Genomic DNA, 115,343 nt, shown 5'->3' with positions numbered 1-115,343 from the left:
GATGTGTTTTACGATGGCGAGGCCCAGACCCGTACCGCCCCGGTCCTTGGAACGGCTTTTTTCGATCCGGTAAAACCGCTCAAAAATCCGGCTCAGGTGTTCGGGAGGAATACCAGGGCCATCGTCGCGGATGGAAACAAGAATAAATTTTTTGTCTTCTTCCAGATTGACCTGCACATGCCCGTTTTCGTTCCCGTATTTAACCGCATTTTCGATCAGGTTGGTCATCACCTGCAGAATACGCTGCGCATCGGCTTTTACCCAAACGGGACCGGGGGGCGTGCTTTTTAACGCCAGCGATGTTCGCTTGGCGTGGGCAATTTTCTCAAGCTGTTCAAAGATTTCGTGCGTCACGTGGGCCAGATCGACCCGCTCGAAATTCATTTTTACTTCGCCCGTTTCCAGTTGCGAAAGCGCTACCAGGTCTTTTACCAGCGCATCCAGACCATCCAGGCTTTTGGCTGCTTTCGAAAGAAATTTATCCCGTACCCGTTCGTCATCGACTGCCCCGTCGATCAGCGTATGGATAAATCCCTGGGCGGCAAAAATGGGCGTCTTTAATTCGTGCGATACATCGGCCAGAAACTCCCGCCGAAACAGCTCCAGGCGTTTCAGTTCATCGATTTCCTTTTGCTTTTTGGCCACGTAAACGAAAATCTCGTCGTTCAGCTTTTTGAACGGATTCGTGTTTTTGATGATGGCCTTCCGGGAGATGTTAAAGTCGCGGATTTTTAATTTGTGGATGGTCTTGTACATCTTGTTCACTTCGCGGAATACGAGTAACTCGATCGCGTACAGAACCAGAAAAAACGAAATGGCAAAGGAGGAAAGACCTGCAACAAACAAGATATTGCTGGTAGCCCCATCGACAAACGACAGGAATATCAGCGTCATGGCCGAAATCAGGCAGGCCAGCAAAAGTGCAATGATACGGGGACTAAGAGACATGGGGCAAAGAAAGGTGAAAGCGTGAAAGAGTGAAAGAGCGAATGCGTGAAATCGGACCACCATTTCACGCATTCGCTCTTTCACTCTTTCACGCTTTATTCAGGCTGGTCGGTGAACATATACCCGACTCCCTTCAGCGTACGGATGTGGGTATCGCCAATTTTTTCGCGGAGTTTCCGGATGTGAACGTCTACCGTACGTTCGAGAACGTAGATGTCGGCTCCCCAAATTTTTTGCAGTAACTCCTCCCGGCTGCACACCTTGTTTGGGTGCTGGGCGAGGAAAAACAACAGTTCAAATTCTTTCTTGGGCAGAATAACCTGCTTGTCGTTCTGGCTGACCGAGTAATTTTTGCGGTTGATGAGCAGATCGGCAATCAGGATCTGTTCACCCGGATCGGCTTTCTGGGCTTCTCGACGGAACAGCGCGTTGATGCGGCTCATCAGGGCGCGGGGCTTGATGGGTTTGGTAATGTAATCATCGGCTCCAACGTCAAACGCGGCTACTTCAGAATATTCCTCAGAACGGGCTGTCAGATAGAGAATATACGTCTGGCGGAGTTCGGGAATGTCGCGAAGTTGCCGACCGGCTTCAATGCCATCCAGATGGGGCATCATGATATCCAGCAGGACTAATTCGGGCATGTATGTTCTGGCGACCTCAAGGGCTTTGCGGCCGTCGGTTGCAGTGCGAACATCGTAGCCTTCTTTAGACAGATTGTATTCGAGCATCTCCAGGATGTCGGCGTCATCGTCAACGACTAGAACGCGGTGTAATGGTTGAGCAGCTTTAGCAGCACTCATACGAAGTGAAGTTGGTAAGAATCGTTTATCCGTTGGTACCTCTTTTAATCCATCGGTAGCCCGAAGTTACGCGGCTTATCCGCAACGTTACGAATCACTAATGCATACTTAACAAAAACTTAACAGCTATTTCCTGCTTGGCCCCTTCTCCCGACAATTGATTTTGAGTTCATTAATTCCCCATTAAGCTCGACAAACTATCTGAACAAAGCGAAAGGATACGAGTTGGTTACAACGGTAAGCTATCCAAATTTAAACGAAAATTAGCATTAAACTACCGAGTTGTTTTTACTTGCATTATGAATATTCGCTCCCGGGAAATCGAACTCCCACCGTACGCAAAACTTGTTTGTGTGCTGTTATCGCTGGTTATTATTGTCTATGGCTTACATGAGTTACAGGGTTTACTGATCCCACTGGTTTTTGCCATCCTGTTTTCCGTTTTACTGTTTCCTCTGGTGCAGCGGCTCGAAAACTGGGGCGTTCCGAGAATACTATCCATTGTTATTTGCCTGCTACTGGCTTTGGGTGCCTTGACGGCTTTGTTCTGGGGGGTGTCGGTCCAAATCAGTAGCTTCTCGGAAGTGATACCACAGTTTGTCAAGCGCGGAAGTCAGTACATCGACAGTATTCAGACCTTTGCCGACGAACAACTGAATATCGACCGCAAGCGGCAGGTATCCGAAATCAAAAAATACCTGAATCAAGCGCTGGCTGAGGGGGGAACCATTTTAACGACGACGTTGCTGGCGACCACCAGTATTCTGACAAACCTGTTTCTGGTCTTATTATTTGCCTTCTTTTTTCTACTGTACCGCGACTTCTTTCGCTCTTTCTTCTACAAAGTGTTCGAAGATACCCGCCGATCGAAGATCGACGATGTCATGAGCGGTATTTACGAAGTCGTTAAAGATTACCTGGCCGGCCTGGTACTGGTGATTCTGATCATCGGCACTTTAATGACGGTCGGGCTACTCATCCTGGGAGTAGATTACGCCATTTTCTTTGGCTTTTTTGGGGCCTGTCTGGTGCTGATTCCCTACTTCGGTATTTCGATGGGCTCGTTGTTACCGGCGGCCTACACGCTTGTCACGCAGGATAACCCGCTCAAAGCATTGGGCGTCATCGGGGTCTTCCTGTTTGTACAAACGCTGGAAGGAAATTTCATCACGCCGTACATTGTGGGGTCTAAAGTGAGTATCAACCCACTGGCGGCCATCGTTGTGCTGATTTTGTGGGAAAACGTTTGGGGGTTACCGGGCCTGATCTTAGCCTTGCCCATGACGGCCATCATAAAAGTTATTTTCGATTCTGTAGAAGCCCTCAAACCATACGGCTTCGTGATCGGCGAAGCCGAAAAGCCACGCCCACCCATCAAAAACCTCCAGGAACTAGCCGACCAGCTACCCAAACGAGCCAAGAAAGTCGGGAAGGTGGAGGAGAAAAATTAATTATCAATGATAGAATGAGTGAGTATTTTATGGAAGCCGTTCACTCATTCTATCCTTCATTCATTGATAATTAAAAATTTAGTGGGTCGAGGTTTTTGAAGTGGCCGTTCATGCGAATGCGCTGTTTGGTACGCTCCATGTCCGACACCACGGGAAGTACGTTGTTGAGGTGCTGGATGAGGAAAAGCTGGCGTTCGGCTTCCGTTTCGAGGGTTAACAGTTCGTATTCCTGCTCAATGGACAGCCCGACTTTATGCGCCACCTTGTAGGATAAGTTTTCGGATGTGGCGGAGTAATCCGTTTCAATTTGCAAGAGGTTGTACAAGCGTTCCAGCCGTTCGGTCAGGGCCGATGCGTGGGCGCTGTAACTGTCGCCGGGGGGTACTAACTCCACCTCACCACCGGCGTATAATTTGCCGGGTATCGGATTTTCAAAATTTACGAGTTTAAAAACGCCTAAGCCTTTCGACTTGATGTCCATTCGGCCGTCGGGGTAGCGTTTATGCAGCGTGGTGACGTGCATTTCGGTACCGTAGCCGGGAAGTTTGTTGTTGATGAAGGCCGGAATACCAAATGTCCGCTCTTCATCCAGGCATTCGTTGATGAGCTGGCGGTAGCGTGGTTCAAAAATATGCAGATTCAAATCCTCGCCAGGATAAACAATCAGGTTAAGCGGGAACAGGGAGAGCGTCTTTTCCATAGCGACGAAAAGGTACGGGTTTTTAGTTAAAAAGGGCGTCTGATTCCAGAAAACGAACGTTTCTCGATCGTGCTTCCGCATAAATTGGGTCGGCAAGGTAGCCCAGTCCCGTTACATCCGACATGCAATCTGTTACCAAAATAAGTTTCGGGACAAGTTCCGGGGCAAAATCCAGTATTTGCTTGAGACTGTTTGCTACACAGTGCGATTTTGCTTCGCCCATCAGGTAAATACAGTCAAAACGGGTCAGATCCGCGATGAGCGCCCTATTGAGCTGCGTTTCGGGTACGGCTGCATCCGGTACCTGAGCCCGGAAAATACCGAAGTGTTCGGACAGCGGATACAGCCCTTTTTGTACCGCCACGTAATCGAGGTCCCGCTGCTGTGACCAATTCTTGAGCGCGTCGAGCAACGTATCATGCAGGGCTGCCCCACGCGAGCCAATCAGGCAATGTTCGGGCCAGATAAAGTGCGCAAACTGCCCATCGGCTTCGAGATTGTGAATGTAAGCAATGGCTTTTTCGGGTGAGAAACGGGGTATCCATCGGCCCGCATCGACCTCCTCGCCCGAAATACGGGTAAACGGTGCCGGGTGCTTGCCCGATGCATCGTGCCAGAAAAGTGGGTGCGCAATATCGAGAACCTGGTGCGTGTCGAGCGTAACGACAATGTGATCGATCTGATCGGCGTGGTTTCGAATCAGCGCCGACATGCGCTCAACATCCTGCTCCGCTCCGGGTACAAACAGGGCACCCTGAGGATGGCAGAAATCGAACTGAGTGTCTATGATGAGAAAGACATTTGTCATGTTTTAACGTATCTTGCCAATACACAGCCATCTTCTTTGTATCAGCGTATGAAAACTTTCTATTCACTATTAATGGTCCTGATAATGTCGGGACTAGTTTCGGCACAAGGTATAGTTTTTGAAAAAGGCAGTTGGGCCGATGCCGTAAAGAAAGCTAAAAAAGAGAAAAAACTGTTGTTCTTGCACCTCGATAATCCCGGCTGCGGGGGGTGTGGTGAAGTAGCGTCGGTAGCCTTCAGAAGCCCACTGGTACGGGAGAAGTTCGCCCTACATTTCATTAGTTTCCGGACGAATGGAACCGCGGGGATCGGCAAAGAGCTGGTTGAAAAACTACAGGTCGAGTGTACGCCCTCATCGGTGTATCTGGATGCGGACGAGAATCCGCTGGCTCGCTACTGTGGTACCACCACGTTCGACCGGATTTACCTCGAAAAAGCCGAAGAAGCACTCACCCGGCATCAGGAGCGACCGCTGAAAGTCATGGCAGAAGCCTATGCCAAAGGGGAGCGGTCATCGGCATTTATGCGCGCCTACATAAACCGGTTGCGTGAATTGGGCCTGTCGAATACTGAGCCGCTGGATGCGTTTGTGGCCAGCCTTCCGGCAGACTCCCTACAATCCGGGTCGTTACTCCGGTTTATTTTCGACCAGGCACCCGTAGTAGGCAGTCAGGCCGATCAAATATTCCGTCGTAACTACGCCATGACGGATAGTCTCTATAAAGCGGTTGGGTGGAACAGAGCCGTTGAGCTTAATGGTCAGATTACAAATAACTCCCTGCGAAAAGCCATTAAGGACCATGACGTCGAATTAGCCATGAAGACGGCAATCTTCAGACTAAGAACCTACAATAATGACTATAAAAATGGAAGGGCGGCTCACGACTGGGTTCTGATGCGCTATTTCCGGGGTATTCAGGATACACTTCAATACTTACGAATGGCATCCGATTACTACGATAAGCAGTTCATGACTGCCCGAGTCGACTCGATTCAGAAACTGGACGAGCTGGACAGCCAGCGCCGAATGCGGGGCGAGTTGCCAGGGTCGAGCAGACCGCTTACCCGGCCCAACGCTCCCGTACAGGTGGTTCAGGTAATGGCATTTCCGAACACCCAGCGGTTTGTGAGCGCGCTCAACCAGGCCGCCTGGGAATTTCAGGAGCTAACGCGCGACCCGGTTTACCTCAACAAAGCCCTCAGTTGGTCGAAGCGAAGTCTTGAGTACCGCGAAGACGGGAGCCTGCTGGATACCTACGCGCATATTCTGTACTGGCTGGGTCGCAAAGAAGAGGCTCTGGAATGGCAGACGAAAGCTGTGAAAAAAGAAAAAGATCGTAACTCACCCATGGTAACGTCGCTGGAAGAGTCATTGAAAAAGATGAAAGCCGGGACGTTATAGCGAAACCATATCGGTAGTTTCTAAGAGGGTAAGCCAAACAGCTTGCCCTTTTTCGTTACTTTGATGTATGAATTACATTGAACTACAACTCCGTCTGTCGCCCGACTATACCGACATCCTCACCGCCGAACTCGCCGAACTTGGGTATGAGTCATTTGTCGAAACCGACGAGGGACTGAACGCCTACATTACAGAGCCTGACTTCAACGAGGAGGCCATTCCTGAACTGATTGCGAAATACGCCGATCAAACTGCAATAGCTTATGAAGTCAATTCGTTAGAAAAGCGAAACTGGAACGCCGAGTGGGAGAGAGATTATGAGCCGATAGAAGTTGCCGACCAGGTCCGGGTCCGGGCGTCCTTCCATGAGTCGGATGCCCGGTTTCGTTACGACATTGTCATTAACCCGAAGATGTCGTTTGGAACGGGCCACCACGAAACCACAGCCATGATGATGGAGCAGCAGCTTGGTCTCGATTTCTCGGGCAAAACGGTGCTCGATGTGGGCAGCGGAACCGGCATTCTGGCGATTCTGGCCGCGAAAATGGGTGCTGCGAACGTACTGGCGTTCGATATTGAAGAGTGGGCCGTTGAAAATGCCCGCGAAAACGCCGAGCTGAACAGCTGCCCGCAAATCACGGTATTTCAGGGGACGATCGATGACATAAACTCACCGAACAACATACTCGACTGGACACCCGCTGTTTTTGACAGTATACTGGCCAATATCAACCGAAATGTACTGCTCCGCGAAATTCCGATTTACACCGATCTTTTAAAAGAAGACGGCTATTTGCTGGTGAGTGGTTTCTACGAACATGATGCGGTCGATATCGAACAGAAAGCCCGCGAATCTGGTCTAACGCCCGTGAAGGGGATGGCAATTCGGGAGTGGACATCATTGTTGTTTCAGAAATCAACGTTGGTACCGGGTGTTTTATAAACATCTGTAAGACTTGACAACAAATCAATGGACGCCTTCATCATTTAATAAACGTTGATGGGAACGCCGGCCTGACTGCGTTTACATCGGCTATAAGCTATATGAATCGGATACAGTACAGCCTTATTGTTGCTTTCCTGAGCATTACCAGCGCCTTTGGGCAGGCGGTTCGGCTTTCGGACAAGCCCGACCAGTTTGTGGCCGAGGTGCAGAAACTGATGGCCACGGGCGGACCGGTGGCCGTTCGGGCCGGTACGAACCTGCAATCGCTCTGGTCGGAGAATAAGCTGTCGGCGCAGCAGCAGGAGCGGGTCATGGTGCTAAGCCGGAAGATGAACCAGAAACGGCTTCAGGCAGCTACGCATTTCGGACCCTTCTACGAGTCGCTTTACCTGGCCGCACAGCAGCCATCCGGCGGTAATGTCGATGGGATTCTGACTATCGCCGAAAAGCTGTTCGAGGCCAACGATCCGAAAGTCTTCGCCAAAAGTCTGGAAACAACCCGGCGGTTTATGGAGCGTCAGGAGCTGTATGCCGGTTCGTACAACAAGCTCTACGCCCTGGGTGGCTCGTACCAGTTCCGCTACGTCGATAATGTGCAGATAGCCAACAAACCCGATGCCATAAAAACGCCCGCCGATTCGATCGCTGCGGCTAAAGCTGCCGCCGAACGGTCGCGCTTCGATGGGTGGGATACGCCTGCTGTCGATTCGACCATGCCGCGCCAGTTGGGGCCGCAGTACATTCCCCAACGTCGGCCCATTCCAACCGTTTCGGGGGCAGTCATTACCCTGAAAGATGTATCGCTGGCCATGATTGCCAACGGCGACTCGGCCGTGCTGGCGAATACCAGTGGCGATCTGATGCTCAAAGATGGAACACTGGTGGGGCAGGGGGGCAAGTTTACCTGGGCAACCGCCGGTCGGCCGGATATTTTCGTGACCCTGAGCGAGTATGCCCTAATTACCATGAACCCGCGCTTGCAGGCCGACGACGTAACGCTGACTTACGGCACCACCAAACCCATTAAAGGCGTATTCGAATACGTCAGTAAGAAAAAGGGCGGGCCAGTCACGTATCCGCGCTTCATGTCGTGGCAGAACGACGTAAAGATGCCCGATCTGGGATCGGATATCGAGTATCGGGGTGGTTTGGCGCTTTCGGGTACGCAGATGGTGGGCGCTTCGGCCAGTGGGCAGCCCGCGCAGCTTATCGTGAAATACAACGGGAAGCCTGCCTTTAAAGCCAGCAGCCGCCGGTTCGACTTCAACATGAGCGACACGACTACGACCGTTGGCGGTCGGGCGGATTCTACGCAGGCCGGACTGGCTTCGTCGGGTTTCAACACCACACCCGAACCGGCCAAAGCGCCAATGAGTAAATCGCTTCCCATGATCTCGGCGAATTCGGCATCGTTCATCGGGTATGTCGATACGGACTCTGTGTCGCACCCGTCGGTGAAATTTCGGTACGATAAAAACCAAAAGATCGCCTGGCTCGACCGCGAACAGCGTACCGATTACGCTCGGGTGCCCTACGCCGATTCGTACCACAAATTCTACATCATGCCCGAGGTAGTTCGATGGGACTTGCCGCGCCGGAAAGTGGATTTCTACCAGGTGGGTGCCAAGCGTGAAGTGCCGGTCCGGTTCGAGTCGTTCGACTATTTCCACCCCCAGCGTTACGCCGACTTGACGGTCGACTACGGCTTCCACCCACTGCAAATTGTGGCGAACTACATCTCGACCACCAAGCAGCAGTCGTTTGTAGACGATGACATTACCCGCTTTGCCAAAAATGTCAACGCTACCTCCCTGCGCGGGGCGTTGGGGCGGATGGTGCTGGAAGGGTACATTGACCGCAACCCCAATACGCAGGAAATGCGCCTGAGCCGGAAAGGGTATCTCTACGTACTGGCGTATACCCAGAAAAAGGACTACGATAATTTTCAGGTGCAATCGATCTTCTCATCGAACGACAGCACCAAAAACGCGACGATCAATCTGGACGATAAAATCCTGACCATTCGCGGAGTCAACCAGTTCACACTGTCCGACTCGCTGAAGATTTTCGGTTTCCCGTCCGATAAAACCCTGCGTGTCGGAAAAAACCGGGCGTTTACCCTAAACGGACAACTCAAAGCCGGGAAGCTCCGGTATGCGGGTCGCGACCTCAAATTCGACTACGAGAAGTTTGGGATGACACTCAATAAAATTGACTCGATTACCTTCTCGTCGCAGAAACTGGCGGCTCAGGGTAAAGAGGGCGAAATAGGCGGGGATATCAAATACGAAAATCCCGGAACGGTTTACCTGGGTGGAGCCGACAATAAATCGGGCCGTATTGCCGGGAAGAAGACAACCCAGCGGCTGGTAATGCCCGAGGGGATGACGGTGTATTTCAACCAGCCTATTCGCGGAAATGTTACCTATAACCAGAAGGTTTACTTCAAAATTCCGGCCATTGACAACGACAGTCTGGGCAAGGGTGATATCTCCTTCATGGGTACCTTCTACTCCGACGGCATTTTTCCGCCGTTCAAAGCCGAGTTGAAAACCATGCCCGATAATACGCTGGGCTTTGTCCATAAAGCACCGGCCACGGGCTATCCCGTGTACAGCAGCAAAAAAGGAGCAGTTCCATCGACGGTCAAGTTCACCGGCGAACTAACGATGGACAAGAACGGGCTTCGGGCGGAGGGCGTTCTGAATCACCTTACGGCCAGTCTGGATACCAAAGGCATCCTGTTTATGACCGACTCCCTGCTGGCATCGGGCGAGAAGGGCGAAATTAAAGAAGGGCTGGTTGGTAAAGCCTTTTTTCCACAGGTTCAGTTGAACAATTACAGCCTGAAGTGGTGGCCCAAAGCAGACAGTATGGTCATTACGACCCAGAAAAATAATTTCAATTTCTACAACGCCACCACCAACCTCGAAGGTGGACTGGCGTTGCGATCAACGGGTCTGTTTGGCAACGGAACCATACGCCGTAAAGATTCGGAAGCCGTTTCGGGCAGTATCAAATTCAATAAAGAAGGCTTCATTGCCAGTAACGCACAATTTAAGATCATAGCCGACAAAGAAACGCCCGGTACACCTGCTGGCAAGCCCATTCTGCTGGGTAACGGCATCGACGTTGACTTCAACCAGGCCAAAGGCATTGTCGGGCTGGCGATCAAAAAGAACGAAAGCCTGGACGATACCGTAAGTTCCAGCATGGAGTTTCCGTTTGCGGCTTACAAAACCAGCATTAACCGAGCCCAATGGAACATCAACGCTAAAACGATTGCCATGAAGGGTGACGTGAACACGTCGACATTCACGGCCATCGCCGAAGAGCAGGAAGGTCTCTCGTTCAATGCTTCGGGCGGGCTGTATGATGTGGAGAAACGAACGTTGAACATTAGCGGAGTACCTTTCGTAACCTCGGCCGACGCCCGCATCTACCCCGACAAAGGGCAGGTGGCTATCCGGCGAAATGGCGAGATGATGCCGCTGAAGAATGCCCGGCTTGAACTGGACACCGTAAGCCGGTTCCACCGGCTCAAGAACGGAAATATTCAGATTCTGTCGCGGACTAAATTCTCGGGCGACGCCACCTATCAGTTCGCTACGGCAAAGGGCGATACGGCCAGTATAAAAATGGGTAGTTTTGAATTGAAGGAAGCCCCCGCCGGATCTGTGGCCAAGCCTGATTCCCCATCGCTGACAGCCGACACGAAGAAAGCCGGTCGGGTAGCTACGCGCAGCAAACGGAATGCATCAACAAAACCCGTAACGACTTATTTCACCGTGGCCCGTGCCGAAGTGGAGGAGGAAGACAACCTGCAACTGGCCCCTAAAATGCTGTTCAAAGGAACCATTGCCATGCAGGCCCCCTCGCCCGATCTGGCCATGGATGGGTTTATCAAACCCGCACTCAAAAAACGGCAGGATCTGGTTGGCGGCTGGATTCCTTTCAAAGAAAAGGTGGAGGAACGGCTGGAAGTGAAGGTGGATAAAAATCTGAAAAACGAAGGTGGCCAGCAGTTGGTGGCCGGTATCCATTTCCGGCTCGGTAATGCAGGTTTGTACCCAACGTTCCTCTCGCCGAAAGAAGATTCCAAAGACGATGACCTGTTTACCGCAACGGGTATCATGCGCTACGACGAAAAAGATAAAGTGTATCGCATAGCCTCCAAAGGCAGTGATCTATCTGCTGAGTCGTCCGCTGCCACCGCTCCTGCCGCAGACAGCGTTAAAACAGATAGCACCGCTGCGGTAGCTGTCGTGGAAGACGAGGTTGAAAATGCGTTTACGTTCAATGACGCCCGTGGTTTGATGACCTTCAAGGGGAAGATGAACCTGTTGAATGCAGGGCCGCGCGAATACCTGATGGCGTCGGGTTCGGCGCGGGTCAACATCGACAGTAGTCAGTACCGGTTCAACACACTGCTGGCGTTTGCCTTCCCCGTTCCAGATCCGATTACGGCGCTGATTTCAGATAAGATCGTTAAGGCGAATCTGGAGGAGAAAAATGACGAAGCAGCTGATGACGATCTAAACCGCTTATCTGACAAACTGGTGCCGCTGATTGGTCAGCAGGCGGTGGATGCGTACCGGCTCAAAGCTCAGAATCAGCACGTGCCACTTAGTCAGGCATCGCCCAAATTAAATACCATGCTGGTGCTTGCCAATGCGAATCTGCGCTGGTCTACCAAATACAATACCTTCTACAGCGTAGGGAAACTAGGCGTGTCGAATATGATGGCCACCGACGTAAACGCCCAGATGGACGGCTTCGTCGAAATCAGAAAGACGGGCAACGGCGACGAAGCCAGCATCTACCTCGAATCGTCGCCCGATGTATGGGTATTTTACGATTATAAACCAGCCAGCACGCCAACGGGTCTGGGCCAACTGGCCATTGTTACCTCCGAGCAGGACATCAATGATCGTTTGCTGGCCGGGTCTAAAAATTCGGGTAAGGCCACGATTGAAGTGGTAGCAGCCACCGCCGATGAGAAATCTCTATTCGTTGACCGGTATCTGGATCAGTACAAAACAAAAACCAAACCCGCGCCGAAGCCCAAGATCCAACCCGGCCAGAAAGTAGTGAAGGAGGAGAAGAAAAAAGACGAGAAGAAAAAAGACAAAGAGGCTGAGAAAGAAGGGTTTTAACTGTGATACCGACCGTCCCGGTGGGCTGTGAACTATCTGGCTTCACAATCGGCAGGCATGGTCGGCATTACAATTACGCCCTATTCAAACGTATTCTGGTCCAAAAAGAGCCTAGTTGATATTCTGTGAAAGCCCTCTGGCGCGACCTGCGCGACCACCTCCGCACCGACTTTCGACCTGATCTTTACATTGCCACCGCACTTTGGGTGGCATTGCTCCTCGCCGTCAACTATTACGTCGACTTCGAAGACCACTACATCGACGCGCATCAGGGAAAACCCATCTGGCCGGTGCTGTATTTCTGTCTTTACGCAACGGCTTATTACGGCAGCGTATGGCTCTGGACTCATTTTCATGATCGACCCGACACCTGGCGCAACCGTGAGTTCTGGCTCCGCAGCGGAACGGCGCTGGTTTGCTATTCGGTCTACGCCGGTTTTTACGCCCACAGCGGCTGGAGTAGACAGCTCTTCGATGGGCAGATCTATGTGTTTGCGTACTACTGCCTGCATAACCTGCAATCGGTACTGACGATTGTTCTGCCGTTGTACCTGTTTTATAAACTTATCGACCCATACCCCAGCAGTTTCTACGGGATGGCTCCCAAGCGAAAGGGGCTTGTGCTGTACGCGCTCATGCTGGCCATGATGCTCCCGCTCATTACGCTGGCTTCGTTCCAGCCCGACTTCCTGCAATCGTACCCAACCTACCACGATACCAATGCCAACGAGTTTTTCGGCGTCCCTGAGTGGATAACCGCACTTGTTTACGAGCTTTGTTACGGCTGGGACTTCGTGCCAACAGAGCTCCTCTTTCGGGGCTTCCTCGTTATTGGTATGCGTAAAGTTTTAGGCGGTGGAGCAGTATTGCCCATGGTTGTCTGGTACTGCTCCATTCATTTCGGACGCCCGTTGGGAGAGGCTGTTTCATCGTTGTTCGGAGGTTATTTGCTAGGCGTTCTGGCCTTAAGTACCCGGAGCATCTGGGGCGGTTTGCTTATTCACATCGGCATTGCGTGGGGCATGGAAATTGCCGCCTTTTTGCAAAGCAAGTAGGGCCGGCTGTCCCGGTCGGGCGAAGGACCAGTTATTACACCGGCCGGTACTACAACAGCACCACATACGTTTTAAGTTAACTATAGCGCAATAAACTAACACCATGACCCACTTACCCCAGTCACCCATTCCATCCGGCAAAAAATTCGACGCCATCGTTGTTGGCTCTGGCATCAGTGGCGGGTGGTCGGCGAAGGAGCTTTGCGAAAAGGGGCTGAACGTGCTGCTGCTCGAACGGGGGCGCATGATCGAACACGTGTCGGATTATCACACGGCCACCATGAATCCGTGGGATTTTCCGCATCGGAATCAGACTATGCCGCTGGATGAGCTTAAGAAATACCCCATTCAGAACCGAACCGGCTTTACCATTACGGAAGCTACGCACCAGCACTTCGTCAATGACCTGGAGAATCCGTACGTTGAAGAAAAGCCGTTCGACTGGATTCGGGGGTATCATGTGGGTGGGAAATCGCTGATGTGGGGCCGCTACTCGTTCCGCTTCTCCGATCTCGATTTTGAGGCCAACGCTCGGGAAGGTATCGCCACCGACTGGCCCATTCGCTATAAAGACATTGCGCCCTGGTACGATTATGTCGAAAAGTTTGCCGGTATTGCCGGTGACCGCGACGGCCTGCCGCAGCTGCCCGACGGCCAGTTCCAGCCTGCTCTGCCCGATAATTGCGTAGAAGCTCATCTGCGCCAATCCGTTAATGGTCAGTTTCCCGACCGGAAAGTGATATCGGCGCGGGCGGCCCACCTGACCGCGCCCACACCGGAGCAGACAAAGTTGGGGCGCGCCAAATGCCAGTTTCGGAACTTGTGCATGCGCGGCTGTCCATACGGGGCGTACTTCAGCACACAGTCGGCCACGCTGCCCGCTGCCCGACGAACCAAACGGCTCACCGTTCGGCCGCATTCTATCGTCAATTCCATTGTGTATGATGAGAAGACGGGCCGGGCTACGGGCGTTCGGGTCATTGACGAGCAGACGCATGAATGGCACGAGTTTAAGGCCAGTATTATTTTTCTGAATGCCTCGGCGCTGGGATCGACGTTCATTCTGATGAACTCCAAATCGAACCGTTTTCCGAACGGGATGGACGATAGCGGACAGTTGGGCCGGAACCTGATGGACCACCATTTTCATGTAGGAGCCACCGCCGATTACGAACACGATCTGGATAAATATTACTATGGTCGGCATCCGGCCGGGCTATACATTCCCCGCTTTCGGAACTTGCCCGGACAGTCCAGCCAGCCCTTTAAGCGCGGATACGGCTTTGAAGTGTACACCAGTCGCGAAAACTGGGACCACGCTTACCACGACGACGGGTTTGGGGCCGACTTCAAAGAAAAAGCCACGCAGTTTGGCAACTGGAAGATTACGCTCGATGCCTTTGGCGAATGTATGCCCTATGAAGATAACCGCGTGTATCTGACGAATGATGTGAAAGACAAATGGGGCCAGCCCGTCTTGAAAATGGATGTTCACTACCGGGAAAACGAAACCCTCATGCGGAAAGACGCGCAGGAGCAGGCCATTCAGATGTTAGAAAAGTCCGGGTTCTCGAATATCAATGGCTTTGATGCGCAGGCGCATCCGGGCCTGAGCATTCACGAAATGGGTACCGCCCGCATGGGAACATCACCAGACAACTCGGTTTTCAACAAGTTTAACCAGCATCATATTGCAAAAAATGTATTCTGCACCGATGGGGCTTCCATGACCTCGTCGCCTTGCCAGAATCCATCACTAACGTACATGGCTTTGTCTGCACGAGCCGCCGATTATGCCGTAAAAGCGCTGAAGCGTGGAGACATTAAGCACTAACGAGTAACCTTATCTATAGTTAATTTGATAATAATATATATATAGGTGTTATATTTATAAATGGATTTACTATTTAGGGATGAATAGTGCCATGTAATTAACCTCAGCTCAGCCTATTAAGTGTGTATACATTTTAAATGTAGAATCGAGGCCGGGTTAATTAACAAAAAGTAAAGCGGGCATAGTTAGGTTACACATTACTCAACAAGACGCACACGGGTAAATCCTGGTAGTGAATGGAAAAACGCTTGCAACCAGATTATTATAGGCGATTTGATTGATGAAACCAACATATACTGCTGCTATTGTTTGGCTATGGGCTATAAGCTTTACCGCATTTACTTTACGCGCGCAACCTATTAACTTCAGCCATTTAACGACAGATCAGGGTCTTTCACAAAGCCAGGTTAGCGCCATTCTTAAGGACAAAAAGGGCTTTATGTGGTTTGGCAGTGAAGATGGCCTTAATAAATACGACGGCTACACCTTTACGCACTACAAGCAGGAGCTCGACAATAAAAATAGTATTTGTAACAGCTATGTACATGCTCTACTGGAAGATAAAGGCGGAAATCTGTGGATTGGGACAGAAAATGGATTAGATCGGTTCGACAGGGCGAAGGAGAGTTTTGTTCATTACCAGAATGGTAAGTTAAGGTATAGTATCAACGATCTTTTTCAGGATAGTAAGAACCGACTATGGGTAGGAACTGACCGGGGCCTATTTTTACTGGACCCCGGAAACGGCACATATAAACCCCAGCCACCGCTCGACAAAGAGTTAAGCAGGCATACTAAGTATATTACCAGTATCGTAGAAGATAACAAGGGTGACCTATGGATTGGGACGGAAAAAGGGTTGTACCGGTATACTGTTGCCACCGGCAGGATTGTCAGCTATTTCAGGAAACCGGCCTCTCTGGCTGGGTTACAGTCCGATTGGATAAAGAAACTGTATAAAGACAGGACAGGGGCTATCTGGATAGGAACGCACGGGGGCGGGCTGTCGGTCTACAATCAAAAAGACGATTCATTTCATAGTTTCCTGCACAATCCGCACGATAGCCGGAGTATCGCCCACAACGATATTCTTTCCTTAATGGAAGACAGGAACGGTAATTTGTGGATTGGTACCGAAAACGGAGGGATAAGTGTGTATGACAAACCCACAGCTACATTTACTACCTATCAGAACAATCCCGACGATACATCTACCCTCAATAACAATTCGGTGTATTCTATTTATAGGGATAATGCCGACAACATCTGGATTGGTACGTATGCCGGAGGAGTAAATTTTGTACCCAGGTTTGGTAAGAAATTTGTCTCTTATCGGCAGATTGCCAACGATCCGCGAAGCCTGAGTAATAATGTGGTACTGTCTATCTCAGGCGATCCGACGGGAAATAAGATCTGGATTGGAACCGATGGCGGGGGACTGAATCTATTTGATCGGAAAACAAAAAGCTTTACGCTTTACAAGCACGCTGATAAAAACCCTAATTCACTCAGCAACAATCATGTCATATCCGTGGTTCGGGTATCGCCTGATGTTCTGGCTCTTGGCTATCATAACGGCGGATTTGATTTTTTTAACGTCAAAACCGGCGTCTTCGAACACCATTTACCCAAAGCACACGATCAGCAGAGCTTATCCATATCCGATGTGAACAACCTGTTCAAAGACCGGGACGGTAACATCTGGATAGGCACCTGGAAAGGCGGACTTAACTTTTATAATGTTAAGGATAAAACGTTTACGCATTACCGTACAGATCCCAACGATAAGACCAGTATCAGTGATGATATTGTAACGACTGTTTCTCAGGACGACAAAGGCAATATCTGGGTTGGTACTTACAAAGGTCTGAACCGGCTCGATCGCGTGCATCAACGATTTATACGCTATCAACATGACTCCCGAAATAAACATAGCCTGTCCAACGATAATGTGCAGTCTATTCTGAGGGCCGATAACGGAAATATGTGGATTGGTACCGTAGGCGGTGGAATCAATTATTTCGACACCGCTAAACAAACCTTCAAAGCCTATACTGAAAAAGAAGGACTGGCCAGCAACATTGTTTTTGCCATTCAGAAAGATCGAAAAAATAACCTTTGGCTAAGTACAAATAATGGTCTCTCCCGATTCGACCCCAAACTGGGAACATTCCAGAATTTTAATTACTCGGATGGATTGCAGGGAAGTGAGTTTCGGGATAATTCCAGCTTCCAGACCGCAGATGGGCAAATATTTTTTGGTGGTGTGAACGGGTTCAGTACCTTTTATCCGGATAGTTTGCAGAGTAATACATTTGTTCCGCCGGTCCACATCACCGATTTCCTCGTTTTCAACAAATCGATTTCCGTTAACGATAGAAACCAGTTCATTCACAAGCACATCAGCGAAGCAGACCTGATTACGCTATCCTACAAAGAGTCCGTATTTTCATTCGAATTTGCCGCACTTAATTATACAGTTCCGGAAAAAAACCAGTATGCCTATAAACTGGAAGGCTTCGATAATGGATGGAATTACATTGGAACAAAGCGAACCGCAACCTACACGAATCTGGACCCCGGAACGTATACCTTCCGGGTAAAAGCCTCCAATAATGATGGTCTATGGAACACAAAGGGAGCGTCTCTGACGGTTGTTATTACGCCCCCTTACTGGCTCACCTGGTGGTTTAAAACGTTGGTGGTCCTGTTTCTGTTAGGAGCGCTCTATAGCGTCTATCGCATGCGGGTTAACAGCATAGAAAAGCTACAGGTATATTTACAAAGAGAGGTTCAGGCACGAACCAGTGAGGTACTTCAGCAAAAGCAGGAGTTACAGGACCAGGCACTTCACGTACAGTTACTTCAGGCTAAGGTAGAACAGCAGACCGCTCAGCAGCAATTGCAGGAAAGTGAGCAGCGCTTTCAGGAAATTGCCGAAAATGTAGACGAAGTATTCTGGATTCATTCGGCCAACCCTTTTCAGTTACTCTATGTCAACGCGGCCTTTAAACGGGTCTGGAACACCACCCTTGAGCAATTAAAAGAAAGCCCGCTCTTGTTTATGGAGACTGTCCTGCCCGAAGATCGTTCTGCGGTTTTGACATTCATCGAACAATATAAAGCCGGCATAGACGGGGAGTTGTATTACAGGCTACAAGCTAAAGATGCGCCGTTGCGCTGGCTGTTGATTCGCAGCTTTACCATCCGCGATGAAGCCGGGCAGGCGGTGCGGCACATTGGTATCGCCAGTGATGTGACTGTTCAGAAAGAGAGGGAGTTCGTTTTGCAGAAGTCGCTTCTTCGGGAGCAGGAGTTAAATCAACTCAAGTCGCAGTTTGTTTCGACGGCCTCGCACGAGTTCCGTACGCCATTAACGACCATTCAGTCGAGCGTTGAGTTGATCAAAATGTACCTCGACGCACCGGCTGCCAGTGCCCGCACTTCCATTCAAAAGCACCTGACGGTAATTGAAAAGCAGATCAATCAGTTTGGCTCACTCCTGACCGACGTCCTGACCATTGGTCAGATTGAAGCGGGCAAGATAACCTACGTCCCTCGTTCAGAAGATGTGATAGCCCTTTGCGCAACCCTGATCGAAACCCATTTCAGCGAACGGGCCGATCATCGTAGTGTTCAGTTGGTCATTGAAGGAACGCCCCGATGGGTAATTCTGGATGCCAAACTGATGGGACATGTACTGATGAATTTATTGTCGAATGCCTTTAAATTTTCGGCTACTACATCGCCCATCCTTCGTGTCATTTTCAATCCCGATAATCTGGTAATGCAAGTGATCGATACGGGTATAGGCATCCCTGTGCGCGAACAGTCGTCACTTTTCCAGGCATTTTTTCGGGGGAGTAATACCAATGGCATACAGGGTACTGGTTTAGGCCTGGTTATTGCCCGCCAATTTGTGGATTGCCACGGAGGCAAGCTGGAACTGGAGAGCCAGGAGAAAAAAGGAACTACGTTCACAATAACGCTGCCACTGGTATCTCCGGAGCCAGTCGCTCAGGAGAGCGCGCCAACCACACTGGTGAGTAAAGTTGAGTTATAAGCCAATGGGTTATGGAGTAAGAGTTTAGCAGAGCCATCTTTTGGTTTTGTTTTAAACGCACATGCATCAAACAAGCGATGACTACCCGATACGGGGGTTTTCCTGTTTTCGCATTCAATAAAATTACTACATGCCATGAACCTCCGATCCCTCATCATTCCCTATCTGGCGGGCACAATAACCGCTTTTGCCCAGCCTAACCCGGCCCGGCCGGATTTATGCCAGGGAGCATATTTCACCGAAGCGGAAGGTGCCGCGGCCTTGAAAACCTTTGCCCAAACCCACCACGATCGCGCTAGTTGGGAAGCCCGCGCCAAACTCATTCGGCAGGGCATTCGCGAAGGGATGCAACTGCCCGACAAACCAAAATTTGCCCCGCTTCAGGCTGTTAGGCATAGCCTGAAAAAAATGAATGGTTATACGGTCGAGAACGTGTATTTCGAGAGTGTACCCGGTGTTTTTGTGACGGGTAATCTATACAGACCCCTAAACGTTACCGGAAAAATTCCGGCCGTTTTGTGTCCGCATGGGCATACACCGAAAGAAGATGCCCGCTTTGTGGAGCAGACCCAGCAGCGATGTGCTACGATGGCCCGTATGGGTGCTGTTGTCTTCGTATACGATATGATCGGCTATGGCGATTCGAAGCAGACGTCACACAAAATTCCTGAAGCACTGAAACTGCAGACCCTGAACGGTATGCGGTCGCTGGATTTCCTGACCAGCCTGCCCGAAGTAGACAAAAACCGGGTGGCCATGTCGGGCGAATCGGGTGGGGGCACGCAAACGTTTTTACTCACCGCCCTCGATCAGCGAATCAAGGTATCAGTACCGGTGGTGATGGTGTCGGCACACTTTTTCGGGGGCTGTACCTGCGAGAGCGGCATGCCTATTCATAAGCGCCCTACCCACCAGACCAGCAATGTAGAGCTGGCCGCATTAGCCGCACCACGACCCATGATTCTTATCTCGGATGGAAAGGACTGGACGAAAAATACGCCGGATGTAGAGTTCCCCTATATCCAGGCTATCTACGGCTATTACGGCGCGAAAGACCGGGTTGAAAACGTACACCTGCCGACGGAAGGCCATGATTATGGTCCCAGCAAGCGGACGGCTGCCTATCGGTTTCTGGCGAAAGAACTAAAGCTGGATCTGAATCGGGTAATGAAGAACGGTCAAATTGACGAAAGTCCCAATAAGCTGCTTGAGCCAACCGATTTGGCGGCTTTCGATGCGGCCCATCCCCGCCCGGCCCGTGCTGTTATGGGCGACGAGGCTGTAACAGCCTTACTTAAATAAGCTATTGGTGTTGAATCGTATGTCGATATAGTAGTATATGGGCCTACTTGTATTTAGTGTTCAGGATTCTGTTTCCTGGCCGCTTAGTTAAGTCTGAAAAACGTGATTCTTTTACCCTAAACCCCCGGCTCTGCCGTCTGAAAAAACCTTAATTCGCATGGATCTTTTCAATATCAACCGTCGTCGTTTTATACAGGGCACTACTGCCTCGCTTGCTCTTTCGGCCTTTGGGGCGAGGGGAATGGATTTGATTAACCCGCCTAAAGCCTATCGCGTAGGCCTGATCGGAACGGGCTGGTACGGTAAGAGTGATTTGCTGCGACTTATTCAGGTAGCTCCCGTAGAGGTTGTGGCCCTGTGTGATGTCGACAAAAATATGCTGGCTGGTGCCGCCAAACTGGTGAGCCAGCGCCAGAAGTCAGGTAAAACGCCCAAGCTGTACGGCGATTACAAAAAAATGCTGGCCGAAAACCAGATGGATATTGTGCTCATCGGCACGCCCGATCACTGGCACGCGCTTCAGATGATCGACTGCGTAAAAGCAGGGTCACACGTGTATGTGCAAAAGCCCATTAGCGTGGACGTGATGGAAGGTGAAGCCATGGTAGCTGCCGCCCGGAAGTACAATAAGGTGGTGCAGGTGGGTACGCAGCGCAAAAGTACCCCTCACCTCATTGATGCCAAAAAGCGAATCGTCGATGCCGGATTACTCGGTAAAATATCGCATGTAGAAATGTCCTGCGATCTGCACATGCGGAACAATGGCAACCCGCCGGTGCAGCCTGTCCCCGATTTTCTGGACTACGAAATGTGGACCGGTCCGGCTCCGCTGCGCCCGTACGATGGATTACCCCACGTTCGCTGGTGGCGGACATTCATGGAATATGGCAACGGCATTACGGGCGATATGTGCGTACACATGCTCGATACCGTTCGCTGGATGCTGGGTCTGGGCTGGCCAAAGCGGATTACGTCCCACGGCGGTATTTATGTGCAGAAAGAAGGCAAATCGAATATTTCGGACACCCAGTCGGCCATATTTGAATATGACGATCTGAACTGCATATGGCACCATAAGACCTGGGGAACAGCCAACAATCCCGATTACCCCTGGTCATTCACGCTGTATGGTGAAAAAGGCACCCTGTGGGGTAGTACCATGCAGTGCGATTTTATCCCGGACGGAAAAGGCGAAAAAATACACTTTGATGTTCTCTTCGAAAAAGAGAAATATCCCGAAGACGTCACAGAAGATACAACCCCGAAAATTGAGTTGAACGCAGCCCCGGCCACGCGTTTGCACATGCTCAATTTCCTGGACGCCATCGAGAAAAACAGCCGTCCCGTCGCCGACATCGAGCAGGGTCATATCTCAACGGCAAGCTGTATCCTGGCCAACATGGCTATGAAAACCGGCCGTCCGATGGTGTACGACCCCGTGAAGCGCGAAGTCGTTGGCGACAAAGAAGCTACCAAAATGCTGGCGCGCGACTATCGCTCTCCATACACACACCCCGATCCGAAGAAGGTGTAGTAACTGTAGAGCCGACCGTCCCGGTCGGCTCTACTTATTTACCCCAAACTCACCAGTTCTTTCAATTCATCGTCGCTCAGGTCGCCGAGCCAGGTTTCGCCGGTTTTGATGCTGAGGTCAGCGAGTTCGCGTTTGGAGCGGATCATGGCGTCGATCTTTTCTTCCAGGGTGCCCTGGTTCATGAGTCGGTAAACCATGACATTCTTCGTCTGGCCGATACGGAAAGCGCGGTCGGTGGCTTGCGATTCGACCGCCGGGTTCCACCACAGATCGAAGTGAATAACGTGGTTGGCCTGGGTTAGGTTGAGCCCCGTACCGCCCGCCTTGAGGGATAGGATGAACGTGTGGTCACTGCGGTTACGCTGGAATTGCTCCACCATGCGGTCGCGCTCAGGACGGGAAGTGCCGCCATGCAGAAACAAGGGTTGGGTGCCAAATGCCTGCTGAATAAACTGGGTCAGCAGCTCGCCCATTTCTTTGTACTGCGTAAAGATCAGTACCTTCTCGTGGTTGGCGTAAATGGTTTCGAGCAGGCTGAGCAACAGCGTCGCCTTGCCGGATAGCGCCGGGGCTACATTGCCTTTCTTCAAATACTGATGCGGGTGGTTGCCAATCTGCTTGAGGGCGGTCATGAGTTTCAGCACCAGACCCCGGCGGGCAATGCCGTCTTTCTCTTCAATAGCCCGTAAACTCTCCTGAACCACACTTTCGTATAAAACAGCCTGCTCGGTAGTGAGGGCGCAGAACTGGTTGGTCTCGATTTTGTCGGGCAGGTCGCTGATGATGGTGCGGTCGGTTTTGACACGCCGAAGCAGGAACGGGCTCGTGATGCGCCGGAACTGGTCGAGTTTCTGGTGGTCGCGCTCTTGCTGAATCGGCTTCCCGAACTCTTCGTTGAATTTGGTCAGTCCACCCAGATAGCCTTTGTTCACGAAGTCCATAATGCTCCAGAACTCCGACAACCGGTTTTCGACCGGCGTGCCGCTCAGCGCAATCCGAATGGGCGATTTGAGGGATTTGACGGCTTTCGTCTGTTCCGTATCGGCATTCTTGATGTTCTGCGCTTCGTCGATGACCACCACCGCCCAGGTTATCTTCTTGAGTTCATTCAGGTCACTGCGGATAACGCCGTAAGTCGTTAACAACAGGTCATACTCGCCATTGCGTTCGGTAGGCAGCTTTCGGTTGGAGCCGTGGTAGATTCGGGCCTGTAACTCCGGCGCGAATCGGGCAATTTCTTTCTGCCAGTTGGTCAACAGGGTCGTGGGCAGTACAACCAGGCCTTTTTGTTTCTTAAACCGACCTTCCTGCTTGAATTTAAGCAGCAGGGCGATGACCTGAAGGGTTTTGCCAAGGCCCATGTCATCGGCCAGTAGGCTGCCCATGCCCAGGGCCGTGTTCTTGACAAGCCAGTCGTAGCCCCGTTGCTGGTAGGGGCGGAGGGTAGCATCCAGCGCATCGGGCAGGGGCTGCGATTCACTCTCGGTAAACTGCCGAACCAGTTCGCGAATCTCAGCCGTTAAACCAACGCGATTGCCTTTGTACTCTTCCGACAAAGCCGCCCGGAGTAATTCGGTGCCGGTTAGTTCGGGTGGGTTTTCGAGTTGTTTGTAAAGCTTGTTCAACTCCGTTGGGTCAACGAGTACGTACTGGTCTTTAATCTTGACCAGCCCCGTGGTGCGGCCCACCAGTTTCTGAAACTCTTTCACGCTTACCATATCGCTGCCGAGGGCAATCTGCCAGTCGAACGTCAGCATATCGTCCAGGCGCATAAACGCAGCGTTGGCCGTAGCTTTAGCCTTGAGTCGCCCGCCTGCCTGAGGCCGCACCCAGTGCTGGAGCGACTTCGGCAAGAGCAGCGCAATCCCAAGCAACTGCATACGGGGTAGTTGCTCCAGCAGTACTTTTACAAATTGTTCGGGTGTATAGGACAGATAAGCCGGTCCACCCGTTTTGGTCAGTTTCGCCAAATCCGGGAAATGCCGCGCCAGCACCAATAAATCCTGTAAAACGGCCATTCGAATGCGCTGCTGCCGGTCGATACCGTTGATGCCCTTATCGAGCAGGTCGGGCAAGGGGATGGGCGCGGTCGGTGCACCGTTGAGAGTGGGGGCTTCGCGATCGCGAATCAGTAGACTCAATCGGAATTCATCGCCCAGTTCACTATCCTCCACCGCCAGAATGGGCACGAACCGCTTATGGGTCAGGAAGAAATCATTGACCCAAAGCTGCATGGCCAGCGGCATCTCTTTCCGGCCAAAACCTTCAAAACGGATGGTCTCGACGCCGAAGAAAAGGCGGTCGGCATCTTCCAGCGGCCAGCGTTCCCAAAGTTCAACCGTAGCGGGTTTAATGGCCCGGCGCAGGAACAACGAACAAAGGGTTAGCACCTGCTGCTCATCGGGCAGGGCCAGCCATTCCTTTTGCCAGCGCACCGTAAGCAGCGTGGGCGGTAATTGCCTGGCCAACAGATCGGTTTGTCGTTTTACAGTCTCGTTGAGCGTGGCCGGAAGCCACCGAACCCGGTACTGTTCTTCTGTCGGCCCTACGCGCAGGAGTTGGGGCACAACGGCACCCCGGCGAAGCAGCGCGGCTGCAAATTGCATCGTTAGGTACAGACCCCTCACCGAATCGCTCATTTCGGCCCAGTCGGCTTCGGTGAGGGTGTTGAGCCAGGCCATCAGGTCGCTCATGTCGAAGCCCGGAATGGACCGGGGTTCGCCATGCTCGCTAAACATATTGATCTTCTTGACGGTCATCACTTCATCGAGCTGCAACTCAATGCTGTCGCTGAAGGCCGGTACACTGGTGGTATTGCGCTCTTCGTTCAGGTCAACTTCCACCGGCTTGCTGAACAGCTTGTACGCTCGTGCCAGGGATTTATGAAAGTCGCCTTTGGTGAACGTAACGTCGGTAGACAGCAGCCCTAAAAGCTGATCGGTCAGCGACGGAATGGTGGCAAAATCCAGATTAGCCTGCGCCTTTTCGTCGGGTTTCCAGTCTTCATCGTCGGGCAGGTCGTCGGTACCGATGTCTTTGAAGGACAGGACCGTTTCGAGCGCGCCCTGGATACCTTCCACCTGAAATTTCTGTAATTCGCTCAGAATATCGAGGCCTTTCAACTGAAAAACCAGAAACGGATTCCGGTCAATCTCATTGGCAATGGTGTAAATAACGGCCGCCAGATGCTTACAGGGCACAGCTTCGTCGGGGCAGGAGCAACCCATGGCTAAATCCCGGAACGAATGCGGAAATAACTGTATACCAGTTGTCTCTGCAAATTCGGTTAGTTCGGGGGGGAGCTGGCGGTTCAGGAGCTGCGCCAGCGTGGCTGGGTTATCGCGGACCTCGGTCAACAGCAACTCTTTCTCCGATTCGGTGAACAGGGGTACCGATAGTTTCGATTTATAGGGCCGGGGTGCATTCCCTTTGATCGACGCACTGATCTGGTTCTGGGAAATAGACAGTCCCTGCACCGCTCCTTTGTTCGCGTAAGTTTTACCCCGCGGCAAACGGTTCGCCATGTCAATGCTGGTTAGCGCATTGAGCCATTGTTGTCCCCACCATGTTTTGCCGTAGGTGATTCGTTCCGCCATAGTACCGAATTGAAATGTCCTCGTAAAAATAATCGATTGGGCCATTGGCCAGCACTAATGACCCAATCAAGCCCGATTCGTTAGTAATTGAACGAATGAATCGGGATTATACACAAAAAGAAAAACCGACTGATCTGCTTCCTTAACTCATAAGGCACATAAGAACAAATGGGTTCGCTGAGCCTTAGTAAAACGTTTGCCAGAATTAGAGCCATTACCTCATTCAACACTAACAAGGACGGTCGAAACTCGTTTGGAAGGAAAGTGCTTTTACGTGTGTACGCAGTGCCGGAGGGAGGTCATAAAACAGATTAGTTCCGATTAATGAATACGGCCTTGGATACAGTTTACCAAAACTAACCCTTTTTAGAATTAACCGAATTGGACAGGAACACGAATAGACTACACTTTAGCAATAAGATGGCTCAGAGGCTCCTAACGCAGTGATTTTCACTAACCGCCCGGTTAGATCGTCGCCCTTTTTTACTTATATTTACCTACTCCCTATCTCTCAGTTAAACCAGTTAATCTTATGGTTCTGGACGTACCGGCCGCCAGTACCCCGCTTGGGCGTGGTATAAAACACATTGGCATTGGTAAGTATGGCAGTAAGCCGCTCACCCCCGAAATGCTGGCCGAATGCCGCGCTGCGCTGGCCGATCCCACTTCTCATCCACTCCAGCGCGGGGCTTTTCTGGGGGCATTACTGGCCAAAGGTCCAACCGACGACGAACGAACACTGGAAGAGGTTATCGGGAAAGGGGCGTTTTCGCACCCCACGTTTCTTATCAATAAAATTTGCCCCGACCTGCCGGAGGGGATGCTCCACATTGCCACCAAACTGGTTCGCGGAGCCAACTTGCAGGTTGCCGAAGCCGAGCAATTAGGCGACTATTTGTTTGGCGACGGCTCCTGCGAAACATTCCGGGGACTGGCCGCCAGTATCATGCGCGTTCGGCACGAAACGAACGAAGAATACCATGGGCTGATGCGCGCTGCCGAACGGACGTTTACGCCCGGATTTGGTCCCATAAGCTGCGCCGACCGGCCGCTGATCCAGCTAGCCGAACCTTTCGATGGTGTCGAGAACAGTTACCTGATTACGCCCCTGCTGGCGCAGTTTTTTCAGAAACGCGGCTACGGGGCCATTTCTATGGTAGGCCGCTCGGGTGGACCGAAGTTTACGCTGAATACCCTCGATCTGTACATGAATCTCGGTTGCCAGTTTCTACAGAGCAATCACGAACTGGACACACCCCTGGCGTCGTACGGCTGGGTATTGGATCAAAAGGCATTGTCGCCCGCGCTTAATCGGTGGATCGAGCGTCGGCATACGATGATCAAGCGTCCGTTTCTGGCTACCCTCGAAAAAGTGCTAAACCCCTGCCACGCCCGTATTCTGGTGACGTCGGTTTTTCATATTACCTATCAGATGAAGATGGCCGAGCTGGCGATGCTGGCCGGATTCGACGCCGTTATTGTGCTGAAACGCGGTCTGGAAGGCAGTCTGGCCCCATCAACCAGCCGCGCAACGGGCGTGTTGTGCGCCGTCAGAACCCCCAAAGGTCATTTGTTCTTCCAGCACTTTGAGGGCGATACGCCCGCATTTGCGGCCTATCGTACCGAAACGGAACCTGAATACGACCAGCCCCAGGCACTCGACAATGCCCGGCTCATCAAGCAGTTTATGACCACCGGCCAAACCGGAAATGCGGACTTTGATAATCGGGTTCGATTTGCCCATGCCCTATACGGCCGGGGGCTCGACTGGATTGAGGGACAGCTGCATTAATCGGCTGATTCGCATGAAAACTGTACCTTTGTGGCTTAACTATTCCGCAGAGGTATCCGGCAGTAACTTGTCCGACATCCGGGCTGCCGGACTTATACATCGCTGACAGCCTCTTGCTGTCAGACACAAGCTATGACAGACGTAGTAATTATTGGCGGGGGCATCGTAGGGTTAGCCACCGCGCTTCAACTAAAGCAGCAACGGCCGAACTTATCCGTTATTTTAATTGAAAAAGAGGCCGCTGTTGCCCGGCACCAAACGGGGCATAACAGCGGAGTTATTCACTCCGGGTTGTATTACAAACCCGGTAGCCTGAAAGCCACCAACTGCATTCGGGGCTACCACATGCTGATCGACTTCTGCGATGCGGAGGGTATCCCTTATGAGCTTTGCGGCAAAATCGTCGTGGCGACAAAACCCGAAGAGCTTCCTCAGTTAGATACCCTCTATGAGCGGGGCCAACTCAATGGCCTTGGCGGATTGAAAAAGCTATCGCTGGCCGAAATGCGCGAGATTGAGCCGCATGTGACGGGTGTAGCCGGTATGTTCGTGCCGCAAACGGGCATCATCGACTATAAACAGGTGTCCGACAAATACGCCGAGAAGTTTCTGTCGCTGGGTGGCGAAATCCGCTTAAACGAACGCGTGGAGCAGGTAACGCCTGGCAATAGCCTGAGCATCGTTGTAACGAATAAGAACCGCTACGAAACGAAACTGGTGGTGAACTGTGCGGGCCTGTATTCCGATAAAATTGCCCAGCTTACTCAGCGCGAATCCGTCGATGTACGCATTGTGCCGTTTCGGGGGGAGTATTTCAAGATCAAACCGCAGAAAGAATATCTGGTCAAAAACCTGATTTACCCCGTACCCGACCCAAACTTCCCTTTCCTGGGCGTTCACTTCACACGTATGGTTCACGGTGGGGTAGAGGCCGGACCAAATGCGGTGCTGGCGTTCCAGCGCGAAGGCTACAAAAAATCGGATGTGAATCTGAAAGAATTTTACGAAACACTGTCGTGGCCGGGCTTTCAGAAAGTGGCCGCCAAGTACTGGGAAACGGGTCTGGGCGAAATGTACCGGTCGTTCTCCAAAGCAGCTTTTACCAAAGCCTTGCAGGGCCTGATACCGGAAATTCAGGAGTCGGATCTGGAGCCGGGGGGCGCAGGCGTCCGGGCGCAGGCTTGTGATCGTACCGGTGGATTGCTGGATGATTTTGCCATTCTGGAAAGCGATAAGGCTATTAATGTGGTCAACGCACCCTCGCCAGCCGCCACCTCGTCGCTATCAATTGGCAAAACGGTTTCTGAGAAAGTGCTCGCCCGATTTTAAGTGGGATTTAACAAACAATATCAAGTGCATAGGGTTTTTCATGGGTATAAGCTTTTACGCTGACTAACTGATTAACCTTATGAAAGCTGTTCATCAAGTAGAGGTGCTGGATACCCCATCCGACCTCAAAGACAAAGGCATACAAAAAGTAGCTGAGGCTGTAAACGGGCTGGTGGCCGATGCCTTTGCACTCTATATCAAAACGAAAAATTATCACTGGCACATGTCGGGCCGACATTTCCGCGACTATCATCTGTTACTTGATGAGCAGGCCGACCAGATTTTCGCCACGATAGACCCGCTCGCCGAACGTGTTCGGAAACTAGGCGAAAACACCATTCGGTCGGTGGCGCACATTGCCCAGTTGCAGCGAGTGAAGGACAACGACGAAGATTTCGTGGCGCCCAAAGATATGCTCGTAGACCTGATGAACGAGAACAAAAAGATGGCGAAAGCCATGCGTGACGCACACAAAGTAGCCGACGACGCTGAAGATGTAGCCACCGCCAGCTTGCTCGAAGTGTACATTGACGAGACCGAACGTCGTGTGTGGTTCCTGTTCGAAACTACACGGGAATTGAATTAGTGTGAATAAGAGCTTTTTGAAGCAGTAACCGAAGCTAATTTTTTGTCATCCCGACGCAGGAGGGATCTCCGGTTGAACACCGAGTATTCGTCTCTACCGAAGATCCCTCCTGCGTCGGGATGACAAAAACAAAAAAGTGCAGCGATAGTCTTACCGCTGCACTTTTTTGTTTAAACCGCTGGTTAATCGATCACCTCAAACCCGCAATACGGCACAAGAACCTTTGGGATTTTGATGCCTTCGGGCGATTGGTTGTTCTCCAGAATAGAGGCCAGGATGCGCGGCAGCGCCAGTGCCGAGCCGTTTAGGGTGTGCATGAGCTGCATTTTCCCCTCTAGCTTGCTCCGTAATTTAAGCCGGTTGGCCTGGTAGGTTTCAAAGTTCGAGACGGAGCTAACTTCGAGCCAGCGTTGCTGTGCCGCCGACCACACTTCCATATCGTAGGTCAGGGCCGAGGTGAAGCCCATGTCGCCCCCGCATAAGCGTAACACGCGGTAGGGGAGTTCCAGCTTCTGTAACAACCCCTGCACGTGCAGGCTCATTTCTTCCAGAGCTGCGTAGGAGTTTTCGGGCCGTTCGATGCGCACGATTTCCACTTTGTCGAACTGGTGCAACCGGTTCAACCCGCGAACGTGAGCGCCCCATGAACCCGCTTCCCGACGGAAGCAGGGTGTGTACCCCACATTCTTTACCGGTAACTGATTTTCGTTCAGAATTACATCCCGGTAAATATTTGTAATGGGTACTTCGGCGGTTGGAATCAGGTAGAGTTTATCCTCGGTGGCAAAATACATCTGCCCTTCTTTATCGGGCAGTTGCCCGGTGCCGAAGCCCGAATCTTCGTTAACCAAAATTGGCGGCTGCACCTCTACATACCCGGCTTTCAGGGCTTCGTCAAGGAAGAAGTTGATCATCGCGCGCTGAATCCGCGCTCCTTTGCCTTTATAGACCGGAAATCCCGCTCCCGTAATCTTTACACCCAGTTCAAAGTCGATGATGTCGTACTTCTTGATCAGCTCCCAGTGTGGCTGAGCGGCTTCATGAAGCGTGGGCTTGTCGCCATGTTCGAGCACCACTTCGTTATCGTCGGCGCTGCGGCCGGGAGGAACGCTGCTGTGCGGAATGTTCGGGATGGTGACGAGCACGGCCTGCAACTCAACTTCTACCTGGCGAAGGGCTTCGGCGAGGTCTTTTGAGCGGGCTTTCAATTCGGCGGTTTCGGCTTTGGCAGCTTCGGCAGCGGCCTTGTCCCCCGCCTTCATCAACGCACCAATCTGACTGGCTTTGGCATTGGATTGGGCCAATACATCATCAAGTTCCTTTTGGGTATCGCGCCGTTTCTGGTCAAGCGTCAGCACATTGTCGACAACCGTTTCGGCATTGGCGAAATATCGCTTTCCAAGGCCCGCCAACACGGTGTCTTTATTCTCGCGGATAAAATTGAGTTGCAGCATATTACTGGTTAATCAGACGTTTGATAACGTCAATAAATTCCTGAGTTAGTGGGATTAGGGGTAGAACGTCTTCTTCAGCAAAGGATACAAAAGCACCATAATCACTTTCTTCCCGGTTATCTGATAAAGCGATATAAAGCTTACCCTACTTCTTTTCGATGCGACCAGTTTTGATGAAATGTAATTCCAGCATCGCTTTTGCACCGGAGTGAGATTTGATTCGAATGTCTTCCTGAGTCATCAACGCGGATACTGCCTGATAAACAGCGTAGTATAGCCGGTTAGCTGCACCGAACCAATCCTTGCCCTCTATTAGTAACCGAGCCGTTGCGAGTGTCATATCGGCACGCTCAAGGCGATACTTGACCAAATCAACTTTAGTGCCGCTCATAGTCTAGTGCCTTCGTCCACGACATTCTGATACAAGTCCGTAACTTCATAACGACGTCTTTCCCGTTGTGGCCAAACAATAGTGCTAATCATCCGACCGCTCTTTAATTGAATGTCGTATAACTGATCCGAAAATTGCCACCTTCGCCCCCCAGACGGATCGTTGTTCGTAAATACTAAAAATCCCAGTCCGAATCCGGACGAGCATCACCCCGCGCCCTTGACCCGAACAGCCAAACTTCAGCTTGGGGGTCAATCTCGCAGACTTGCTTCTTTACGGCCTGTAAAAATTGCTCGTCAGTCATGGCTCGGAGATATTGATGGTCAGAAGCGCCATTTCTTTGAGAAATGGCGCTTCTCTGAGCGCAAAGTTACACCGAAAACAATCCGTCGTTCAAGGCGTTCAGCGCGTCGGCTTTGTAACGACCATGAACGAGCAGCGACAGGTTACTTTCGGTACCGCCGTATGAGACCATCCGAATCGGGATGTTTTTCATAGCATTGAACACCCGAACGGCAACCCCTTCGTTATCGGCACTGAAATTACCCACGATGCAGATGATCGTTTGATCATGGTCGGGCTCTTCGAGTGTACAGAACGTGTTGAGTTCGTCCGTAATTTCCTGAAGGCGCTCGGTATTGTCGATCGTTACCGACACCGATACTTCGGAGGTCGTTATCATATCGACCGGCGTTTTGTACTTCTCGAAAATTTCGAAAATTCGACGCAGGAATCCGTAGGCGTTCAGCATACGGGTCGAGTGGATGTACAGGGCCGTGATACCGTCTTTGGCCGCAATCGCTTTGAATACCTCGCTGGAGGTACGGTCGGCGATGAGGGTGCCGGGAGCAGCCGGGTCCATGGTGTTCTTCAACCGAACGGGCACACCAAACATCCGGGCGGGCGTAATCGTGGACGGATGCAGAATTTTCGCGCCGAAATACGCCAGTTCAGCGGCTTCGTCGAAAGTCAGCTCACGAACGGGGAAGGTATTTTTAACGATACGCGGGTCGTTGTTGTGCATCCCGTCGATGTCGGTCCAGATCTGGATCTCTTCGGCCCGGATGGCACCGCCAATCAGCGAAGCGGTATAATCCGAGCCGCCCCGCTTGAGGTTGTCGACTTCGCCCCGTGGGTTCCGGCAGATGAATCCCTGAGTAACAATGATCTGCTTATCGTCATGGGCAGGTAGCAGTTCGGCGAGTTTTTGCTCGGTATACTGAATTTCAGGCTCATTGTCGGCGTCGATGCGCATGAACTCCAGCGCGGGCAACAGCGTAGACGGAACCCCTTCTTCGACCAGATACGCCTGAAAAATCTGCGTACTTAGCAACTCACCTTCAGCCACCAGTTCTTTTTCCTGCTTCAGCGTAAACGGCTTAATGCCCGTTAGCGAGCGGATGAATGAGAACTCGCTGTCCACTATTTTCTGACCGGCCGCTTTCCCGTCGGTGGTTTTATACAGTTCGCTCAGGAACGCATCGTAATGCGCTTTCAGAGAATCAATCTTGGCATGAGCATCGGCATCGTTGTTTGCTTTCAGCGATTCGCCAATGGCTAACAGGGCGTTGGTGGTGCCGGACAAAGCCGACAGTACGACGATTTTACGCGTATCGTCGCTGGTGATCAGGGTACGGATGGAGTGCATACGCTCGGGCTTCCCGACCGATGTGCCGCCAAATTTCCAGACGTGCATAATAGTGAAAGAGTGAGTGAGCGAAAGAGCGAAAGAGTGTCCGAGATGCTTTCGCTCTTTCACTCATTCACTCTTTTACTCTTTAAAATTTACTGTAAACCTGTTGTTGCAATCCTAACATTTTAATGGCGGTGATGGCCGCTTCGTCGCCTTTGTTGCCGTGTTTGCCGCCCGCCCGGTCAATGGCCTGCTGCTGATCGTTGGGTGTCAGAACGCCGAAGATAACGGGCTTGCCGGTTTTGAGGCTAACGTTTGTCAGTCCCTGGGCCACCGCATGATTGATGTAATCATTGTGCTTGGTTTCGCCCTGAATGACGCAGCCGAGGGCAATAACCGCGTCGATATCGTCGCGCTGAGCGAACCAGAGCGAGGCTAAGCTCAATTCATAACTACCCGGCACGTTGCCCCGGATAATGTGTTCGGCCTTTGCTCCATGCGTTAGCAGTGTTTGGAAAGCCCCTTCGAAGAGCGCTTCCGTCACTTCGGTGTTCCATTCCGAAACCAGAATGCCGAATTTCCGGTGCGTTATGTCGGGGAGTTCGTCTGTTGAAAAGACGCTGAGGTTTTTTAAGTCTGATGCCATTTTATTTTTTGTCATGCTGACGAAGGAAGCATCTTCATCGGATGAGTGTTAGCCACCGTTACTATTTATTTTTTATTTGCTTTTAGCGAAGATGCTTCCTTCGTCAGCGTGACAAAAAACAAAAAAAGGACAAAACCGGGTCGGCTTTGTCCTTTGCTGTATTGATCTATTCAAGTACGCTTACGACTCGCCAACCGCTGCTTCAAGTACGGATTTGTACTTTTTGGCAGTAGGAGCTTCAGCGGACTGATTGTATTTCTCGATGATCTCGTTGTAAGCGGCAATCGCTTTGTCGTTCTGTTTCGCCTGTTCATAGGCAATACCTAACTTAAGCAGATAGCCTGGCGAAAAGAATTTATTAGGCTTGTAATCGGCCGCTTTCCGATAGTAATCGGCGGCTTCATCGAAGCTTTTCTTTTCCATATAGGCATCTCCTGTGAGGGCATAGGCACGCGCCTGCACCAGCAGATCAGAAGAGCTGAACCCTTTCAGACGGTCGATGGCCTCATCGTATTTGCCTTCCTTCAAAAGACCAAGGCCTGCATAAAATTCGGCCAGATTACCACCGGGAGTTGATCCGTAATTATCCGCAACGGCTAACAAACCGGGATTCCGACCATCTCCATTGAGTGCTTTTTTCAGCGAATCGGCTTCAAGTTGATAAAGCGAGGGGAACATCTCGACCTGAGCCGTTTCGTCCTGCGTGCTTATGTAGTACCGATAGCCAAAGAAACCAACGATCAGTAATACAATGCCGCCAAGGATGCCAAGCACAATATTCTTGTTCTGTTGGAAATAATCACCAACGTCTTCTAATTTTCCTTCTAGTGCGTCTGGGTCTTCCAGAAAATCCAGACCTGGGTTCTTCTTGCTCATGCTTTTGCAATTTGGAGTGCAAAATTAGGAATATTTACTATCATGGAAAAGGGTATACGTCAAAAGTTTACGATTCATTTTATTCCTGTAACGCCATATCGCGCACAGCCAATACTTCCGATGACCGGACGGGCCGGATTTGATGCGCCAAAAGCGTCTCGACAGCCACAGCTTCACCGGTTAATGTCACAAACTCAACTTCAAATCCTTTCCCTTCATTATAGACAGTTAAAATCGTGCCAACATCACCTACTCGCAAGCGTCCGTTGGCTGCATCTTCCTGCAAAACAACTAAATCAAACTCGTTCATACGACAATACACTAGTTCAAAACAAAAACGACTCAGGATGAAATCTTGTTTTGTTAAAATTGAGTTAACTTTGCGCTGCTAATCTTCTAAGGGGTGCCCCAACCTAACGGGCTGAGATTATACCCATTGAACCTGCGCGGGTAATGCCGCGAAGGGAAATGAATTCACAGATTGTGTCTGTGAGTGCTTGCAACCATCAGACCTAATAAAAGGTAGGACAGGCCCCTTGCCTATCGTCACGCTTTTTCGTCATGAAAAAACCGACGACTTCCTCGTTTCTCGTCATAGCTCTATGCTGGCTATCTATGCTGCCCGCCTGGGCTCAACTTACTCTTTCGGGTACAGTCAACGATGCCGATGGCGGCCCGCTGCCCGGTGCTTCCATTGTATTGGAAGGTACGTATAAAGGTACCTTTACGGATGCGTCCGGTACCTTCCGATTCACAAATCTTAAAGCGGCTCCGGCATCGATTGTGGTATCTATGCTGGGGTACGAGTCTCAAAGACAGCCAATTGATCCAACTAAAAACGCGCCTTTGTTGATAAAATTATCAAAAACAGCCGTTGCGGTTGATGAAGTCGTTGTGAGCGCCACCCGGGCAAACCAGAAATCAGCTATTGCCTACACGGATGTGACACGCCGTGATCTGAATAAATTAAACGTGGGGCAGGATATTCCGCAACTGCTCAATTTTACCCCCTCCATCGTAACGACTTCCGATGCCGGTGCTGGGGTAGGCTATACCGGCATCCGTATTCGCGGGTCCGATGCCACACGGGTAAACGTAACGCTGAACGGAATTCCGTATAACGATGCGGAGTCGCAGGGTACGTTTTTTGTCAATATGCCGGATTTTGCCTCGTCGGTGAGTACCGTTCAGATTCAGCGTGGGGTAGGTACCTCGACCAACGGTGCCGGGGCGTTTGGGGCATCGGTCAATATTCAGACCAATAAACTGGAAGAGAAACCCTATGCCGAGGTAAACCTGTCGGGTGGGTCGTTTGGGACACGGAAGGCGAATGTGCTGGCTGGTACGGGTTTGCTTAACAACCACTTCGTGCTGGATGCCCGGCTATCGAAAATTTATTCGGATGGCTACATCGATCGTGCTTCCTCCGATCTGAAGTCGTTTTATCTTTCGGGTGGGTACTATACCAAGAAGAGTTTCTTCCGGCTGAACGTTTTCTCAGGTCAGGAAAAAACGTACCAGGCCTGGAACGGCGTGCCGGAGCAATTCCTGAAAACGAACCGGACATATAATTCCTTTACTTACGATAACCAGACCGACAACTACCAGCAGGATAACTATCAGTTAATCACCTCGCATGAGTTGACCAAAAACTGGCGGGCCAATCTGTCGTTCTTTTACACAAAAGGGAAGGGGTATTACGAAGAATACAAGGCTGATGATCCGTTTAGCAAGTACGGCCTGCCCGACGTAGTGATTGGTGATTCGACCATTAAGAGTACAGATTTGATCCGTCGGCTGTGGTTGGATAACGATTTTTATGGCACCGTCTTCTCGTTCGACTACAACAGTTTTGGGAAGTTGACGGCTAATATCGGTGGTGGGTGGAATCAGTACAAAGGCATCCATTATGGCGAAATTGTCTGGTCGCGGGTGGCCGGGAACAGTAACATTCGGGACCGCTATTACCAGGACGATGCGACCAAGCGGGATTTCAACCTGTTTGCCAAAGCGTTCTATCAGTTTACGCCCCAGCTGAACGGCTTTGTCGACGCACAGATACGAACCATTAATTACTCATTCTTGGGTTTCAATAGTCAATTGCAAAATGTTCAGCAGGATGCTAAGTTGACTTTCTTCAACCCGAAAGCCGGCTTAACCTATACTATTAACGACCGCAGCACCGTATATGCCTCGGTGGGCGTGGGGCAGCGCGAACCCAACCGGAACGATTATACGCAATCGACGCCCGAGAGCCGTCCCAAAGCGGAGAAACTGATCGATTACGAAGCGGGCTACAAAGTTCAGAGCGAAAAGCTGGCGTTTACGGCCAATGTCTATTTCATGAATTACAGGAACCAACTGGTGCTGTCGGGTCAGTTGAACGACGTGGGCGCGTACAACCGGATCAATATTCCGAGTAGTTACCGGGCCGGCCTCGAGCTGGAGGCTGGCGCGCGCCTGGCTAAACAATTGCGGTGGAATGTTAACGCAACCTTTAGTCAGAACAAGGTGAAGAACTTTACGGAGTATCTGGATAACCTCGACAACGGCCAGCAGGAGAGCCGCCAATACCGTGAGACGGATATTTCGTTTTCGCCAAACGTCATTGCCGGTTCGCAGTTATTGTTCACGCCCGCTAAAGGGCTGGAATTAGGTTTACTCTCGAAATACGTTGGTAAGCAATATCTGGACAATACCTCGAACGAAAGCCGGAAACTGAACCCGTATTTCACGAACGACATTCGGGTGATTTACGCGCTCAAACCTAAGTTCGCGCAGGAGATTGCGTTTACACTGTTGTTCAACAATGTGCTTAATGAGCTTTATGAATCGAACGGTTTCACGGTTCCGTACATCGCAGAAGGAAAAGTAACCGCCGACAATAGTTATTTTCCGCAAGCCGGCCGAAATTTCCTGGCCGGGGTGCGGGTACGTTTCTAAACCAGGATTTATGTGATTTTTTTGACTGACTATGATTCAAATCTACCGCTTTCTTCGAAAGCTTGAAAAATCATAGTCAGTCAAAAAAATCATAAAAATCCCGGTTCTAACCTATTGCTCGTTCTAGATCCTGAATCAGATCGTCCACATCTTCAATGCCCACACTGAGCCGGATCAGAGTGTCTTTGAGGCCATTTTTGATCCGTTCTTCTTTTGGGATGCTGGCGTGGGTCATGCTGGCCGGGTGCGTACACAGCGATTCAACGCCCCCCAGCGATTCGCCCAGCGAAAACACTTCAAAGCTCTCCATAACCCGAACGGCTTCGGGCATCGAATCGCCTTTCAGCTCGAAGGACAGCATACCGCCAAAGCCGCGCATTTGCTTCTTGGCCAGCTCATGGCCAATGTGCGCAGGAAGTCCGGGATAATGTACCTGACTCACTTTAGGGTGCTGCTGCAAATACTCTGCTACTTTCTGGGCGTTCTCGCAATGGCGCTGCATCCTGACGTGCAACGTTTTAATGCCGCGTAATACCAGAAAGCAATCCTGCGGGCCAGGTACCGCTCCGCAGGCATTTTGAATGAACGCCAGCCGTTGGGCGGTTTCGTCGTCGTTCAGGATAATGGCCCCCATGACCGTATCCGAGTGTCCGCCGAGGTATTTCGTCACCGAGTGCATAACAATATCGGCCCCTAAATCGAGCGGATTTTGCAGGTAGGGCGAAGCAAAGGTATTATCGACCACCAGTTGAATACCACGTTGCTTGGTAATGGTTGCAATCGCTGCAATATCCACCAGACGAAGCAGCGGGTTGGTTGGCGTTTCAATCCAGACCATCTTTGTTGCGGGCGTGATAACTGCTTCCAGCTTCGATGCATCGGATAAATCGACGAAGTTGAACTTCAGTCCAAATTCCTGAAAAACCCGCACCATGATGCGGTACGTACCGCCGTAGAGGTCGTTGCTGGCGATGATTTCATCGCCGGGTTTGAACAGTTTAAGAATTGCATCTGTTGCGCCTAAGCCCGATGAGTAGCAGATGCCATGTTTCCCGTTTTCGAGGGCAGCGAGGTTAGTTTGCAAGACGTTTCGGGTAGGATTCTGCGTACGGGCGTATTCGTAGCCCTTATGCTTGCCCGGCGACTCCTGAACGTAGGTCGATGTTTGGTAAATGGGCGTCATAATGGCGCCCGTTGTGGGGTCCGGCTCAATACCGGCATGGATGGCTTTGGTTCCGAATTTCATAATCAAATGTAACTAAGATTGTAACGCAGAGTGGTGCGTTACCTGACAACTAAAACCAGAACGGCCCTTTACCCGTTTGATAAAGTGTGAAGTTATCTATTCCTAAATCTGTTACCGGTCCGGCTCTTCTGGGAGTTTTACTGTCGGTAACGCCAATCGTCTTTACCTCGCTATTGACCTACTTTGCGGTAGTTCACGAAGCCACCATTGCGGGCTTTACAACCTGGCAGTGGGTGCTTATTACGATAGCCTGTTCCATTACCTCGGCCGGGCTTACTCCACCCACCATGCTGGCGCTCATCTTCGGCTATTTTCTAGGCTGGAATGCCGTTCTGCCCATTTTTATCATCAATTTTGGCGGTATACTCTTTATAAATCTGCTGGTACACTGGCTCGACCACGACCGATTCATCGCTTTTCTAAAGCGCAATCCGAAGGCGCAATCAGTACTGGATCGTATACTGAACAATGAGCTGGAAGTTATCTTCTTCGCCAAGCTGTCGCCCATTCTCCCCTTTGGCTTGACGAACCTGATGTTCGCCCTGTCGGGGGCCAAGCTGAGAAATATAGTGTTGGGTGGTTTTCTGGGAATGACTCCCCGGACATTGATTGCCATCTGGTCGGGTCACGAAGCGCGTGAAATAAAAGCGTTGCTGGAGAATCCCAACCAAAGCTCCTGGACCCAAATTGTTATTGTAGTCCTGATTCTTGTTTCCATTGCCGGACTCTGGCAAGTTATACAACGGTCTCTAAAGTCGTAAGGCCCGCTGTGTCGATTGAATGTGGTCAAACACTGGCCAACTTCTCCCCAACTAGTTCCAGCAACCGGTTGTGGCCCGTTTTTAGTACCGTTAGCTCGTAGTCTGGCAGTTGATCTGCTAACGGAAGAATGTACGAACCGGGAATAACCCGATCAAAAGCACCGGTAAAAAAGCGAACCTGCACCGAATATTGCCGAAGTGTTTGGGCAATACGGGTCAGGTCTGGACGGATCAGCCGGAATTGCGTCCAGCTTCGGTATACCAGCGCCCGTTGTTGTGGGGTTGCCAGAGAAACTTCGGCAAAGCGCATAACGGTTCTGTTCAGGAAGCCAAGTCGGGTCAACAGATGACCGAACGTGCTCAGTATAGACAAATGGCGCATTACGTAGCGAAACAGATTGCGTCCTGCCACAGAACCCGTTGCCAGTTGATACCAGCCATTTCGGGTAATGCCATCGGGCGCAATCAGGATCAGCTGATCGAGTCGACTGGCGAAGAGTTCTGCGGTTGCCAGCGCAAATCGTCCGCCCAGACTAAAACCCATCAGCGCGAATCGCTCGACGTTATGTGCCTGCAAAAACTGCTCGATCAATCGGCACCAGACTGCTTTGGTCAGCAATTGGTCGCTGAGGTAATGGCTATCTCCGTGGAAGAATAAATCTATGGCGAAAATAGTAAATTGCCCGGCCGTAGCGTCGGAAAACGTCTTGAAAATATGACTGCTTTGTCCGAAGCCATGAAACGCCAGCAGCGCCGTTGAACCGCTGCCTAATTTCTGATAGGTGATGCGGCTATCCTGAAATATAAACTGTTGATTACCGGTCGTTTCGCCCATAAAACAAAATTACGTACAAGCGCTGATAGTAGTGCTTATTCGCCTTATTCGATTTCACTATGAAAACATTCACTGATCTGGCCCATTTCTCAGCCCATGTCGGGCAATCGCTGGGTGAAACCGACTATCTGACGATTACTCAGGAAATGGTCAATCTGTTTGCCGAGGCAACCGGCGATCATCAGTGGATTCATACCGATCCAGCGCGCGCTGTTGAGGAATCGCCGTTTAAGACAACCATTGCGCATGGTTTTTTGACGCTTTCGCTGGCTCCCAGGCTTATGGCCCAACTGTATCGGATCGATTCGGTCCGTATGGGGATCAACTACGGCGCTAATAAAATCCGGTTTACACATGTTGTACCGGTAGGCAGTCGTTTAAGAATGAAAGCGACGCTCAAGCTGGTGGAACCACAGGACAAAGGACTTCGGGTCATTATGGAATGCATCTTCGAGCTGGAACATTCGCCCAAACCGGCTTGCGTCGCCGAACTGATCACCTTGCTATTCGAGAAGTAAACCGTATGCATGCATACTATTTCTTCTTTTTTACTTACTTTTACGTTACTCTCAACAATCAACAAAACTAAACTATACAATTCAGATGGCATCAGCAACGCTGGAGTTACAGGGGTTGAACTTTAATTTATCGGAGGAGCATCTTGCCGTACAGGAAGCTGCCCGCGATTTTGCCCAGACAGAGCTTTTACCCGGCATTGTGGAGCGTGATAACGAAGCCCGATTTCCGACCGAGCAGGTAAAGCGCATGGGCGAACTGGGCTTCATGGGCATGATGGTATCGCCCGATTACGGCGGGGGCGGCATGGATACGGTGGCGTATGTACTGGCTATGGAAGAGATCTCCAAGGTCGATGCATCGGCTTCGGTGGTGATGTCGGTTAATAACTCACTGGTTTGTTATGGCCTCGAAGCATTCGGAACGGAAGAGCAAAAGCAAAAATATTTAACCCGGCTGGCATCGGGCGAAACCCTGGGTGCTTTCTGCCTGTCGGAACCCGAGGCAGGTTCCGATGCGACCTCTCAAGCCACCACCGCCGAGGATAAAGGAGATTATTATTTAGTTAACGGTACCAAGAACTGGATAACCAACGGCGGCTCGTCCGGTATCTGCCTGGTTATTGCCCAAACTGACCGCGAGAAGAAACACAGGGGGATCAACTGCCTGATTGTGGAGAAAGGAACGCCGGGTTTTGTTGTCGGAAAGAAAGAAGACAAAATGGGTATTCGTGCTTCCGATACGCACTCGTTGCTGTTCACAGATGTGCATGTGCCGAAAGAAAATCGAATTGGCGAAGATGGTTTTGGCTTTAAATTTGCCATGTCGACGCTTAACGGTGGCCGCATCGGTATTGCTGCGCAAGCGCTGGGCATTGCCGCCGGAGCTTATGAACTGGCTTTGAAATACAGCCAGGAACGGAAAGCATTTGGGAAGCAAATATTTGACCATCAGGCTATTCAGTTTAAACTGGCCGAGATGGCAACCAAAATTGAGGCTGCCCGGTTATTGGTATACAAAGCCGCTCGTCTTAAAGACGAACACAAGGATTATGTACAGGCGGCTGCTATGGCCAAATTATTTGCATCGGATGTTGCAATGTGGGCAACAACAGAAGCTGTACAGATTCACGGAGGCTACGGATATGTCAAAGAATTTCACGTGGAGCGCTTAATGCGGGATGCAAAAATCACCCAGATATACGAGGGTACATCTGAAATACAAAAATTAGTTATTGCCCGAGAACTCATCCGCTGAGCCTTTTCTTGGTAAAATAGAATTTTTCTTAAGGTGTAGTGCGTGTTCAAAGCGAATACGCACTATTTTTTTTATTATTTGGAAACTTTTATACTTGTATTAGTTTTGTACAAATTATTAGTTTTGTGCAACTTTGTGCACGAATACAATCTAGGAGACGAACCTTTCAGCTATGGAAGACTATAATAAAATTATCGAATCACTGGGCGTGAAGTTTATTAAGGCCCGCAACATTCGGATTCTACAGCCTATCACCATCAAAAATTTCTATGATGTTGAGAATACGCTACTCATTCTTTTCAATGGCGAAGTTTCAATCGGAGACGAAAAGATAAAGGTGGATGTAGGGGATATGCTGTTCATTCCGGGTGGCAAACACGTTACCGTAACGTATGGTGACCCAACAAATCCCAAAATCGTTTCGAATGAGGAATTCATGACGCACCGGGAGTCGTATTGGGAGGGCAACAATGACCCCAAGCTAATTGGTCATTTGCCTAATTCATTCGGCTACGTGTCTTTTGAAGCGAAGGTGTTCGATTCGGTCAACTTCTTCAACTCACTCGACGTACCACCGTTCATTATCAAGCGGGAAGAGCACCTGGCCACAACCATCGATCAGATTCTGGCTGAAGAAATGACCGACCTGGCGGGTAAAGGACGGATTATCAAGATCAAAACGGAAGAAATCGTTATTGAGGTTGTTCGATACATCCTCAAAAACCACCTCTTCGTTGAGCAGCTTGTTACCAACAGTACTTACTTTAAAGACCCTCGTCTGATCGACATCTTCGCCTATATCAAGGAAAACCTGGGTGGCGATCTGTCGAACAAAGTGCTGGCAAACGTGGCTAACGTGTCGGAAGATTATGTTGGGCAGTATTTTAAAATGTTGACGGGTATCAATCCGCAGGATTATATCGAGTACCAGCGTATGGAAGCGGCCGTTGGCCTGCTGCGGACGAGCAAGAAGAGCATCCGGGCCATCGGTGCCGAAGTGGGTTATAAAGACACCGCTTATTTCTGTCGTCGCTTCAAAATGATGTTCGGAATTCCAGCCGGTAAAATGCGCCGTCGGGAATCATTAATGAATGTGTAATAAAGTGGTCAACTAAAAAGTGGCTGGCGCTGGATTGTTTCCTTTGCGACAGCCACTTTTTGTTTACTACCTAAACTCAGCCTTACTACTGCATCGTTATCTCGATCGGCAGTGTATAGAACACCGGTACAGCTTTGCCCCCTACCAGACCGGGCTGCCAGCGCGGCATTTTTTCAATAGCAGCAATGATGTTTGTTATATAGGCCTGTACCCCTCTCAACGTCTTTTTGTCGAGGGGTTTCATCGTGATACGCACATCCTGAACGTATCCAATGTCATTGATAATAAATTTGGCTGCTATGGGTCCGGTGTCATAATGTTTCCGCACCATAGAACCCGGCACTTTTATTGTTTCGGCCAGATAACGACTTAACGCTGTGTACCCGCCCGGAAATTCAGGCTGCACTTCTGCAACGGTATATACTTTTTCGGACGCTGACTGCGCGTCGGCCTGGTAACTTACCAAAGAACAAAAGGCGGTAATTAATCCAGCCAGTAAGGTTCGAACAACGGATTTCATGAGTTTAGGCTTGAACAACGGATTGGTTAAACTCGCGCACTACAGTTGCCAATTGAGGCAATAGGTCCGGATCCTGCTCCACACCGTTGCCAACAACAATCAGATCGGCACCAGCTTTCAGCGCTTCATAGGCTTTTTCGCCGGACGTTATCCCCCCACCAACAATAATCGGGACATTAACGGCTTTGCGAACAGCAGCAATCATGGCGGTTGATACCGGTCTGCGAGCCCCGCTTCCGGCATCCAGATACATTAACTGCAGGCCAAGCATTTCACCTGCCATAGCGGTACAAGCAGCTACATCGGGTTTATCGTGGGGTAACGGCATTGTACCACTAATGTACGAGACAGTAGTTTGGGTACCACTGTCGACCACCATGTAGCCCGTGGGTAAAATTTCCAGACCGCTTTTCTTCAGTAAAGGAGCGGCTATAACATGTTGCCCAATCAGAAAGTCTGGATTACGCCCCGAAATAAGCGATAAAAGAAGGATCGCATCGGCCGTTGGTTCGATATGAAGCGGGTTACCGGGAAAGAGAATAATGGGCGTGTTGGAGTGCCGCCGAATTGTGGCGACCACCTCTTTGTGAGCATAATCGGTAACCAGACTACCACCTACCAGAAAAAAATCGACAGGATAATCAGCCGTTCGATTCAGCAGGGTAGAAAACGCGTCTTGCTCGACCTTATCGGGGTCGAGCAAGACGGCAAATGCTTTGCGGCCAGACAGCTTATAATCCCGGAGTATAGTCAACAGGCTCTGTGGAGGCCTGTTTGTGGTATTGGGTTGGTTCGGCAGTTGGATTGATGGCATTATTTGTACGTATGCGGGCTAAAAATCCAGTCAGCTGCTCGCGGGCTATGTTGGTCAGAACAGATGTTAGAAGACCACCAATCAACCCACTGGCTGCGGCTGACTTTTGAACTTTGTTGGCCTGCTGCTTTATGGCTTTATGCGCTGGCGCTTTAGGATGAGAGTAGTCGCTATCCTCATCGTCGCTCTCATCATAGTCATAATCCTCCTCGTCTGGCTCGCCGTACTTTTCGGCGTATCGGTACTCGTCGGATTTAGGCAGAATGGCATTTACAACCAAATATACGGCTAAAGCAGCACCTGCTACAAACGCAGCTGTTTTGCCAACTTCCGTTGCATCTCCTTTAATCGCATCAACGCCATCGGTAATTGATGTTTTAAACTGCTCAGTAGCAGCCATTAACTGGGCTCGACGCGCAGTAGTATCGGCAAAAGGTACTTTAGGGTCTTCCATTGCAAGTAAGTAAGGATTCGAGTAAAAGGAACCAATAAGTAGTGGTGTATGGGTTGGTAATGATTACATTGACGCAACTCACGGGTTTGTGCTGCTGCTCATCGACGACCGCGTTTTGGCCATCAACTCTTCAACGGCATCTGCTTTTTCTTCAAGCTTTTTCTCCTGACTTTTCTTAAGTGCACTATAAGCAGCTTCCCGAATTTTCGATTTAAAGAAATCTTTTGCGGCAATCCAAATTACACTTAGGAGCAGAAAAAAGGCAGCTACGATTAAAAAACCCAGATACTTACTATTTGTTACTTCATTTAGATAAGCCGCCAGCAGACTAAATAAAAAGATAACCGTCATTGTGCCCAGCAACGCCAGCACAATGCTATGAACAGCAACAACAACACCCTCTTCAATTTTTCCCCGGCTTTCCAGGGTGAATAGCTCAATACGGGCTTCCAGATAGCGGAATATATTTTCCCGAATTTCTTCCAGGCGTTCAAGCATGATTTCAACCAATTAAATTTTCTTCTGACCTATTTACTCTAAAGTCATTAATTTGTTTAAAATTATAAGGAAAAAAAAGCTCCGACACCTATCAGGTATCGGAGCTTTTTTTTCCTCACGAAAAATGATGCTCTTTTTTATTGCCTGTGCATGAAACAGAAGAGATGCCTTTACTTCGACTGGCGTAACTTAGCCTCAATTGTTTGCTGGGTATGAGGAACAGCCCGGAGCCTTTCTTTAGGAATAAGCTTACCGGTATCCTTACAAATGCCGTAAGTACCGTTCTTGATCCGCACCATAGCCGCATCCAATTGCTGGATAAATTTCTGAAGCCGGGCTGCAAGCTGACTTAAGTTTTCACGCTCGCTGGTATCAGCGCCGTCTTCAAGCAGTTTTGAATTGCCTGACGTATTGTCTGTGCCGCTATCGTTGCGTTTGCTAAGCGTCTCTTTTATGTAGTTCAGCTCACTACGAGTAGCATCGAGTTTCTGACCGATCAGTTCCTCGAATTCCTTTAAATCTTCTTCTGAATACCGCTTTTTCTCGTCCTGAACCATATCAAGTGCTACGTTAAATGGTGCGTACCTTATTTTGGCCACAAAATTAATGTTTATTAACCATTATTTCAATCGGCTATTTATCTATTGCTTATTTTTTTAGAAAAATCATCAAATGGATAATCGCTATTTTGACAAACTATAATTTGGAGCCAGCTGCCAACAGGCATAAATCTGTTTTGAAAGTCTTTATAATAAAGAATGTTCCTATGGTTTATTAATATTATATTAATCTTAGGAAAAATAGACTTTTCGCAATGTGACCGTTGATTTATTAAGTTTGCGGGACACTTCACCAACAAATTTGTTTTAAACAAAGAAGTTAAAGTAAAGACATGGGATATATTGAACCAGCTCCAATAAAAGACAAGGAGAATCCGCTTGAGTCAATGATGTCGCGTTTCGATGCCGCTGCTAAGCTGGTAGGCATATCGGACGAAATGTATGATATATTGAAAGTGCCGGCCCGGCAGGTAATTGTTGGGTTGCCCGTTACCATGGATAATGGGTCTATTAAGGTTTTTGAAGGCTATCGCGTTATTCACTCCAACATTCTGGGGCCGGCAAAAGGAGGTATTCGGCTCGATCCGGGCGTTCACCTCGACGAGGTACGTGCCCTGGCTGCCTGGATGACCTGGAAATGCGCCGTTGTGGATATTCCCTATGGGGGAGCCAAGGGCGGAATCGCCTGTAATCCCCGCGAAATGTCGGCCGGTGAGATCGAACGGCTTATTCGGCAATATACCGTAGCTATGCTCGACGTGATTGGTCCCGACCGCGATATTCCGGCTCCCGACATGGGTACGGGCCCCCGCGAAATGGCGTGGATTGTGGATGAGTACTCCAAAGCAAAAGGTATGACCGTCAACAACGTTGTAACGGGTAAGCCGCTCGTGTTAGGCGGGTCGCTGGGCCGAACAGAAGCAACGGGTCGCGGAGTTACCGTTGCAGCCCTGGCGGCCATGGACAAGATGCGCATGAATCCGTACCGGGCCACAGCCGCCATTCAGGGTTTCGGTAACGTTGGCTCCTTCGCTGCCGAATTGCTGCACGAACGGGGTGTTACGGTGGTAGCCGTCAGCGATATTTCGGGGGGCTATTATAACAAGAGCGGTATCGACATTACAGCCGCTGTAGAGTACCGCAACAAGAACAAAGGAACACTGGAGGGCTTTGGCGGGGCCGAGAAGATTTCGAACGAAGAATTGCTGTCGTTGGCTGTCGATGTACTCGTTCCGGCTGCCAAGGAAGATGTTATTACGGAAGACAATGCGGCCTCTATTCAGGCCAAGATGATCGTAGAAGGTGCTAATGGCCCGACTTCGGCCAGTGCCGACGAGATTATCAACAGCAAAGGTATTCTGGTGGTGCCCGATATATTGGCCAATGCCGGTGGCGTTACAGTCTCTTATTTTGAATGGGTGCAAAACCGTATCGGTTACAAATGGACGCTCGACCGGATTAACCGCCGGGCCGACCGGGTTATGAAGGATGCCTTTGATCGGGTATTTGATACATCGCAACGCTATCAGGTACCTCTGCGTCTGGCGGCTTACATTGTCGCGATTGACAAAGTGTCGAGCACGTACAAGTTCCGTGGAGGATATTGATTTGCCATAAAAGATATGATGTATACTGTATGATGTCTATTTTTGCTCATACTTGATGCATTAACAACACATCATACCACACGGGCAATCCCGATTATTCTTCATACATCTTATTATGCGCTTACACCGCGAAGGAAAAACCATAATGATTACGACAGGGCTGGTGCTGCTGGCCCTGAACCTGCTTGCTTATTTTTATTTGTTCTCCGATAATTCAACCGCTATTGTCTTACTGGCGGTAGTAAGTATCATTCTGTTTCTGTTGGTTGTACAGTTTTTCCGTATTCCAACACGCCCGCTCACAACCGGCGAAACACAGGTAATTGCGCCGGCCGATGGAAAGGTGGTCGTTATTGAAGAAACCGTTGAGAGTGAGTATTTCAACGACCGTCGTCGGCAGGTATCGATTTTTATGTCGCCACTGAACGTTCATGTCAACCGGAATCCGATTACGGGTGTCGTGAAGTATTTTAAATATTTTCCGGGAAAGTATCTGGTTGCCTGGCACCCAAAATCGAGTACGGAAAACGAACGGACTACGGTGGTCGTTCAGGCCGCCAGCGGAACGGAAATATTGTTTCGGCAAATTGCGGGCGCAGTAGCCCGACGGATCATCTGGTACGTAAAAGAAGGACAGCCTGTTAAGCAAGGCGACGAGTTTGGTTTTATTAAGTTTGGCTCCCGGGTAGATTTGTTTCTGCCTTTGGATGCCGAAATAAAAGTAAATATCGGCGACGTGACACGGGGTGGTGTTACGGTAATTGCTGAATTGCCGGAGAAAGAATAAACGAAGGTTAATACAAATGCGGCTTAGGCATCAGACCACCCGTCTGATCGTCTAAGCCGCATTTGTATTTTGTGTTTATTGCCAGAAATAGTTGTAATTTATACGTCTAAACGCTGCGTGGCTATGGACGTTGATTACATCATTATTGGGGCTGGTTCGGCCGGTTGTGTACTAGCTAACCGGCTCTCTGCCGATCCGGCAAATTCAGTATTGCTGCTGGAAGCGGGTGGCCCCGATTCGAAAATGGAGATTCAGATTCCGGCGGCTTACACCAAACTGCATGGATCGACCGTTGACTGGGGCTTCTGGACAGAACCGCAGCAAGCCCTCAACGGACGACGAATGTATCAGCCCCGTGGGAAAACGCTGGGCGGTTGCTCATCGACCAATGCGATGGCTTACGTACGCGGCAACCGGCTTGACTATGACGACTGGGCTTCGTTTGGGAATCCGGGTTGGGCCTACAAGGATGTGTTGCCTTACTTTATCCGGTCAGAGCATAATGAGCAATTCGACCAGCTCGATTCGCGCTACCATGGTAAGAGCGGGCCGTTGAATGTTACGTTCGCTACTCGTTTTCAAACACCGCTGGCGGGTGCTTTCGTTAATTCATGCATTCAATCCGGTATGCGAAAAAACGATGATTATAACGGGGCTGAACAGGAAGGCGCAGGCTTATTTCAATTCACGATCAAGAACGGCCAACGGCATAGTGCTGCAACGGCTTTTCTAAAGCCCGCCTTCAACCGGCCAAATCTTAAGGTCATTACCCACGCGCACACAAAGCAGATTTTAATTGAGCAGGACCGGGCAACCGGGGTTGAGTTTATAACCGGGAAGAACCAGACCCAGCAGGTCAGGGCGCGAAAAGAGGTTATTTTGTCGGCAGGGTCCTTTCAGTCACCGCAGCTGTTGATGTTGTCCGGCATTGGGCCTGCCGATGAGCTTCGGTCGGCGGGGGTTCCCGTAAAAAAAGAGCTACCCGGTGTGGGGCAAAACTTGCAGGATCATCTTTTCTCGGGAGTTAGCAGCCTGTGCTCGCAGCGAGGTACTTCAGCCAACTTTCACCTCAAGCCATTCAACCAGCTGAAAGGGCTAATGCAGTTTCTGATCAGTAAAAAAGGGCCCATGACCATAAGCCCGCTCGAAGCCGTTGCCTTCCTCCAAACCGATCAGCTAAGCGCTGCCGAAGCAGATGCGGGCCGTATTGATATGCAGCTTCATTTTGCCCCCGTTCATTTCGATTCCAGCGGCAAGACCGATTTCTACGATCTGACAACTTACCCCGTAACGGATGGCTATACCGTTTTGCCCACCTTACTCAAGCCCAGGAGCCGGGGCTATGTTGGACTGCGTTCCAGTAACCCACTCGACGCTCCCGTTATTCAGCCGAACTACCTCACGGATGAACATGACCGACAGGTGCTGCTCAGCGGTCTGCGAAAAACGATTGAGGTGATGCAGGCCGACGCCTTCGGTCCCTACAGCCAGGGCATTAATGTACCGGCGGTCCATATATCGGACGATGATCTCTGGCAACATGTACTCACCATGTTAGAAACGGTTTACCATCCGGTTGGCACGTGTAAAATGGGCCCCTCGTCTGATGAACTGGCTGTTGTGGATGCCGATTTGCGGGTGAGGGGTATTGACGGGCTGCGAATAGTCGATGCTTCCATCATGCCGACAATCGTGTCGGGTAACACCAATGCACCGGTTATTATGATTGCCGAGAAAGCCGCTGATCTGATTTTGGGGAAGACCTTCCAGCATAATGAGCGCCAGTACGAAAGCACCCGGTAAAGATTGTCAAGCCATTTGACGCCTAGATCTCAAAAACTTTTCGCAGAATATCGTCCAGATACTCCCTTGAATTAGCCAGACGGGGCACTTTGTGCTGACCGCCTACTTTACCGCGCTGTTTCATCCAGGCATAGAATGTACCCGGTGGCACCACATGGATACGTGGTCGCTTAAGTACCATGTCGTTATACCGTTTGGCATCATAATCGGAGTTGATCCGGCGGAGGGTGTCGTCGAGAATTTGATTGAACCGTTGCTGGTCGTTCGGTTCCTGCGAAAACTCAATGACCCACTCATGGCATCCATTAGCCCCGTTGCTCATGTAGCTCGGTCCGGCGGTGTAATCGGTGATGACCGCTCCCGTGGCCTCGCAGGCTTGCGTGATGGCCGTTTCGGCATTCTCGACGATCACTTCTTCTCCGAAAGCATTGATGAAATGCTTGGTCCGGCCGCTGACCTTTAATCGGTGCGGATACAGCGAAGTAAACCGAACGGTGTCGCCTACTTTGTAGCGCCAGAGGCCTCCGTTAGTTGAAACGACAAGCGCATAGTTTTTATCAAGCTCAACCTCGTCAATTGTCAGCGCTTTCGGGAAGGGCTGGTCGGCTTCATTAATCGGGACAAATTCGTAGAAAATGCCGTAGTCGAGCATCAAAAGCATTTCGCCAACGCGGCTGAGATCGTCCTGTATGGCAAAGAATCCTTCCGATGCATTATAAACTTCCTGATAACGAACGCTTTTAGAGGGAAAAACATGCTGCTGAAATAGATCGCGGTACGGCTGAAAATTTACCGCCCCATGCATCATGACTTCAAAATTGGGCCATACTTCCAGAATATTAGACTTACCCGTTCGGGCCAGAATTCGGTCAATGAGCACCATGCCCCAGGTAGGCGTTCCCAACATGCTGGTCACGTTTTCCTGCGCCGTAATGTCGACCATTCGCTCCAGTTTGGCTTCCCACTCGTCCATCAGGGCAACCTGGAGGGAAGGTGTACGGATATACTGGGCCCAACTGGGCAGGTTTTTCATGACCACGGCCGATACATCGCCAGCCGCGCTGTTGGTGCCGTACGGATTCTGATGAAGACTGCCGCCAATGGACAGCCCTTTGCCTTCAAACGCCCGGCTGTCGGGGTTGTTGGCAATGTACAGCGCCATCATGTCCTTGCCGCCTTTGAAGTGACTCTCGTCCAGCGACTCGGTGGTGACCGGAATAAATTTGCTCCGTGCGTTGGTTGTCCCGGACGACTTGGAAAACCAGCGTACGGGCGATGGCCAAAGCACTTTGTTCTCCCCTTTCAGTACCCGTTCGATGTACGGAAACAGGTCTTCATAACTTGAGACCGGTACCTGCTTCTGGAAATCCTGAATGGTTTGAATGGATTTATACGCGTGTTTTTTCCCCCAATCCGTTCGGCGACCGGCCCGAATCAGTTGATTAAAGACTTTTTGCTGCACCACTCCGGGATTTTGCTTCATAGCCTCAATGCGCGGCAGTCGCCGTTGAAGAAGCCATTTGAGCGTGGTATTTAGAAAAGTCATGGGGCTAAAATAACATAAAACTAACCAAATAGACGAGGTCAGTGATGAAAACGTAAAACCAAAGAATCTGTTTACAAGCCGTTTGCCCGGTCTGGATAATCGGTAATTAACCCATCGACGCCCCACCGTTTTAGTCGTTCCATGTCGGCCCGTCGATTGACCGTCCACGGAATTACCCGGATACCCTGCTCGTGCAACCAGGTAATTTTTCGTTGGCTGAGCAAACGGAAATTAGGGCTGTAGATATCAGGTTTGAAGCCAAGTTCATTGAGATTGGTCGACGGGCTAAGCAGATTCTCTACCAATGCTGCCAGTCGAACCGGTGGATAATTGCTATCGGCAACACCTTTCTTCCATTGCTTCAGCATGGCAAAATCAAAGCTTTGAATAACAATTCGGTCTGGGTTAACACGCTCAATAGGAAACTGTTTTTTTAAGACTGTCTGGACGAGGTCACAAAACTCGGCCGGTTCGGGCTGGCTTTTCCCATACTCGGATGGCTCACTTTTGATCTCGATGTTGTACGAGAACCGGGGAAGATTATGTGCCTTGCGGTAGGCTTCTGCCTGCTCAATTACCTCACTGAGCAACGGTTTATGAACACTAAGCTTTTGTTGTTCGGGATACGCCGGGTTTCCGTTGGCCCCAACATCATAGCGTTTGATGTCGGCATAATCCAGTCTGTAAAGAGCCAGGTTCTTCTGCTCTTTCTTATTAACCGGCACGCCGTCCGGAGCAATGCTGAAGGCCGCGTTGAAATACGGTTCGTGCGATACGACCACCTGGCGGTCTTTGCTGATCACCACATCCATTTCGAGGGTTGTTACCCCAAGCTCCAGCGCTTTAAGGAAGGCAGGAACGGTATTTTCAGGCATCAGGCCCCGGCAACCCCGATGTCCCTGTATGTCGAAACCGGGCAAATCTGACTCAATAAAGGCAACAGAAATCATACAAACCAGTACTAACAGTAAGCGCATGAGGCAGATGGAATTACTTCCAAAAGTACAATTTCTTTTTTAGTTATGATTTTTTTCTGAAATGGGCTTAGGTACAACCCACGACGACTGGGAGAGGTAGCCGCTGCTATAGCTGAATTCCTGTTTTCGGTGGTTCACGCCAGTGGCTCGATTTAAACTGGCAGCGTCTGGGTGTTGATAGATCACTCCGGGCTGAGCAGCCGTGAACACCCGCAGGGGACCGTTATTCTGCGTTGCGATGTACCACAATTGTCCGTTCGCCACCAGCAAGCTGGCCAGTGCTTTGGCATCGCCATCAACGACAAAGCCGGATCTAGCCAGCGAAAGTGACTTGAAATTGCCCCGTCCATCGCCCAGCAAAACTAACCCAAGACCGGCATCCTGCCAGCCCGACAGGACTTCACTTGCGTAATCGTTCCCTGCCAGCAGGACATCCAGATTGCCGTCGTGGTTGAGGTCTGTAACCGAACTGCCGAATATGGGCGAAAATTGAGCTTCGATGGGTAATTCATGTACCAGTAAGTTACCCGCCCGATTCTCGATGTAAGCCGACGCCAAAAAAGTAGCCCGTTTAATCAACGCATGTTTTTGCTCATCGGCTGACAACAGGCTCGACAAGGTCGTTTTTCCATACGCGGCATAGGTCGTCATCTTCTTCTTGAAAGTAGGAATCTGGTCCGTCAGTACATCGCGGGGGTGAAAAGGATATTCGGTGCCCCCGTTGAAAAAGCTAACAATAGGATCTAATGTGCCGTTTTTGTCGTAGTCTGCTGCATATACGGATACAGGCTGATCGGTAGAAGCCCGTAAGCGGCTATTCAGGCCATTATTTCCCGCTATATAGTCCATGTCGCCGTCATTGTCGAAATCACCCGCTGAGAGACTGTTCCAGAACCCAACAGCTTTAGACAACTCGGGTGTATTCAGGCGCGAAAACGCCCGGCCTTGTTGATTCTTGAAAAAAGTGATGGGCATAAACTCGCCCGCCAGCATCAGGTCGGGCCAGCTATCGTTATCGACATCGGTCCAGAGTGCCGAACAGACTAACCCCGCCCGGCTCAGGCCCGGCGCCAGTTGATCCGTAACATCGGAGAAGCGGACTGTGCCCGCTTTGCTGTCATTACGCAGCAAATAGCTTCGGGCGGGCTCCGGGTAGCGCTGCGGTACAATACGACCGCCAATAAATAGGTCCAGGTCGCCGTCGTGGTCGAAGTCGGTGGCGACAACGCACGAGCCGCTGGACATGGTGTTGGGCAGCGCCGTTGGCGACGCACGAAAATTTCCTCTTCCATCATTCAGGTACAGGCTGTCCTGACAAACTTTCTCATCCCGGCCAAATTCAGTGCTGCCATGAACCGTGTAGAGATCGGGGTCGCCGTCGTTATCGGCGTCAAAGAGGAGTACGCCGGTTTCTTCCGGCTTTTTCTCCGGACGGTCTTTCCGCCGAAATGAAACATGTTCTCCGGCTTGACTTTTTTGCTGGAGAAAGAACGTCCCCCCTTTATACGCGCTGCCCGCCACATAAATGTCATCCAGCCCGTTACCGTCTACATCGCCAACCGCCAGCCCCGGACCGATTTGCGAGTGTTTATGGGCAAGAAGTGTTTGCTGGGCTTTGTAATCGACGAAATCGTCTTCCTGATGCTGATAGTCCAGACCCGTCCGTTTGGTTGAGACTTCGGTAAGTAAAGGCTTAGTCAGGGGCTGTAACTGCATGAACGAGGGTGGCTTAAGGGTAGCTTTTCGCTCATCCAGAGTTAGGACCTGATTCGTTTTTATGTTCCGAATGAGTTGCCCGTTGCCCGTTGGCCAGACGATTTTCAGCGAGTCGATGCGTTTGGCAGAACCCAATCCAACATGAATACCCGACGCCATGGTCGATTGATAACCCCGTTGCCGGGTATATTCGGTATAATGCAGCTGTCCGTTTGCCCAAATGGCCACTTTAGCGCCAATGCCTTCCCGGTTACCCGGTTTGCCCGAAAACTGCAGGCTCAGAAAATGCATTGCTGCCGAATCTGCTTCGTTTTCGATAGTTCGATTGCGGTAGATAAAGGCTGGATCGTTGATGTTGTTCATGACCAGATCCAGATCGCCGTCGTTATCGAAATCCGCGTAGGCGGTACCGTTCGTAAAGGAGGATTCGGTCAGTCCCCAGTCTGCAGCCACATTGGCAAAGTGGAGATTGCCGGTGTTATGAAACAGGAAATTAGGTTTGTAAACTGGCTCCAGATCAACAATTCGTTTCAGAAGTTGAGCGCGTCGGTCAGCATCGGTACCGAAGTTGCCATCATCCCGGTTGTAGCTGGTAAAGTCCAGGTCGGTAATGTCTTTGCGGTAGCCGTTTGTAATCAGCAAATCCGAAAAACCATCGTTGTCCAAATCTGCAAAAAGAGCACTCCAACTCCAGTCGGTTGCCGCCGTTCCGGCCAGGTAGCCAATATCGGAGAAGTGGGGGAGAAGGGGGGAGGAAGGGGACGAGCGGGAGTAAAGGGACAATGGGGAGGAAGGGGGTGAAGATCCCGTTTTTAGCTCTTGTCCCTTTACTCCCGCCCCGAACCCTCTGTTTAACTGAAGGACATTCCGGATGTACTGCGGCTGGTAGCCGAGCCGACGGGCCATCTGGAATCGGTCGTAGGGAATGGTGGAGAACATGGTCTTCTGCCGCAGGTTATCGTCGGGCAGCATATCCACTACGGCGAAATCTGTCAGACCATCATTGTTAATATCGGCCATGTCCACGCCCATACTGTTGTGACTCTGGTGTTTCAGCGTTTCGGCAATGCGGTTCGTGAACGTGCCATCCCGATTGTTGACGAGCCAAGCGTCATTCGACTGAAAGTCATTGGCCACATAAATATCCGGCCACCCGTCCTGATTCACATCGTTCACGATCACGCCCAGCCCCCATCCTTCGTGAACAAGCCCCGCCTGGGCGGAAATATCTTTGTAAATAGGAGTCAGGAGCGAGGAGTGAGGAGGGGGGAGCCTGCCGGAAGCAGTGGCTGAACGCGATAGCGTTCTCTCAACCGGCAGGCTCCTCGTTCCTCGTTCCTCGCTCCTAACGCCTATATTCTCATACAGCTTATCCACACTTCGGGCGGAGCCGTCGTTTCGGGGGCCGATGACGTTGTTTCGGTTGAAGCTTTCAAGGGCGTTCGTTAGTAGAAATACATCCAGGTCGCCGTCGCGGTCGTAGTCGAGAAAGGTGGCCTGTGTAGAGTAGCTCGAATCGGCTAACCCGACCGCCCTCGCCGATTCGATAAAATGGGGAATGCCGTTAGCGTCGTTGCCCTGATTGAGGAAAAGTAGGTTAGGTACGGCCTTGTTGCGGTTGGGATGGATGGTCGACACGTAAATGTCCTGTCGTCCGTCCTGATTAATATCGGCCACAGCTACGCCCGTACACCAGTATGTTGTGCTGACGCCCGCCGAATCTGTAACATCCTCAAACTTGAAATTGCCTTTGTTGAGGTACATTCGGCTCGAAACCTGGTTTCCGGCAAAGAACACGTCCTGTTGGCCATCGCCGTTAAAATCGCCCACGCCCACGCCACCCCCGTTGTAGAGATACTCAAATTCCAGTACATTCAGGGAGTCACTTTCCGTAATGGTGTTGCTAAAGTCAATACCGGTTCGACTGGCTGTCAGCCGCTCAAATCGTGGCGACGAATGCGTACAACCGACCAATATAAGCGCCCAAAACGCGGTTAGCCTGACTAAGTGATGCATACTAGAAATATAGACAAAATCCCCGATTGGCACGAAGGCCAGCCGGGGATTTACTATTTACATTAGGTTGGTAATTCGTAAGATTTTTGCCGGGCTGCTGTTTAGTATCCCGGATTCTGGTCCTTTTGCGACAGTTTACTGTTGTTGTCCAGTTCCTGCTGCGGAATGGGTAACAGTTCCTGTTTGCCTTTGGCGAAGTACGAAATCGGCTCGGCCGATAGCTTGTTTTGTGCCCGCCAGCGCAGAATATCCCGGTTGCGGATCTGTTCGCCTGCCTGTTCTACCCGTTTCTCATGGACAACGGCGCGGAACACCTCGGCTTTGCTGTTAACCGGATACTTGGCCGTTGGGTAAGCAGGCATAGCCACACTCGCCCGCGCCCGAACCTGATTGAGCAGCGCAATGGCATTGGCACTGTTACCGGTTTCGTTCTCGGCTTCGGCCATCATGAGCAGCACTTCGGCATACCGGATCAGCCGCATATTAATACCCGACGTATAAAAAGTTTCATTGTTTTTGTACATCGCCGTGTATTTCCGCCAGCTAACTTTCTGCGTCACCCCGTTTACGACGGAGGTGTTGCCCTGCACCTGCGATTCCATCAGCGTGTTCAGACCATTGTTGTAGGTGTCGCCAATGAAATAGAAATTATACTTCAGTCGTGGGTCCGTTTTGGGATCGCCTTTGGCCGTGTTTTCGTATTCGTTCAGCAGACCATCTGAGGGAATCAGGTTTCGCCAGCCAATAGCCGAATACTCCTGGCTGCGGGTCATCGTTTCGTTGGCCCCGTTGTCGTTGCCGTCGGCATCCCAGTTAAAGTCACCGATTTTGGAGAAACCAATTTCGAAGATCGACTCTGTGTTGAATTCCGTTTCTTCGATGAAATTGTCGAGGTAGTTATCGGTCAGCTTGTAAAGTCCCGAGCTGATGATCGACTGAAGCTGGGTTTTTGCGTTCGCATAATCGCCTTTTTGCATGTATATCCGTGCCAGCAGTGCCTGGGCCGCTCCTTTGGTAGCCCGACCAAGGTCGGCGCCGGTAGCTTTGGCGGGCAGATCGGTCTGAACGGCCAGCAGATCGGCGATGAGCAGTGTGTAAATTTCATCGACCGATGATTTTGGTTTGGTGCCATCTACTTCGGTTACGTAGTTGGTATACAGTGGCACCGCGCCCCAAAACGTGGTCAGATCGAAGTAAGCCATGGCGCGCAGGAACTTCGCTTCGGCCACAGCCCTCTTTGCCAACGCTGCATTGTCCGTAACGGCGGGGCCATTGTCAATGACGACGTTGGCCCGGTGAACAACGCGGTAAAGGCCATTCCAGACGGATAAGGCAACGCCGTTGCCGGGGTTTTGAGCACCCGATAGAATCTGATTTCGGGGCGCTTCCAACTGCCCGCCACCCGAGGCAACGTCGTCGGAGCGGAGGTCATGCAGGAAGAACCATTCGCGGCCGGTCAGGTTAGCGCTTTGCCAGACGGCGTAGACCGAATTGACACCTTTGAGTAATTCGGCGGAGTCTTTGTAATAGTTAGCGGTAATGACCTGATTCGGGTTCACTTTATCCAGGCTGCTGGTGCTGCATCCGAAGAACAGCCCCATGGCCACAATACCCGAGGTCCAGTATGTCGATTTCATAGTGACGTTGTTTATCTGTGTTACTTAAAAACCAAGTTGAAGGCCTACCATGAGTGTGCGGGCCTGCGGAAACTGTCCGTAGTCGATACCGTTGGTCAGCGTTGGGTTCGTATTACTGGTCCGCGAGCCAACTTCGGGGTCGTAGCCGGTATATTTGGTGAACGTCAACAGGTTAGTGGCTGCTACGTAAACCCGCGCCCGGCTCAGGGTTCCGCGTGAAAACGTTTGTAACGCCCCCGCTGGTATCGAATAGCCAATGCTCAGGTTTTTCAACCGTAAATAAGAGCCATCTTCAATGAACCGGTCTGAGGTGCGTGAATTACCATTGGGGTCGCCATCAACGGCCCGTGGTACGTCGGTAACCGTATTGGTTGGCGTCCAGGCCCGGAGTACATCCGTTCCGGCATTGAACAACCGGAGCATGCCCTGCTCAAGCACTTTTACACCATTGTAAATTTTGTTGCCCTGCACACCCTGAAAAAACAAGGATAGATCGAAGCCGCGGTAATTAGCCGACAGATTCAGTCCATAGGTGAATTTCGGCAGGAAGCTGCCCAGGTTAACCCGGTCGCTGGCATCGATCTTGCCATCGCCGTTCACATCCACAAAGCGAAGGTCGCCGGGAGCGGCATTGTCCTGCGTCGGGGCCGATTTAACCTCGTCGGCGTTCTGGAAGATACCCGCTACTTTCCAGCCGTAGAAGTACTGAATTGGCTGGCCGGCTTCGGTACGGGTAATGTCAAATCCGCCGTAATCGGCATTGGCCCCGTTGAGCAGCGGTGAAACGGTGGGTCCGAGGCTCAGCACTTTGTTATTGATAAAGCTGATGTTGCCCGATGCGTTGAATCGGAACGCGCCCTTCGTTTTGTTGTAGCCGAGCTGCATTTCAACACCCGTATTCCGCATGCTGCCCACGTTGACAATGGGCGACTGCGAATAGCCGATGGAGGGCGCGATGGGCTGGTTCAGAATCAGCCCGTCCGTGTTCCGCTGGTAAACTTCAGCCGAGAGGGTGATGCTGTTGCTGAACAAACCCAGGTCGAGCCCAACGTTGCTCATCTTCGTAACTTCCCACCGAAGGTCGGTATTGCCCAGGCGGTCGAAGTACGTTCCCTGTGTGCGGTCGCCCCCGATGATGGCGTTGGTGTTCTGGGAGACGGCTACCTGCCAGGAATAATCGCCGATACCGTTGAAGCCCATAGTACCGTAGCTGGCACGAAGTTTCAACTCCGAAATAGCGGGTACGTTTTTCAGAAAGGCTTCTTCGCTGATCCGCCAGCCTGCTGATACCGACGGGAAATTGCCCCATTTATTGCCCGGTGCAAACCGCGACGAGCCATCCCGCCGGAACGACGCCCCCAGGAGGTATTTGCCCGCGTATTCGTAATTAAGACGTCCCAGATACGACAGCAGTACATTTTGGGAACGCGTACCCGTTAAACCGGCACTTGTGCTGATCACGGCACTCAACTCGCGGATGGTGTTGGATGCTGCCTGGCCTGTACCAATGATTTCGAGGGAGTTGCCCGCCTGCCGTTCGGCCACGGCCACCACATTGAGGCTGTGCTTACCAAACGTTTTCTCATAGGTCAGCTGGTTCGAGATCAGGGGAGATGCATACGTCAGCCGGTCGTCAGAAACGTTGGCTAGTGCCCGGGCGTTGAAACTTTCGCTGTAGATCGGCAGAAACGAAAAGGTACGTGCCGTTACGTAGTCGATACCGCCACGAAGCCGATAGGTAAGCCCGTCAATGATCTTAACGTCAACATAAGCGCTTCCCAGTATTTTCATGCGCTGGGTGTTGCTCTGGTCCTGTAAGGCGGCCCGCACCGGGTTTTGGGGGTCGGAACCGTCCGAGCCGTCCGGCCCGCGATAGCCGCCAAGTAGAGTAGGGTCTTCAACCGGCATGTAAGGCGTCATGCGGATCATGTTCTGCACCTGTGTCCGGCCGCCGGCGCTTACTTCGTTGAGCTTATCGTCGTAGGAGATGGTCAGTGTTTGTCCGAATGAGAAGCGTTTGCTGATAGTATGGTCGGAGTTGATGCGGAAGTTACCGCGTTTGTACCCCGTGCCAATCATAATCCCCTGCTGATTGAAATAACCAACGGATGAATAGAATCGCGACTTCTCGTTGCCGCCCGACAATTGCACACTATGCTGCGTAATGGGCGCATCCCGGAACACCGCCTTCTGCCAGTCGGTATCGGTTTGAGCGTACGTTTGCGAAGCACCGGCGTAGATGGGCTGATTCAGGTTACTAAACCGCGTGGGTACCGGCTGACCGGCATTGCTTCGGAGGGCTGTTCCGAACTGGATGTACTCATCCCGGTTCAGTAAGTCGAGTTGACGCCATGCGCTTTGTGTGCCTACGTAGCCATCGTAATTAACGTGCAGTTTACCATCGCGGGTGCCTTTTTTAGTAGTTACGATGATAACGCCATTTGCCGCGCGGGAGCCGTAAATAGCGGCCGACGAAGCATCTTTCAGTACATCGACGGACTCGATGTCGCGGGTGTCGAAGTTATTCAGATCGCTCGTTGGAAAACCGTCGATAACGTACAGCGGGTTGGCCGCGTAGTTGATGGAGCCTATCCCCCGGATACGAACGATGGGCGTTTCGCCGGGGGAGCCGTTGCTAACAACCGTTACGCCCGGTACGCGTCCCTGAATGGCCTGCTCTACGCTTGGCACGGGTAGTTGCGTGACTTCCTGTGCCGATACCGACGAGATAGCCCCCGTTACGGACGCCCGTTTCTGGGTCCCGTAGCCTACTACAACCACTTCGCTAATGGATTTTACATCGTCCAGCAGGGTGATGTTTATGCGGCTGCGATTGGCGACGGCTACCTCCTGCGAGGCATAACCTACAAAGCTAAATACCAGTACAGCGTTGTTCGGGGCATTAAGGGTGTACTCCCCGTCCGTATTGGTCGTGGTGCCTCGTGTGGTGCCTTTAATAACGACACTGACCCCCGGAATTCCCTGCCCGTTTTTATCGAGCACTTTACCGGTAATATCTGCCAGGGGCTGGGCGGATGTGGTTGACCATCCGATGCGTTCCAGCTTATCGATGGTTCGGTCGGGTAATCTTACGGCTTCGGTTGCCGGATCGGTTGTGGTTTTGGTTTCGATCTGTTCGATTTTACGAAAAAGCCGTGTACTCTTTTCCTTTTCCGGGACAATAGCGTAGAAGCGGGGTTGTACTTTTCGATACGTTAAGCCGGTGCTGGTCAGTAAATTAGCAAGTTCTGTTTCCAGACTTCGATTACGCTTATTAACCATCAACACTTTTGTGTTAACCAGGTTGGTTGGGTAAATAAATGAAACGCTGTAATGCTGTTCAAGCTCACTTAACGCACTTTTCAATGTAATCAGGCGCGTATCTGCTGCTTGCCTCTGATAGGAAGCGAACCGACTGCTGGAAGCCACAAGCTGTGCCCGGGTCGGTAGTATCCCAATCAGCAGTAATGAGCCAAGCGCAATTAATTGTTTAGTCATGGCAGTAAGAGGTTGCGTCATTGTATAATGATCTGGTTTGTTTGTTGAGTAATGTGCAAGTCGAATAAAGTGGTAAGTCCGTCGAGTATTGTTTGCATAGATTGATTGGGTATCGTTCCGGAAATCGTCTGTCGTTGAAGGGCCGGGTCGGTAATGATCACGTGTACGCCATAGGTATCTTCCAGCATCTGGGCAACTTCCTGCAGGGTGGTGCCATCGAATGTCAGCTTGCCGGATTTCCAGGTCGACTGCGCGGCTGCATCGACGTGTTTACGGTAATAGACTTTCGCTTTAACGTCGGCATAAAACAGATCGCCGGGACGCATAACCAGCTTTTCTTTAGCCTGCCCGCCCACATCAAGCCGGATTTTACCCGTATTCAGCACCACCTTAGCCCGCGCTTGCCGGGCCATCACGTTAAACTGCGTCCCCAGCACTTCGATGTTCAGTTTATTGGGTAGGTGGACTACAAATCGTTCGTGATTTTGTTGGTGGGTTACGCGAAAAAAGCCTTCGCCATCGAGCCAGACTTCACGAGTCTGGTGGCTGGTCCAGCGGGGTGCATACCGCAAACGGCTGTTGCCATTCAGCGTAACCGTTGATCCGTCGGGCAAAGTCAGCGTCGACATTTTACCGAATGCTGTCTGACAAGTGAGGTCCTCTGGATACCACTGCCGGTAGGCCATAAAAGCGCCGGTTGCCAACAGGATAAAACCTGCCAGGGCAGCGGCCCAACGCATTGGCTGTGCCCATGTTGTAAGCCGTCGAACGGGTGTTTCGGCCGGTACGGGAGCGGGCTCCATGCGTTCACGAATGGCGGTTAGCATTCGGTCTGCGTCCGGTACCGGAACAACGGCTGGTGCCAGCCAGGCTAGTTCGTCAAACTGGGCGTCGAGCCGGGTTTGTAAATACGTCTGGCCAGCCTCTGTATTGAACCAGTCCAGCACGTGTCGGGCTTCGTCGGGTGTAACCTGGTTAGCGAAATAGCGTTGGAGTAGCTGTTCTGTCATGGGTATAGGAATGCGTATGTGCTACCTATACACCACCCGGTAAGGAAAGTATTATTGGAAAGGAAAAAATAATTTGGGATTAACTGCAGAGAGCAGCCATAATGAGGAGCATCGCTTCGATACCCGCGTGCTGACGCAGGTAATTGCGGAGAAAACGGCAGGCCTGATAGTACTGAACCTTTACCGTGTTGATGGAAATCTGGAGTTTAGACGCCACCTCCTCGTTGGATAAACCCTGTTCGGAGCGGAGGGTGAAAACCAGCTGCCGTTGGGCCGACAGCTTACGCAGCCCTTCCCGAAAAACGGAGCTGTATTCGTTAAAGAGGAGGGTTTCTTCGGTGGTAGTATCCGTATCAGACTGCTGAGTCTGATGTATAATATGCCGCAAAATGGCCCGCTTATTATCCCGGATGCTATTTAAAACCTGATGCCGCATGGCGGTAGCCAGGTAACTTCTGACGGATTGCAACTCGTCCAGCTGGTGCCGGTTTACCCATAGCTTAAGGTATATTTCCTGAAGCGCATCTTCAGCCAGAACAGGATCTTTTACGTATTGAATAGCAACCGTATATAGATAACGATAATACCGCCGAAACAGCGTTTCGAACGCCATTTCGTCGTTTTGTTTGAGAAGACTCACTAAATCCTTATCCGTCAGTTTTGTAACCATTTTCTCAAGGATCTGCCAGCGGCAATGTTCAAGCACTAATTTTGAACCATCGTTAGTAACAAATGTAAAAAAGAATTACCCTCGTTAGGAAAAGAATAGTTTTTATTTGCTGGGTGCAATTGTAAACTTGCAGCCCTGATACCCTCCATCACCTGTTTTTAATATGCGTTACGCGAAAGCAATCCTTGTTTCTTCAGTTACAGTCGTACTTATTTGGGCACTTAACCGGCCTTGGGGCAGCGTTCCGGCCTTTGCCCCCCTGCTTAGTCCGTTTGTTGGTTTCTGGCAAAATGCCGAGTCGGTCAATAACACCGATGAAGAGATTACACTCAATGGAACCAAAGCGCCTGTTACGGTTATTTTTGACGATTTAGCCATTCCACACGTTTTTGCCGAAAATGACGCTGACGCTTTTTTCGCACAGGGTTACCTCACCGCCCATGATCGGCTTTGGCAGATGGAGTTTCAGACGCACGCAGCTGCCGGACGCGTTTCTGAGCTGGTGGGTGATAAAGCACTCGAACTGGACCGTTACAATCGACACCTCGGCATGGGCTTTGGTGCCGAAAAAGCGGTAAAGGAGATGATGAAAGATCCGCGCTCGCGCGAAGCCGTTGAATCGTATACGGCGGGTATCAATGCCTACATCAAGCAGCTTTCTCCGGCTCAGTATCCACTCGAATATAAATTACTGGGGTACGCGCCCGAGCCCTGGCAGCCCATTAAGTGTGCCTATTTCCTGAAGTACATGTCGGGTGTACTGGCCCTCGGTGCCGATGACCTGAATATGAGCAATGTGCTGAAAAAATATGGTACGGTCGTTACCAATGACCTTTTCCCGGACTACCCCTTCCGCGAAGACCCTATTATTCCAGTAGGAACGAAGTGGGATTTTACCCCGGTTAAAATTCCGGCTGTTCCGGCGAACCCATTCCCCGATACGAAACCGCTGGCCATGAACTGGCCCGAACACGACCCGGCTATTGGCAGTAACAACTGGGCGGTTGGACCGCAGAAATCGGCGACGGGTTACCCAATTCTGGCCAATGACCCTCACCTTACGCTTAGTTTGCCCTCGATCTGGTACCAGATTCAACTGGTTACGCCAACTATGAATGTGTACGGAGCTTCTATGCCCGGATCTCCGGGAGTAATTATTGGCTTTAACAAACAGATTGCCTGGGGCGTAACTAACGTTGGCGCCGATGTGCTGGACTTCTACCAGATTCGGTTCAAAGATGCATCCCGGCGCGAATACTGGCACGACAACAAGTGGAAGCCGGTAACCCGTCGGCTGGAGGTGATTAAAGTAAAGGGACAGTCCGATGTGATTGACACCGTCCTGTACACGCATCATGGACCGATTATGTATGAAGTGGGGCAGAAACCCTTCGCCAGCAATGTACCGGTGGGGTATGCCGCCCGCTGGATCGCCCACGAAGCCTCTAATGATTTCCTGACTTACTACTTACTGGATCGAGCTAAAAATCACGAGGACTACCGAAAAGCCTTAAGCACTTATTCGGCCCCGGCCCAGAATTTCGTCTTTGCCGATATTGCCAAAGATATTGCCATTTCGCCAAATGGCCGGTTTCCGTTAAAGTGGAAAGATCAGGGTAAGTTTCTGCTCGATGGAACGAATCCCGCCCACGACTGGCAGGGCTGGATTCCGGCCGCACAGAATCCGCACGTCAAAAATCCGCCGAGAGGCTTTGTCAGTTCGGCTAATCAGTCATCCACTGATCCAACTTATCCCTACTATATCAACTGGCAATTTGGCTCCTATGAGCGGGGCGCCCGGATCAATCAGCGCCTGACGGCTATGCAGGGGGCCACCCCCGACAGCCTGCGTGTCTTGCAGAATGACAACCGGAATTTGCGGGCCGCGGATGCCCTTCCGGTGCTTCTGCCTTATATGGAGGAAAAGGGTTTATCCGGCGAGCAAACCAAGGCTCTGGCCATCATTAAAACCTGGCGGTACAACAATGACGTCGCAGAAGTAGGGCCAACCATTTTTACGGAGTGGATGCGTCAGTACATGGCGGGTGTGTGGCAGGACGATTTTCCGGGTAACGACACGACTACGCTCCGCTATCCCAGCTTCGACCGAACGCTCCAGCTTGTCGAAAAAGAACCGATGGCTCATTGGTTCGACGATGTAACAACGCCTGCCAAAGAGACGCTGAGCAGTGTGTTGACCAAATCATTTCAGACAGCCGTCGATTCACTGACCCGCAAGCACGGGCCAATAGGGAATTCGTGGCAATGGGGCAAACACAAGGCTACGCGCATTGGCCACCTGGCCCGGCTCGATGCCCTGAGTGCGCTGAACGTGCAGATTGGGGGCGGAGCCGGTATCGTTAACGCTACCACCGAGCGTACCGGTCCATCATGGCGGATGGTGGTAGCGCTGGGGCCAACACCCAAAGCGTACGGTGTCTATCCGGGCGGACAATCCGGCAATCCGGGTAGCCCGTACTACCTGAACATGCTTGAAACCTGGCGAACGGGCCAACTTAACGAGCTGCTCTTTCTGCAAACCCCGCAGGATAAGAACCCACGACTAAAACGGAAGGTGACGTTGAAATAACGAAGCCGCAGACCTATTCAAATAGATACATAAACGGGGCTTTAGCCGCTTACTATATAATGATTGAACTCATCCTTATTGCTATTCTGAGCCTGTTGGCTCAACTTTTTCTTCCCTGGTGGAGCTTGGCTGTCGTTGCATTTGGTGTTTGCTTCTGGCGTAGCCAGCGTGGCGGTAGTGCCTTTTTTCAGGGGTTTGCGGGCGTGGCGATTGTATGGCTGGGCTACGCCTTACTGATTCACACACAAACCGATGGCGTCTTTACCGGACGCATGAGTGAACTTCTTTTCAAGACAAACACTACCGTACTTCCCATGCTGGTCGTTACGCTGTTAAGTGGCCTCGTGGGTGGCTTTGCAGGCTTGTCGGGTTTTCTGGTTAAAAAGGCAACGGCAAATTAATCCGTTCGGGCCACTACCGTTTAATCTGGTTCTTAATTCGATAAATCCCTCTACCTTTGTATTATAAACTGTTAACTAACTGATTCATTTCCTGTGAAGAATGCCTCATTGATTCTGAACGTCGTTCTGACGATTGCCGTAGCTGTATTATACTACCTACACTTTAAAGGCCCGCAGGCCGAAGCTGACTCTGCCGTAAAAGCACCTGTAGAAGCGAAAGGCCGGGCTATTGTCTATGTAAACGTCGACTCGCTGCTAACCAAATACGATTACTTTAAAGACACTCAGAAAGTTCTTGAGAGCAAGCGTTTTCAGTTGGAAAACGATCTGGCCGCCAAAGGCCGGAATTTGCAGAATAAAGTGGCGTTCTTTCAGCAACGGGCCGCTACCATGACGCAGGAGCAGGGCCGCGCTACCGAAGCATCGCTTCAGAAAGAACAACAGGACATTCTGGCCTTTCGGGAACGGGCCGCACAGGGTCTTGCCACGGAAGAGCAAGACAAAAACAAGCAGTTGTACGACCAGATCTACGAATACCTTAAAAAGGAAAATGCCACCAACAAATATGAATTTGTGTTGGGCTATACCAAGGGTGGCGGTATCCTGTTCGCTGACCCTTCCGGCGATCGCACCAGCAAAATTCTGGCTGGTCTGAACAAAGAATACCAGGCGAAGCAAACTAAGAAATAAAGCTACCTGCACATCAGGTGGATATCGATCATCCGGCTACTAAGCGAGAGTTTAGTAGCCGGATTCGTTTTGCCTGATTCATCGGCCCCGATAATGCTTGCTATCGTTTGGGAAGAGACAAATTCTTTTGGTTAAGTAAACCTCTGTCACTTTTCGGGTGTTCCTGTTCTTACCGGGTTACCTTTATGTTTCAATTAAAGGTGGACGACATACCCAAGGGATTCAGCACCCATGTAAATTAGTAAGGGCTGGAACCCGTAAGTACGTTGCCTATCACACATCCTACATCAGTACATGGCTACCGCTTCTATCGTTAAACAAGTTGACATCCGCAATCGTCGGGCCTCCTTCGAGTATTCGTTTTTAGAAACGTATACTGCTGGTATTGTATTGACGGGTACAGAAATCAAATCCGTTCGGCAGGGGAAAGTGAACTTGCAGGACGCCTACTGTCTGATCCATGGCGATGAGCTGTTTATTCGGCAGATGAGCATATCTATTTATACCGAAGGCACACACTATAATCACGAACCTCTCCGCGACCGTAAACTGCTGCTGACAAAGCGCGAGATCAGACGGCTGGCTGAAAAGCTGAAAGATCAGGGGCTCACCATTGTACCCATCCGTATGTTCACCAGCGACCGGGGTTTTGCCAAAGTTGAAATCGCCCTCGCCAAGGGTAAAAAATTATATGATAAACGGGACAGTATTAAGGAGCGTGATGTGGAGCGGGAGATGCAGCGGGAACGCTATTAACTTATGGTAGAATAGAAAAATAGTGCTTTTGTAGACTATTGCCCGCGTTTCCTGCTTTACCGGCCTATTTGGCGCATAAACTTCCTGCTTATCACTTCGCTAAATTTTTGTCATACCTGTTGTCGTTATGTGGATAACTCTGTAACTTGCTACCGTACAGAGGCTCTAAACGCGATATGGGTAGGAAAGTATTAGTCTTAAATCAAGATTACAGTGCATTCAGCATCTGCTCCGTTCCCAAAGCATTCTTGCTGGTTTATTTAGATAAAGCAGAACTTGTTGCAGAATCTGAGCAGTTCATGCTTCGAACCGTTTCGGCGGAGTATCCAATGCCATCGGTTATTCGTCTTCACCGGTATGTCAGTCTGCCTTATAAGGGCGTTATGCTCACTCGGCAGAATATCTTCAAGCGCGATGGTCATCACTGCCAGTATTGTGGTACAACCGAAGATTTAACGCTTGACCACGTACTGCCAAAATCCAGAGGAGGTAAGACCAGTTGGGATAACCTGGCTACCGCCTGCAAGCGGTGCAACTCCCGAAAAGGAGATTACACGCCTGAGGAAGCAAACCTGAAATTACGGCAAAAACCATTTAAGCCAACTTTTCTGGTTTTTCTGCGCGAGTTTTCGGGCTCCCTTGAGCAAAGCTGGATGCCTTTTCTGGCGAAGAAGGAAAAAGCATTTAAGTAAAAGGAGTAAGGGGAGTAAAGGGACGAGGTGGAGAAAGGGGTAATGCTACGAGCAAACTCCTTTCTCCACCTCGTCCCTTTACTCCTTTTATCCTCTCTCTCTCAAAGACTTTTGCCATTTTTGAAACTTTTTATCGAAAGCATTTGCTATCTTTGCAATCCTTTTTCAAAAGGAAAAAATTCACAACTAAAGTCAGTCCGCCATTGACCCACGGGCTGATGTACTGAGGGGGTCAGGGAAACTTTTTTTATGAGCAAAACGCAGCAACGCGAACTGCCGGCATTTGATTGGGACCGGGCAGACAACAAAGGGTTTGGAAGCGGCTATTCGGTTGAAGAACACAACCGGATGTTGGAACTTTACGACAACACTTTGTCGGAAGTTAAAGAGAAAGAAGTGGTAATGGGAACCGTCGTTGGGATAACGGACCGGGAAGTACTACTCAACATCGGCTTCAAGTCGGATGGCTTAGTGCCAGCTTCTGAATTCCGGGATATGCCGGACCTGAAGATGGGTGATGAAATTGAAGTTTACGTAGAAAATCAGGAAGATCCGAACGGTCAGCTGGTGCTTTCTCGCAAAAAAGCGAAAGTGATCACCGCCTGGCAGAAAATTCAGCGTGCACTGGATGAAGACCTCGTTATCGATGGCTTCGTTAAACGCCGGACCAAGGGTGGCCTGATCGTTGATATTTTCAGCATTGAAGCGTTCTTACCAGGTTCGCAGATCGACGTGAAGCCAATTCGCGATTTCGATATCTTCGTTGGTAAGAAAATGGAGGTTAAAGTCGTTAAGATCAACTATGCCAACGACAACGTAGTCGTTTCGCACAAAGTCCTGATCGAGAAAGACCTCGAAGCACAACGTGCTCAAATCCTGAACAACCTCGAAAAAGGTCAGGTACTGGAAGGCGTTATCAAGAACATGACAAACTTTGGTGTGTTCATCGATCTTGGTGGCGTAGATGGTCTGTTGCACATCACGGATATTTCGTGGGGTCGTATCAGCCACCCATCCGAAGTGCTGCACCTCGACCAGAAGGTCAACGTGGTTGTACTCGACTTCGACGAAGACAAGAAGCGTATTTCGCTGGGTATGAAGCAACTCCAGGCTCACCCCTGGGATGCACTGGCTGAAGACATTCAGGTTGGTTCGAAAGTGAAAGGTAAAATCGTGAACGTAGCTGATTACGGCGCGTTCCTCGAAATTCAACCCGGTGTTGAAGGGCTGATCCACGTATCAGAAATGTCGTGGTCGCAGCACCTGCGTAACCCACAGGAATTCCTGAAAGTTGGTGACGAAGTAGAAGCACAAGTGCTGACACTGGACCGCAACGACCGTAAAATGTCGCTGGGTATCAAACAACTGACGGAAGATCCATGGACTCGTCCCGAACTGCGTACCAAATACGCTGTCGGCACGAAGCACAAAGGCATGGTACGTAACCTGACGAACTTCGGCCTGTTCCTCGAACTGGAAGAAGGCATCGACGGTCTGGTACACGTGTCTGATCTGTCGTGGACGAAGAAGGTGAAACATCCTTCGGACTTCATCAAGGTTGGTGACGAACTCGAAGTGCTGGTACTTGAACTGGACGTCGACAACCGTCGTCTGGCCTTAGGTCATAAGCAACTCGAAGAGAACCCATGGGATACGTTCGAAACCGTATTTGCTGTTGGTACCATTCACCGTTGCACGATTCTGAATAAAAACGACAAGATGGCCACGCTCGAACTGCCCTATGGCATCGAAGGCTTCTCGTCGCTCAAGAATCTGGGCAAAGAAGATGGCACCTTCGCTGAAGTTGGCGAAACGCTTGACTTCAAAGTAACGGAATTCTCGAAAGAAGAGAAGCGCATCATGCTCTCGCATACCAAGACGTGGGGTGAGAAGAACGAGCCTGTTAAGGAAGCCAAAGCGCCTAAAGCAACCGCTCCAAAGGCAGCTTCTGCACCGGCTCAAGCCGATCGCGGTGCTACTCTGGGTGATCTTGATGCACTGGCTGCATTGAAAGAGCAACTGGAAGGCCGGAACTAAGTTGTTCCTCCTTTACCTGCATAAATGCCCCTGGCCTTTTGGCTTAGGGGCATTTTTTTAAGAAAGCGTTTCCTTATGTAGGATAAAATCATATCTTTGCACTCCCGAACGCGAGAAATCTCCTGTTTCGGTCAAAATGGTTCCGTGGCCGAGTGGCTAGGCAGAGGTCTGCAAAACCTCCTACAGCGGTTCGAATCCGCTCGGAACCTCTCTTTTAATAGATGCCATTTGGCTTGCTTTCTGTACGGAATGCGGGTTAAATGGCATTTTTTATGGCTAATCAAGACTACTTTATAAAATTCCTGGGAAAGGTTACAGGCTGCTTAATTAGAAACAATATAAATAAAATGGGCTATGAAATAACTAAACAGCAATTTTTGCCTATACAGCAATCGTGTCGTACTTTTGGGGGCTAATAAAATAGCAGTGCTGATTATGTTGATCAACTCAAAAAATATAGTTCATAAAATGAGTCGCTTCTATAAGCTTTGCGTGGCTATCGTCCTATCGCTGACGCTGTTGGTTTCCAACAGTCAGGTGAAAGCGCAGGATGCTGCAGCAGGTGGTGCTCCAGCCGCAGCAGCGGCTGCTCCTGCAGGCGGTGGGGATGCTGAAAAAGGAAAGTCGCTGTTTACCAACAACTGCGCACAATGCCATGCGGTAACAGCCGAGAAAGTAGTTGGACCAGGTCTGCAGGGAATCGAACAGCGGGCACCAAGTAAAGATTGGCTGCACAAGTGGATTCGGAACTCATCAGCCGTTATTGCCTCGGGTGATGCCTACGCTAACCAGGTATTTAACGCCAATGGTAAAGTTCAGATGTCGAGCTTTCCGAACTTATCGGATGCAGACATTGATGGCATCCTGGCTTACATCGATCAGGCTGGCAAGCCAGCTGCCACTGCCGCTGTTGCCGGTGCTGATAATACCAAAAACGCTGGCGGTGCTGGTGGAGCAGGCCCATCGACTGGTGGCCCTTCCGAACTCTTCACTTTCGTTTTGGTTGCGCTGTTGATCGTTATGTTGTTAGTACTTGGCGTTTTGTTAGCTATTGTAACAATCCTGTCGAAAGCCGTAACGCCCGCAACAGCCGATGGTACACTGGCTGCTTCGTCGTTCGGTCAGCGTTTAAAAACGGGTTTGTCTGATGCATTCAATAACCCGACACTTCGGTCAATCGTCATCTGGTTATTTCTGCTAGTCGTTACGAAAGCAACCATAGACGGCGCTTATAGCGTGGGTATACAGCAGGGTTACGCACCCAAGCAGCCTATTGCGTACTCACACAAGTTACACGCTGGTCAGTACAAAATTGACTGTAACTACTGCCACACAGGTGCTCAAAAGGGAAAGAGCGCTACGATTCCTTCGGCAAACATCTGTATGAACTGCCATGGCGTCATTAAGAAAGAGTCGCCCGAGATTCAGAAGATTTATACAGCCATCGAGAAAAATCAGCCAATTGAATGGGTTCGGGTGCACAACCTGCCTGATCTGGCTTATTTCAACCACGCTCAGCACGTAAACGTTGGTAACGTAGCGTGTCAGACCTGTCACGGCGAAATCGAGAAAATGGAAGTAGTAGAGCAGCGGTCGTCGTTAACGATGGGCTGGTGTATCGACTGCCACCGCCGGACGGAAGTAAACACCAAAGACAATGCGTACTACGATAAGTTAGTGGCTTTACACAAGAAGGAAAGTAAAGACGCGCTTAAAGTGGCCAACATTGGTGGTCTGGAATGTTCTAAATGTCACTATTAATTTAATGTATAGAAACAGTTGAAAGGAAGCTGATTCCATTTCATTTTGTCGTATACATTCTCATTTTAACCATTGCCGCATACAACACGCATGGAAAATACATCTAAACGGTATTGGAAAGGGGTTGAAGAATTACGCAATGACGCGACGTTTGTTAAGAACGCCAATAGCGAATTTGCTAATCCAGACCTAAGTGAATCATCAAATGACCTGGACGGTCTGCTCGGTGGCTCAAATACCCAACGCCGTGACTTTTTGAAAGTAATGGGTTTCGGTATGGCGGCCGTATCGCTGGCAGCCTGCGAAGCACCCGTTCACAAGGCCATTCCATACATTAACAAACCAGAGTTCACATTCCCGTCTATTTCCGATTACTATGCGTCTACGTATAGCGAAGGTGGTGACTATGCAGCTGTCCTGGTTGAAACACGTGAAGGTCGGCCTATTAAAATAGAAGGTAACCCACAGTCAAGCATAACCAAAGGTGGTACAACTGCCCGCGTTCAAGCCTCTGTTTTGTCATTATATGATATTGACAAACTGAAAGGCCCCAAGCGTGGTGAGACAGACATTGACTGGTCAACTGCTGACCGTGAAATTGTCAACCAACTTAACGCAGTAGCTGCAAAAGGCGCTGGTATCCGGATTGTTACATCCACGATCCTGAGTCCGGCTACGAAAGCGGTTGTGGCTGACTTCGTAGCTAAATACCCAACAGCCCGTCATATCATGTATGATGCTAATTCGGTATTTGGTCTTGTTCAGGCAAACCAAACATCGTTTGGGAAAGCGGTTATTCCCTCTTACGATTTCAGCAAAGCTGAAACAATCGTAAGCGTTGGTGCCGACTTCCTGGGTACTTGGGTAGCTCCGCTTGAGTTCATGAATGCGTATGCGAAGGGTCGTAAAATTGGTGCGGTTGGAAATGGTAAGAAGACCATGTCTCGTCACTACCAGTTTGAAACTGGCCTGTCAATGACGGGTGCCAACGCCGATTACCGGACACCAATCAAACCATCGCAGGAGGGTTTGGTCGTGGCGGCTCTTTACAATAAAGTAGCTGCTAAACTAGGTGGTTCAGCCGTTAGTACGCCATCCGTTACCGTTGAGCATTTAGACAAAGCAGCCGCAGATCTGGCTAAGTCGCGTGGTAAAGCACTTGTTGTTTCGGGTTCGAATGATCCAAACGTACAAGTCGTTGTCAACGCGCTGAATAACTTGCTGGGCAGCTACGGTACAACAATTGATATTAATTCGCCGGTCAACTACCGCCAGGGTAATGACCAGCAGATGAACGCCTTCATCAACGAAGCTAAGGCGGGCCAGGTTGGTGCGGTTCTGTTCCACGGAGCCAATCCGGTATATGACCATCCACGTGGCGCTGAGCTGGCAGAAGCGTTGCCAAAAATTGCACTGTCGGTGTCTTTCGCTGACCGGGCTGATGAAACCGCTTCGTTATCTAAATACATTACGCCAGCTCCTCATTATCTGGAATGCTGGAATGACGCTGAGCCAAAGCAAGGTTATTACAGCCTGACACAGCCAGCGATCACGCTTATCTTCAAAACCCGTCAGTTTCAGTCGAGCCTGTTAACATGGGCTGGCAAACCTGCCGATTATCAGGTTTACCTGAAGAATTTCTGGCGGACAACGCGGTATCCGCAAGCAACGGGCTTTAGCTCGTTTGAGGCTTTCTGGGTACAATCGTTGAACGACGGCGTGTTTGAACCGAATAAAGCGGCCGTTGGTGGCGGTGCTTCGTTTGCCGGTGATGTGGCCCAAGCTGCTGCCGGTATCGCCCAACGCTACAAGCCAACAACCGGTATGGAGTTGTCCTTGTACGAATCGGTTGGTGTGGGTACGGGTGCCATGGCTAACAACCCCTGGTTACAGGAGCTTCCTGATCCGGTTTCAAAAGCGTGCTGGGACAACTACGCGGCCCTTTCGCAGAAAACGGCTAACGACATGAAACTGGCCCAGAATGATCTGGTAACGGTAACGGTCAATGGAAAATCAGTTGAGCTACCTGTTCTGATTCAACCGGGTCAGGCAGACAACACAGTATCGATTGCGGTTGGATATGGTCGCGAGAAAGCGGGTAAATCGGCGAACGGCGTTGGTAAGAATGCCTATCCATTTGCCTCGATCACTAATGGTACCGTAAACTTTGCTTCGTTTACCGCAACTGTAGCCAAAGCAAGCGGCCGTCATGAAATAGCCCAGACGCAAACGCACGATACCGTAATGGGCCGTCGCGCTGTGTTGCAGGAAGCTAAACTGGCGTCGTACCAGAAGAATCCGAAAGCAGGTCGCTACGAGCCTAAAGTACAGACTTCAGTAGGCCCAACCGATCCAACCGACATTACGCTCTGGAACGGTTACGGTAAACCAAACCACTCATGGGGTATGGTCATTGACCTGAACTCGTGCGTAGGTTGCGGAACATGCGTAGTTGCCTGTAACGCCGAGAACAACATTCAGGTTGTTGGCCGTCAGGAAGTGCTTAACCGTCGTGAGATGCACTGGATGCGTATCGACCGGTATTACAGCAGTGACGCAGAGGCAGAAGATTTCTCAGGTCTGGAGGTTGCTTCGGCTAATCCGGAGATCACTTTCCAGCCAATGCTTTGCCAGCATTGCAGTAATGCTCCCTGCGAAACAGTGTGTCCGGTACTGGCCACTACGCACAGCACGGAAGGTCTGAACCAAATGACGTACAACCGTTGCGTTGGAACGCGTTATTGCGCTAACAACTGCCCATATAAAGTGCGTCGTTTCAACTGGTTTAAATACCACGACAACGATAACTACGATTATCACTTCAATAATGACCTGGGCAAAATGGTCATTAACCCAGATGTAACGGTTCGTTCACGTGGCGTTATCGAGAAGTGTTCGTTCTGCGTTCAACGCATTCAGGAAACAAAACTGACGGCTAAGAAAGAACGTCGCCGGTTAGCTCCTGACGAAGTTCAGACTGCCTGCTCACAGGCTTGTCCAACGGATGCTATCACCTTCGGCGACATGAACAACCCGGAGAGCACAATCTCGAAAATTTTGGTTGAAGAGCTGGAAGGCCGTGCATTCCACGTATTGGAAGAGATCAACGTGAGACCACAAATCTCGTACCTGACCAAGATTCGTAACAAAGACGAAGAGGCAAAGCAAAACGAGAACGCTCGTCAGGAAACAAACGCATAAATAAATCACAATTTACGTGGGTTGGTTTTAGAACAATCTGGGGTCACAAAGCGTAAATTGTCTATCGTAAATCATACATCGTAAATCAGTAAATTATATGTCGCATGTTACATCAGCCGTAAGAACTCCCCTCGTCACCGGTGGTAAAACCTACGCCGACGTGACGGAGGATATCAGCAGACAGGTTGAGGGAAAACCCACCCGCGAGTGGACGATTGCCTTTACCATCTCGGTGATTGTGCTACTTTACGGAGCCGCCTGTGTATTTTGGACCTGGTGGGAAGGCCTAGGCGTTTGGGGCCTTAACAAGACTGTAGGTTGGGCGTGGGATATTACCAACTTTGTATGGTGGGTAGGTATCGGTCACGCCGGAACGCTGATCTCGGCTATTTTGCTTTTGTTTCGTCAGAAGTGGCGAACGGCAGTAAACCGGGCGGCTGAAGCCATGACGATTTTTGCTGTATTATGTGCAGCCAGCTTCATCCTGATGCACATGGGTCGGCCCTGGCTGGCTTACTGGGCGCTCCCGTTGCCTAACACATTCGGTTCATTGTGGGTAAACTTCAAATCGCCACTGGTATGGGACGTATTTGCTATTAGTACGTACTTCACTGTATCCCTTGTGTTCTGGTACATGGGTCTTATTCCTGATCTGGCTACCATTCGCGACCGCGCCCGCAGCAAAGTATCTCGTTATATATACGGCGCATTTGCCATGGGTTGGAATGGTTCGGCTAAGACATGGGCTCGTTATGAATACATGAGCTTGATTCTGGCCGGTCTGTCGACCCCGCTTGTACTTTCGGTACACACGATTGTAAGTATGGACTTTGCTACCTCGGTTATTCCGGGTTGGCACACAACCATCTTCCCTCCTTACTTCGTTGCTGGTGCTATCTTCTCCGGTTTTGCCATGGTACAAAATCTGGTATTGATTATCCGGGTCGTCTTTAAACTGGAAGATTACATTACCGTTGAGCATATCGAGTCGATGAATAAAGTTATCACCCTGACCGGTTCTATCGTTGGTGTGGCTTACCTGACAGAGTTTTTCATCGCCTGGTATTCGGGGGTTGAATTTGAAAGTTACGCGTTCATTAACCGGGCAACCGGTCCATACTGGTGGGCATACTGGGCCATGATGACCTGCAACGTAATTACACCACAACTGTTCTGGTCACGGGCAATCCGCCGGAGCATCGTTTGGACGTTCGTTCTATCGGTTATCGTGAACATCGGTATGTGGTTCGAGCGGTTTGTAATCATTGTTACATCGCTGCACCGCGACTACCTGCCATCGAGCTGGGCTATGTTCCACCCCACGCTGTTCGACATTAGCGATTACATTTTCTCGTTTGGTTTCTTCTTCACGTTGTTCCTGCTGTTCTCGAAATTCCTGCCGGTAGTTAACATGGCTGAAGTTAAAACGATCATTAAATCATCGTCCGAGAAATTGCCGGTGTCGGTATCGGGAGTTGCAAAAGGAGAACGCGTCGCCAATCCGACGTTTAATAAAGACGTAGAATAAGATGGTTTTACGTTTACAACTCCCGGAGGATTGATGCGCAAGCAGCCGGGAGTTGTAGACAAAACTGCAAACTGAATTAATCATGTCAGATGTAAATGGTAACGGTAAGTTCTTAGTCGGCATCTATGATGATGACGATGTAGTACTCAGTGCCGTTAAAGAAGTTAAAGGCGCAGGCGTTCGGATTCAGGAGGTCTACTCGCCGTTTCCAATTCACGGGTTGGATGTTGCACTTGGTCATCCACGCAGCCGCTTAGGTATTGCTGCTTTTATGTTCGGGCTAAGTGGTACACTTACTGCATTAGCGCTGACATACTACACGGAAGGTTTTGACTGGCCAATGATCGTTGGTGGTAAAGACTCCTATTCTCCCGTCATATATGTACCGATCATTTTTGAATTGACGGTCTTGTTCTGTGCGCTGGGTATGGTTGGAACATTCCTGATCTCTAATGGAATGGGGCCAACTGTTAAGCCATTAATGTACGACCTCCGAACCACCGATAATAAATTTGCCATGGCCATTGACCTTAGCAAAAACAACATTGGTGAAGGTGATATCGAGCAGATTTTGAGAAAATCAGGTGCTGCTGAAGTCAATATCAAGCAGTTCTAACGATCAGTATAAGGATGATAACTAAACATAAAAGTGTTGCGGCACTAGCTATTATCGGACTACTATTTGCGGGTACTTCCTGTAAAAAGGGTCACGATGATACGGGCACTGTATATGCCCCGAACATGTACGAATCTGTTGGATACGAACCTTACCGTCAAATTCGCCCAAATACGATAAACGTAAGAGAGAACGGTCTCAACATGCGTTTACCGGCTCAGGGAACTGTTGCGCGTCCTAACTATCATACGACATTCAACGAAGGGGCTTTCAAGACCACTGACTTAATGATGTATAATATTCCGGCTGACAGTATCGGGATTGCGGAACGTGTTTTAACAAATCCAATTCAGGATTCAGAGAAAACGCAGGCGGAAGGACAAGTCTTATATACCCGCTATTGCAGTCACTGTCATGGTGCAACCGGTAAGGGTGACGGGCCAGTAGCTGCTCAGTACAAAGGGGTTCCCAACTATTCGGCGGATGCCTACAAGACAATGAATGACGGACATATTTTTCACGTCATTACTCATGGTAAAGGCCGTATGTGGCCACATGGTTCGCAAATCACACCAGAAGATCGGTGGAAGATTGTACAGTACGTTCATAAACTCCAACAAGGATAAATTGGCACTGGATGCAACGAATGGCTATTATTCATTCGGCTTCATTTACAGACATCCAGAGTCTTTAATTAATTGACAAACCAATAAGAATGGCATCGGCTCACGCAATACCGTCCTTAGACGAAGAATTTGAATTTACTGCGGACTCCAAACGTCGGTTAATGATCGGTATTGGAGCCGGAGTCGCGTTAGTAGCAATTGGCGCATACCTGCTGGCATCGGGTGTTGGTTCACATGAAACTCATGTGGCCGTACATGATGCTGGTGCAGGTGCTCATGAAGGCGGTGGCCACCATGCATACAAATGGACAAACCGTTTGTGGGCTAACGTGTGGCTCAACGCTGTTTATTTTGCAGGTGCCTCCGTTATTGGTATGTTTTTCATATCCTATAACTATTTAGCACAGGCGGGCTGGTCATCTGCTTTCAAGCGTATTCCCGAGGCTCTTCCCGCATTTTTGCCATTTACGGGAATTGCCATTTTAGCCGTGTTCTTCATTGCCGGACATGATTTGTTCCACTGGCTGAATCCAGCGCTGTTCGATCCATCGAGTGCCGAGTTTGATCCGATCATCAATGGTAAGAAAGGTTTCCTGAATATGCCTTTTTACCTGACACGCATCATTCTCTATTTCGCCCTGTGGTATATGATGTGGCGTGTTATCCGTAACTACTCCTTACAAGAAGATATTGAAGGTGGTACGGAGTATTATGATAAGAGTATCAAACTGGGTACAGCCTTCCTACTGGTCTTTGGTGTTACTTCGTCAACATCAGCCTGGGATTTTGTGATGTCGATTGATACCCACTGGTTCAGCACGATGTTCGGCTGGTATACACTGGCGAGCTGGCACGTAACGGGCCTGGCAATCATTACGTTAACGGTTGTTACGCTGAAAGAAAAAGGATATCTTAAAATCGTTAATGATAGCCATTTACATGACCTCGGCAAGTTCATGTTTGCCTTCAGTATCTTCTGGACGTACGTTTGGTTTGCGCAGTTTATGCTTATTTATTACGCTAACCTTCCGGAGGAAACTATTTACTACCGCGAGCGCTTTAGTGGTTATGGAGGCATATACAAAGCTCCGTTCTTCATAAACTTGTTCCTTAATTTTGTGTGTCCTTTCCTGATTCTGATGACACGGGACGCTAAACGGACATACATCATTTTAAAGCTGGCTGCCTGGTGTATCATCATCGGTCACTACTTTGACTTCTACGTTAACATTATGCCGGGAACGGTAGGTGAGCACGGTGGTTTTGGTCCGATTGAGTTCGGTATGATTCTTATTTTCGCGTGTGGTTTTATCTGGAGTGTCTCTTCTCAGTTATCAAAGGCTAATTTGATTCCAAAGAATCACCCGATGCTGGTAGAGACATTACACCACGACATTTAATTTCTAACCTGTAAAAAAATGGTCTATATAGTCGCATTACTGGCAGTAGTCTTTTTAGGATTGGCCGCAATGGTCGTTTCCAAAATGGCCGCTGTTGTTAAGAACGCAGGTGGCCCTAAAGAAGAAGGGCATATCGGTTTGAGCAATAAGATCAACGCAGCAATGTTTGTTGTCTTTTTCGTCGTTGGTCTTATAGGTGCTGTTTGGTCATTCATGTATGCCCGACAGTTCTTTTTACCCGAAGCGTCGTCTCCTCACGGACGGCGTACAGATAACCTGTTCTGGATTTCTATGGCAATGATTACGGCTGCGTTTATTCTAACGAATGCATTGCTGTTCATTTTCGCCTGGATGTACCAGCACAAAGAGGGTTATAAAGCGGCCTATTATCCGGAAAACCATAAGCTTGAGCTGATCTGGACTATTGTTCCGGCCGTTATTATGGCTGTAATGGTGTTCACCGGTTGGAGGGCATGGCGGGATATCATGGCTGAAGCGCCAGCAAACGCGCAAGTGTTTGAGATTGTTGGAAAGCAGTTCAACTGGATTGCCCGATATCCTGGTGTTGATAACAATAAACTGGGTAGCTTCAACTACAAGTTGATCGACAACAATAATGAAACGGGAATCGATTATACAGATGAAGCTTCATTTGATGATTTCGTTTCTACTTCGGAGTTACACATTCCGGCCAATAAACCCGTCTTGTTGAAGATCCGTGCTCGCGATGTACTGCACAGCGTATTTATTCCTCACCTGCGAGTGAAGATGGACGCAGTTCCTGGTATGCCAACCCGTTTTTGGTTCATAGCCGATAAGACAACAGATGAAATGCGTAACTTAACGGGTAACCCTGATTTTACGTATGAAATCGCCTGTACAGAAGTATGTGGGCAGGGGCACTTTTCGATGCGTATTCGCCTTATTGTTGAAGACGAGGCAAGTTGGGAAGCTTGGTGCAAACAGCAAAAGCCGCTGCTGACATCAACTCCTGAACTAGCTACTCGTATACCGGCAAGTCTAAAAGCAAAAGCAGCCAAGTATCTGCCTGCCGATGCCACTGCTGCGCCATCTGACAGCTCTACGGCGTCATTACCACGCCAAGGTGGAGTTTCTGTAGCAACTACTACACTCCGTTAATTTTTTAACTTACAACAAACCAAATACGATGGCGACTGTATCAGCTAACCCGGCAATTGTGGCACATGCAACAGAGCATGACCATCACGAGCCGCAAAGTTTTTGGCGCAAGTATATCTTCTCTGAAGACCACAAAACGATTGCAAAACAATACCTTATCTCTGGTATCCTGTGGTCAATCATTGGCATCAGCTTGTCAGTAATGTTCCGACTTCAGTTAGGTTTCCCTAATCTGAAGTTAGGTTTCCTGCGCCCGGTTTTGGGTAGCTGGATTAACGAAACGGATAAGCTTGACCCTGATTTTTACCTGGCATTGGTAACCATGCACGGTACAATCATGGTGTTTTTTGTACTGACAGCGGGTTTGAGCGGTACATTCTCAAACTTCCTGATTCCGTTGCAAGTAGGTGCGCGTGATATGGCATCCGGCTTTCTAAACATGCTGTCATACTGGTTCTTTTTTATCGCCAGTGTTGTTATGTTTTCGTCGATGTTCATCGAAACGGGTCCAGCAGCTGGTGGATGGGTTATTTATCCTCCACTAAGTGCATTACCACAAGCTCATAAGGGCTCTGAACTGGGTATGACGCTATGGCTGATTAGTATGGCCTTGTTCATCGTCTCACAATTGCTGGGTGGTATCAATTACATTACAACGGTTATTAACCTCCGTACACGGGGTATGTCGTTCAGTAAATTACCACTGACGATCTGGGCGTTCCTGTTAACGGCTATTCTGGGTTTGATTTCATTTCCTGTGTTATTGTCAGCAGCATTACTGCTAATCTTCGATCGTAGCTTCGGTACCAGCTTCTACCTGTCTGAGATTTACATCAAAGGTGAAGCATTACCAAACGTAGGGGGTAGCCCAATTTTGTTCCAGCACTTATTCTGGTTCCTGGGTCACCCCGAGGTATACATCGTTATTCTGCCAGCGTTGGGTATGACATCGGAAATTATCGCAACGAACGCTCGTAAGCCAATTTTCGGATACCGTGCCATGATTGCCTCAATGATGGGTATTGCCTTCCTGGCGTTCATTGTATGGGCTCACCATATGTTCGTAACCGGGATGAACCCATTCTTGGGGTCTATCTTTATGTTCCTGACGTTGATCATTGCAGTTCCATCGGCTGTAAAAGCGTTTAACTACATTACAACGCTGTGGCGTGGGAACATTCGCTTTACGCCAGCCATGTTGTTCTCGATTGGTCTGGTATCGTTCTTTATCTCAGGTGGTATTACCGGTCTAATTCTTGGTAACTCGGCTCTGGATATCCAGCTACACGACACGTATTTCGTAGTGGCACACTTCCACCTCGTAATGGGTGCTGCTTCAGCCTTTGGCTTGTTAGCGGGCGTTTATCACTGGTTCCCTAAGATGTTTGGCCGGATGATGGATGAGAAACTGGGGTATATACACTTCTGGTTGACCTTCATTGGTATCTACCTCGTGTTCTTCCCAATGCACTATGTAGGTATTGCTGGTTTCCCTCGTCGTTATTATGCGTTTACCAGCTATGACTTCACGAAGAACATCTTTGCCGACATGAATGCGTTCATCAGTCTGGCGGCAATCTTTACGTTTGCAGCACAATGGGTGTTTATCTATAATTTTGTTAATAGCTTAATTAGAGGTAAGAGAGCAACGCAAAACCCATGGAAGTCAAACACCCTTGAATGGACAACGCCAATTATCCCGGGTCATGGCAACTGGGTAGGTGAAATACCGGCCGTTTATCGCTGGCCATATGATTACAGCAAACCAGGTGCAAAGGATGACTTCATCCCACAAAACGTACCTTACTCTCAAACCCCAGAATCAAATCTTCCACATGAGAACGAATTGATTAGCCTGGAAAGTGAGATCGAGGCACAAAACCTGAATGACCAGTTCAAACAGCCTCATTAATAAAAAAGAACAGCGCTTCCAGAGCCTGGCTTTCCTGACGGTAATCGTTATTTATCTGCTGATCCTTGCAGGTGGAATCGTTAGGGGTACAGGCTCTGGAATGGGCTGTCCCGATTGGCCCAAGTGCTTTGGCCAATGGATTCCTCCCACGGAGATTTCGCAGCTTCCTGCTAACTATCAGGAAGTTTACGGAGCGAAACTCAAGGGTGAGATCGAGTTTAACGCCGTTAAAACCTGGATTGAGTACATCAACCGCTTATTAGGTGTTCTTTCGGGTTTTCTCGTCTTTGCCACCCTAATTACCTCCTTCACTTACTTACGGAAAGACAAATCAATTGTAATAGGAAGCCTGGTGGCTTTTCTGATGATTGGTGTTAATGGCTGGTTAGGTTCACGTGTTGTAGCTACCGAGTTAGCACAATATATGATCACGCTACACCTTTTATTAGCCATTGTCGTTGTCTTTGCTTTACTATTCGTATTGATTCGTGCCAATGCGAGTAAGCTTCAGGTAGAGCGTGTTGCAAGTACTACGAATAGAGTAAGAGCGCTGCTAATAACCGTTATGATACTGACCTTAGGACAAATCATCCTCGGTGCTCAGGTTAGAGATGCGCTCGATTTTGTCGTAAAACGATTAGGGTATACACAAAGAAATAGTTGGATTGGGGAATTGGATTGGCGTTTTTATGTTCACCGTTCCTTTTCGTTAGTGCTGTTTGGTTTACATGTGCTTGTGCTGTATCGGCTTCGAAAACATAGTACATCAGCAGTAATTCACCGGTTAACCAACTATCTCATTATACTCGTTGTTGCAGAGATAGGTACGGGTATAATCATGGCTTACCTGGGCGTACCGGCTGCAGCTCAACCAATCCACCTGTTGTTAGCCATATTGATTGTAGGGTTGCAGTTTTCGGTTAGCATTCTGCTAACTCCCAAACTTCTAATCGCTGGAGACAAGCCTAACATGTCTCAATTAGTACAAGCTTAGTATGGAAAAAATACTGGCAATAGCCACTCTGAACGGGAAAGCAAAAGCATACATTGAGTTAATTAAACTGAAGTTAACACTGGCAGTTGTTTTTTCAGGCGTATTTGGATACTGTCTGGCCTCGGATACCGTAGTCTGGTGGAAAATCGCTGTTTTAACGATCGCGTCAATCTGCATTACCGGAGCTGCAAACATCATCAATCAGATAATCGAGAAGGAATCGGATAAAGTAATGAAGCGCACTGCAGTGCGGCCATTACCAACCGAACGTTTATCTGTAAATGAAGCCGCCGTTTTCGCCTTTCTGTTATTCAGTATTGGGTGTTATTTGTTCGTAGAGGTTTTTAATATACGAGCAGCTGCACTCGCTGTGCTCTCGCTGCTGCTGTATGGGTTTGTATACACGCCATTAAAGCAGAAAGGACAAATCGCTGTATTTGTAGGCGCTCTTCCGGGCGCTTTTCCGCCGATGATTGGATGGGTGGCGGCTACTAACCACTTTGGCTGGGCACCGGGAATATTATTTGCCATTCAATTCTTTTGGCAGTTCCCTCACTTCTGGGCTATCGGCTGGCTGGCTTTCGATGAATACAAAAAAGCAGGTATTCAAATGATGCCCGGCGACGGAAAAACAGCAGAAACAGCGTACAGGATCATGATCTATACGCTATTTCTAATACCCGTAGGCTGGTTACCTTACTTGCTCGGTATGACCGGTATTAATTCAGCACTGGTAGCGATGGTTGGCGGAATCTTGTTCTTAGCACAAACGTTTCACTTAATGAGAACATGTACCGACAAAGCAGCCTTGCAAATGATGTTTGGTTCATTGCTGTATTTGCCCGTTGTACAGATTGTTTATCTACTCGATAAAGTATAACAACAAATCATGAGTGAGTTAGTCAACGATATTTCAATTGCCGAAGAGCCACAGGAAACGCTCTCGATGAACCCCCGCAAATTTATCATGTGGTTGTTCGTTGTCAGTATCATCATGCTCTTTGCGGCTATGACCAGTGCTTATCTGGTACGTAGAGCGGAAGGTAACTGGCTGGAATACGACATTCCTACCATCTTCTCGTATAGTACAGTAGTGTTAGTTATTAGTAGTCTGACAATGCACTGGGCTTACCTTTGTGCAAAAAAAGATAACTTTCAGGGCCTGAAAATAGCTATAACTATTACTTTTGCACTTGGAGCGATCTTTTTGTACATGCAGTTCCAGGGTTGGGTTGAATTAGTGAACGAAAATGTTTTCTTCGTTGGCAACCCGGCCGGTTCGTTTATGTACATTTTTACCGGTCTACACGGCTTTCACCTTATTTCTGGTTTAGTCGTTCTAATAGTTGCTTTAATCGCGTCGTTTCGACTTCGTATTCATGCCAAAAGCCTGAATCAGATAGAGATAGCGGCAACGTACTGGCATTTTTTAGACATTTTGTGGTTGTATTTGTTTTTCTTTTTAGTCTATTTTCATTGATAATCTTTTAGACGCATGGCGGCTACTGTAACGCACGATACCCTGACGACCGACTCGGAGCAAGTGTTCGACAAGAAAACATGGATGGGTGGTGTTGAACCCATGAAAGTGAGCTACGGCAAGCTGATGATGTGGTTCTTCCTGATCTCGGATACCTTTACCTTTTCAGCTTTACTCGTAACGTATGGCCTGATTCGGTACAGCTACCCGGCTTGGGATCCAGCAGTATTCGGCGAAGTGTTCAAATTTTCGAACCTGTACTGGCCAACACCAGAAAAGGTTTACAACTCGGTTCCATTTTTACATGGCGTTGACCTACCCCTGATCTTTGTGGGTATCATGACGTTCATTCTTATCTTCAGTAGCGTAACCATGGTACTGGCTGTTGAAGCTGGTCACCGGATGGACCGTAAGGATGTTGAGAAATACATGTTATGGACTATTCTGGGCGGTTTCACCTTTCTAGGTAGCCAAGCATGGGAGTGGAGCCACTTTATTCATGGCACGGAGACTGGTACAACGATTACCGAGCTAATTAATGGTCAAGCCATTCAGCGCACGATCTTTGGAGCCAACCTGGTTGAAAACCAGTACGGACCACCAGCCTTTGCTGATCTGTTCTTCTTTATCACGGGCTTCCACGGAACGCACGTATTTAGTGGAGTTGTCCTGAACATTTTGATATTCTACCGGGCATCGACTGGATTATACGAGCGTCGGGGCCATTATGAAATGGTTGAGAAAGTTGGTCTTTACTGGCACTTTGTTGACCTGGTTTGGGTATTCGTCTTTACATTCTTTTATCTGGTTTAATTACCCTGAGCTATGTCTGATCATTCACACGGAACCCACGAGGTTGGTGAAATTCCACCAGCTAATACAGGCCTAATCTGGCGCACGTTTGTTATTCTATCGGTTATCACCGCCTTTGAATTTACCCTGGCTTATTTCATGAAAGCGGGTGGCTTCAGAACGTCGATCTTCGTGATCATGACACTGGTGAAAGCCTTCTATATTGTTGGCGAGTTCATGCACTTAAAGCATGAGGTGAAAAGCCTCATCTGGGCAATCGTTATCCCCATTGTCTTTATCATCTGGCTGCTTGTAGCTCTATTGACCGAAGGCGGTTCTATTTTTCAATTACGATAACTGATGACGGTTAATCGAAAAGCCGGGATCCTGCTCGTTACACTGCTGGTCCCGGCTTTGCTGTATGTATTCCTACGATTTGGAACGCAGAATCACTACGCATTACCCCGCTACTTACCCAAAATTGATTCAACGAACGGTGAGCCGCTAATGGGTAAAGTAAGTCTGCCCGATGGTAGTCAGGTAACAGATACCATCTTCAACCAGATCCCCCCGTTCAAACTAATCGATCAGGATGGGAAGACGGTTGATCAGTCGATCGTAAAGAATAAGATTTATGTGGCTGATTTCTTCTTTACACGTTGCGGAACGATCTGTCCTCGAATATCATCGCAACTCACCCGAGTGCAGGACATCTTTCGCAATAATCCTGATATCGTGTTCCTCTCGCATACGGTAGACCCCGAACACGACCGGCCAGCCCAGTTAAAGGCGTATGCAACCAAATATGAGGCCATACCGGGAAAGTGGTACTTCTTAACAGGTAATAAAGCAGATATCTATGATTTGGCGATGCATGGCTATTATTTGCCAACGGTAGATGCGGGCGTGAAAGAGGGGAAGCCGGACGAAACTTTTATTCACAGCGAAAAGTTGGTATTAGTAGATAAGCAGGGGATTGTCAGGGGGTTCTACGATGGAACCGATAAAGAAGACGTTGATCGTTTAGTCCTCGAAATCCGCGTTTTACTGGACATTTACAGCAAAGAATAATCAGGAAATTATGGAAGCGTTGAAACCCGTTGAAGAACAAAAAGCGAATCGGGTTATTAATGTGCTCTCGATAGCTATTCCAGTCGCTGTCGCTATTCTGCTCGGCATTCGGCAAAAAGTTGATTTAGGTCCCTGGACCACCATTTTGCCCCACCTGAATGCGGTTATCAATTCACTCACAGCAATGCTGTTGCTGGTAGGCCTCTACTTCATACGTCAGGGCAACATTACGGCGCATAAACGGACCATGTTAATGGCGTTTACACTGGGGTCAATATTTCTGGTGAGCTACGTGCTTTATCATTTAACCAATCAGTCGACTCCATTTGGTGGTAAGGGATGGATAAGACCGGTATATTACTTTTTACTGGTATCGCACATCGTTCTTTCAATCATTGTTGTTTGGTTTGTATTACGAGCCGTTTATTTTGCACTAAGTGGTCAAATAAATAAGCATAGGCAAACCGTTAAGTATGCCTTTCCGATCTGGCTGTACGTTAGTATTACAGGCGTGATCGTCTATTTTTTGATCGAACCTTATTACATCTATTAACACGGAAAAGATCATGAGAACCTGGAAAGTGTGGCTCGTAATTGTTATTCTGTTAGCCGTTTCGCCCGAGTTAATGGCCCAATGTGCCATGTGCCGGGGAACGGTTGAAAGTACAGTTAGTAACGGTCGAAGCGTTGTTGCTTCCAACCTGAACCTTGGAATAGTCTATTTATTAATGATTCCGTATCTAATTGTAGCATCAATTGCTTATTTATGGTACAGGAATAGCAAACGTGAGTATGGAAGACGTCTCGAAATTGCAGGCCGCGTTAAAAGGGCTATGTCCTAGATGTAGACAAGGTAAAATATTTAAAAAGCCTTTCTATTCGCCCACCGGCTTTGATGAGATGTACGAACTGTGCCCTCACTGCGGATTACGCTATGAAATTGAACCCGGTTATTTTATTGGAGCCATGTACGTAAGCTATGCCATATCGGGTGGCGTTGCTTTGGTTCTGGGGTTTCTGATATTTTATTTGGGGGGTGATCCGGACGGCTGGGTGTATGCCAGTATCATAGCACCAGTCATGATCGTAATTGCGCCGGTCAACTTTCGAATATCACGTGTAATCTGGCTCCATTATGTTGCCGGAATCAAATACGTAAAAGGGCTTTAATAGCCCTTTTTTTTATGTCCAGTGAAAAATAGTCTATCTATGATTATTTTTTCGACTTCATGCAACCAGCCTCCCTTAACTTGCATCTACTCAATGAACCTGAACGAATATGCTTCGACTTATACCGTTTTTTACAACAGAAGCTAAGCTGATTGGAGCGCTGAAGAGGGGCGAAAGCCGCGCGCACAAGGTCATCTATGAACGGTATGCTGGTAAAATGCTGGCTGTTTGCACACGTTATTGTGGAAATAGAGCGGACGCCGAAGAAGTAATGCTGGATGGTTTCATGAAAGTTTTTGAGAAAATAGAGCAGTTTAGGGAAGACGGTAGTTTCGAAGGATGGATCAGGCGTATTATGGTAACGGAGTCGTTGATGTTTCTGAGAAAAGCAAAACAATGGCGACAAGAGGTACCCCTCGAAGACATTACCGTTGAACCAGATTATGAGTGGGCAGATACAGCCGTAAATGAAAATGATTTACTACGGTTAGTGAATCAAATGCCCGACGGATACCGTACTGTATTTAACCTGTACGCGATTGAAGGGTACTCGCATGCCGAAATAGCAGAAACGCTGGGCATCTCGGAGGGGACGTCGAAGTCTCAGCTGAGCCGTGCACGTATGTTACTGCAAACGAACTTGAAGAAAATGGAACAGGAAACTCGGTCTGAATCCTATGAAAAAGCATACAGAAAAACCGCCAATTGACGATTTGTTTGCCCGAAAGCTGGGTAACATGTCTCTGCCGCCAAGCGCCGATGGGTTTGAGCGGCTACAGGCACGTATGAACCAACAGAAGATAGAACCACGCTTAGTTTTCTGGAGGAATCCGGTTACACAGCCATACATGGCGGCAGCGGCTTGTCTGGCGCTGGTTTGCCTGTTTGGCTGGCTTTACCGGCCGTCAGGGTCTGGCAGTAAATTAGGGCAAAACGATGTAGCAGTAAACGAGAAGGCCCTTAAAAAATCGAAACAGGACGATCAACGCATATCGAATAGCCAACGACAAGACGAAGTCGCCGACGAGGCCCCTGCCGGATTGTCGCCCGCAGAAAATGCGACACGGCTTGCTGATAATAATGAACCGGCGAAAGAAAAGGTGACTTACCCAACCTTAGAAAGCGGTAACGTGACAAAAGAAGCAGGCAGAGCTCTATCGGTAGTAAAACAGGGACAAAACGAAGCGGTAGCTGCGCAGACAAAAACTGTTGATAACAAGGGAACCATAGCTCCCAATGCTTCCACAAATGTAAGCCCAATAGAAATACCGACCATAGAGCGTGTCGCCGAGAATAAAGTCGTAGCTAAACCAACCCCCGCTGCTGAACGCGTACTGGAAGTAACCATTGCTGAGCCACAGGCACTGGTAGCCGCCCGTCAGGAAGCAAAAGCAATTATTGATGAAAAAGCAGCGGTGGCTCAAAATGATAAAGTGGATAAGGAAACAAAAGGCAGTCTGTGGCAGCAGGTGAAACGTATAAAACAGGGCGAAGTATTTGCCCGGCAGGGCGATATGAACAACGAAGACCGTGGCCTGCTCGAGCGGGCTTATAGTGGCCTGAAACACAGTTTAGATAAAGAGAAAGCCGCAAAACAATGATCCTACGAATACATAAGTTACTCCTACTGGCACTCGCCATTCCAATGTTTGCCAGCGCTGGTAAATTCTCAGCACACCCGGCCGACTCGCTCGTCATTCGGTTTGCGAACCGGACCCGACTTGTTATTTATGCACCAGATAAAGCCGCTATTCAGGCGTTGTCGAGCTACGACCTGAACAAAATCGTTCGGGAGATGGGTATGAAACTCGATTCGGTGCCGGATGGAAAAACGGCTATCTCAAAAGATGGTGGCCAATTTTTGAAAGATACCGTGCTGGTTGTAACGAAGAAGAAAGACGGTGTGACCATTGTGATAAATAATACAGACGATACGCTTACAAGCGCATCAAAACAAACCGATAAGCAGGATCAGGATTATCAACGGGCCAAACGTCGGAAGGATGATCGAAATAAAAGCAGCTTTGACTATGGGTTAAGCATTGGTCTCAATAATTTTATTCAACACAGTCCAAGTCCGGCTTATCCGGAAGATAGCTATGATCTGCGTCCCATAGGATCGCGGTACGTGGCATTTTCGATGGGAGCCATGCCAACCATTGTCCGGGGTAAGTACGCTTCTCTAAAGCTTTATTATGGCATTGAACTGGCCTGGAACAACTTCATGTTCGAAGGAAACAACATCGTTGAAAAGACGCCGGCGGGAGTAGCGTTTCCGGATGCCGGTCGAAATCTGCAAAAAAGTAAATTGACAGTCGCAACCATTGGCGTGCCAGTAGTGCCCAGAGTGACGTTCTACAACAGCGACGGCCGGAAAATTTGCCATCTAGGCGTGGGAGGCTATATAAATTACCGTCTGGATAGCTATCGCAAATTAAAAGAGGCTGATGGCAGCAAAGATCGTCGTCACTCAGATTACTACGTGAACAACTACCGCTACGGTGTTATGGCGCATTTAGGCCTTCGTAGTCTCGACTTCTTCGTGAAATACGATCTAAATCCACTTTTTCAAACCGATAAAGGCCCCGACGTACGGACACTTACCTTCGGAATCGGTTTTTGAGATATGTCCAACAAAACGATTGCTATTATTGGCTGTGGCTGGCTTGGATTGCCGCTCGGTATTGCTCTGGTTGCAGATGGTTATAATGTAAAAGGTAGCACGACAACGCCAGAAAAACTGGTTAAGCTTAAACAGGCCAATATTGCTGGTTATTTGCTGCGATTAAATCCGGAACCGGAAGGTGATCTGAACGAGCTTCTACAAGCCGATGTGCTGCTGATCGACATTCCGCCAAAAGCGGGTAAACAGGGCGAGGACTTTCACCCGGCACAAATTAAAAACCTGACAAACGCGATCCGTCAATCATCCGTGAAGCAGGTTATTTACATAAGCTCGACTTCAGTCTATCCTGAGCTAAACCGGGTGGTGGTGGAGAAAGACGTAATGGATGTCAGCCAATCGGCTGCACCGGCCTTAGTACAGGCTGAACAATTTGTCCAGAGTCTGGCTCCGGATAAGCTGGTTACCATCGTTCGGTGCGGTGGATTGATGGGTTACGATCGTATACCCGGCAAATACGTGGCAGGACGCTCTGTCGATAGCGGAGGGGTACCCGTTAACTATCTTCACCGAAATGATGCTGTAGGCCTCTTAAAAGCGGTTATAGCGCAATCCTTAACCGGGGTTTACAACGCTGCTTCGCCAGAACACCCGACCCGGGAAGCTATCTATCGGAAAAGCTGTGCAGATTTTGGCTACGTACTGCCAACCTTCGTTGAGCCGGTAAGTCCGATAGCGTATAAAGTAATCTCGCCGGAAAGAATTATGTCTGATACAGGCTACCAGTTCCAGTATCCAAATCCGCTGGATTTTTTATATGAATTAAGAGCGTAGCAGATGCCGGACCCGAGGTCGGAAAAAGCCGCCCGACGGTTTTTCAGTAGATATTACCGCCCGGTTCAAAGCGGCCAAGAACAGAAAGTAGCCGCGTGCGTGCCAGGAACGAAAATGCTCACTCAATTGAGTATCATATTGTGGCATGAAATCCGAAAGCTTGTTCAGATCGAACGTGTCTGAAGCAACGCCAACACCCGCCCGCTGGCCGTCAATCGCATTACAGGCCTGCTCAAAATGATTGGGTTGTGGAATCATCAGGACAGGTTTGCCCAGATAAGCCGCTTCACAAACCGATTCGAATCCAGCCGTGGTAACAATCGCCTTGCAGCGAGCCATGTATTCCAGAAATCGTTTGCCATCAATGGCGTGATACGTCAGGGTGTCATCAATCACCTGATTCGGTCCGGTTGCATCGGCATGAAAAGCATCCATTTTTTGCGCAGGATGCTGCTGATGGGCCTTTTGTAATTCGACTTTGAGGCCGGGCTGGGTTACGTAAGCCAGCAAAAAGTCGGAGGAGAATGATGGTTTCAGTTCGGTAACCTCCTGGCGAAGCAGGGGAGGTACCACACGCAGCCGCTCCCGTGGTTCGTCGGCCTGCTCATCAAATGACAATGCCAGCAGTTCCTTTGCGCCAAAGCAAGTTAGTCGTGTGTTTAATTTAAAGGCTTGCTCGTAGAACCACTGGCCTGAAGGGCGCTGAAAATTAGGGTGAAAAGCCATGTACTGATGAGCAATGCAGACCATTGGCACGGAAGGTCGCAGCAGCGCGTAGGTCATTCCCCCCAGCATTTCATAGAAGTTAACAACAACGTCCGGCCGCTCAGTCTTAATATGATCGCGTACACGCTGTAAACTACGCCAGAATGGCCTTACCGTTTTAAGGGCCAGCAGGGTGGTCTTTAACGGGTCCAGAGCATTGGTACCTGCATTGTAGACAAGGCCCGGACTGAATACGGGCAGAATAGGAGCTGTAAACGTTTCAGTGAAAAAGGCAGGAACGCTTCGTTCGGCCGTGACGCCAACGATGGCACCGATCACCTCATGACCAGCCATCTGTAAAATCTGGGCCAGCGATAGAGCCTGCGTTAAATGACCCCGACCTTCACCTTGCACTAGAAATAATACGCGCATGATAAAAATATTAAATTATCTGAACGGATTGGCTGTTTTTTACGGGTTGGTGCTCCCGATTAGCAGGAGATGCTTCTGAGTCATCATTGCTCAGGTCGCAGGTGTAATAGAGGAGGCTCCAGTTGCCGCTATGGTCTTCTACCAGGGCACTGAGAGATTCAACCCAGTCGCCGGAGTTCATGTAGATAACACCGTCGAACTCGTGAATGGCGGGCTGGTGGATATGGCCGCAAATAACGCCATCGCAGTGGCGGGCGCGGGCCAGCTCGGTTAGCTTCTGTTCATAATCGGAGATGTAGCTAACGGCCTTTTTTATGCGGGATTTTATTTGTTGAGAAAGCGAATAGTAAGGTAAGCCCCGCCAGGTACGGTAATTATTGTAGAATTTATTCACCCACAGAAGAAACGTATAGCCGATGTCGCCCAGATAGGCCAGCCACTTCATCTGCGAGGTAATGGAATCAAATACATCACCGTGTGTGACATAAAACGTTTTAGAGCCGGAGGTCAGGGTGTAATCCTTCCGAATGGAAAAGTTTCTGCCCACCTTGAGCGGCATGATCTGATCGAGAAAGTCGTCGTGGTTACCCCGCAGATAGATAACTTTGGTATCGTAATGAACGATTTGCTTTAAAACCGTTTTAAAAAAAGCGGTGTGTTTCTTTTTCCAGATTCCATACTGCTTCAGCTGCCAACCGTCAATGATATCGCCATTGAGAATAAGTTTTTGACAGGAGTAGTTACGCAAAAACTCAGTAGCCTCTTTGGCCTTCGACCCGGCAGTGCCCAGGTGAATGTCCGACATGACGATGGTGCGGAAGTGCGTACTTGATTTCATGAACGAAACTACTATTCATGAATGAAGTAGGATTTACCGAAACGTTACCAAATTGACAAACTTAGAGCACTGCCAGACAGATGCTTAACATTGACATAACACAAACAGAATAGATGGAAAATCCAGTGCTTATTTTTGGAGCCGGTAGCCTCGGGATGACGGCTTTAGACATATTTCAGCGAAATACGGTAGTTGTGTATGGCCTGTTAGATGATAATAAAGAGCTGCACGGGAAAGAATTCAGTGATGTTTCTGTGCTTGGCGAAACGGACAATGATGGCTTTCTGAAACTGATTGGCCAGAAGTGCGAAGCATTTGTCGCGATCAGCGACGGACGGGTTCGCAAGCGTCTGGTCAAGATGCTGAACGAACGACGCAAGGTACAGCCCGTCAATGCGATTCATGATACCGCCACTGTGTCGGGCATGGCAACCATCGGACATGGTAATCTCATCGCGGCCCGCGTGGTCGTCAACCCCCTGGCCGAAGTTGGGCAGCATTGTATTCTTCAATCGGGAGTGATTATTGAAAGCCAGGCTCGAATAGGGGACTACGTTCTGCTGGGTACCGGAAGCGTCGTTAACAGCGGAGCCAGTGTTGAAGAAGGGGCATTCATTGGTACTGGTGCCACCATCATCAGTGGTGTGACAATTGGTAAAAACGCCCGAATTGGCGCGGGATCGGTAGTAATTGAAAACGTAGAAGCCGGAACAACGGTATTCGGGAACCCGGCCAAAAAATTGTAATTTGTAGAGACGCAATCCTTTGCGTCTCTACAAATTTATAATGGTTTATTCAACGTATAGAACCTCGTTGGTCAGGAAATCCTGGTAGGTGCGCTCCAGACCGTCTTTCAACTCGGTAGTGTGTTTCCAGCCCATGTTATGAAGCCGCGAAACATCCATGAGTTTGCGGGGTGTTCCATCAGGTTTATCGGTGTTCCAGCGCAATTCGCCCGTAAAGCCAACAGTTTCCTTTATCAATTCGGCTACTTCACGAATGGTAACGTCTTCGCCGGTGCCGATGTTGACGAACAAGGCATCGTTATAATTTTCCATTAGAAAGAAACAGGCAGCGGCCAGATCATCAGCATGCAGAAACTCGCGTTTGGGCGAGCCGGTTCCCCATACTTCAACCGTTGGCTGACCGTTTACCTTAGCCTCATGAAATTTGCGAATCAGCGCGGGCAATACATGCGAACCCTGTAAATCGTAATTGTCATTAGGACCGTACAAATTCGTTGGCATTGCCGAAATGAAATTACAGCCGTACTGACTGCGATAAGCTTCGCAAAGCTTGATGCCCGTAATTTTGGCAATAGCATACGGCTCATTCGTTTCCTCAAGAAAACCGCTCAGCAGATACTCTTCTTTTAAAGGCTGAGGTGCTAACTTTGGGTAAATGCAGGAAGACCCAAGAAACAACAATTTTTTGACGGCTGTCTGATAAGCGGAGTGGATGATGTTGGCCTCAATCATCAGGTTATCGTAGAGGAATTCGGCACGATAGATGTTATTGGCCATAATGCCGCCTACTTTGGCGGCCGCCAGAAATACATATTCAGGTTGCTCTTGCTGGAAAAAATCACTTACAGCAGCCTGATTGCGCAAATCCAGTTCAGATGACGTGCGGGTGATAATGTTAGTGAAGCCTTCGGCCTGAAGCTTACGAACCAGAGCCGAACCAACCATACCCCGGTGTCCGGCAACATAAATACGAGCGTGTTTTTCCACGTTAATTGGAGATGGACATAACCGCCTGACTAGTAGACGGACAGATTATAAAATAATATGACTTTGTATATCGTTGCAAAACTAACAAACTTCAGGCACCAATCGTTTGCCAATGCCATGTTTGCCTCTGACTTGAAACAACGGATTGTCCTCATATTATCTACTGGTCTTTTGGCGCTTACAACGTACGCGCAAACGGCCCCGGCTTCGCTTACAACCGCGGCCAAACCAGTTTTAGCTCCTTCCGGGGCGGCACCGTCGCTGCTGGACGGGTTTTCCTCCGTACCATCATCACTTACGACACTGGGCTTGCCAACCATGTCTTCGTTGAAAGATCAGAAAGATACATACCTGAACGGGATCATGCCTGATTTGGGGTTGAAAGTAAAGCAGCTCAAAAAAATAAAAGCAGACCGGAAGAGTAAGAGCAAACTGTCAAAGACGGAATATGAAGGGCTGTCGATGGTGAAAGCGTACACCAAATTCGGGAGTGGCGACCGGACGGTTATCGAGGAGTTTTATGTCCTGCGCGACAACGATGCCGTAAAACCACTGCCTTATGTTCGCGAAATTTACCGCTATTATCAGAAATCTGCCCGCGTAACAAGTTCCATTGTTCGGGACGAAGGCACCGGATTGCTGCTCCACGGTCCTTACAAACGCTACCAGAACAGCGATCTGGTTGAGGAAGGATACTATTATGCCGGTATGAAAGATGGCCGCTGGGAAAAGTACGATAGCAAATTTATGCTGGTCGATAAAACCCGTTGGTATCGGGGTGTTCCGGCCGAGTCGCGGCTGGTTTATTATGACTCTACGCATCGGAAAATAAAAGAAATCATTCCGATGGAGTACGGTAAAGTAAAAGGGACATACATGGCCTTCTACGAAAACGGACTACTGGCCGAGGAAGGGAAGTACGATAATGGGATAAAGGTTGGCCGATGGACGGAATATTACCCGCTCAACCCGAATGGTCGTCGAATGCGTCGGAAACTGTCACAATATGCTAAAGATCAGTGGGATACGGAGTTCGAGCCGTACACCTTAACCGAATGGGATGAAAAAGGCAAGGTGACCTTCGAGCGGGCCAAAGAGAAGGTGATCCAGGAAGAAGAAACGGAGAATTAGTACTTGGTGGAGCAGGGAATTGGTTTCACTTAAACACCCGTTTGGGGTCAGGAGATTTAGCCAGTAACTCGTTCAGGTAGCTCAAGTCCAGCACAGACAAATCCAGGTTGCGGGCCTGATGGAAATACTCCCACGCTTTGGGGTAATCAGCTTTCAAAAAATAAACCACTGACAGCTTTTGAATGGCCCCGGCGTTGTCGGGACTTAAGGCCACGGCATGAGTTAAAATGACTTCCGCTTCGGTTAGCAGATCAGGTGACGGTTTCTCCTGGTAGTATTTAATTTCAACGGTTGCCAAATCAGTTATCAGAGCCACATTACTATCGGCAACCGCCAACCCTTTTTTGAGCATCCGAATGGCAGTTGGCAGTTGGTTTTTCTGGTAACATACAACCCCGAGTCCCCAATACGCATCGGCGTTATGGTCATTCAGTAGCCAGGACAAGTTAAATCGGTGAGCCGCGGTATCTAACTGACCGCCGGACACGTAATCCCAACCCCGGGCGGCAAAAAAATCACTGGCCTCCGGGCGACTGGCAAAGTTGCGGTCGCAGTCGTTCAGAAAGTGAATCTCGGCATCAATCTGTTCGGCCGTTTTGGGGCGTTCACCAAACAGAGGAAGAATATTGACCGAAACCCCCGCCGTTTCTGTAGCGTCCGTCGAAACAGATTCCGCCGGTTGATGGGCAATCGTTTCAAGGGGTTTTTCTGCGGGCTGATTTCGTCGAATTGAATCGCCCGAACGTGCCGATATAATAAGTTGCTTCGGTTGCGCTGCCGATAAAAACGGTAGCGCAACTAAAGTCCACTGTATCAGATTCATCCGAACGTTCATAGAAAGTACTGTACCAGGGAGTTTTGTCTCGATAGAACGAAATGGGAATCCAAATTAGTACATTTTTAACGGATTACCGACGCCCCCCCCGTGAGCCTGACCGCTTATTCCCTCCGGGCTTATTGCTTACCGATCCACCAGATTTGCGGTTAAAGCTTCCAGAACGGGTTCCCGGACTCGACGGTGAGGTTTTTTTGGCACCGGAAAGCTTGGCTTGTGCTTTATCCCGTTCGCGTCCGGGGGCCATATTGGAAATTTTTTTCTCGTGAAAAGCCCCTAAAAACGTTGGATCTTCCTTTCTGCGCTGCTCATCAATTTCACGAAGCATGGCCTGTTCTTCCTCAAAAGGGGTTTCTGCCACCACTACGCCCGTCGGGAGCGGCTGCCGTGGAATGGTTGCTTTGATAATTCGTTCGATCTTCTGAACATGGTACTCCTCGGCTTTCGTTAAAAACGTAATGGCCTCCCCGGTATGATTGGCCCGTCCTGTACGACCGATGCGGTGAACGTAATCTTCGTAGATCAGGGGCAGGTCGAAGTTGATCACATGGCTGACCTCGGCCACATCGATGCCCCGGGCGGCTACATCTGTCGAAACCAGTACCTGTATGTTGCCTTCCTTAAAGGCATCCATAGCATTGATGCGGGTGTTCTGCCCTTTGTTGGCATGAATTACCCGAATCTTTTCCGGCTCGATCACTTTCCGAGACAGGAACTTGTAGATGTTATCGGCGGTGCCCTTGGTACGGGCAAAAATGATGACCCGCTGGAATTCCTCCTGACGCATGAGGTAATCCAGCATATTGATCTTCGTACGGAAGTTAGGCGCTTCGTAAATTACCTGGCTTACCATGTCGGCGGTGGATGCCTGTGGCGTTACCTCCACTTTTATCGGCGCTTCCAGGAACTCGGCCGACAGCCGTTCAACGCGACCGCCAAACGTAGCTGAAAACAACAGGTTCTGGCGCTTGGTCGGAATAATTTCCAGGATAGACCGGATTTGGGGCATGAAACCCATGTCCATCATTTTGTCGGCTTCGTCGAGCACCATGGTGCGGATTTCCTTCGTAATCAGCTCGCCGGAACGGTACAAATCCATAAACCGGCCGGGGGTTGCTACCAGAATGTCGACGCCGTTTCGAAGGGTTTCAATCTGCGTTTTGGGACCGAGTCCGCCATATAAAGCCAGGTGGCGCAGGTCTGTATACTTGGCTAACTGGCTAACGGCTTCGTTAATTTGCATAACCAGCTCACGCGTGGGTGCCAGAATTAACGCACGGGGATTTTTGCCCTGTGCGTACTTCACTTTCATCAGGATGGGCAACAGGTAAGCCGCTGTTTTACCGGTTCCTGTCTGGGCAATGCCTAATACGTCGTGATTGCCAAGACTCAGTGGAATTGTTTTCTGCTGAATGGGCGTGGGTTCTGTATAGCCAAGTTCGGCCACGGCGTTAAGCAACTGCCGGTTCAACTCGAACTGTTCGAAGGAAGTAATTTCCATGGGAGGTAAGTGAAGTAGGTGAGCGTGAGTAAAATAGGTGGAGTTAGGAGAGTAAGCCTTCCATAACGTCACTGTATCCAGGATGTACGCGCGTTCTTCACGCACGCCACCACGCTCCCGTACTGACTTTTCAAAACTGTTTCAAAATTCTTTCTACGCCACTAACGTAACCGGAGCCAAACAGATTCACATGAACGAGCAAGGGGTACAAATTATAAATGGCGACGCGCTCATTAAAGCCGTTCTGCAGGGGGAACGTTTCGTGATAAGCGTCGTAAAAACGATCGTCGAAACCGGCGAATAACTTCGTAAATGCCAGCTCAGCCTCCCGAAATCCATAGTAGACGGCGGGGTCTACCAACGCCGGTTGCCCTGCTTCATTGACCAGCACATTGCCAGACCACAAATCGCCGTGCAGTAACGCAGGGCGCTCGTTTGGAAGAAGATTCGGCAACTGCCCGCGCAGCCGAAGCAGCGCATCGTAAGTAGATCTGGACAGTAACCCTTTGTATAAGGCTAAACCGGCCTGGGGTAGTAGCCGATGCTCGAAGAAGAAATCGTATCCGTTGGCGGTTGGGGTGTTGGTTTGCGGTAGCGAGCCAATATAATTCTCGAAATTCAGACCGAACGTAGGCTGTGTATGCGAGTGTATTACCGCCAGCGACTGCCCAAGGGTCTCCCAATACTGCTTAACTGGCGTACCCGGATCGATGTATTCCAGAATTAGGTACGCTTTATCGAGCAGACGGCCGTAGCCAATAACCTGCGGAATGTGAAGGGCGTCGGTCTGCCGGAGCAAATCCAGCCCGCGTGCTTCAGAAGCGAACATATCCGGTTGCTCCCCGGCTGACTCTTCCAGTTGATTCCACTTAATGAAAAAAACACCTTCCGACGAAAATACCTGAGCCGATGTATTGATATTTCCACCCGAAACAAACTGCATTTCGATAACCTGGACCGGATGGCCTAAGGCTGAAAACAGAATGCTTTCAAAAAAAGAAAATTGCTCGTCGCCCCAAAAATCCATGCGTTATTTGCGTAGCGGCTGGTTTATACCGATAACTACCGGCCAATCAATATCAATTGACAGTTTATGAATCGTCAAATCCAGCACCTTTATAACATTGCCGGGAAGTCCGTCCGCCGAATTATTGGCCTCATGTCCGGCACATCGCTCGATGGTCTCGATGTGGCTCTCTGTCACATTTCGGGCAGCGGGCCTGGTACGGAGGTCGTTCTTCATCGCTTTGCCACGGTGCCTTACGATGAAGCGTTCAAGACCGAGATTCGGACTATCTTCGCTAAAGACAAAATCGAATTTGAGAAGCTTTGTTTGTTAAATCCATACATTGGCCAGTTGCATGGTCAATTCATTCTCGATTGCCTGAAAAACTGGGGTATTGATCCTGATGAGGTAGACATCGTCGCCAGTCACGGGCAAACCGTCTATCACGCTCCCAAAAGTCAGCACCGGCACGATAAGTTCCCAAATGCCACGCTCCAGATTGGCGATGGCGACCACATTGCCGCCGTCACCGGAATAATCACGCTGAGCGATTTTCGGCAGAAGCACGTAGCACATGGGGGAGAAGGAGCGCCCCTGGCTGTTTACGGGGATTATTTCATGTTTTCAAAAGCGGGAGAAAACCGGCTGTTACTGAATATGGGCGGCATTGCCAACTTCACGTACCTGCCCGCCGATGAAGATGCCAGCAACGTGTTTACAACCGATACCGGGCCGGGAAACACGCTTCTGGACGCTTACGCCCGTAAATTTCTGAATAAACCCTACGACGAAGACGGTAAACTGGCCGATCTGGGAACCGTTAATCCTAGTCTGTTGCGCGCGTTAAACGTTAACCCGTTCTTCGACGCAGCTTTCCCCAAAACAACCGGACCCGAAGTATTCAATGTGGCCTACGTAGAAAAGGCACAGACTCAAAGCCAGACAACAGGTATAGCTGCCGAAGATTTGATGGCAACGCTCGTTCAATTCAGTGCCGACACCATTATTGACGCAATCCGGCGTGTTATGCGTGATGGAGAAACGTATCGGATTTACATGAGCGGGGGAGGGGCACACAACCCGATGCTGACAAAGGCCCTCAAAAAAGGGCTGCCCACCTGTTCGTTTGGATTGACCGACGAACTTAACATTAGCGGGGATGCCAAAGAAGCAGTACTGTTTGCCGTACTGGCCAACGAAAGCCTGGCCGGTGGAAACACCTCATTCGGGAATCGGCAGGGCGTCCCAACGGTTTCGATGGGAAAGGTTAGCTTTCCGAAGTAGTTCTTTTTAAGCCTATAAGGTTTTAGAAACCTCATAGGTTTGGAGCTAGCTTTTAGGCCGAAACACCTTCATTTTATCCTCGTGGGTGGTTAAAAATGGCCCGCCAATCAAGTCGATGCAATAGGGAATTGCCGGAAACACTACTGAGAGGCATTGGCCAATGGCTTTGGGTTTGCCGGGTAAATTCAGAATGAGTGTCTGATTTCGGATACCAGCCGTTTGCCGGGACAGGATGGCTGTAGGCACGTACTTAAGGCTTTCCTGACGCATCAGCTCGCCAAAACCAGGCATCATTTTCTGACAGACGGCTTCGGTCGCTTCGGGGGTTACGTCGCGCAGGGCGGGCCCTGTGCCACCTGTTGTAACGACCAGACAGCAACCCTCGGCATCGGCCAGTTCGATCATGGTTGCTTCGAGCTGGTCCTGTTCATCGGGAATAACCCGGTACACGGGCTCCCACGCGCAGCTCAGCCATTCAGTTAAAAATTCAACGACCGCTTTTCCCGGAATGTCTTCATAAATACCAGCGCTGGCCCGGTCCGAAACGTTGATAATGCCGATGTTGATCATATAGAATGTAGGCTATAAGATGTATGGTACAGGTTCTAACGCCTATATCCTATACCATACATCTTATATCTCTTTACGGTTTTTTGCGCTTCAACGCCAGATCGTGTGCGGTGTCGTAATACGACCGCAGGCTACTCCAGTCGAAGACATCAGCAATGCTCTCCACGCGGTTCCGTTGCTGAATCCGGTCGCGCTGGGCCATCCGAACGAAACGGTAAAGCACATCGGCCAGTTGATCGGCGGCTTCGTCGAAGGACTGCGTCCGGCGGTTGATCACATAGATACCCCGGTTTTCGTAGTCACGCATGATCTGCATGATGAAATCGCCGAAACCTGACTGATCGCTGGTAACGGTTGGAATGCCGCGCACAACGCATTCCAGCGGGGTGTAGCCCCAGGGCTCATAGTAGCTTGGGAAAACGCCCAGGTGGCAACCCCGAACGAACTGGCTGTAGTCTAGCCCGAACAGCGGGTTAGTTGAGGCAATAAAGTCGGGGTGGTACACGATCTTGACCCGGTCATACTCATTATTGACCAGGTTGGCCTGACGAATGAACCGTGTCATGTCGTCCTCCTGCACCAGATTGTGGGTTACGAAAGGTGGCAGGTGCTTCGTTTTCCAGCTCTGTACCGTTCGCCGAAGCCGGAGCCGCCAGTATTCATCAACAAAATTGTTCAGGTCGGGCAGCGACGTGCCGTTGGGGTCGGATGCCGCAGCCTGGAACAGCCGTTCGCCGACCTGTTTTTCGATGCTCTCGCAGGTTTCCTGAATTTCATCCAGCAACGCCCGCGAGTGAAGGACGTCTGGATTGATGGATGTGTACGGCTGCTTGGTCACCATGAACATAACAACGGTCATATCCATGCCAGCCTCGCGCATCCGGTAGTTCAGTCGGGCGAGGGCTTCAAGGGTCAGGTCATAACCCTTGTTCGAAAACTCAAATCGACCCGAAGTAAAAAAGTACAGGGTTTTTTCCAGGTCGAATGAATAACTCTGGAAGAAGTGCCCCATTACGAACTCATGAATCTTCTGCTTGTACCGAACGTGCAGGTTCTGAAATTCGTGGACAGCCGCGAAGCGAGTGACATTCAGTCCATTGGGTAAGACCAGGTCCGGGTTTCGGCCCAGAAAAACCTCGCACTCGCGCGCCGTAACATCGCTGACGGTGGTAAACACATGCGCCTGCAGGGCTGCTAGCCGCTCAATGGTTGCCTGGGTGTCGATGCCGTAGTGCAGCGCTTCCCGTTTCCAGTCGAAAAACGGCAGTTTACCATAAAAGCCGGGCTCATTCTGGGCCAGGTAGCGCCCCAGCATGGTGGCGTGCGTGGTGAAAACGGTAGCTACTTTAACATTGTCGCGCCGTAGGTCGGGCAGGCCGGTGCTGGCCATCCACTCGTGAAAATGCGCGACAAAATCAACCCGACGGGCATGATCCTCGGCCAATAGCGTAATAAACAGGCGGACCATTTCGCCAAACGCGATCGTCTGGTTAACGAGGTCTTCAATATTCAGCGTTGAGAGCTGGTAGTTGAGCCAAAGGCGCGTTTTGATTTCGTTGAGCTGTTCGACGGTAATGCTGTTAATATCGAACAGCACTACGCGCGGTCGGCCCGTAACGAGCCAGTAGCCGTACTCGACACGATAACCCAACTGCCGCATCTTCCGAACTGTCTGGCCAATCTCCGTTTCGTCGGAGTCGGTAATAGGTTCGAACTCGGCTGCCGACCGCTGCGGAAAATAGGGGCCAAGGGCTACGTAATTATCGTCCCACTTTTCCACCATTGCCGGCACTTTCGACCGAATCACTGTATAAATTCCACCTACTTGATTACACACCTCCCAGGCGATTTCCAGTAGTAATTTTCGCTTCGATGTTGAAAATACCGCTTCCAAATTAGTTAGTAGTTTTGGCGCAATGGTTGATCATAACGACTTATAACGCCTTTGCCGTGCAAATAAACGATATAAACAATAAGAGATAAATTTGTTTATTTTAAATATGACTTGGCGTCTGTCACTTCTGTTCGGTTATTCTTCGACAAGGTAATGTTAAAGCCGGGCTGAATACTGAACGCACCGTGTTCTCCTTGTTTATTTATTGCCAGAAAACCGACCTGTATATCCTTGAACTCCTGTTTGTTGACGATCCGGAGGGCGGCTTCTTCACAGGCTTGCTGGGGTGTGCGCCCCTGGCGCATCAGTTCCACAACTAAAAATGAGCCACAGGTTCGCATAACCAGTTCGCCAAGACCGGTAGCACAAGCCCCGCCAATTTCGTTATCGACAAACAATCCCGCCCCGATAATGGGCGAATCGCCAACACGGCCCCGCATTTTATAGGCCAGACCACTGGTGGTGCAGGCACCTGAAATATTCCCCTTTGCGTCGATAGCCAGCATACCAATGGTATCGTGCCGTTCAATGTTGGCGATGGGTTTATACTTAGCTGTTTTGAGCCATTCTTTCCACTCTTTTTCTGCTTTTGCCGTGAGCATTTTCTCTTTCTTGAAACCCTGGGCAAGGGCAAATTGAAGGGCACCTTCGCCACTGAGCATGACGTGGGGTGTCTTCTCCATTACGGCTCTGGCTACCGAAATCGGATGCATGATATGCTCCAGAAACGTGACGGCGCCCGCATTGCCTTTCTCGTCCATGATGCAGGCGTCGAGGGTAACATGACCGTCGCGGTCGGGGCGGCCGCCGTAGCCAACGCTCATATCGTCGGGGTCGGCCTCGGGAATCCGGACGCCCGCTTCAACGGCATCCAGGGCGCTGCCGCCTTTATCGAGTACGGCCTGAGCCGCTGCATTGGCTTTGGGTTGTTTCCAGGTAGAAATAACCAGCGGACCACCAGGCGGTGGGCCCGTGGGCAGCGAGTTTTGGCTGAGTGCCTGAGGTGCCGAAAGGCTGTCTGTATTACCGGTAAGGGTTGATCTTGAACGGCTAAACGATAAAGTGGGGAGAAGCCCGGCCAAAGAGCCAAGCGTTAGAAAACGGCGTCTATTTACCATACATATAAGGCTTACGGCTCAAATTAAAGGAATAAACGCTTGGCATTTACTACTTTTGGCCGATTTATTCGAAACGCTTTATGACGGCTCCTGATAAACATATATTGCTCATGGACGGCCCTGATAGCAAGGGTCTCATTTACCACGTGACCGGCGTATTGTTTCGCCATAACCTGAACATCATCCATAATGATGAATACGTGAGTCCGTCAGGCCGGTTTTTCATGCGCACGGAGTTTGAGTCGGCGGGGGGGCAGGATACCTTCGATAGCGCGGCTTTGTTACACGAATTAACCTCAACCATACCCGGCTCAGAAACGGCTGAGAACAGTGATTTAGCCGATCGCACTCGCCTGCCGAATACGGCATATCAATCGGGAATCACCTTCCGGCTGAATCCCAGACGCAAAAAGAATATTGTGGTCATGGTAACGAAAGAGCACCATTGCCTTGGCGAACTGCTTATTCGGTATGCGTTCGATGAACTGGATGCGGCTATTCTGGCGGTGGTGAGTAACTACAATAGTTTGCAGCCGCTGGTCAGCAAGTTTGGCATTCCGTTTCACTATATATCGCACGAAGGAAAAACACGGGAGGAGCATGAAGAAGCCATTTTGCGGACGCTGGCCATTTATGAGCCGGAGTACCTGGTGCTGGCTAAATACATGCGCGTACTGACGCCCGGCTTTGTCAATCAGTATCCAAACCGGATCATTAATATCCATCATTCTTTTCTGCCCGCCTTCATCGGGGCAAACCCTTACCGGCAGGCTTACGAACGAGGGGTGAAGATTATTGGGGCCACAGCTCACTTTGTCAATAATGACCTGGACGAAGGACCAATTATTGCCCAGAATGTAAAAGAAGTAGACCACCGCCATACCGCAGCCGATATGGCAACCGAAGGGAAAGACGTTGAAAAAATTGTGCTGTCGCAGGCCTTAAAACTGGTCTTCAACGATCGGGTCTTTATTTCGGGAAATCGGGCGATTGTTTTGTAAGTGTTGCCAGGGCTCTGACTTTTTCTTCGTTCGCTTCAATATGTTCGTATTCATCCGGTACGGCCGAAGCCATGGATACGGCAGGCTGGCGAAACACCATTCGGCTATCTTCTGTCTGACTACCGCTCGAATGCAGCGCATCGGCACCGGCCTCAATGAACAAGTGAGCATTCCCGGCATTTACGCCCGCGCCAGCCATAATTTCGATGCGCCCGGCCGCCTGTTTTGCCAGTTGCTGAATAACAGATAAGCCTGCTTCGGCGGTTTGGTGCTGGCCGGAGGTTAAAATCCGAACGGCACCGGTGCGAACAATGGCTTCGAGAGCTTCGAGCGGATCGCGGGTCATGTCGAAAGCCCGGTGGAACGTAACGGGCAGCGGGTGAGCCAGTTCGACCAGTGTACGCGTCGTTGCTTCATCAACGGTGCCATCGGGCTTCAGGATACCCAGCACCAGTCCATCCGCACCGAGTGCTTTAGCCAGACTAATATCCGCACGCATAACAGCCAGTTCTGTATCGGAATACAGAAAATCGCCCCCGCGTGGCCGAATCATAACATAGATTGGAATATGTACCTGCTGCCTGACGAGCTGGATCAGGCCTGCACTGGGTGTAGTACCGCCCTCGGCCATACCGCCACAGAGTTCTATTCGTCCCGCACCTGCCCGTTGGGCCGTAAGACATGAATCAAGAGAATAAGCGCATACTTCCAGTACCATATTTGCGACGTTGATGGATATAAATAAAATTTACTCGTTAATTAGGCGACTTATAGCGATTCAATAAATTACAGGCGGGATGAAATAAGGGTGTTTAACTGATTAAAATAAACCGTTAAATATACATGTTTGGATGTTACAGGTTAAATGACATCTTTATCCCACCGAAGAGAAACAATACTCAAGTTTACACGTTAATGGCCTAAATCCTTTTAAACTAACGGTTAAGAACATTTTTGCTGAAAAGGGCTTGGATATTAACGGTTTTTTTACTTTTGCACCCTTATTAGAAAGCTGTCATCAAAATATCGGACACACTATGTACTGGACACTCGAACTAGCATCCTATTTGGAAGATGCGCCCTGGCCTGCCACCAAAGACGAATTGATTGATTATTCCATTCGCTCGGGAGCCCCACTCGAAGTTGTTGAAAATCTTCAGGAACTTGAAGATGATGGGCAGCCTTATGAGAGCATTGAAGAAATTTGGCCGGATTATCCAACCAAGGATGATTTCTTCTTTAACGAAGATGAGTACTGATCCTGTTGGACGGTACCACTAAAAAAAGGCGTGTCCATTTAAATGGATACGCCTTTTTTGATACTGTACTTACAGGCCGAGCTAGCTTACCTTTTCCTCCGTCTTTACCGTTTTCACCGGGCGGTCGTATTTCTTGGGAGCGTACAAAAAACCAAATGCTTCGGCTCCTTCTTTGGAGTGTACTTTATGGTGAATATAGTGCGCCCGCATGATGCGTTGCATGTAACGGCCGCTCGTGTCAATCTTCATCTTCACCCGGCGATGAACAATGATGTCGTGGAAGATGAAGTAGAACAAGCCATAAAGGGTTACACCCGCCCCGATCCAGGTCAGGAAGCTGAGTTCCGGAATGGCTACTCCGGCCAGAAACATGCCAATGGCAGTTACACTAAAAACAACGGCGAACAGGTCGTTTATTTCGAAGAAGCCATTGTGGTGGTTGTGATGGTCACGATGCCAGCTCCATAAAAAGCCATGCATAATGTATTTGTGCGTAAACCATGCTACGCCTTCCATGAACAGGAAAGTACCTAGTACCAAAGCAACATTTACCAGCATTTTTGTGTTTCTTTAGTAGCGCAGGTCAATAATAAACAAGCCATAGGTGGTCTTGTACTGAACCTACACCAGCGGTCAGATGATATGCTCTACTAACGGTTTGTGTCCTTGAAAAGTTGACGCATTTACCCTTAGTTTTTAACGCAAAATAGAGATACGTGTCGATTACTTGCAAATTTGTGGAAAATCCGTATCTTTATAACAAGTCAGTGCTCAACCAGATGAACCCATCGGTTATGGACTATCAGGCACTCAAAAACCTGGTCAGGCGGGGAGAGGGTAGCAATTTAGAGTTCAAGCTGAAAACCAATCATCCCGAGAAGATTATTCGGGGGGTGGTCGCTTTCGCTAACACAAACGGTGGAATCATGCTCATCGGCGTCGGTGACGACAAGAAGATTCCCGGACTCAAATATGCCGATGAAGACGAGTACCTGCTCGTTCGGGCCATCAACAAGTTCTGTTTCCCACGAATTTCCTACACCATTGAGCGCGTTCAGCTCTACGATGAACGTGAGGTACTCGTGATCCGGGTTCCCCGAAGCCCCACACGCCCCCATTATATTATCCCCGATCCGGCCGAACCCGATAACAAGAAAGCATATGTGCGCGTCGGCGACAAGTCTGTTCAGGCTAGCCGTGAAGTGCGTGAAATCCTGAAAGGCGAACAGGCCGAACGCCAGATTCGGTTTAGTTACGGCGATAAGGAGCGGATGCTGATGCAGCACCTCGGGGAACATAACAGCATTACCGTCGACCTTTTTGCCTCAATTGCGGGCATTTCCCGACGAATTGCGTCCCGAACGCTGGTGTTGCTGGTGCTGGCGAATGTGCTGGAGATCCACCCCAGCGATGTCATGGATAAGTATACACCCCGTATGGTCCAATAATGTTAAGGTTGGCTTTCGGTATGTTCCGATAATGTCTTACTTTGTTATGCTCAGGATTGACGCATCACAAACCCGTAGACAATGGCCTTAACCCCACCTGCTCATAAACCTTTCGTTCCGGCAACGGAATCGCCCGCCGAATTCACCGCTAAAGCTATTATCACCGGCGCGGTATTCGGCGTACTCTTTGGCGCGGCAACGGTTTATCTTTCCTTAAAAGCCGGCCTTTCCGTATCGGCCTCCATTCCCATTGCCGTACTGGCCATATCCCTTGGGCGTCGTTTCCTGAACACCACCATTCTCGAAAACAACATCATTCAAACAACCGGCTCGGCTGGCGAAAGTATTGCATCCGGGGTGGTGTTCACCATGCCGGGCTTTCTCTTCCTGACGAACGGCTCCGGGGCCGACTTCTTCAATTACTGGACCATTCTCACGCTGTCCATTCTGGGGGGGCTGATCGGTACGCTGATGATGATTCCGCTGCGTCGGTCGCTTATTGTGCAGGAGCACGGCACCCTACCGTATCCGGAGGGAACCGCCTGTGCTTCGGTACTGATAGCGGGCGAAAAAGGCGGTGACTTTGCCAAAACGGCCTACCAGGGGCTGGGAGCAGCGCTCGTGTACGCGTTTCTCCAGAAGGTGCTTCATGTCATCGCGGAAGTACCAATTTGGGCTACGAAGCAGGCGAATCGGTATTTTCCATCGGCGCAGGTGGCGGGCGAGATAACCCCGGAGTACCTGGGTGTGGGTTATATTATTGGTTTCCGCATCTCGGCGGTGCTGGTTGGTGGCGGTATTCTGGCCTGGCTCGGTCTTATTCCTTTGCTGGCATCGGTCGTGCCGGGTGATACAATCGCCCTTCAGTTACAGAAGTTGGGCTATCTTACTAATCTGCAAACGGCTGGCGGACCGGGTGGCTGGAATCCGGCCACGCATACGTTCTCAGATACGGCAGCGGCCATCTATCGGGCCTATATCCGGCAAATAGGCGCTGGAGCGGTTACGGCAGGGGGCTTTATGACGCTCATCAAAACCATTCCCACCATTGTCTCTTCGTTTCGGCAGAGTTTCAGCAAAACGTCGATGAACGCCATCGAAGCCGAAAACGCGCTGAGTGGTCATAGCGGCATTCCCCGTACCGAGCAGGATTTGAGCGTTCGGATCGTTGTGATCGGTAGTGTTGTGCTGGCGGCCCTGATGATCGTGCTGCCCCAAATTCCCGGCGATTCTGTACTAACCAAGTTGCTGATCGCCATACTCGTTATCGTGTTCGGTTTTTTCTTCGTTACCGTTGCCAGCCGGATTGTGGGGCTGATCGGGTCGAGCTCGTCGCCCGTTTCGGGAATGACCATCGCCACAATTATGGGAACTTCCCTGGTGTTTATCGGCTTCGGCCTGACCGGAAAAGTGTACGAACCGGCTGTGCTGGTAGTAGGGAGCATGATTTGTGTGGCCGCTGCCAATGCCGGGGCCACATCACAGGATCTCAAAACTGGCTACATCGTTGGCGCGACACCGAAATACCAGCAGATGGCCCTGTTTGTTGGCGTTATTATATCATCGCTGGTTGTGGGAGCCACGGTAAAAATTCTGGACACACCCACGCCTGATCTGCTGGCGCAGGGTATTACGCACGCCATTGGTTCCGATAAGTTTCCGGCTCCGCAGGGTACGCTGATGGCTACGCTTATAAAAGGGCTGTTGTCTTTTAACCTCGACTGGCAGTTCGTGCTGGTAGGAGCTTTTATCGCCTTTGTTTTTGAACTGGTTGGCGTGAGTGCGCTGGCCTTTGCGGTGGGTTTATATTTACCGCTGTCGACCACGTTGCCTATTTTTGCCGGTGGGCTGGTCAAAGCGATTGTCGATGCCAGCAAGAAGCGGAAAGGTATCGTGGAAGAAGATGCTGACCTCGGAAAAGGAAACCTATTTGCAACGGGTCTGGTAGCCGGAGGTGCTTTAGCGGGAGTAGCCGTAGCCTTGTTATCGGTTAACGCATCCATCTACAATGGCCTGGCCTCGTTGACGCTGGAGCCGTTATTAGGCAGTGCATTGGGCGAAGGCGGGTATATGCTGCTGGGTGCATTGTCGTTTGTTGGACTGGCCGTTGTGCTGTGGCGCGTTGGTGAGCAGAAGCAGGAAGGCTAAAAAGCCTACCGGTAGGTAAATAGGCCTGCGTGACGGGCTGAATTCTGGCATTTATTGCTTTATTAAGCCTGTGCCTTCCATCTTTTAACCTACCCTTATAAACATGCTTTCTGCGCTGTCAACTTTCTTTTATCGGATATCATCCTGGAAAACGTTATTGCTGGGAATGGTACTGTAGGTGCCGTTCCCAGCCTACATTTTCAATAATCTCGAAGCCCGCATGAATGCGCTGGCCGGACATTCTGTTGGTCCCATCGACCTGCTGGTTGGCTATGACCCGATCCGAATTCAGCGAATGATTGAGGACTACGGACCGGAAGGTCGGGCGGTTTACGCGCAGGGGGAACTCACCGCCGACCTCGCTTATCCATTCATCTACACGTTCCTGTTTTGTGTTATCCTCACGCTGCTGTTCAGGCACAGAAAATACAACTCGTTTCGGTTGGTGAATGTGTTGCCCGTGGGTATACTCGTTTCCGATCTGCTGGAAAATAGTTGTATCGTCTACTTACTAAAGGCCTTTCCCAATTCACCCTACGTTGTCGCGTCCCTGGGTTCTGTTTTAACTAACTTAAAATGGACCGTTACCATGATTGTGCTGGGTTTAGTCATTTACGGTCTCACCAAAATGGCTATTCGAAACGGTCAGCGTAAGATGGCGAGTCGTCAAACGAGCCAGTAGGTAGCTGTCAGCGGACCTGTCCGGCTTTCTTCAAGAGCTCCACGACACGCTCTACCGGTAGCTGTTCTATCGTGTTGCCCTGATCACCCGTGCTTGTTTTGCCGGCAAACAGGGAGTTGATAATCGCTTCTTCGGTAGCTTCGATGGCGGCCATGAACAGGGGCGACACGTTGTCGTTGCGGACTAGCTTCAGTTCATCGAACGATCTGGCTGTTTCGTGCGGAATGCGGTAAGCGGTCGATACGGCAATCACATAATCGCCACTGCCGTTTGAGGCAATGCCACCCGTCTGGGCCAGTCCCATAAACGCCCGTTTGGCCAGCCGTTTGAGATTACGGGCATCTAAAGGCGCATCGGTCAGGACGACCATCATGCACGAGCCGTCGAGTTTTTCCTTGAACGAATATTTTCCCAGAGCCACCCCTACCGGCACGCCCGCGATTTGCAGCACCCCGCCAAAGTTCGTCTGAACCAATGCACCAACGGTGTAGCCGCCCAGTGAGGCTGGTAGCTTACGAGAGGCCGTACCGATGCCGCCTTTGAAACCGAAGCAGACCGTTCCGGTTCCGGCACCTGCGTTACCTTCTGCCACCGGGCCGGTTTTCGCTTGCCGGATGGCGTCGAGCACGTGCTGCTTTGTGACATGACGCCCGCGAATGTCGTTGAGTGTACCGTCATTGGTTTCGCCCACGACTGTATTCACCGAGCGAACCTGTTCGTTGCCTTTCTGCGCCAGCGTGTAATCGATAATGGCATCGGCAGCGGTGGGAACGCTCAGTGTATTCGTAAGCACGATGGGCGTTTCCAGGGTGCCGAGTTCCTCGACCTGGCTATAGCCCGTCAGCTTGCCGAAGCCATTGCCGATATAAATAGCCGCCGGGCTTTTCTGCTGAAACAGGTTGCCATCGTGAGGTAGGATGGCCGTAACCCCGGTTCGGATGTTTGCACCCTGATTAAGCGTCACCTGCCCCACCCGAACGCCCGGCACATCGGTAATAGCATTGAGCGTGCCGGTTGGCAGCACCCCGAACTTGATCCCATAGTCGCGGGGGCGCTTGGTGGATTGAGCCATGGTGGCAGTCGTTACAAGTGAAGCGGTGAGTAGTAAAAATAGTTTGGAGGGGCGTAACATAAGGAGAGAAGGTAAATGTACAGAAGCTCTTACCCGCCTGTCGGCCCAAATCGCTCGGTGCGAATGCTCGTTGGGGGCAAACCAACGTCGGCCAGTGCGTTGGCGACTTGCTCGACCAGTGGGGTAGGGCCACAAACATACGAAAGCGGTTGAGATGAAAACCGGCTCAGGACTTCTGACAGCATAGGCCCGTCGATGCGCCGTTGGTAACCCGTCCAGTCCGACGGTGGCCGACGGGTGAAGGTGATGATCAGGCTGAACTGAGCATCCTGACGGGCTAACGCCTTCAGTTCATGCCAATAAATGACGTCCTCATCGGTGCGGACGCTGAACAGCAAAACCGTCGGATTGGTGGCTTTTATAGTAGCCCGATGACGCAGCATCGCCATCAGCGGCACAATGCCCGAGCCACCGGCTACCAGCAGCAGGGGTTCATTGGCCATCGTGTCTTTCCAGACAAAATAACCGCCAATTGGTCCCCTCACTTCGAGCGGGTCGCCAATAGCGATGCCATCGAAGAGATAAGAAGATACCTCGCCGTCGGTAATGAACTCAATAGTCAGGTCGATCTCGCCGGTCTTCTCCGGTGGTGACGCAATGGAGTAACTACGCTCGGCCTGGTATCCGTCTTCGGCCGTCAGGCGAAGGTCGTAATGCTGGCCGGGAAGGTGTGGTGTCCACTCCGGAAGGTGCAGTGTGAGGGTTTTCACACGCGGTGTTTCCTGAACGATAGCCTTCACTTCGGCCATCTGCCATTGAATTTTGTTCATCGGTAAAGGGCTCAGTCGTCGCTGCGGTAGCGTTGTTCTTTCCAGGGGTCGCCGTACATGCTGTAGCCGCCCCGTTCCCAGAAACCGGCTTTATCGGCATCCAAGAACCGCAGACCCTTGATCCATTTGGCACTCTTCCAGAAATACAGGTGCGGGACCACCAGCCGGGCGGGGCCACCATGTTCGGGCGCCAGCGGCTGGCCTTCAAAGCGAAGCCCAACAAAGGCTTTTCCGTGGCGGAGATCTTCGAGCGGGATATTGGTGGTGTAATCACCGTAAGAATAAGCCATTACGTGGGTAGCTTCGGGTTTTACGTTGGCGTGTTCCAGCAGGGTGTCGATGGAAACGCCTTCCCAATGCGTATCGAGCTTCGACCACTTCGTGACGCAGTGAATGTCATTGGTAAATGACTGATGTGGCAGCGCATTGAACTCCTCCCAGGTCCATTGAACGGGTGTGTCGACCAGCCCTTCGAGCGAAAACGTCCAGGTGGTCAACGGAATGCGGGGTGTAGGTCCAGCCGTCAGTACGGGGAAGTCGTGTGTTTCGTATTGGCCGGGAGGAATCCGTCCGCTCGTGTCAGAGTCCCGTTTCCGGCCAAACCCTTTGTTAAAGAAAGAAGCCATAGTCTATAACGTTAGTCGTCTGGCAAGATAATCAGTCTCTTACAAGCGAACAACGGAACCGTGATCTGTGGCCAACAAAAAAGTTCGTATCGGGTGAGTTTTGTAAATCAATGAGAACTATGCCATGGACACTTCTGTCGTCCCGACGCCAGGACCGGGCCTTCGGAGCGGGGATCTTCAGTAGGGGGCTTAGTATCTATACCGCGCGGCTGCCGCAAAGAATTACTCTAAACGTTTGGGACAAAGATTAATCTCACAAATTCAAGTGCACCGCTGAAAAAAAGACCTTGATTGTTGAGATGACAATTTGAGATTGAAAGAGGATAAAACTGACGCTACTGTCAAATTCTGGCGGGACATCGCTTTATACGGGCGTTTTAAACTACTGTCCTATCTTAAAAAAGACTTTACGGATGCCAAAACATAAAACGTAAAAAGCGGCCTGATCATGTAAGATGATCAGGCCGCTTTCCATAAAAATAAACTCCACTTAGGGCTTAAGCACTTTCACCGTCTGACGCTGAGTAGCCGTGCTCACCCGCAAAAACAGCAAACCGGCTGGCTGACTACCCACGTTGAGCGTCTGACGCTCGAGACTACTCGCCCGTTCGACCGCTCGCTCAACCAGGGGACGACCGCCCTGATTCATCAAAACCAGCCGAACCGGCTGCCCCTCCACATTCCGGATCTCGACCGACAACTCCGGCCCCGTCAGGGGGTTGCCCAGCACGGTTACCTCCAGGCCAGCTACCGGTTCTGGGCTGATTGCCTGGCGGCTACTGCCGCAGGTGGTGGGGGTAAAACTCGTTTCAACCTCCACAAAGTCCTCACTTGTGCTGCTGCGCTGGCGAGCCCGTAGCTTGAGACTCTTACCAATATGCTTATCCTGGACGATAAAGGTCGAACCCACGGACTCCCAGCCGGTGGTGACACTGGCAATCTGGTACTCGAGGGGCTGACCGTTGCCGCCCGTGGTGCGCAGGGTCAGTTGGCGGCGCTGGCAATCATAAACCGGAGCCACCATCATCAAGGCTCCGCTTTGCACCACTACCGTGGCACTGCCCACCCCACTGGGGCAACCCTCCTGTTGACAGGTGGCCGAGTAGACAAACGTACCCGTAGCGGAGGTCGCCACCGGAATACTGGTGCTGCTCCCACCCATACCGTTGGGTCCCTGCCAGTGGAGGCTGCCCGGGCAACCACTGATGAGTAGGGTAACGGTACCTGAGTATTGAGGGACACTCACCGACGATTGCCCACCGGGGTAAAGCTGGCCACTTTGGGTCATAATGGTGGGCGTTGGCGGCGTAGGCCTGACGGTTACACTGGCCAGGGCTGTAGCCGAGCAGCCGTTGCTGTTGGTGACCGTTACCGAGTACGTACCCGTTGCGGTGACGGAGAGGCTGGCCGTAGTCTGGCCCGTACTCCAGACGTAGCGGCTCAAACCCGGCGTGACGGATAAGCTCACCGTCTGCCCCGCACAGACGGTGCTGGCGGAGGGACTAATGCTGACTGAGGGGGGGGCTTGATCACCGCTTACCGTCGTGGAGGCCGTAGCCGAACAACCACGGCTCGAAGTGACCGTGACCGAGTAGAGGCCGGTGGTGGTCACCGTAGCGGTGTTCCCGTCACTGATCGGAGTAGCCCCGTGGCTAAAGTGATAGCGGGCCCCCACATCGGCGGCTGGCCCAGCCGCCGTCAGCGTGACACTCGGGTGTACGTCGTCAAATGAAAGTGGACAAATGGGATGAAAATGAGAAGAGACAATTCAGTAAATTGTTTCACTCAAATCCCCTTGGTTATGTCCAATTCAACCAAAAAATCTCCGCCTAGTCGTTCCAA

At 50.1% G+C, this 115,343-nt stretch carries 96 protein-coding genes and 1 tRNA gene (1 of these 97 running past the window's edge); 56 read left to right on the top strand and 41 right to left on the bottom strand.

Annotated features, from left to right (window positions below):
• Window positions 1-948 carry the 5' portion of a sensor histidine kinase gene (locus ACYVJM_RS24590; RefSeq protein WP_461150890.1) on the bottom strand. 87 nt of this gene lie to the left of the window's left edge, so 948 of the gene's 1,035 nt are visible here — the first part of the coding sequence; it begins with the start codon at window positions 946-948; its stop codon lies beyond the left edge, outside the window.
• Between the two features lie 95 nt (window positions 949-1,043).
• A complete protein-coding gene (locus ACYVJM_RS24585) occupies window positions 1,044-1,751 on the bottom strand; it encodes a response regulator transcription factor (RefSeq protein ID WP_461150889.1) in 708 nt (235 codons plus the stop codon).
• Between the two features lie 299 nt (window positions 1,752-2,050).
• Between ACYVJM_RS24585 and ACYVJM_RS24580 the strand changes: the two genes are divergently transcribed.
• Window positions 2,051-3,202: an AI-2E family transporter gene (locus ACYVJM_RS24580; protein ID WP_461150888.1), complete on the top strand. Its 1,152-nt coding sequence runs from the start codon at window positions 2,051-2,053 to the stop codon at window positions 3,200-3,202.
• Window positions 3,203-3,272: 70 nt separating this feature from the next.
• Here ACYVJM_RS24580 and ACYVJM_RS24575 read toward each other — a convergent pair whose 3' ends face one another.
• Window positions 3,273-3,902 (bottom strand): LON peptidase substrate-binding domain-containing protein, encoded by a 630-nt coding sequence (locus ACYVJM_RS24575; protein ID WP_461150887.1) that lies wholly within the window; start codon window positions 3,900-3,902, stop codon window positions 3,273-3,275.
• A 22-nt stretch (window positions 3,903-3,924) separates the two neighbouring features.
• On the bottom strand, window positions 3,925-4,710 hold the full coding sequence (locus ACYVJM_RS24570; RefSeq protein ID WP_461150886.1) for a cysteine hydrolase family protein: 786 nt from the start codon (window positions 4,708-4,710) through the stop codon (window positions 3,925-3,927).
• 48 nt (window positions 4,711-4,758) lie between these two features.
• Between ACYVJM_RS24570 and ACYVJM_RS24565 the strand changes: the two genes are divergently transcribed.
• From ACYVJM_RS24565 to ACYVJM_RS24530, 8 genes are all read left to right on the top strand, one after another.
• Window positions 4,759-6,111, top strand: coding sequence for a hypothetical protein (locus tag ACYVJM_RS24565; protein ID WP_461150885.1), 1,353 nt, complete (start codon window positions 4,759-4,761; stop codon window positions 6,109-6,111).
• A gap of 67 nt (window positions 6,112-6,178) precedes the next feature.
• The gene (prmA, locus tag ACYVJM_RS24560; protein ID WP_461150884.1) at window positions 6,179-7,054 is read left to right on the top strand and encodes a 50S ribosomal protein L11 methyltransferase; all 876 of its coding nucleotides are present in this window, start codon (window positions 6,179-6,181) and stop codon (window positions 7,052-7,054) included.
• 101 nt (window positions 7,055-7,155) lie between these two features.
• On the top strand, window positions 7,156-12,213 hold the full coding sequence (locus tag ACYVJM_RS24555; protein WP_461150883.1) for a hypothetical protein: 5,058 nt from the start codon (window positions 7,156-7,158) through the stop codon (window positions 12,211-12,213).
• A gap of 125 nt (window positions 12,214-12,338) precedes the next feature.
• On the top strand, window positions 12,339-13,268 hold the full coding sequence (locus ACYVJM_RS24550; protein ID WP_461150882.1) for a CPBP family intramembrane glutamic endopeptidase: 930 nt from the start codon (window positions 12,339-12,341) through the stop codon (window positions 13,266-13,268).
• 103 nt (window positions 13,269-13,371) lie between these two features.
• The gene (locus tag ACYVJM_RS24545; RefSeq protein ID WP_461150881.1) at window positions 13,372-15,102 is read left to right on the top strand and encodes a GMC oxidoreductase; all 1,731 of its coding nucleotides are present in this window, start codon (window positions 13,372-13,374) and stop codon (window positions 15,100-15,102) included.
• A 280-nt stretch (window positions 15,103-15,382) separates the two neighbouring features.
• On the top strand, window positions 15,383-19,165 hold the full coding sequence (locus ACYVJM_RS24540; RefSeq protein ID WP_461150880.1) for a sensor histidine kinase: 3,783 nt from the start codon (window positions 15,383-15,385) through the stop codon (window positions 19,163-19,165).
• A gap of 135 nt (window positions 19,166-19,300) precedes the next feature.
• Complete coding sequence (locus ACYVJM_RS24535) at window positions 19,301-20,467, top strand: alpha/beta hydrolase family protein (RefSeq protein WP_461150879.1); 1,167 nt, start codon at window positions 19,301-19,303, stop codon at window positions 20,465-20,467.
• A gap of 157 nt (window positions 20,468-20,624) precedes the next feature.
• Window positions 20,625-22,001 carry a Gfo/Idh/MocA family protein gene (locus ACYVJM_RS24530; RefSeq protein ID WP_461150878.1) on the top strand — a complete coding sequence of 459 codons (1,377 nt, stop codon included), beginning with the start codon at window positions 20,625-20,627 and terminating at the stop codon, window positions 21,999-22,001.
• A 38-nt stretch (window positions 22,002-22,039) separates the two neighbouring features.
• Here ACYVJM_RS24530 and ACYVJM_RS24525 read toward each other — a convergent pair whose 3' ends face one another.
• The gene (locus ACYVJM_RS24525; protein ID WP_461150877.1) at window positions 22,040-25,597 is read right to left on the bottom strand and encodes an SNF2-related protein; all 3,558 of its coding nucleotides are present in this window, start codon (window positions 25,595-25,597) and stop codon (window positions 22,040-22,042) included.
• A 532-nt stretch (window positions 25,598-26,129) separates the two neighbouring features.
• On the opposite strand from ACYVJM_RS24525, the gene ACYVJM_RS24520 reads away from it, so the two are divergent.
• The 3 genes from ACYVJM_RS24520 to ACYVJM_RS24510 all read left to right on the top strand — a co-directional run bounded on the left by ACYVJM_RS24520 (window position 26,130) and on the right by ACYVJM_RS24510 (window position 29,304).
• Complete coding sequence (locus tag ACYVJM_RS24520; RefSeq protein WP_461150876.1) at window positions 26,130-27,389, top strand: anthranilate phosphoribosyltransferase; 1,260 nt, start codon at window positions 26,130-26,132, stop codon at window positions 27,387-27,389.
• A gap of 132 nt (window positions 27,390-27,521) precedes the next feature.
• On the top strand, window positions 27,522-28,718 hold the full coding sequence (gene lhgO, locus ACYVJM_RS24515) for an L-2-hydroxyglutarate oxidase (RefSeq protein ID WP_461150875.1): 1,197 nt from the start codon (window positions 27,522-27,524) through the stop codon (window positions 28,716-28,718).
• A gap of 79 nt (window positions 28,719-28,797) precedes the next feature.
• Window positions 28,798-29,304: a Dps family protein gene (locus tag ACYVJM_RS24510; RefSeq protein WP_012930087.1), complete on the top strand. Its 507-nt coding sequence runs from the start codon at window positions 28,798-28,800 to the stop codon at window positions 29,302-29,304.
• A gap of 182 nt (window positions 29,305-29,486) precedes the next feature.
• Here the strand turns inward: ACYVJM_RS24510 and serS are convergent, their stop codons facing one another.
• From serS to ACYVJM_RS24475, 7 genes are all read right to left on the bottom strand, one after another.
• Window positions 29,487-30,758, bottom strand: coding sequence for a serine--tRNA ligase (serS, locus tag ACYVJM_RS24505; protein WP_461150874.1), 1,272 nt, complete (start codon window positions 30,756-30,758; stop codon window positions 29,487-29,489).
• 145 nt (window positions 30,759-30,903) lie between these two features.
• Window positions 30,904-31,149 (bottom strand): HEPN domain-containing protein, encoded by a 246-nt coding sequence (locus tag ACYVJM_RS24500; RefSeq protein WP_461150873.1) that lies wholly within the window; start codon window positions 31,147-31,149, stop codon window positions 30,904-30,906.
• A 175-nt stretch (window positions 31,150-31,324) separates the two neighbouring features.
• A complete protein-coding gene (locus tag ACYVJM_RS24495; RefSeq protein WP_461150872.1) occupies window positions 31,325-31,453 on the bottom strand; it encodes a nucleotidyltransferase domain-containing protein in 129 nt (42 codons plus the stop codon).
• 66 nt (window positions 31,454-31,519) lie between these two features.
• The gene (locus ACYVJM_RS24490) at window positions 31,520-32,845 is read right to left on the bottom strand and encodes an aspartate kinase (RefSeq protein ID WP_461150871.1); all 1,326 of its coding nucleotides are present in this window, start codon (window positions 32,843-32,845) and stop codon (window positions 31,520-31,522) included.
• 82 nt (window positions 32,846-32,927) lie between these two features.
• Entirely contained in the window at window positions 32,928-33,428 is a 501-nt protein-coding gene (gene ribH / locus ACYVJM_RS24485; protein WP_461150870.1) for a 6,7-dimethyl-8-ribityllumazine synthase, read from the bottom strand.
• A gap of 180 nt (window positions 33,429-33,608) precedes the next feature.
• Complete coding sequence (locus ACYVJM_RS24480) at window positions 33,609-34,304, bottom strand: tetratricopeptide repeat protein (protein WP_461150869.1); 696 nt, start codon at window positions 34,302-34,304, stop codon at window positions 33,609-33,611.
• Window positions 34,305-34,383: 79 nt separating this feature from the next.
• Window positions 34,384-34,614, bottom strand: a complete 231-nt coding sequence (locus ACYVJM_RS24475; RefSeq protein ID WP_461150868.1) for a DUF4926 domain-containing protein — start codon at window positions 34,612-34,614, stop codon at window positions 34,384-34,386.
• A gap of 251 nt (window positions 34,615-34,865) precedes the next feature.
• On the opposite strand from ACYVJM_RS24475, the gene ACYVJM_RS24470 reads away from it, so the two are divergent.
• Window positions 34,866-37,247 carry a TonB-dependent receptor gene (locus tag ACYVJM_RS24470; protein WP_461150867.1) on the top strand — a complete coding sequence of 794 codons (2,382 nt, stop codon included), beginning with the start codon at window positions 34,866-34,868 and terminating at the stop codon, window positions 37,245-37,247.
• 106 nt (window positions 37,248-37,353) lie between these two features.
• On the opposite strand, the gene ACYVJM_RS24465 is transcribed toward ACYVJM_RS24470, so the two are convergent.
• A complete protein-coding gene (locus tag ACYVJM_RS24465) occupies window positions 37,354-38,493 on the bottom strand; it encodes a cystathionine gamma-synthase (protein WP_461150866.1) in 1,140 nt (379 codons plus the stop codon).
• 86 nt (window positions 38,494-38,579) lie between these two features.
• On the opposite strand from ACYVJM_RS24465, the gene ACYVJM_RS24460 reads away from it, so the two are divergent.
• Complete coding sequence (locus ACYVJM_RS24460) at window positions 38,580-39,254, top strand: TVP38/TMEM64 family protein (protein ID WP_461150865.1); 675 nt, start codon at window positions 38,580-38,582, stop codon at window positions 39,252-39,254.
• A 25-nt stretch (window positions 39,255-39,279) separates the two neighbouring features.
• Here ACYVJM_RS24460 and ACYVJM_RS24455 read toward each other — a convergent pair whose 3' ends face one another.
• On the bottom strand, window positions 39,280-40,089 hold the full coding sequence (locus ACYVJM_RS24455; protein WP_461150864.1) for an alpha/beta fold hydrolase: 810 nt from the start codon (window positions 40,087-40,089) through the stop codon (window positions 39,280-39,282).
• Between the two features lie 59 nt (window positions 40,090-40,148).
• Between ACYVJM_RS24455 and ACYVJM_RS24450 the strand changes: the two genes are divergently transcribed.
• The 3 genes from ACYVJM_RS24450 to ACYVJM_RS24440 all read left to right on the top strand — a co-directional run bounded on the left by ACYVJM_RS24450 (window position 40,149) and on the right by ACYVJM_RS24440 (window position 42,961).
• Window positions 40,149-40,607 carry a MaoC family dehydratase gene (locus ACYVJM_RS24450; RefSeq protein WP_461150863.1) on the top strand — a complete coding sequence of 153 codons (459 nt, stop codon included), beginning with the start codon at window positions 40,149-40,151 and terminating at the stop codon, window positions 40,605-40,607.
• 85 nt (window positions 40,608-40,692) lie between these two features.
• Window positions 40,693-41,862: an acyl-CoA dehydrogenase gene (locus ACYVJM_RS24445; RefSeq protein WP_461150862.1), complete on the top strand. Its 1,170-nt coding sequence runs from the start codon at window positions 40,693-40,695 to the stop codon at window positions 41,860-41,862.
• Window positions 41,863-42,034: 172 nt separating this feature from the next.
• Entirely contained in the window at window positions 42,035-42,961 is a 927-nt protein-coding gene (locus ACYVJM_RS24440; RefSeq protein WP_461150861.1) for an AraC family transcriptional regulator, read from the top strand.
• An 85-nt stretch (window positions 42,962-43,046) separates the two neighbouring features.
• On the opposite strand, the gene ACYVJM_RS24435 is transcribed toward ACYVJM_RS24440, so the two are convergent.
• The 5 genes from ACYVJM_RS24435 to ACYVJM_RS24415 all read right to left on the bottom strand — a co-directional run bounded on the left by ACYVJM_RS24435 (window position 43,047) and on the right by ACYVJM_RS24415 (window position 45,804).
• Window positions 43,047-43,481: an energy transducer TonB gene (locus ACYVJM_RS24435; protein ID WP_461150860.1), complete on the bottom strand. Its 435-nt coding sequence runs from the start codon at window positions 43,479-43,481 to the stop codon at window positions 43,047-43,049.
• A 4-nt stretch (window positions 43,482-43,485) separates the two neighbouring features.
• Complete coding sequence (locus tag ACYVJM_RS24430; protein WP_461150859.1) at window positions 43,486-44,295, bottom strand: phosphoglycerol geranylgeranyltransferase; 810 nt, start codon at window positions 44,293-44,295, stop codon at window positions 43,486-43,488.
• Window positions 44,213-44,749, bottom strand: a complete 537-nt coding sequence (locus tag ACYVJM_RS24425) for a hypothetical protein (RefSeq protein WP_461150858.1) — start codon at window positions 44,747-44,749, stop codon at window positions 44,213-44,215. The genes ACYVJM_RS24430 and ACYVJM_RS24425 overlap by 83 nt, the downstream gene beginning before the upstream one ends.
• Window positions 44,750-44,827: 78 nt before the next feature.
• Window positions 44,828-45,247, bottom strand: a complete 420-nt coding sequence (locus ACYVJM_RS24420) for a phage holin family protein (RefSeq protein ID WP_461150857.1) — start codon at window positions 45,245-45,247, stop codon at window positions 44,828-44,830.
• 170 nt (window positions 45,248-45,417) lie between these two features.
• Entirely contained in the window at window positions 45,418-45,804 is a 387-nt protein-coding gene (locus tag ACYVJM_RS24415; protein ID WP_097129970.1) for a TraR/DksA family transcriptional regulator, read from the bottom strand.
• Between the two features lie 335 nt (window positions 45,805-46,139).
• Here ACYVJM_RS24415 and ACYVJM_RS24410 point away from each other — a divergent pair, with 335 nt between their 5' ends.
• The 3 genes from ACYVJM_RS24410 to ACYVJM_RS24400 all read left to right on the top strand — a co-directional run bounded on the left by ACYVJM_RS24410 (window position 46,140) and on the right by ACYVJM_RS24400 (window position 50,004).
• Window positions 46,140-47,414 (top strand): Glu/Leu/Phe/Val family dehydrogenase, encoded by a 1,275-nt coding sequence (locus ACYVJM_RS24410; protein ID WP_461150856.1) that lies wholly within the window; start codon window positions 46,140-46,142, stop codon window positions 47,412-47,414.
• 115 nt (window positions 47,415-47,529) lie between these two features.
• Window positions 47,530-48,201 (top strand): phosphatidylserine decarboxylase family protein, encoded by a 672-nt coding sequence (locus ACYVJM_RS24405; RefSeq protein WP_461150855.1) that lies wholly within the window; start codon window positions 47,530-47,532, stop codon window positions 48,199-48,201.
• A gap of 123 nt (window positions 48,202-48,324) precedes the next feature.
• Complete coding sequence (locus tag ACYVJM_RS24400) at window positions 48,325-50,004, top strand: GMC family oxidoreductase (RefSeq protein WP_461150854.1); 1,680 nt, start codon at window positions 48,325-48,327, stop codon at window positions 50,002-50,004.
• A gap of 22 nt (window positions 50,005-50,026) precedes the next feature.
• Here the strand turns inward: ACYVJM_RS24400 and ACYVJM_RS24395 are convergent, their stop codons facing one another.
• The 7 genes from ACYVJM_RS24395 to ACYVJM_RS24365 form a co-directional block, all read right to left on the bottom strand.
• A complete protein-coding gene (locus tag ACYVJM_RS24395) occupies window positions 50,027-51,550 on the bottom strand; it encodes a GH3 auxin-responsive promoter family protein (RefSeq protein WP_461150853.1) in 1,524 nt (507 codons plus the stop codon).
• A 71-nt stretch (window positions 51,551-51,621) separates the two neighbouring features.
• Window positions 51,622-52,527 (bottom strand): glycerophosphodiester phosphodiesterase family protein, encoded by a 906-nt coding sequence (locus ACYVJM_RS24390; RefSeq protein ID WP_461150852.1) that lies wholly within the window; start codon window positions 52,525-52,527, stop codon window positions 51,622-51,624.
• Window positions 52,528-52,566: 39 nt separating this feature from the next.
• Window positions 52,567-56,259 carry a VCBS repeat-containing protein gene (locus ACYVJM_RS24385; protein WP_461150851.1) on the bottom strand — a complete coding sequence of 1,231 codons (3,693 nt, stop codon included), beginning with the start codon at window positions 56,257-56,259 and terminating at the stop codon, window positions 52,567-52,569.
• Window positions 56,260-56,360: 101 nt separating this feature from the next.
• Complete coding sequence (locus ACYVJM_RS24380) at window positions 56,361-57,896, bottom strand: RagB/SusD family nutrient uptake outer membrane protein (protein ID WP_461150850.1); 1,536 nt, start codon at window positions 57,894-57,896, stop codon at window positions 56,361-56,363.
• A gap of 24 nt (window positions 57,897-57,920) precedes the next feature.
• Complete coding sequence (locus tag ACYVJM_RS24375) at window positions 57,921-61,394, bottom strand: SusC/RagA family TonB-linked outer membrane protein (RefSeq protein WP_461150849.1); 3,474 nt, start codon at window positions 61,392-61,394, stop codon at window positions 57,921-57,923.
• 17 nt (window positions 61,395-61,411) lie between these two features.
• Window positions 61,412-62,404, bottom strand: a complete 993-nt coding sequence (locus ACYVJM_RS24370) for a FecR family protein (protein WP_461150848.1) — start codon at window positions 62,402-62,404, stop codon at window positions 61,412-61,414.
• A 79-nt stretch (window positions 62,405-62,483) separates the two neighbouring features.
• Window positions 62,484-63,074 (bottom strand): RNA polymerase sigma factor, encoded by a 591-nt coding sequence (locus ACYVJM_RS24365; protein ID WP_461150847.1) that lies wholly within the window; start codon window positions 63,072-63,074, stop codon window positions 62,484-62,486.
• 163 nt (window positions 63,075-63,237) lie between these two features.
• On the opposite strand from ACYVJM_RS24365, the gene ACYVJM_RS24360 reads away from it, so the two are divergent.
• The 28 genes from ACYVJM_RS24360 (at window position 63,238) to ACYVJM_RS24225 (ending at window position 91,388) form a co-directional block, all read left to right on the top strand.
• A complete protein-coding gene (locus ACYVJM_RS24360; protein WP_461150846.1) occupies window positions 63,238-65,664 on the top strand; it encodes a penicillin acylase family protein in 2,427 nt (808 codons plus the stop codon).
• 59 nt (window positions 65,665-65,723) lie between these two features.
• Complete coding sequence (locus ACYVJM_RS24355; RefSeq protein ID WP_461150845.1) at window positions 65,724-66,065, top strand: hypothetical protein; 342 nt, start codon at window positions 65,724-65,726, stop codon at window positions 66,063-66,065.
• A gap of 93 nt (window positions 66,066-66,158) precedes the next feature.
• Entirely contained in the window at window positions 66,159-66,755 is a 597-nt protein-coding gene (locus ACYVJM_RS24350; protein WP_461150844.1) for an OmpH/Skp family outer membrane protein, read from the top strand.
• A 294-nt stretch (window positions 66,756-67,049) separates the two neighbouring features.
• Window positions 67,050-67,511 carry an SsrA-binding protein SmpB gene (smpB, locus tag ACYVJM_RS24345; RefSeq protein WP_461150843.1) on the top strand — a complete coding sequence of 154 codons (462 nt, stop codon included), beginning with the start codon at window positions 67,050-67,052 and terminating at the stop codon, window positions 67,509-67,511.
• 176 nt (window positions 67,512-67,687) lie between these two features.
• Window positions 67,688-68,203, top strand: a complete 516-nt coding sequence (locus ACYVJM_RS24340) for an HNH endonuclease (RefSeq protein WP_012930120.1) — start codon at window positions 67,688-67,690, stop codon at window positions 68,201-68,203.
• Window positions 68,204-68,452: 249 nt separating this feature from the next.
• Window positions 68,453-70,240: a 30S ribosomal protein S1 gene (gene rpsA / locus ACYVJM_RS24335; RefSeq protein WP_461150842.1), complete on the top strand. Its 1,788-nt coding sequence runs from the start codon at window positions 68,453-68,455 to the stop codon at window positions 70,238-70,240.
• Between the two features lie 138 nt (window positions 70,241-70,378).
• Window positions 70,379-70,449: transfer RNA gene (locus ACYVJM_RS24330), tRNA-Cys, on the top strand.
• A gap of 226 nt (window positions 70,450-70,675) precedes the next feature.
• A complete protein-coding gene (locus ACYVJM_RS24325; RefSeq protein WP_461150841.1) occupies window positions 70,676-72,001 on the top strand; it encodes a c-type cytochrome in 1,326 nt (441 codons plus the stop codon).
• Between the two features lie 90 nt (window positions 72,002-72,091).
• Entirely contained in the window at window positions 72,092-75,202 is a 3,111-nt protein-coding gene (locus ACYVJM_RS24320) for a TAT-variant-translocated molybdopterin oxidoreductase (RefSeq protein WP_461150840.1), read from the top strand.
• Between the two features lie 97 nt (window positions 75,203-75,299).
• Window positions 75,300-76,730: an NrfD/PsrC family molybdoenzyme membrane anchor subunit gene (nrfD, locus tag ACYVJM_RS24315; RefSeq protein WP_461150839.1), complete on the top strand. Its 1,431-nt coding sequence runs from the start codon at window positions 75,300-75,302 to the stop codon at window positions 76,728-76,730.
• Between the two features lie 82 nt (window positions 76,731-76,812).
• The gene (locus ACYVJM_RS24310; protein ID WP_461150838.1) at window positions 76,813-77,346 is read left to right on the top strand and encodes a DUF3341 domain-containing protein; all 534 of its coding nucleotides are present in this window, start codon (window positions 76,813-76,815) and stop codon (window positions 77,344-77,346) included.
• Window positions 77,347-77,360: 14 nt separating this feature from the next.
• Window positions 77,361-77,972: a c-type cytochrome gene (locus ACYVJM_RS24305; protein ID WP_461150837.1), complete on the top strand. Its 612-nt coding sequence runs from the start codon at window positions 77,361-77,363 to the stop codon at window positions 77,970-77,972.
• An 89-nt stretch (window positions 77,973-78,061) separates the two neighbouring features.
• Window positions 78,062-79,372, top strand: a complete 1,311-nt coding sequence (locus tag ACYVJM_RS24300) for a quinol:cytochrome C oxidoreductase (RefSeq protein ID WP_461150836.1) — start codon at window positions 78,062-78,064, stop codon at window positions 79,370-79,372.
• An 18-nt stretch (window positions 79,373-79,390) separates the two neighbouring features.
• Window positions 79,391-80,512, top strand: a complete 1,122-nt coding sequence (locus tag ACYVJM_RS24295; protein ID WP_461150835.1) for a cytochrome c oxidase subunit II — start codon at window positions 79,391-79,393, stop codon at window positions 80,510-80,512.
• Between the two features lie 28 nt (window positions 80,513-80,540).
• The gene (locus ACYVJM_RS24290; RefSeq protein WP_461150834.1) at window positions 80,541-82,424 is read left to right on the top strand and encodes a cytochrome c oxidase subunit I; all 1,884 of its coding nucleotides are present in this window, start codon (window positions 80,541-80,543) and stop codon (window positions 82,422-82,424) included.
• Window positions 82,399-83,418: a COX15/CtaA family protein gene (locus ACYVJM_RS24285; protein ID WP_461150833.1), complete on the top strand. Its 1,020-nt coding sequence runs from the start codon at window positions 82,399-82,401 to the stop codon at window positions 83,416-83,418. Before ACYVJM_RS24290 ends, ACYVJM_RS24285 begins: the two co-directional genes overlap by 26 nt.
• Before the next feature lies 1 nt (window position 83,419).
• Window positions 83,420-84,298, top strand: coding sequence for a heme o synthase (gene cyoE, locus ACYVJM_RS24280; protein WP_461150832.1), 879 nt, complete (start codon window positions 83,420-83,422; stop codon window positions 84,296-84,298).
• Window positions 84,299-84,307: 9 nt separating this feature from the next.
• Complete coding sequence (locus ACYVJM_RS24275) at window positions 84,308-84,898, top strand: cytochrome c oxidase subunit 3 (protein WP_461150831.1); 591 nt, start codon at window positions 84,308-84,310, stop codon at window positions 84,896-84,898.
• 15 nt (window positions 84,899-84,913) lie between these two features.
• A complete protein-coding gene (locus ACYVJM_RS24270) occupies window positions 84,914-85,711 on the top strand; it encodes a cytochrome c oxidase subunit 3 (protein WP_012930133.1) in 798 nt (265 codons plus the stop codon).
• 12 nt (window positions 85,712-85,723) lie between these two features.
• Entirely contained in the window at window positions 85,724-86,047 is a 324-nt protein-coding gene (locus ACYVJM_RS24265; protein ID WP_461150830.1) for a cytochrome C oxidase subunit IV family protein, read from the top strand.
• A gap of 3 nt (window positions 86,048-86,050) precedes the next feature.
• On the top strand, window positions 86,051-86,761 hold the full coding sequence (locus ACYVJM_RS24260) for an SCO family protein (RefSeq protein ID WP_461150829.1): 711 nt from the start codon (window positions 86,051-86,053) through the stop codon (window positions 86,759-86,761).
• A 10-nt stretch (window positions 86,762-86,771) separates the two neighbouring features.
• The gene (locus ACYVJM_RS24255; protein ID WP_461150828.1) at window positions 86,772-87,314 is read left to right on the top strand and encodes a DUF420 domain-containing protein; all 543 of its coding nucleotides are present in this window, start codon (window positions 86,772-86,774) and stop codon (window positions 87,312-87,314) included.
• A gap of 13 nt (window positions 87,315-87,327) precedes the next feature.
• Window positions 87,328-87,603 carry a hypothetical protein gene (locus tag ACYVJM_RS24250; RefSeq protein ID WP_461150827.1) on the top strand — a complete coding sequence of 92 codons (276 nt, stop codon included), beginning with the start codon at window positions 87,328-87,330 and terminating at the stop codon, window positions 87,601-87,603.
• A gap of 58 nt (window positions 87,604-87,661) precedes the next feature.
• Window positions 87,662-87,931 carry a DUF983 domain-containing protein gene (locus ACYVJM_RS24245; RefSeq protein ID WP_461150826.1) on the top strand — a complete coding sequence of 90 codons (270 nt, stop codon included), beginning with the start codon at window positions 87,662-87,664 and terminating at the stop codon, window positions 87,929-87,931.
• 109 nt (window positions 87,932-88,040) lie between these two features.
• Window positions 88,041-88,640, top strand: coding sequence for an RNA polymerase sigma factor (locus ACYVJM_RS24240; RefSeq protein ID WP_461150825.1), 600 nt, complete (start codon window positions 88,041-88,043; stop codon window positions 88,638-88,640).
• The gene (locus tag ACYVJM_RS24235) at window positions 88,609-89,532 is read left to right on the top strand and encodes a hypothetical protein (RefSeq protein ID WP_461150824.1); all 924 of its coding nucleotides are present in this window, start codon (window positions 88,609-88,611) and stop codon (window positions 89,530-89,532) included. Before ACYVJM_RS24240 ends, ACYVJM_RS24235 begins: the two co-directional genes overlap by 32 nt.
• Window positions 89,529-90,554 (top strand): outer membrane beta-barrel protein, encoded by a 1,026-nt coding sequence (locus ACYVJM_RS24230; RefSeq protein ID WP_461150823.1) that lies wholly within the window; start codon window positions 89,529-89,531, stop codon window positions 90,552-90,554. Before ACYVJM_RS24235 ends, ACYVJM_RS24230 begins: the two co-directional genes overlap by 4 nt.
• A gap of 3 nt (window positions 90,555-90,557) precedes the next feature.
• Complete coding sequence (locus tag ACYVJM_RS24225; protein ID WP_461150822.1) at window positions 90,558-91,388, top strand: Rossmann-fold NAD(P)-binding domain-containing protein; 831 nt, start codon at window positions 90,558-90,560, stop codon at window positions 91,386-91,388.
• Here the strand turns inward: ACYVJM_RS24225 and ACYVJM_RS24220 are convergent.
• Window positions 91,377-92,525 carry a glycosyltransferase family protein gene (locus ACYVJM_RS24220; RefSeq protein WP_461150821.1) on the bottom strand — a complete coding sequence of 383 codons (1,149 nt, stop codon included), beginning with the start codon at window positions 92,523-92,525 and terminating at the stop codon, window positions 91,377-91,379. The two genes, ACYVJM_RS24225 and ACYVJM_RS24220, sit on opposite strands and share 12 nt — an antisense overlap.
• A 10-nt stretch (window positions 92,526-92,535) precedes the next feature.
• On the bottom strand, window positions 92,536-93,363 hold the full coding sequence (locus ACYVJM_RS24215) for a UDP-2,3-diacylglucosamine diphosphatase (protein WP_461150820.1): 828 nt from the start codon (window positions 93,361-93,363) through the stop codon (window positions 92,536-92,538).
• 113 nt (window positions 93,364-93,476) lie between these two features.
• Here ACYVJM_RS24215 and ACYVJM_RS24210 point away from each other — a divergent pair, with 113 nt between their 5' ends.
• Window positions 93,477-94,109, top strand: a complete 633-nt coding sequence (locus tag ACYVJM_RS24210; protein ID WP_461150819.1) for an acetyltransferase — start codon at window positions 93,477-93,479, stop codon at window positions 94,107-94,109.
• 45 nt (window positions 94,110-94,154) lie between these two features.
• Here the strand turns inward: ACYVJM_RS24210 and fcl are convergent, their stop codons facing one another.
• Window positions 94,155-95,096: a GDP-L-fucose synthase gene (gene fcl / locus ACYVJM_RS24205; protein WP_461150818.1), complete on the bottom strand. Its 942-nt coding sequence runs from the start codon at window positions 95,094-95,096 to the stop codon at window positions 94,155-94,157.
• 57 nt (window positions 95,097-95,153) lie between these two features.
• Between fcl and ACYVJM_RS24200 the strand changes: the two genes are divergently transcribed.
• Window positions 95,154-96,227, top strand: a complete 1,074-nt coding sequence (locus tag ACYVJM_RS24200) for a toxin-antitoxin system YwqK family antitoxin (protein WP_461150817.1) — start codon at window positions 95,154-95,156, stop codon at window positions 96,225-96,227.
• 25 nt (window positions 96,228-96,252) lie between these two features.
• Here the strand turns inward: ACYVJM_RS24200 and ACYVJM_RS24195 are convergent, their stop codons facing one another.
• The 3 genes from ACYVJM_RS24195 to ACYVJM_RS24185 form a co-directional block, all read right to left on the bottom strand.
• Window positions 96,253-97,062: a tetratricopeptide repeat protein gene (locus ACYVJM_RS24195; protein ID WP_461150816.1), complete on the bottom strand. Its 810-nt coding sequence runs from the start codon at window positions 97,060-97,062 to the stop codon at window positions 96,253-96,255.
• 73 nt (window positions 97,063-97,135) lie between these two features.
• Complete coding sequence (locus ACYVJM_RS24190) at window positions 97,136-98,563, bottom strand: DEAD/DEAH box helicase (RefSeq protein ID WP_461150815.1); 1,428 nt, start codon at window positions 98,561-98,563, stop codon at window positions 97,136-97,138.
• Window positions 98,564-98,693: 130 nt separating this feature from the next.
• Window positions 98,694-99,590 carry a fructosamine kinase family protein gene (locus ACYVJM_RS24185; protein ID WP_461150814.1) on the bottom strand — a complete coding sequence of 299 codons (897 nt, stop codon included), beginning with the start codon at window positions 99,588-99,590 and terminating at the stop codon, window positions 98,694-98,696.
• Window positions 99,591-99,656: 66 nt separating this feature from the next.
• Between ACYVJM_RS24185 and ACYVJM_RS24180 the strand changes: the two genes are divergently transcribed.
• Window positions 99,657-100,853 (top strand): anhydro-N-acetylmuramic acid kinase, encoded by a 1,197-nt coding sequence (locus ACYVJM_RS24180; RefSeq protein ID WP_461150813.1) that lies wholly within the window; start codon window positions 99,657-99,659, stop codon window positions 100,851-100,853.
• A gap of 45 nt (window positions 100,854-100,898) precedes the next feature.
• Here the strand turns inward: ACYVJM_RS24180 and mog are convergent, their stop codons facing one another.
• The 3 genes from mog to ACYVJM_RS24165 all read right to left on the bottom strand — a co-directional run bounded on the left by mog (window position 100,899) and on the right by ACYVJM_RS24165 (window position 104,435).
• Window positions 100,899-101,423, bottom strand: a complete 525-nt coding sequence (gene mog / locus ACYVJM_RS24175) for a molybdopterin adenylyltransferase (protein WP_461150812.1) — start codon at window positions 101,421-101,423, stop codon at window positions 100,899-100,901.
• 73 nt (window positions 101,424-101,496) lie between these two features.
• On the bottom strand, window positions 101,497-103,317 hold the full coding sequence (locus ACYVJM_RS24170) for a glycosyltransferase (protein ID WP_461150811.1): 1,821 nt from the start codon (window positions 103,315-103,317) through the stop codon (window positions 101,497-101,499).
• Window positions 103,318-103,412: 95 nt separating this feature from the next.
• Window positions 103,413-104,435, bottom strand: a complete 1,023-nt coding sequence (locus ACYVJM_RS24165) for an isoaspartyl peptidase/L-asparaginase family protein (protein ID WP_461150810.1) — start codon at window positions 104,433-104,435, stop codon at window positions 103,413-103,415.
• Window positions 104,436-104,545: 110 nt separating this feature from the next.
• Here ACYVJM_RS24165 and purU point away from each other — a divergent pair, with 110 nt between their 5' ends.
• Entirely contained in the window at window positions 104,546-105,436 is an 891-nt protein-coding gene (purU, locus tag ACYVJM_RS24160; protein WP_461150809.1) for a formyltetrahydrofolate deformylase, read from the top strand.
• Here purU and ACYVJM_RS24155 read toward each other — a convergent pair.
• Window positions 105,405-106,154: a copper homeostasis protein CutC gene (locus ACYVJM_RS24155; protein ID WP_461150808.1), complete on the bottom strand. Its 750-nt coding sequence runs from the start codon at window positions 106,152-106,154 to the stop codon at window positions 105,405-105,407. The genes purU and ACYVJM_RS24155 overlap by 32 nt on opposite strands.
• 319 nt (window positions 106,155-106,473) lie before the next feature.
• On the opposite strand from ACYVJM_RS24155, the gene ACYVJM_RS24150 reads away from it, so the two are divergent.
• Window positions 106,474-106,695 carry a DUF2795 domain-containing protein gene (locus ACYVJM_RS24150; RefSeq protein WP_009284883.1) on the top strand — a complete coding sequence of 74 codons (222 nt, stop codon included), beginning with the start codon at window positions 106,474-106,476 and terminating at the stop codon, window positions 106,693-106,695.
• Window positions 106,696-106,776: 81 nt separating this feature from the next.
• Here the strand turns inward: ACYVJM_RS24150 and ACYVJM_RS24145 are convergent, their stop codons facing one another.
• Window positions 106,777-107,253 (bottom strand): sterol desaturase family protein, encoded by a 477-nt coding sequence (locus ACYVJM_RS24145; RefSeq protein WP_461150807.1) that lies wholly within the window; start codon window positions 107,251-107,253, stop codon window positions 106,777-106,779.
• Between the two features lie 221 nt (window positions 107,254-107,474).
• On the opposite strand from ACYVJM_RS24145, the gene ACYVJM_RS24140 reads away from it, so the two are divergent.
• The 3 genes from ACYVJM_RS24140 to ACYVJM_RS24130 all read left to right on the top strand — a co-directional run bounded on the left by ACYVJM_RS24140 (window position 107,475) and on the right by ACYVJM_RS24130 (window position 110,973).
• Window positions 107,475-108,143 (top strand): AlbA family DNA-binding domain-containing protein, encoded by a 669-nt coding sequence (locus ACYVJM_RS24140; protein WP_461150984.1) that lies wholly within the window; start codon window positions 107,475-107,477, stop codon window positions 108,141-108,143.
• A gap of 81 nt (window positions 108,144-108,224) precedes the next feature.
• The gene (locus ACYVJM_RS24135) at window positions 108,225-110,291 is read left to right on the top strand and encodes an OPT family oligopeptide transporter (RefSeq protein WP_461150806.1); all 2,067 of its coding nucleotides are present in this window, start codon (window positions 108,225-108,227) and stop codon (window positions 110,289-110,291) included.
• 178 nt (window positions 110,292-110,469) lie between these two features.
• On the top strand, window positions 110,470-110,973 hold the full coding sequence (locus ACYVJM_RS24130) for a hypothetical protein (protein WP_461150805.1): 504 nt from the start codon (window positions 110,470-110,472) through the stop codon (window positions 110,971-110,973).
• A 7-nt stretch (window positions 110,974-110,980) separates the two neighbouring features.
• On the opposite strand, the gene ACYVJM_RS24125 is transcribed toward ACYVJM_RS24130, so the two are convergent.
• From ACYVJM_RS24125 to ACYVJM_RS24110, 4 genes are all read right to left on the bottom strand, one after another.
• Window positions 110,981-112,105 carry a DmpA family aminopeptidase gene (locus ACYVJM_RS24125; RefSeq protein ID WP_461150804.1) on the bottom strand — a complete coding sequence of 375 codons (1,125 nt, stop codon included), beginning with the start codon at window positions 112,103-112,105 and terminating at the stop codon, window positions 110,981-110,983.
• Window positions 112,106-112,134: 29 nt separating this feature from the next.
• Window positions 112,135-112,875 (bottom strand): ferredoxin reductase, encoded by a 741-nt coding sequence (locus ACYVJM_RS24120; protein WP_461150803.1) that lies wholly within the window; start codon window positions 112,873-112,875, stop codon window positions 112,135-112,137.
• Window positions 112,876-112,886: 11 nt separating this feature from the next.
• Window positions 112,887-113,501, bottom strand: a complete 615-nt coding sequence (locus tag ACYVJM_RS24115; RefSeq protein WP_461150802.1) for a sulfite oxidase-like oxidoreductase — start codon at window positions 113,499-113,501, stop codon at window positions 112,887-112,889.
• Window positions 113,502-113,991: 490 nt separating this feature from the next.
• A complete protein-coding gene (locus ACYVJM_RS24110) occupies window positions 113,992-115,176 on the bottom strand; it encodes a hypothetical protein (RefSeq protein WP_461150801.1) in 1,185 nt (394 codons plus the stop codon).
• Window positions 115,177-115,343 lie beyond the last annotated feature (167 nt).

The sequence above is a fragment of the Spirosoma pulveris genome, from assembly GCF_054781875.1.
The sequence above is the reverse complement of the archived record's forward strand: the minus strand, read 5'-3'. Positions and strand labels throughout refer to the sequence as shown.

Bases quoted from the DNA above. Each gene is read 5' to 3' on its own strand.
- ACYVJM_RS24585 (WP_461150889.1), bottom strand. From the start codon at position 1,751: ATGAGTGCTGCTAAAGCTGCTCAACCATTACACCGCGTTCTAGTCGTT.
- ACYVJM_RS24580 (WP_461150888.1), top strand. From the start codon at position 2,051: ATGAATATTCGCTCCCGGGAAATCGAACTCCCACCGTACGCAAAACTT.
- ACYVJM_RS24575 (WP_461150887.1), bottom strand. From the start codon at position 3,902: ATGGAAAAGACGCTCTCCCTGTTCCCGCTTAACCTGATTGTTTATCCT.
- ACYVJM_RS24570 (WP_461150886.1), bottom strand. From the start codon at position 4,710: ATGACAAATGTCTTTCTCATCATAGACACTCAGTTCGATTTCTGCCAT.
- ACYVJM_RS24565 (WP_461150885.1), top strand. From the start codon at position 4,759: ATGAAAACTTTCTATTCACTATTAATGGTCCTGATAATGTCGGGACTA.
- prmA (WP_461150884.1), top strand. From the start codon at position 6,179: ATGAATTACATTGAACTACAACTCCGTCTGTCGCCCGACTATACCGAC.
- ACYVJM_RS24555 (WP_461150883.1), top strand. From the start codon at position 7,156: ATGAATCGGATACAGTACAGCCTTATTGTTGCTTTCCTGAGCATTACC.
- ACYVJM_RS24545 (WP_461150881.1), top strand. From the start codon at position 13,372: ATGACCCACTTACCCCAGTCACCCATTCCATCCGGCAAAAAATTCGAC.
- ACYVJM_RS24540 (WP_461150880.1), top strand. From the start codon at position 15,383: ATGAAACCAACATATACTGCTGCTATTGTTTGGCTATGGGCTATAAGC.
- ACYVJM_RS24535 (WP_461150879.1), top strand. From the start codon at position 19,301: ATGAACCTCCGATCCCTCATCATTCCCTATCTGGCGGGCACAATAACC.
- ACYVJM_RS24530 (WP_461150878.1), top strand. From the start codon at position 20,625: ATGGATCTTTTCAATATCAACCGTCGTCGTTTTATACAGGGCACTACT.
- ACYVJM_RS24525 (WP_461150877.1), bottom strand. From the start codon at position 25,597: ATGGCGGAACGAATCACCTACGGCAAAACATGGTGGGGACAACAATGG.
- ACYVJM_RS24520 (WP_461150876.1), top strand. From the start codon at position 26,130: ATGGTTCTGGACGTACCGGCCGCCAGTACCCCGCTTGGGCGTGGTATA.
- lhgO (WP_461150875.1), top strand. From the start codon at position 27,522: ATGACAGACGTAGTAATTATTGGCGGGGGCATCGTAGGGTTAGCCACC.
- ACYVJM_RS24510 (WP_012930087.1), top strand. From the start codon at position 28,798: ATGAAAGCTGTTCATCAAGTAGAGGTGCTGGATACCCCATCCGACCTC.
- serS (WP_461150874.1), bottom strand. From the start codon at position 30,758: ATGCTGCAACTCAATTTTATCCGCGAGAATAAAGACACCGTGTTGGCG.
- ACYVJM_RS24500 (WP_461150873.1), bottom strand. From the start codon at position 31,149: ATGAGCGGCACTAAAGTTGATTTGGTCAAGTATCGCCTTGAGCGTGCC.
- ACYVJM_RS24495 (WP_461150872.1), bottom strand. From the start codon at position 31,453: ATGACTGACGAGCAATTTTTACAGGCCGTAAAGAAGCAAGTCTGCGAG.
- ACYVJM_RS24490 (WP_461150871.1), bottom strand. From the start codon at position 32,845: ATGCACGTCTGGAAATTTGGCGGCACATCGGTCGGGAAGCCCGAGCGT.
- ribH (WP_461150870.1), bottom strand. From the start codon at position 33,428: ATGGCATCAGACTTAAAAAACCTCAGCGTCTTTTCAACAGACGAACTC.
- ACYVJM_RS24480 (WP_461150869.1), bottom strand. From the start codon at position 34,304: ATGAGCAAGAAGAACCCAGGTCTGGATTTTCTGGAAGACCCAGACGCA.
- ACYVJM_RS24475 (WP_461150868.1), bottom strand. From the start codon at position 34,614: ATGAACGAGTTTGATTTAGTTGTTTTGCAGGAAGATGCAGCCAACGGA.
- ACYVJM_RS24470 (WP_461150867.1), top strand. From the start codon at position 34,866: ATGAAAAAACCGACGACTTCCTCGTTTCTCGTCATAGCTCTATGCTGG.
- ACYVJM_RS24465 (WP_461150866.1), bottom strand. From the start codon at position 38,493: ATGAAATTCGGAACCAAAGCCATCCATGCCGGTATTGAGCCGGACCCC.
- ACYVJM_RS24455 (WP_461150864.1), bottom strand. From the start codon at position 40,089: ATGGGCGAAACGACCGGTAATCAACAGTTTATATTTCAGGATAGCCGC.
- ACYVJM_RS24450 (WP_461150863.1), top strand. From the start codon at position 40,149: ATGAAAACATTCACTGATCTGGCCCATTTCTCAGCCCATGTCGGGCAA.
- ACYVJM_RS24445 (WP_461150862.1), top strand. From the start codon at position 40,693: ATGGCATCAGCAACGCTGGAGTTACAGGGGTTGAACTTTAATTTATCG.
- ACYVJM_RS24440 (WP_461150861.1), top strand. From the start codon at position 42,035: ATGGAAGACTATAATAAAATTATCGAATCACTGGGCGTGAAGTTTATT.
- ACYVJM_RS24435 (WP_461150860.1), bottom strand. From the start codon at position 43,481: ATGAAATCCGTTGTTCGAACCTTACTGGCTGGATTAATTACCGCCTTT.
- ACYVJM_RS24430 (WP_461150859.1), bottom strand. From the start codon at position 44,295: ATGCCATCAATCCAACTGCCGAACCAACCCAATACCACAAACAGGCCT.
- ACYVJM_RS24425 (WP_461150858.1), bottom strand. From the start codon at position 44,749: ATGGAAGACCCTAAAGTACCTTTTGCCGATACTACTGCGCGTCGAGCC.
- ACYVJM_RS24420 (WP_461150857.1), bottom strand. From the start codon at position 45,247: ATGCTTGAACGCCTGGAAGAAATTCGGGAAAATATATTCCGCTATCTG.
- ACYVJM_RS24415 (WP_097129970.1), bottom strand. From the start codon at position 45,804: ATGGTTCAGGACGAGAAAAAGCGGTATTCAGAAGAAGATTTAAAGGAA.
- ACYVJM_RS24410 (WP_461150856.1), top strand. From the start codon at position 46,140: ATGGGATATATTGAACCAGCTCCAATAAAAGACAAGGAGAATCCGCTT.
- ACYVJM_RS24405 (WP_461150855.1), top strand. From the start codon at position 47,530: ATGCGCTTACACCGCGAAGGAAAAACCATAATGATTACGACAGGGCTG.
- ACYVJM_RS24400 (WP_461150854.1), top strand. From the start codon at position 48,325: ATGGACGTTGATTACATCATTATTGGGGCTGGTTCGGCCGGTTGTGTA.
- ACYVJM_RS24395 (WP_461150853.1), bottom strand. From the start codon at position 51,550: ATGACTTTTCTAAATACCACGCTCAAATGGCTTCTTCAACGGCGACTG.
- ACYVJM_RS24390 (WP_461150852.1), bottom strand. From the start codon at position 52,527: ATGCGCTTACTGTTAGTACTGGTTTGTATGATTTCTGTTGCCTTTATT.
- ACYVJM_RS24385 (WP_461150851.1), bottom strand. From the start codon at position 56,259: ATGCATCACTTAGTCAGGCTAACCGCGTTTTGGGCGCTTATATTGGTC.
- ACYVJM_RS24380 (WP_461150850.1), bottom strand. From the start codon at position 57,896: ATGAAATCGACATACTGGACCTCGGGTATTGTGGCCATGGGGCTGTTC.
- ACYVJM_RS24375 (WP_461150849.1), bottom strand. From the start codon at position 61,394: ATGACTAAACAATTAATTGCGCTTGGCTCATTACTGCTGATTGGGATA.
- ACYVJM_RS24370 (WP_461150848.1), bottom strand. From the start codon at position 62,404: ATGACAGAACAGCTACTCCAACGCTATTTCGCTAACCAGGTTACACCC.
- ACYVJM_RS24365 (WP_461150847.1), bottom strand. From the start codon at position 63,074: ATGGTTACAAAACTGACGGATAAGGATTTAGTGAGTCTTCTCAAACAA.
- ACYVJM_RS24360 (WP_461150846.1), top strand. From the start codon at position 63,238: ATGCGTTACGCGAAAGCAATCCTTGTTTCTTCAGTTACAGTCGTACTT.
- ACYVJM_RS24355 (WP_461150845.1), top strand. From the start codon at position 65,724: ATGATTGAACTCATCCTTATTGCTATTCTGAGCCTGTTGGCTCAACTT.
- smpB (WP_461150843.1), top strand. From the start codon at position 67,050: ATGGCTACCGCTTCTATCGTTAAACAAGTTGACATCCGCAATCGTCGG.
- ACYVJM_RS24340 (WP_012930120.1), top strand. From the start codon at position 67,688: ATGGGTAGGAAAGTATTAGTCTTAAATCAAGATTACAGTGCATTCAGC.
- rpsA (WP_461150842.1), top strand. From the start codon at position 68,453: ATGAGCAAAACGCAGCAACGCGAACTGCCGGCATTTGATTGGGACCGG.
- ACYVJM_RS24325 (WP_461150841.1), top strand. From the start codon at position 70,676: ATGTTGATCAACTCAAAAAATATAGTTCATAAAATGAGTCGCTTCTAT.
- ACYVJM_RS24320 (WP_461150840.1), top strand. From the start codon at position 72,092: ATGGAAAATACATCTAAACGGTATTGGAAAGGGGTTGAAGAATTACGC.
- nrfD (WP_461150839.1), top strand. From the start codon at position 75,300: ATGTCGCATGTTACATCAGCCGTAAGAACTCCCCTCGTCACCGGTGGT.
- ACYVJM_RS24310 (WP_461150838.1), top strand. From the start codon at position 76,813: ATGTCAGATGTAAATGGTAACGGTAAGTTCTTAGTCGGCATCTATGAT.
- ACYVJM_RS24305 (WP_461150837.1), top strand. From the start codon at position 77,361: ATGATAACTAAACATAAAAGTGTTGCGGCACTAGCTATTATCGGACTA.
- ACYVJM_RS24300 (WP_461150836.1), top strand. From the start codon at position 78,062: ATGGCATCGGCTCACGCAATACCGTCCTTAGACGAAGAATTTGAATTT.
- ACYVJM_RS24295 (WP_461150835.1), top strand. From the start codon at position 79,391: ATGGTCTATATAGTCGCATTACTGGCAGTAGTCTTTTTAGGATTGGCC.
- ACYVJM_RS24290 (WP_461150834.1), top strand. From the start codon at position 80,541: ATGGCGACTGTATCAGCTAACCCGGCAATTGTGGCACATGCAACAGAG.
- ACYVJM_RS24285 (WP_461150833.1), top strand. From the start codon at position 82,399: ATGACCAGTTCAAACAGCCTCATTAATAAAAAAGAACAGCGCTTCCAG.
- cyoE (WP_461150832.1), top strand. From the start codon at position 83,420: ATGGAAAAAATACTGGCAATAGCCACTCTGAACGGGAAAGCAAAAGCA.
- ACYVJM_RS24275 (WP_461150831.1), top strand. From the start codon at position 84,308: ATGAGTGAGTTAGTCAACGATATTTCAATTGCCGAAGAGCCACAGGAA.
- ACYVJM_RS24270 (WP_012930133.1), top strand. From the start codon at position 84,914: ATGGCGGCTACTGTAACGCACGATACCCTGACGACCGACTCGGAGCAA.
- ACYVJM_RS24265 (WP_461150830.1), top strand. From the start codon at position 85,724: ATGTCTGATCATTCACACGGAACCCACGAGGTTGGTGAAATTCCACCA.
- ACYVJM_RS24260 (WP_461150829.1), top strand. From the start codon at position 86,051: ATGACGGTTAATCGAAAAGCCGGGATCCTGCTCGTTACACTGCTGGTC.
- ACYVJM_RS24255 (WP_461150828.1), top strand. From the start codon at position 86,772: ATGGAAGCGTTGAAACCCGTTGAAGAACAAAAAGCGAATCGGGTTATT.
- ACYVJM_RS24250 (WP_461150827.1), top strand. From the start codon at position 87,328: ATGAGAACCTGGAAAGTGTGGCTCGTAATTGTTATTCTGTTAGCCGTT.
- ACYVJM_RS24245 (WP_461150826.1), top strand. From the start codon at position 87,662: ATGTACGAACTGTGCCCTCACTGCGGATTACGCTATGAAATTGAACCC.
- ACYVJM_RS24240 (WP_461150825.1), top strand. From the start codon at position 88,041: ATGCTTCGACTTATACCGTTTTTTACAACAGAAGCTAAGCTGATTGGA.
- ACYVJM_RS24235 (WP_461150824.1), top strand. From the start codon at position 88,609: ATGAAAAAGCATACAGAAAAACCGCCAATTGACGATTTGTTTGCCCGA.
- ACYVJM_RS24230 (WP_461150823.1), top strand. From the start codon at position 89,529: ATGATCCTACGAATACATAAGTTACTCCTACTGGCACTCGCCATTCCA.
- ACYVJM_RS24225 (WP_461150822.1), top strand. From the start codon at position 90,558: ATGTCCAACAAAACGATTGCTATTATTGGCTGTGGCTGGCTTGGATTG.
- ACYVJM_RS24220 (WP_461150821.1), bottom strand. From the start codon at position 92,525: ATGCGCGTATTATTTCTAGTGCAAGGTGAAGGTCGGGGTCATTTAACG.
- ACYVJM_RS24215 (WP_461150820.1), bottom strand. From the start codon at position 93,363: ATGAAATCAAGTACGCACTTCCGCACCATCGTCATGTCGGACATTCAC.
- ACYVJM_RS24210 (WP_461150819.1), top strand. From the start codon at position 93,477: ATGGAAAATCCAGTGCTTATTTTTGGAGCCGGTAGCCTCGGGATGACG.
- ACYVJM_RS24200 (WP_461150817.1), top strand. From the start codon at position 95,154: ATGACTTTGTATATCGTTGCAAAACTAACAAACTTCAGGCACCAATCG.
- ACYVJM_RS24195 (WP_461150816.1), bottom strand. From the start codon at position 97,062: ATGAACGTTCGGATGAATCTGATACAGTGGACTTTAGTTGCGCTACCG.
- ACYVJM_RS24190 (WP_461150815.1), bottom strand. From the start codon at position 98,563: ATGGAAATTACTTCCTTCGAACAGTTCGAGTTGAACCGGCAGTTGCTT.
- ACYVJM_RS24185 (WP_461150814.1), bottom strand. From the start codon at position 99,590: ATGGATTTTTGGGGCGACGAGCAATTTTCTTTTTTTGAAAGCATTCTG.
- ACYVJM_RS24180 (WP_461150813.1), top strand. From the start codon at position 99,657: ATGAATCGTCAAATCCAGCACCTTTATAACATTGCCGGGAAGTCCGTC.
- mog (WP_461150812.1), bottom strand. From the start codon at position 101,423: ATGATCAACATCGGCATTATCAACGTTTCGGACCGGGCCAGCGCTGGT.
- ACYVJM_RS24165 (WP_461150810.1), bottom strand. From the start codon at position 104,435: ATGGTAAATAGACGCCGTTTTCTAACGCTTGGCTCTTTGGCCGGGCTT.
- purU (WP_461150809.1), top strand. From the start codon at position 104,546: ATGGACGGCCCTGATAGCAAGGGTCTCATTTACCACGTGACCGGCGTA.
- ACYVJM_RS24155 (WP_461150808.1), bottom strand. From the start codon at position 106,154: ATGGTACTGGAAGTATGCGCTTATTCTCTTGATTCATGTCTTACGGCC.
- ACYVJM_RS24150 (WP_009284883.1), top strand. From the start codon at position 106,474: ATGTACTGGACACTCGAACTAGCATCCTATTTGGAAGATGCGCCCTGG.
- ACYVJM_RS24145 (WP_461150807.1), bottom strand. From the start codon at position 107,253: ATGCTGGTAAATGTTGCTTTGGTACTAGGTACTTTCCTGTTCATGGAA.
- ACYVJM_RS24140 (WP_461150984.1), top strand. From the start codon at position 107,475: ATGAACCCATCGGTTATGGACTATCAGGCACTCAAAAACCTGGTCAGG.
- ACYVJM_RS24135 (WP_461150806.1), top strand. From the start codon at position 108,225: ATGGCCTTAACCCCACCTGCTCATAAACCTTTCGTTCCGGCAACGGAA.
- ACYVJM_RS24125 (WP_461150804.1), bottom strand. From the start codon at position 112,105: ATGTTACGCCCCTCCAAACTATTTTTACTACTCACCGCTTCACTTGTA.
- ACYVJM_RS24120 (WP_461150803.1), bottom strand. From the start codon at position 112,875: ATGAACAAAATTCAATGGCAGATGGCCGAAGTGAAGGCTATCGTTCAG.
- ACYVJM_RS24115 (WP_461150802.1), bottom strand. From the start codon at position 113,501: ATGGCTTCTTTCTTTAACAAAGGGTTTGGCCGGAAACGGGACTCTGAC.